This is a genomic window from Chitinimonas lacunae (genome assembly GCF_042650885.1).
Classification (GTDB): Bacteria; Pseudomonadota; Gammaproteobacteria; order Burkholderiales; family Chitinimonadaceae; genus Chitinimonas_A; species Chitinimonas_A lacunae.
Window position 1 is genome coordinate 4449303 of sequence record NZ_JBHSBU010000001.1, and the last position, 113513, is coordinate 4562815.

Annotated in this window: 98 protein-coding genes, 1 tRNA gene and 1 pseudogene (2 of these 100 cut by a window edge); 57 read left to right on the plus strand and 43 right to left on the minus strand. The window is 62.8% G+C overall.

What is annotated here, in order from left to right; all coding sequences use genetic code 11:
- From ACFOW7_RS19055 to ACFOW7_RS19085, 7 genes are all read right to left on the minus strand, one after another.
- Positions 1-250, minus strand: partial view of an acyl carrier protein gene (locus ACFOW7_RS19055; protein WP_378167384.1) — the 5' portion only. The gene continues 62 nt to the left of window position 1, outside the view; the window shows 250 of its 312 coding nt (coding positions 1-250); it begins with the start codon at positions 248-250; the stop codon falls past the left edge of the window.
- A gap of 21 nt (positions 251-271) precedes the next feature.
- On the minus strand, positions 272-1267 hold the full coding sequence (locus tag ACFOW7_RS19060) for an acyl-CoA desaturase (RefSeq protein ID WP_378167386.1): 996 nt from the start codon (positions 1265-1267) through the stop codon (positions 272-274).
- Positions 1268-1300: 33 nt separating this feature from the next.
- Positions 1301-2269 carry an acyl-CoA desaturase gene (locus tag ACFOW7_RS19065; protein WP_378167388.1) on the minus strand — a complete coding sequence of 323 codons (969 nt, stop codon included), beginning with the start codon at positions 2267-2269 and terminating at the stop codon, positions 1301-1303.
- Positions 2266-3981: a fatty acyl-AMP ligase gene (locus ACFOW7_RS19070; protein ID WP_378167390.1), complete on the minus strand. Its 1716-nt coding sequence runs from the start codon at positions 3979-3981 to the stop codon at positions 2266-2268. The genes ACFOW7_RS19065 and ACFOW7_RS19070 overlap by 4 nt, the downstream gene beginning before the upstream one ends.
- 1011 nt (positions 3982-4992) lie before the next feature.
- Positions 4993-7677 (minus strand): RCC1 domain-containing protein, encoded by a 2685-nt coding sequence (locus ACFOW7_RS19075; protein ID WP_378167392.1) that lies wholly within the window; start codon positions 7675-7677, stop codon positions 4993-4995.
- Positions 7678-7731: 54 nt separating this feature from the next.
- The gene (locus tag ACFOW7_RS19080) at positions 7732-8301 is read right to left on the minus strand and encodes a DUF1415 domain-containing protein (protein ID WP_378167394.1); all 570 of its coding nucleotides are present in this window, start codon (positions 8299-8301) and stop codon (positions 7732-7734) included.
- Between the two features lie 2 nt (positions 8302-8303).
- Entirely contained in the window at positions 8304-8963 is a 660-nt protein-coding gene (locus ACFOW7_RS19085) for a YceH family protein (RefSeq protein ID WP_378167396.1), read from the minus strand.
- 202 nt (positions 8964-9165) lie between these two features.
- Here ACFOW7_RS19085 and ACFOW7_RS19090 point away from each other — a divergent pair, with 202 nt between their 5' ends.
- Entirely contained in the window at positions 9166-9741 is a 576-nt protein-coding gene (locus tag ACFOW7_RS19090; protein ID WP_378167398.1) for a histidine phosphatase family protein, read from the plus strand.
- Between the two features lie 422 nt (positions 9742-10163).
- Here ACFOW7_RS19090 and ACFOW7_RS19095 read toward each other — a convergent pair.
- Positions 10164-10243 (minus strand) — tRNA-Phe (locus ACFOW7_RS19095).
- Between the two features lie 41 nt (positions 10244-10284).
- Positions 10285-12480, minus strand: coding sequence for a RelA/SpoT family protein (locus ACFOW7_RS19100; protein ID WP_378167400.1), 2196 nt, complete (start codon positions 12478-12480; stop codon positions 10285-10287).
- Positions 12481-12719: 239 nt separating this feature from the next.
- Here ACFOW7_RS19100 and ACFOW7_RS19105 point away from each other — a divergent pair, with 239 nt between their 5' ends.
- The 3 genes from ACFOW7_RS19105 to ACFOW7_RS19115 all read left to right on the plus strand — a co-directional run bounded on the left by ACFOW7_RS19105 (position 12720) and on the right by ACFOW7_RS19115 (position 19059).
- The gene (locus ACFOW7_RS19105) at positions 12720-14951 is read left to right on the plus strand and encodes a DUF1800 family protein (RefSeq protein ID WP_378167402.1); all 2232 of its coding nucleotides are present in this window, start codon (positions 12720-12722) and stop codon (positions 14949-14951) included.
- A 2-nt stretch (positions 14952-14953) separates the two neighbouring features.
- The gene (locus ACFOW7_RS19110; protein WP_378167404.1) at positions 14954-16432 is read left to right on the plus strand and encodes a DUF1501 domain-containing protein; all 1479 of its coding nucleotides are present in this window, start codon (positions 14954-14956) and stop codon (positions 16430-16432) included.
- A gap of 1118 nt (positions 16433-17550) precedes the next feature.
- Positions 17551-19059 (plus strand): hypothetical protein, encoded by a 1509-nt coding sequence (locus ACFOW7_RS19115; protein ID WP_378167406.1) that lies wholly within the window; start codon positions 17551-17553, stop codon positions 19057-19059.
- Between the two features lie 162 nt (positions 19060-19221).
- Here ACFOW7_RS19115 and ACFOW7_RS19120 read toward each other — a convergent pair whose 3' ends face one another.
- Positions 19222-20856, minus strand: coding sequence for a methyl-accepting chemotaxis protein (locus ACFOW7_RS19120; protein ID WP_378167408.1), 1635 nt, complete (start codon positions 20854-20856; stop codon positions 19222-19224).
- Between the two features lie 238 nt (positions 20857-21094).
- On the opposite strand from ACFOW7_RS19120, the gene ACFOW7_RS19125 reads away from it, so the two are divergent.
- The 5 genes from ACFOW7_RS19125 (at position 21095) to ACFOW7_RS19145 (ending at position 26955) form a co-directional block, all read left to right on the plus strand.
- Positions 21095-22162: a type II asparaginase gene (locus ACFOW7_RS19125; protein WP_378167410.1), complete on the plus strand. Its 1068-nt coding sequence runs from the start codon at positions 21095-21097 to the stop codon at positions 22160-22162.
- Positions 22163-22688: 526 nt separating this feature from the next.
- Positions 22689-24830: a TonB-dependent receptor gene (locus ACFOW7_RS19130; RefSeq protein ID WP_378167412.1), complete on the plus strand. Its 2142-nt coding sequence runs from the start codon at positions 22689-22691 to the stop codon at positions 24828-24830.
- 183 nt (positions 24831-25013) lie between these two features.
- Positions 25014-25367: a VOC family protein gene (locus ACFOW7_RS19135; RefSeq protein ID WP_378167414.1), complete on the plus strand. Its 354-nt coding sequence runs from the start codon at positions 25014-25016 to the stop codon at positions 25365-25367.
- 8 nt (positions 25368-25375) lie between these two features.
- On the plus strand, positions 25376-26056 hold the full coding sequence (locus ACFOW7_RS19140) for a Fe2+-dependent dioxygenase (RefSeq protein ID WP_378167416.1): 681 nt from the start codon (positions 25376-25378) through the stop codon (positions 26054-26056).
- A gap of 521 nt (positions 26057-26577) precedes the next feature.
- Positions 26578-26955 (plus strand): hypothetical protein, encoded by a 378-nt coding sequence (locus tag ACFOW7_RS19145; protein ID WP_378167418.1) that lies wholly within the window; start codon positions 26578-26580, stop codon positions 26953-26955.
- Here ACFOW7_RS19145 and ACFOW7_RS19150 read toward each other — a convergent pair.
- Complete coding sequence (locus ACFOW7_RS19150; RefSeq protein ID WP_378167420.1) at positions 26916-28166, minus strand: sterol desaturase family protein; 1251 nt, start codon at positions 28164-28166, stop codon at positions 26916-26918. The genes ACFOW7_RS19145 and ACFOW7_RS19150 overlap by 40 nt on opposite strands.
- 163 nt (positions 28167-28329) lie before the next feature.
- On the opposite strand from ACFOW7_RS19150, the gene ACFOW7_RS19155 reads away from it, so the two are divergent.
- The 3 genes from ACFOW7_RS19155 to ACFOW7_RS19165 all read left to right on the plus strand — a co-directional run bounded on the left by ACFOW7_RS19155 (position 28330) and on the right by ACFOW7_RS19165 (position 30635).
- Positions 28330-28755: a hypothetical protein gene (locus ACFOW7_RS19155; RefSeq protein WP_378167422.1), complete on the plus strand. Its 426-nt coding sequence runs from the start codon at positions 28330-28332 to the stop codon at positions 28753-28755.
- Between the two features lie 155 nt (positions 28756-28910).
- Positions 28911-29975, plus strand: coding sequence for a substrate-binding domain-containing protein (locus ACFOW7_RS19160; RefSeq protein WP_378167424.1), 1065 nt, complete (start codon positions 28911-28913; stop codon positions 29973-29975).
- Positions 29976-30026: 51 nt separating this feature from the next.
- Complete coding sequence (locus ACFOW7_RS19165) at positions 30027-30635, plus strand: hypothetical protein (RefSeq protein WP_378167426.1); 609 nt, start codon at positions 30027-30029, stop codon at positions 30633-30635.
- A 73-nt stretch (positions 30636-30708) separates the two neighbouring features.
- Here the strand turns inward: ACFOW7_RS19165 and ACFOW7_RS19170 are convergent, their stop codons facing one another.
- On the minus strand, positions 30709-31845 hold the full coding sequence (locus ACFOW7_RS19170) for a PilT/PilU family type 4a pilus ATPase (RefSeq protein ID WP_378167428.1): 1137 nt from the start codon (positions 31843-31845) through the stop codon (positions 30709-30711).
- Positions 31846-31971: 126 nt separating this feature from the next.
- Positions 31972-33012 carry a type IV pilus twitching motility protein PilT gene (locus tag ACFOW7_RS19175; RefSeq protein WP_378167431.1) on the minus strand — a complete coding sequence of 347 codons (1041 nt, stop codon included), beginning with the start codon at positions 33010-33012 and terminating at the stop codon, positions 31972-31974.
- Positions 33013-33071: 59 nt separating this feature from the next.
- Here ACFOW7_RS19175 and ACFOW7_RS19180 point away from each other — a divergent pair, with 59 nt between their 5' ends.
- The 5 genes from ACFOW7_RS19180 to ACFOW7_RS19200 all read left to right on the plus strand — a co-directional run bounded on the left by ACFOW7_RS19180 (position 33072) and on the right by ACFOW7_RS19200 (position 36291).
- Positions 33072-33767 (plus strand): YggS family pyridoxal phosphate-dependent enzyme, encoded by a 696-nt coding sequence (locus ACFOW7_RS19180; protein ID WP_378167433.1) that lies wholly within the window; start codon positions 33072-33074, stop codon positions 33765-33767.
- A gap of 7 nt (positions 33768-33774) precedes the next feature.
- Positions 33775-34356: a hypothetical protein gene (locus ACFOW7_RS19185; RefSeq protein WP_378167435.1), complete on the plus strand. Its 582-nt coding sequence runs from the start codon at positions 33775-33777 to the stop codon at positions 34354-34356.
- Between the two features lie 4 nt (positions 34357-34360).
- Positions 34361-35170 (plus strand): pyrroline-5-carboxylate reductase, encoded by an 810-nt coding sequence (gene proC / locus ACFOW7_RS19190; RefSeq protein ID WP_378167437.1) that lies wholly within the window; start codon positions 34361-34363, stop codon positions 35168-35170.
- 246 nt (positions 35171-35416) lie between these two features.
- Positions 35417-36013, plus strand: a complete 597-nt coding sequence (locus ACFOW7_RS19195; protein WP_378167439.1) for a YggT family protein — start codon at positions 35417-35419, stop codon at positions 36011-36013.
- Positions 36010-36291: a DUF167 family protein gene (locus ACFOW7_RS19200; protein WP_378167441.1), complete on the plus strand. Its 282-nt coding sequence runs from the start codon at positions 36010-36012 to the stop codon at positions 36289-36291. The genes ACFOW7_RS19195 and ACFOW7_RS19200 overlap by 4 nt, the downstream gene beginning before the upstream one ends.
- Here ACFOW7_RS19200 and ACFOW7_RS19205 read toward each other — a convergent pair.
- Entirely contained in the window at positions 36283-36723 is a 441-nt protein-coding gene (locus ACFOW7_RS19205; RefSeq protein WP_378167443.1) for an FxsA family protein, read from the minus strand. The genes ACFOW7_RS19200 and ACFOW7_RS19205 overlap by 9 nt on opposite strands.
- Between ACFOW7_RS19205 and cutA the strand changes: the two genes are divergently transcribed.
- From cutA to ACFOW7_RS19220, 3 genes are read left to right on the plus strand one after another with little or no spacing between them, the layout of a single operon-like run.
- Entirely contained in the window at positions 36722-37060 is a 339-nt protein-coding gene (cutA, locus tag ACFOW7_RS19210) for a divalent-cation tolerance protein CutA (RefSeq protein WP_378167445.1), read from the plus strand. The two genes, ACFOW7_RS19205 and cutA, sit on opposite strands and share 2 nt — an antisense overlap.
- A 1-nt stretch (position 37061) precedes the next feature.
- Positions 37062-38804 carry a protein-disulfide reductase DsbD gene (gene dsbD / locus ACFOW7_RS19215; protein ID WP_378167447.1) on the plus strand — a complete coding sequence of 581 codons (1743 nt, stop codon included), beginning with the start codon at positions 37062-37064 and terminating at the stop codon, positions 38802-38804.
- Between the two features lie 32 nt (positions 38805-38836).
- A complete protein-coding gene (locus tag ACFOW7_RS19220; RefSeq protein WP_378167449.1) occupies positions 38837-39358 on the plus strand; it encodes a TlpA family protein disulfide reductase in 522 nt (173 codons plus the stop codon).
- Positions 39359-39567: 209 nt separating this feature from the next.
- On the opposite strand, the gene ACFOW7_RS19225 is transcribed toward ACFOW7_RS19220, so the two are convergent.
- Positions 39568-40734 carry a zinc-dependent alcohol dehydrogenase gene (locus ACFOW7_RS19225; RefSeq protein ID WP_378167453.1) on the minus strand — a complete coding sequence of 389 codons (1167 nt, stop codon included), beginning with the start codon at positions 40732-40734 and terminating at the stop codon, positions 39568-39570.
- Positions 40735-41409: 675 nt separating this feature from the next.
- Between ACFOW7_RS19225 and purL the strand changes: the two genes are divergently transcribed.
- The 4 genes from purL (at position 41410) to ACFOW7_RS19245 (ending at position 46977) form a co-directional block, all read left to right on the plus strand.
- Complete coding sequence (gene purL / locus ACFOW7_RS19230) at positions 41410-45366, plus strand: phosphoribosylformylglycinamidine synthase (RefSeq protein WP_378167455.1); 3957 nt, start codon at positions 41410-41412, stop codon at positions 45364-45366.
- 95 nt (positions 45367-45461) lie between these two features.
- Positions 45462-45977: a retropepsin-like aspartic protease family protein gene (locus ACFOW7_RS19235; RefSeq protein WP_378167457.1), complete on the plus strand. Its 516-nt coding sequence runs from the start codon at positions 45462-45464 to the stop codon at positions 45975-45977.
- A gap of 286 nt (positions 45978-46263) precedes the next feature.
- Complete coding sequence (locus ACFOW7_RS19240) at positions 46264-46749, plus strand: GAF domain-containing protein (protein ID WP_378167459.1); 486 nt, start codon at positions 46264-46266, stop codon at positions 46747-46749.
- Positions 46750-46806: 57 nt separating this feature from the next.
- Entirely contained in the window at positions 46807-46977 is a 171-nt protein-coding gene (locus ACFOW7_RS19245; RefSeq protein WP_378167461.1) for a hypothetical protein, read from the plus strand.
- Between the two features lie 252 nt (positions 46978-47229).
- Here ACFOW7_RS19245 and ACFOW7_RS19250 read toward each other — a convergent pair whose 3' ends face one another.
- The 3 genes from ACFOW7_RS19250 to ACFOW7_RS19260 form a co-directional block, all read right to left on the minus strand.
- On the minus strand, positions 47230-47823 hold the full coding sequence (locus ACFOW7_RS19250; protein WP_378167463.1) for a hypothetical protein: 594 nt from the start codon (positions 47821-47823) through the stop codon (positions 47230-47232).
- A gap of 61 nt (positions 47824-47884) precedes the next feature.
- Positions 47885-48433: a hypothetical protein gene (locus ACFOW7_RS19255; protein WP_378167465.1), complete on the minus strand. Its 549-nt coding sequence runs from the start codon at positions 48431-48433 to the stop codon at positions 47885-47887.
- Positions 48434-48494: 61 nt separating this feature from the next.
- On the minus strand, positions 48495-49064 hold the full coding sequence (locus ACFOW7_RS19260) for a hypothetical protein (protein ID WP_378167467.1): 570 nt from the start codon (positions 49062-49064) through the stop codon (positions 48495-48497).
- A 321-nt stretch (positions 49065-49385) separates the two neighbouring features.
- On the opposite strand from ACFOW7_RS19260, the gene ACFOW7_RS19265 reads away from it, so the two are divergent.
- From ACFOW7_RS19265 to ACFOW7_RS19290, 6 genes are all read left to right on the plus strand, one after another.
- Positions 49386-51383, plus strand: a complete 1998-nt coding sequence (locus ACFOW7_RS19265) for a CAP domain-containing protein (RefSeq protein WP_378167469.1) — start codon at positions 49386-49388, stop codon at positions 51381-51383.
- The gene (dacB, locus tag ACFOW7_RS19270) at positions 51373-52827 is read left to right on the plus strand and encodes a D-alanyl-D-alanine carboxypeptidase/D-alanyl-D-alanine endopeptidase (protein WP_378167471.1); all 1455 of its coding nucleotides are present in this window, start codon (positions 51373-51375) and stop codon (positions 52825-52827) included. The genes ACFOW7_RS19265 and dacB overlap by 11 nt, the downstream gene beginning before the upstream one ends.
- Before the next feature lie 49 nt (positions 52828-52876).
- A complete protein-coding gene (ubiD, locus tag ACFOW7_RS19275) occupies positions 52877-54400 on the plus strand; it encodes a 4-hydroxy-3-polyprenylbenzoate decarboxylase (RefSeq protein ID WP_378167475.1) in 1524 nt (507 codons plus the stop codon).
- Positions 54401-54439: 39 nt separating this feature from the next.
- Positions 54440-55453 (plus strand): AAA family ATPase, encoded by a 1014-nt coding sequence (locus tag ACFOW7_RS19280; RefSeq protein ID WP_378167478.1) that lies wholly within the window; start codon positions 54440-54442, stop codon positions 55451-55453.
- The gene (locus ACFOW7_RS19285; protein WP_378167480.1) at positions 55450-56010 is read left to right on the plus strand and encodes a hypothetical protein; all 561 of its coding nucleotides are present in this window, start codon (positions 55450-55452) and stop codon (positions 56008-56010) included. The genes ACFOW7_RS19280 and ACFOW7_RS19285 overlap by 4 nt, the downstream gene beginning before the upstream one ends.
- 675 nt (positions 56011-56685) lie before the next feature.
- Positions 56686-58743 carry an Ig-like domain-containing protein gene (locus ACFOW7_RS19290; protein ID WP_378167482.1) on the plus strand — a complete coding sequence of 686 codons (2058 nt, stop codon included), beginning with the start codon at positions 56686-56688 and terminating at the stop codon, positions 58741-58743.
- A gap of 91 nt (positions 58744-58834) precedes the next feature.
- Here ACFOW7_RS19290 and ACFOW7_RS19295 read toward each other — a convergent pair.
- Positions 58835-59122 (minus strand): annotated as a pseudogene (locus ACFOW7_RS19295) (DUF3579 domain-containing protein); the annotation flags it as partial.
- A 123-nt stretch (positions 59123-59245) separates the two neighbouring features.
- Between ACFOW7_RS19295 and ACFOW7_RS19300 the strand changes: the two are divergent.
- The 8 genes from ACFOW7_RS19300 to ACFOW7_RS19335 all read left to right on the plus strand — a co-directional run bounded on the left by ACFOW7_RS19300 (position 59246) and on the right by ACFOW7_RS19335 (position 67657).
- Positions 59246-61213, plus strand: coding sequence for an aminotransferase class I/II-fold pyridoxal phosphate-dependent enzyme (locus tag ACFOW7_RS19300; protein WP_378167484.1), 1968 nt, complete (start codon positions 59246-59248; stop codon positions 61211-61213).
- Positions 61214-63028, plus strand: a complete 1815-nt coding sequence (locus ACFOW7_RS19305; protein WP_378167487.1) for a diguanylate cyclase — start codon at positions 61214-61216, stop codon at positions 63026-63028.
- 215 nt (positions 63029-63243) lie between these two features.
- Positions 63244-64164 (plus strand): ornithine carbamoyltransferase, encoded by a 921-nt coding sequence (gene argF / locus ACFOW7_RS19310; protein WP_378167489.1) that lies wholly within the window; start codon positions 63244-63246, stop codon positions 64162-64164.
- 77 nt (positions 64165-64241) lie between these two features.
- Positions 64242-64637, plus strand: a complete 396-nt coding sequence (locus ACFOW7_RS19315) for a VOC family protein (RefSeq protein ID WP_378167491.1) — start codon at positions 64242-64244, stop codon at positions 64635-64637.
- Positions 64638-64742: 105 nt separating this feature from the next.
- Positions 64743-65117, plus strand: a complete 375-nt coding sequence (locus ACFOW7_RS19320; RefSeq protein ID WP_378167493.1) for a 5-carboxymethyl-2-hydroxymuconate Delta-isomerase — start codon at positions 64743-64745, stop codon at positions 65115-65117.
- 36 nt (positions 65118-65153) lie between these two features.
- Positions 65154-66371 carry an argininosuccinate synthase gene (locus tag ACFOW7_RS19325; RefSeq protein ID WP_378167495.1) on the plus strand — a complete coding sequence of 406 codons (1218 nt, stop codon included), beginning with the start codon at positions 65154-65156 and terminating at the stop codon, positions 66369-66371.
- Positions 66372-66780: 409 nt separating this feature from the next.
- Positions 66781-67332 carry a DUF2799 domain-containing protein gene (locus ACFOW7_RS19330; protein WP_378167497.1) on the plus strand — a complete coding sequence of 184 codons (552 nt, stop codon included), beginning with the start codon at positions 66781-66783 and terminating at the stop codon, positions 67330-67332.
- A 127-nt stretch (positions 67333-67459) separates the two neighbouring features.
- Positions 67460-67657 (plus strand): hypothetical protein, encoded by a 198-nt coding sequence (locus ACFOW7_RS19335; RefSeq protein ID WP_378167499.1) that lies wholly within the window; start codon positions 67460-67462, stop codon positions 67655-67657.
- Positions 67658-67699: 42 nt separating this feature from the next.
- On the opposite strand, the gene ACFOW7_RS19340 is transcribed toward ACFOW7_RS19335, so the two are convergent.
- Positions 67700-67978 (minus strand): hypothetical protein, encoded by a 279-nt coding sequence (locus ACFOW7_RS19340; protein ID WP_378167501.1) that lies wholly within the window; start codon positions 67976-67978, stop codon positions 67700-67702.
- A 465-nt stretch (positions 67979-68443) separates the two neighbouring features.
- Complete coding sequence (locus ACFOW7_RS19345) at positions 68444-69184, minus strand: VOC family protein (RefSeq protein ID WP_378167503.1); 741 nt, start codon at positions 69182-69184, stop codon at positions 68444-68446.
- Positions 69185-69378: 194 nt separating this feature from the next.
- On the opposite strand from ACFOW7_RS19345, the gene ACFOW7_RS19350 reads away from it, so the two are divergent.
- From ACFOW7_RS19350 to ACFOW7_RS19360, 3 genes are all read left to right on the plus strand, one after another.
- Positions 69379-69921 carry a TRAP transporter small permease subunit gene (locus ACFOW7_RS19350; RefSeq protein WP_378167505.1) on the plus strand — a complete coding sequence of 181 codons (543 nt, stop codon included), beginning with the start codon at positions 69379-69381 and terminating at the stop codon, positions 69919-69921.
- Positions 69918-71645, plus strand: coding sequence for a TRAP transporter large permease (locus ACFOW7_RS19355; protein ID WP_378167507.1), 1728 nt, complete (start codon positions 69918-69920; stop codon positions 71643-71645). Before ACFOW7_RS19350 ends, ACFOW7_RS19355 begins: the two co-directional genes overlap by 4 nt.
- A gap of 72 nt (positions 71646-71717) precedes the next feature.
- A complete protein-coding gene (locus ACFOW7_RS19360; protein WP_378167509.1) occupies positions 71718-72803 on the plus strand; it encodes a TRAP transporter substrate-binding protein in 1086 nt (361 codons plus the stop codon).
- Between the two features lie 218 nt (positions 72804-73021).
- On the opposite strand, the gene ACFOW7_RS19365 is transcribed toward ACFOW7_RS19360, so the two are convergent.
- From ACFOW7_RS19365 to hemN, 4 genes are all read right to left on the minus strand, one after another.
- A complete protein-coding gene (locus ACFOW7_RS19365) occupies positions 73022-73288 on the minus strand; it encodes a hypothetical protein (RefSeq protein ID WP_378167511.1) in 267 nt (88 codons plus the stop codon).
- 248 nt (positions 73289-73536) lie between these two features.
- Complete coding sequence (locus ACFOW7_RS19370) at positions 73537-74007, minus strand: DUF7931 domain-containing protein (protein WP_378167513.1); 471 nt, start codon at positions 74005-74007, stop codon at positions 73537-73539.
- Entirely contained in the window at positions 74004-74693 is a 690-nt protein-coding gene (locus ACFOW7_RS19375; RefSeq protein WP_378167515.1) for a sulfite exporter TauE/SafE family protein, read from the minus strand. Before ACFOW7_RS19375 ends, ACFOW7_RS19370 begins: the two co-directional genes overlap by 4 nt.
- A gap of 184 nt (positions 74694-74877) precedes the next feature.
- Positions 74878-76281: an oxygen-independent coproporphyrinogen III oxidase gene (hemN, locus tag ACFOW7_RS19380; protein ID WP_378167517.1), complete on the minus strand. Its 1404-nt coding sequence runs from the start codon at positions 76279-76281 to the stop codon at positions 74878-74880.
- A gap of 86 nt (positions 76282-76367) precedes the next feature.
- Between hemN and fnr the strand changes: the two genes are divergently transcribed.
- The 5 genes from fnr to ACFOW7_RS19405 all read left to right on the plus strand — a co-directional run bounded on the left by fnr (position 76368) and on the right by ACFOW7_RS19405 (position 80457).
- On the plus strand, positions 76368-77138 hold the full coding sequence (fnr, locus tag ACFOW7_RS19385) for a fumarate/nitrate reduction transcriptional regulator Fnr (RefSeq protein ID WP_378167519.1): 771 nt from the start codon (positions 76368-76370) through the stop codon (positions 77136-77138).
- 65 nt (positions 77139-77203) lie between these two features.
- Positions 77204-77827, plus strand: a complete 624-nt coding sequence (gene lolA, locus ACFOW7_RS19390; protein WP_378167521.1) for an outer membrane lipoprotein chaperone LolA — start codon at positions 77204-77206, stop codon at positions 77825-77827.
- 26 nt (positions 77828-77853) lie between these two features.
- A complete protein-coding gene (locus ACFOW7_RS19395) occupies positions 77854-79161 on the plus strand; it encodes a replication-associated recombination protein A (RefSeq protein ID WP_378167523.1) in 1308 nt (435 codons plus the stop codon).
- Positions 79162-79622: 461 nt separating this feature from the next.
- Positions 79623-79874, plus strand: coding sequence for a FeoC-like transcriptional regulator (locus ACFOW7_RS19400; protein WP_378167525.1), 252 nt, complete (start codon positions 79623-79625; stop codon positions 79872-79874).
- Positions 79875-79929: 55 nt separating this feature from the next.
- A complete protein-coding gene (locus ACFOW7_RS19405) occupies positions 79930-80457 on the plus strand; it encodes a GNAT family N-acetyltransferase (protein WP_378167527.1) in 528 nt (175 codons plus the stop codon).
- A gap of 214 nt (positions 80458-80671) precedes the next feature.
- Here the strand turns inward: ACFOW7_RS19405 and ACFOW7_RS19410 are convergent, their stop codons facing one another.
- On the minus strand, positions 80672-82168 hold the full coding sequence (locus ACFOW7_RS19410) for an endonuclease/exonuclease/phosphatase family protein (RefSeq protein ID WP_378167529.1): 1497 nt from the start codon (positions 82166-82168) through the stop codon (positions 80672-80674).
- A 384-nt stretch (positions 82169-82552) separates the two neighbouring features.
- On the opposite strand from ACFOW7_RS19410, the gene ACFOW7_RS19415 reads away from it, so the two are divergent.
- Positions 82553-83278 (plus strand): substrate-binding periplasmic protein, encoded by a 726-nt coding sequence (locus tag ACFOW7_RS19415; protein WP_378167531.1) that lies wholly within the window; start codon positions 82553-82555, stop codon positions 83276-83278.
- A gap of 108 nt (positions 83279-83386) precedes the next feature.
- On the opposite strand, the gene ACFOW7_RS19420 is transcribed toward ACFOW7_RS19415, so the two are convergent.
- Complete coding sequence (locus ACFOW7_RS19420) at positions 83387-83641, minus strand: hypothetical protein (protein ID WP_378167533.1); 255 nt, start codon at positions 83639-83641, stop codon at positions 83387-83389.
- A 160-nt stretch (positions 83642-83801) separates the two neighbouring features.
- On the opposite strand from ACFOW7_RS19420, the gene ACFOW7_RS19425 reads away from it, so the two are divergent.
- Positions 83802-85193 carry an FAD-binding oxidoreductase gene (locus ACFOW7_RS19425; protein ID WP_378167535.1) on the plus strand — a complete coding sequence of 464 codons (1392 nt, stop codon included), beginning with the start codon at positions 83802-83804 and terminating at the stop codon, positions 85191-85193.
- A 173-nt stretch (positions 85194-85366) separates the two neighbouring features.
- A complete protein-coding gene (locus ACFOW7_RS19430; RefSeq protein WP_378167537.1) occupies positions 85367-85945 on the plus strand; it encodes an HD domain-containing protein in 579 nt (192 codons plus the stop codon).
- Between the two features lie 138 nt (positions 85946-86083).
- On the opposite strand, the gene ACFOW7_RS19435 is transcribed toward ACFOW7_RS19430, so the two are convergent.
- Positions 86084-86890, minus strand: coding sequence for a transporter substrate-binding domain-containing protein (locus tag ACFOW7_RS19435; protein ID WP_378167539.1), 807 nt, complete (start codon positions 86888-86890; stop codon positions 86084-86086).
- A 98-nt stretch (positions 86891-86988) separates the two neighbouring features.
- Positions 86989-87786: a transporter substrate-binding domain-containing protein gene (locus ACFOW7_RS19440; RefSeq protein ID WP_378167542.1), complete on the minus strand. Its 798-nt coding sequence runs from the start codon at positions 87784-87786 to the stop codon at positions 86989-86991.
- Between the two features lie 341 nt (positions 87787-88127).
- Between ACFOW7_RS19440 and ACFOW7_RS19445 the strand changes: the two genes are divergently transcribed.
- Entirely contained in the window at positions 88128-88457 is a 330-nt protein-coding gene (locus tag ACFOW7_RS19445; protein ID WP_378167544.1) for a DUF2185 domain-containing protein, read from the plus strand.
- A 323-nt stretch (positions 88458-88780) separates the two neighbouring features.
- Here ACFOW7_RS19445 and ACFOW7_RS19450 read toward each other — a convergent pair whose 3' ends face one another.
- From ACFOW7_RS19450 to ACFOW7_RS19460, 3 genes are read right to left on the minus strand one after another with little or no spacing between them, the layout of a single operon-like run.
- The gene (locus ACFOW7_RS19450) at positions 88781-90343 is read right to left on the minus strand and encodes an FGGY-family carbohydrate kinase (RefSeq protein WP_378167546.1); all 1563 of its coding nucleotides are present in this window, start codon (positions 90341-90343) and stop codon (positions 88781-88783) included.
- 8 nt (positions 90344-90351) lie between these two features.
- Positions 90352-91953 (minus strand): glycerol-3-phosphate dehydrogenase/oxidase, encoded by a 1602-nt coding sequence (locus ACFOW7_RS19455; RefSeq protein ID WP_378167548.1) that lies wholly within the window; start codon positions 91951-91953, stop codon positions 90352-90354.
- Positions 91950-93560: an FAD-binding oxidoreductase gene (locus tag ACFOW7_RS19460; RefSeq protein WP_378167550.1), complete on the minus strand. Its 1611-nt coding sequence runs from the start codon at positions 93558-93560 to the stop codon at positions 91950-91952. Before ACFOW7_RS19460 ends, ACFOW7_RS19455 begins: the two co-directional genes overlap by 4 nt.
- Before the next feature lie 105 nt (positions 93561-93665).
- Between ACFOW7_RS19460 and ACFOW7_RS19465 the strand changes: the two genes are divergently transcribed.
- The 4 genes from ACFOW7_RS19465 (at position 93666) to ACFOW7_RS19480 (ending at position 97492) form a co-directional block, all read left to right on the plus strand.
- Positions 93666-94703, plus strand: coding sequence for an AraC family transcriptional regulator (locus ACFOW7_RS19465; protein ID WP_378167552.1), 1038 nt, complete (start codon positions 93666-93668; stop codon positions 94701-94703).
- 200 nt (positions 94704-94903) lie between these two features.
- Positions 94904-96187, plus strand: a complete 1284-nt coding sequence (locus ACFOW7_RS19470) for a hypothetical protein (RefSeq protein ID WP_378167554.1) — start codon at positions 94904-94906, stop codon at positions 96185-96187.
- Between the two features lie 10 nt (positions 96188-96197).
- Positions 96198-96620, plus strand: coding sequence for a hypothetical protein (locus ACFOW7_RS19475; protein WP_378167556.1), 423 nt, complete (start codon positions 96198-96200; stop codon positions 96618-96620).
- Positions 96621-97015: 395 nt separating this feature from the next.
- Positions 97016-97492, plus strand: coding sequence for an SRPBCC family protein (locus ACFOW7_RS19480; RefSeq protein WP_378167558.1), 477 nt, complete (start codon positions 97016-97018; stop codon positions 97490-97492).
- A 477-nt stretch (positions 97493-97969) separates the two neighbouring features.
- Here ACFOW7_RS19480 and ACFOW7_RS19485 read toward each other — a convergent pair whose 3' ends face one another.
- The 11 genes from ACFOW7_RS19485 to ACFOW7_RS19535 form a co-directional block, all read right to left on the minus strand.
- On the minus strand, positions 97970-99979 hold the full coding sequence (locus tag ACFOW7_RS19485) for an acetyl/propionyl/methylcrotonyl-CoA carboxylase subunit alpha (RefSeq protein WP_378167560.1): 2010 nt from the start codon (positions 99977-99979) through the stop codon (positions 97970-97972).
- A gap of 51 nt (positions 99980-100030) precedes the next feature.
- Positions 100031-100822 carry an enoyl-CoA hydratase/isomerase family protein gene (locus tag ACFOW7_RS19490; RefSeq protein WP_378167562.1) on the minus strand — a complete coding sequence of 264 codons (792 nt, stop codon included), beginning with the start codon at positions 100820-100822 and terminating at the stop codon, positions 100031-100033.
- 338 nt (positions 100823-101160) lie between these two features.
- Positions 101161-102768, minus strand: coding sequence for a carboxyl transferase domain-containing protein (locus ACFOW7_RS19495; protein WP_378167564.1), 1608 nt, complete (start codon positions 102766-102768; stop codon positions 101161-101163).
- Positions 102769-102775: 7 nt separating this feature from the next.
- Positions 102776-103351, minus strand: a complete 576-nt coding sequence (locus ACFOW7_RS19500) for a GNAT family N-acetyltransferase (protein WP_378167567.1) — start codon at positions 103349-103351, stop codon at positions 102776-102778.
- Positions 103352-103390: 39 nt separating this feature from the next.
- Positions 103391-104530 (minus strand): acyl-CoA dehydrogenase family protein, encoded by a 1140-nt coding sequence (locus ACFOW7_RS19505; RefSeq protein WP_378167569.1) that lies wholly within the window; start codon positions 104528-104530, stop codon positions 103391-103393.
- Positions 104531-104717: 187 nt separating this feature from the next.
- Positions 104718-105179: a MaoC family dehydratase gene (locus ACFOW7_RS19510; protein ID WP_378167571.1), complete on the minus strand. Its 462-nt coding sequence runs from the start codon at positions 105177-105179 to the stop codon at positions 104718-104720.
- Between the two features lie 33 nt (positions 105180-105212).
- A complete protein-coding gene (locus tag ACFOW7_RS19515) occupies positions 105213-105965 on the minus strand; it encodes a substrate-binding periplasmic protein (protein WP_378167573.1) in 753 nt (250 codons plus the stop codon).
- Between the two features lie 70 nt (positions 105966-106035).
- Entirely contained in the window at positions 106036-106707 is a 672-nt protein-coding gene (locus ACFOW7_RS19520) for an SDR family NAD(P)-dependent oxidoreductase (RefSeq protein WP_378167575.1), read from the minus strand.
- On the minus strand, positions 106707-107891 hold the full coding sequence (locus ACFOW7_RS19525) for an acetyl-CoA C-acetyltransferase (RefSeq protein WP_378167579.1): 1185 nt from the start codon (positions 107889-107891) through the stop codon (positions 106707-106709). The genes ACFOW7_RS19520 and ACFOW7_RS19525 overlap by 1 nt, the downstream gene beginning before the upstream one ends.
- Positions 107892-108021: 130 nt before the next feature.
- Positions 108022-109185 (minus strand): isovaleryl-CoA dehydrogenase, encoded by a 1164-nt coding sequence (locus ACFOW7_RS19530; RefSeq protein WP_378167582.1) that lies wholly within the window; start codon positions 109183-109185, stop codon positions 108022-108024.
- Between the two features lie 192 nt (positions 109186-109377).
- Positions 109378-109764 carry a MerR family transcriptional regulator gene (locus ACFOW7_RS19535; protein ID WP_378167584.1) on the minus strand — a complete coding sequence of 129 codons (387 nt, stop codon included), beginning with the start codon at positions 109762-109764 and terminating at the stop codon, positions 109378-109380.
- Positions 109765-109854: 90 nt separating this feature from the next.
- Here ACFOW7_RS19535 and ACFOW7_RS19540 point away from each other — a divergent pair, with 90 nt between their 5' ends.
- From ACFOW7_RS19540 to ACFOW7_RS19550, 3 genes are all read left to right on the plus strand, one after another.
- On the plus strand, positions 109855-110895 hold the full coding sequence (locus ACFOW7_RS19540; protein WP_378167586.1) for an MBL fold metallo-hydrolase: 1041 nt from the start codon (positions 109855-109857) through the stop codon (positions 110893-110895).
- Positions 110892-111773 carry a DMT family transporter gene (locus ACFOW7_RS19545; RefSeq protein WP_378167588.1) on the plus strand — a complete coding sequence of 294 codons (882 nt, stop codon included), beginning with the start codon at positions 110892-110894 and terminating at the stop codon, positions 111771-111773. The genes ACFOW7_RS19540 and ACFOW7_RS19545 overlap by 4 nt, the downstream gene beginning before the upstream one ends.
- Positions 111774-111842: 69 nt before the next feature.
- Positions 111843-113513: the 5' portion of a sensor histidine kinase gene (locus ACFOW7_RS19550; RefSeq protein ID WP_378167590.1), read on the plus strand. It continues 21 nt past the right edge of the window; 1671 of the gene's 1692 nt are visible here — the first part of the coding sequence; the start codon lies at positions 111843-111845; the stop codon falls past the right edge of the window.

Consider the following 113513-nt stretch of genomic DNA (forward strand, 5'->3'; position numbering starts at 1 on the left):
CGAGGCTGCGGGCCAGTTGGTTGATGGTCGGGTTGTCATAGGCCGCTGCGGCGTCGATCTCGACCCCGAGCCAGTCGCCCAGGTCGCCGGTCATCCCGACCGCTGCCGACGAGTCAAGGCCGTAGCGCTCGAAGGTCTTGTCAGGATCGATGTCTTGCAGCGGAATGCCGAGCAGGCGTGACAGATAGCTGCGCAGCCAGGCGACCACATCGGTTTCGGAAACGGGACGGAGGGTGTCGTGCTGGTTCATGGGAAGGCTCCAGAGGGGGAATTACTCGGTAGGCAGAATTGCTCGGCGGGCAGCCTGCTCGGCGGGCGTGGGGCGGTTGACCTCCCAGACCAGGCCGAGCTTTTCCAGGCTGAGAATCACCAGGCCGCTCAGATCGAGCTGCCACCAGCGGAAACTCAGCACGGCCGCGCGCGGAAAACCATGGTGGTTGTTGTGCCAGGACTCGCCCAGCGTCGGGATGGCCAGCCAGAAGTTATTGGTGCTGAGGTCGCGCGACCGGAAGTCGCGGCTGCCGAACACATGGGCAAACGAGGTGATCCACCAGATCACGTTGTGCAGGGCGAACATCCGGATCAGGCCGCCCCACAGCAGACCTTCGAGCGCGGCGTAGGCGCTGCCGCCGATCAGGCCGCCTGCGGCGGTGGGAAGCAGGAGTCCCAGCGCGACCCACAGGTAATAGCGGCGGTTGACCCACATCAGCGGCGCATCGGTCAGCAGATCGCGCGCATAGAAGTTGGCGTTGGGGACTTCGTGTTTGACCGTCCAGCCGATATAGGCGTGGAACAGTCCTCGCAGCTGCGCCCAGCGCCCCTGGCCGTTCAGATTGGGCGAATGCGGGTCGCCTGCGCGGTCGGAGAATTCATGGTGCATCCGATGCAGCGCCACCCAGAACACCACCGGCCCCTGGCCGGCCATGCAGCCCAGCGCCGCCAGGGTCATCCTCAGCGCCGTGCCCGCCTTGTAGCTGCGATGGGTAAACAGCCGGTGGTAGCCGATGGTGAGCCCCATGCCCACCAGCAGAAAACTGACCAGGAAAATCGCCAGCGCCAGTCCCGACACGGGCTGCACCAGCACAGCCAGCAACACGGCACTGATCAGGCCAAGAAAGCCCGCACCGCTCATCACCACGGTATGGATATGTTGCACGGTACGCAGCCGGGCATTGCGCACGGTGCGGCCGGTCTTGACGGGCGCGGGCTCGACGGCGGTATCGGGGCCATATGCCAGCGGGGGAAGATTGAGTTCGGTTCCGTTCACGATCGGTGTCCTCAAGGGAAGGCGGGAAAGGCGTCAAAGCTCATCGGCCTTGACCACGCCGCGTCCGGGGCGGCGGATGTCGCGGGCCAGTCCAAGCCGGCCGAGCAGGGCGATCAACAGCCAGCCCAAGTCGATTTCCCACCAGCGGCGGCCAAAGCGCGCCGCGGCCGGGTCGGCATGGTGGTTGTTGTGCCAGCCCTCGCCCAGGGTCAGCAGACCGAGCCACAGGCTGTTGCGACTGCTGTCGCGGGTGTCGTAGTTGCGGTAGCCCCATAGATGGGTGACCGAGTTGATGGCATTGGTCAGGTGGTAGGTGATGAACAGCCTGACCCCGCCGCCCCACAGCAGGCCGAAGCCGGCGCCGGCGAGGCTGCCTTCGATGGCGTAGCCCAGCAGCGTGGGCACGATCAGACCCAGCGCCACCCATTTGAAGTAGTGGCGGTTGACCCAGGTCAGCGTCCGGTTCTGCAATAGATCGGGACACAGATGAATCGAGTTGCTGAGCCGATGGCCGAATGTCCATCCGGCATGGGCATGCCAGAAGCCAGCCAGTCCTTGCAGCGGCCGACCGGCGTCGTTGCCGGGCGAATGTGGGTCGCCGTCGCGATCGACATAGCGGTGGTGGCGACGGTGGTTGCTGACCCAGTAGATCGGCGGACCCTGGGCCGCCATCGAGCCGATGATGGCAAATAAGCCGGTCAGGACCGGCCCGGCCTTGAAGGCCCGGTGCGATAACTGACGATGAAAGCTCACCGTGATGGCCAGGATGGTCAGCAGATAGAGCCCCAGCGCCAGCAACGGCTGCCAGGGCCGCAGATGACCGCCGACGGCAAGACCGGCGGCCACGGCCACGGCCACGGTCGGCAGCAGCAGGATCAGCCAGGCATGCCAGCGCTGGGCCGGTGAGGCGCTGACACCGCGCAGCAGATAAGGCGGGTCCGCTTCGGTCTGGACGGTTTCGTGGCTCGGCGGCAGCACGACGGTGGCGGTTTCGCTGCTCATTGCACGGCCTCCGTTTGACGACTGGATGAATCGAGCACGGCAAAGCCACCGTCGAGCACCATGCGACGGCACACGGTGCGCCGCACCTTGCCGCTGGAGGTGCGCGGCAGGCTGCCCGGCCGGATCAGCACCACTTGGGCGAGCGCCAGGCCGAACTCGCCGGCGATGGCGGCACGGATGTCTTCGCTGACCCGGATCGGATCGGCCCGACGCCAGCCTTCGCGGCTCAATTCATGGATCAGGGCGATGCGGCCTTCGGCCTGCAAGGGGTCGAGATCGACGGCGGCGCCGCCGTTGGGGCTGAGCCAGGGGTTGCTGCGCTGGGCGCAGTCCTCGAGGTCCTGTGGGTAGAGGTTGCGGCCGCGCACGATCAGCAGATCCTTGAGCCGACCGGTGACATAGAGCTGGCCCTGATGCACAAAGCCCAGGTCACCCGTGCGCAGAAAGCGGCGGCCGGGCCGGTGGGGCAGGCTGGCGGCAAAGGTGGCGGCGCTCAGTTCGGGCTTGCCGTGGTAGCCCTCGGCCACCGCCGTGCCACTGACCCAGATTTCGCCGATCCGGCCGTCTTCGAGCGGTTTGCCCTGCTCGGGGTCGACGATGGCGATTTCGGTGCCAAAGCGGCTGAAGCCGCAGCCGACCAGCCGCAGATCACCTTCGTTGCCGCTGGCTTTGCTGTGACCGCGCGCCAGCGCTTCGGGGGAAACCGGCTTGTAGTGCGGCGGCTGGCCCTGTTCGATTCCACTGATGAATAAGGTGCCTTCGGCCATCCCGTAGCAGGGGTAGAAGGCGGCGCGGCGAAAGCCGGCCGGGCCAAAGCGTTCGCTGAAGCGGTCGAGCGTGTCGGCCCGTACCGGCTCGGCACCGCTGAAGGCCACTTGCCAGCACGACAGGTCCAGCTCGGCCGCCTGCTCCGCGCTGATCTTGTCCACGCACAGCCGGTAGGCGAAGTCCGGACCGCCGCTGACGCTGCCGTGATGGTCGGAGATGGCGCGCAGCCAGCGCAGCGGCTTCTGGATAAAGCTCGCAGGCGGCATCAGCAGGCATTCGGCACCCAGATAGAGCGGTTGCAGGATATTCCCGATCAACCCCATATCGTGGTAGTGCGGCAGCCAGCCGATGATGCGCGAGCGAGCATCGAGCCGCATCCCGGCGGCGATCATCGCTTCATTGGCGAGAATATTGCGGTGGCTCACCACCACACCCTTGGGCGAGCCGGTCGAGCCCGAGGTGTATTGAATAAAGGCGATATCGTCGGAATGGGCCTGCGGCGCCAGCCAGTCGCCTTCGATCGTCTCCAGCTCGTACCAGGGCACGGTGCCCAGGGCCGAGTGGTTGTCGGGGCGACATAGCACTTCCTTTTCGCTGCTGAGCACGCAGCAGATGCCGGCGTCGCGGGCGATCTCTTCGAGCGTGGCCGAGACGCGCTGTCGCGACACGGCAACCGGGACCGGAATGGCGGCCGCGTACAGACAGCCCAGAAAGGCTTCGACAAATAGCAGCGGGTTCGACAGCAGCAACATCACCCGCTGCCGCACATAGCCCCGTTCGCGCAACCAGCCGGCAATGCAGCCGGCGCGCTGGTCGAGTTCGGCAAAGGTGCGCCGGGCGGTTTCACTTTCGCCGTTTTCCAACAGCCGATAAATAATGGAATGCGGTTTCAATTCGGCATGGCGCGACAAGCCATGCGCGATCGACAAATAATCGACGGACATTATTTATTCCTTGATATCAAATAGACATGACCATCTGGCGACGCAATCACGTCGGCGGTCGAATGGATAGCAGGAATGACGAAACAGATTCAGCCGTAAAGAGGGGCCGGGCAGACTACGGGATGAGGGAATGGTTGGGCATTGCTTCCTCCAGCAGTGAATACAAGTTGTTCGCCTCTAGATGGGCGACTGTTTATGTGTTTTATGGATGGAGATAATGCGCGCTCAATTCCGGACTTTGCAAGAGGGTGAATCGGGCTGTTTGTTGCTGCTTGTTGAGTCCGGCAGGCCGTATCTTGAGGGAGAGGAATTTTGCATCAAAAGGTGACTTTTGATGTGTTAGGAAAATTGCGATATGGAGCGAATAACTAAATAAATTGACGGAATTGGAAATTGTGGAGCTGAATTTTTGCCTTTGTTGCGTCGCAGCATTGCATCCGACGAAAGGTTCAATTAATGCATTTGTAGGATGAACAATAAAATTCTCTAATATTTTATTTTTTGTTATTTGTGCGCCATGTTACTGGCAATATGTTTGCAGATTTTTTGTGTTTTTGGGGGTGTTGCGTAACCTGTCTTGAGCCTTGTTGTTGCTTACGCTGCACAGCAATAACTAATTCATCGGTGATTCGGTATTGTCCCTCAATGATGAGCTGGCGATTTCTCCATTTGGAGGAAAGCTCGGCAGTATTATATGGCTGAGCTTGGTTGGTTATTTCTGGTGAAATAATCTGTGCGAATTGAGGTTTATATTTTTTGATGGGGGCGGAAAAATAGTAAACCCCGTCTTTAAAGCGAAGCGCTGGCTGAGCATCCGATTAATCACCGGCCATTTCTATGACCGACCAAGGTTTTATCGGGGGGTGCGGGCAATCGATGACGACGGGTCTAGGACCGTACACGACGCCATCTATACCCATGGTTCCAGGGACAACAATGGGGGAGGGGTTGGGGAAGCGGAGTGGGAGAAGAGGGGACCGGTGCGGGGGCCGGTCCCGTAGTGCTACAGACTCAGCCGCCGCACGGCCAATAGGGAATCTGGCGGCCTGGCGGGATCGAGCCGTCTTCCTGAGTCACGACATAGATGGTCCGCAGGCGGCAGTTCTGCAGCATCTCGGCATCGCTGGTGCCGTAGCCGAGGTAGATATAGGCGCCGAGGAATTTCTCCACGTCGAGGTCGGACAGCACCTGCACCGTCACCTGTTCATCGACGCTGCCGAGCAGCAGATTTTCCAGCATCGGGGTCAGGGCGCCGCCGACGTAGGGAGTCCAGCCTTCGATGCGCTGGCGCTGGTAGATCTGTTCCCGCTGTTCGGGCGGCAGCAGGCGGATATCGTCACCATTGGGCAGGCGCGCGCCCACATACAGGTTGTAGGCAGTCGCGGCAAAGCGCGGCCGCAGCGACGGGGCCAGCAGGCGCAGCGTCACGCTGAGCGAGCGCTTGCCCTGGGTCTTGTCGCTGCGCACATTGACCAGGAACGGCGGCACCCGGTCAGGCGCCAGCGCATGGTTGGCGACCTGGCGGTCGATATCGAGGAAATTGCGCAGCGAGCGATCGGCCACCAGGGTCGGGCGGCGGCGGCGCAATTGGGTGCCGTCGCCGAGCTGGCCGTGCTGGTTATTGCCAAAGGTATGGATCAGCCCGTCGTTACGCAGGGCCAGGGTATGGCCCTCACCGCCGCTTAGCTGGGTCACCTGGTCGAGTTCGGCCAGCAGACGCGGCCGGGTGACGAGCTCGTCGTTGGGCTGACCGAGCTGGCCCTGCCGATTGTTGCCCCAGCCCCATACCGTGCCGTCGCGGCCCAGCGCCAGCGTATGCTCGCGCCCGGCGGCGATGGCGACAATCGGGCCGATGCCGACGACCGGTTCGGCATAGACACGCCGGTCAAGGTCGCCCTGACCCAACTGGCCCAACTCGTTGTCGCCCCAGACATAGACCGTGCCGTCGCGCCGCAGCGCCACGCTGTGGCGGGCACCGGCCGCCACCGCCACCACATCGAACAGATGCGGCACCAGGGTCGGCGGATGGTTGTTCTTGAGCGAGCCCAGGCCAAGCTGGCCTTCGAGATTATTTCCCCATGCCCAGACCATCCCGTCACTGCGCAGCGCCAGCCGGTGCTCGCCACCGGCAGCGATGGCCGTGATATTGCCAAGGCCGCTGATGCGGGTCGGCAGCCGCAAGGTTCCGAACGGGTCGCCTAGCCGGCCCCAGTGCCAGACCGAACCGTCTTCGCGCAGTGCCATGCTCATCAGCCCGCCCGCCGCGACGGCTTTGACCTTGTCGAGGCCCGGAATATGGAAGGGCTTGGCCAGATTGTCGTTGGCGTTATTGCCGACCTGGCTATAGCTGTTGCTGCCCCAGGCCCAGACCGTGCCATCGCGGCCCAATCCGACCGAATGCCAACTGCCTGCGGCAATGGCCAGCAGCGGATCGATCTCGACCGGCTGCGGCAGCGGCACTTCGACCTGACTGCCCACCCCAAGCTGGCCTTCGCGGTTGTCGCCCCAGCTCAGCACCTGACCGTCGCGTTTGGCCAGCAGCATATGCTCCGGCCCCGGTGCCAGCATGGCGGCGCTGGTACCGCGCAGGATCGGCACGGGTTGATGGGCATTGCCTTCGCGGGTATCGCTGCCCAGTCGGTCGTTCAGATTGCGGCCCCAGGTCCAGATCGTGTCGTCGCTGGCAGCGATGCTGATCTCTTCGCCAGCGGCGATATGACGTATGCCGGTGAGACCGGGAACACGGGTCGGCAGCGAGACGCGCGACGGCGCTTCAAAGCCCAGCTGGCCATCGGTATTGGCGCCCCAGGCCCAGATCGTGCCGTCGCGCCGCAGCGCCAGCGCATGCGAGTCACCGGCGCTGAAGGCCAGGATCTGGTCGATACCCTTGACCTGGACCGGTTCGAGTCGCAAATCCTCGTCACCGGTGCCGAGCTGGCCATGGAAATTGCTGCCCCAGGCCCATAGCGTGCCGTCACGCTGCAAGGCGAGGCTGAAGCGCATCCCGGTGCTGATGGCGACGATATCGCGCAGCGGCAGTTGATAGGGCGTGGCGCGGCTATCACTCGTGCCGTCGCCCAACTGGCCCCAGGCGTTATGGCCCCAGCTCCAGACCCGGCCTTCGCGGTCGAGCGCCAGCGCGTGGAAGCTCTGTGCCGCGATGGCGCGCAGCGGAGGCAGCCCCGTCAACTGGGTCGGCTCGGCGGTGCCGTGTGGCACCGTGAGCAACTGTCCTTCGCGGTTGTTGCCCCAGCCCCACAGCCGACCCTGGCTATCGAGCGCCAGGCTGTGGTGGGCGCCGGCGGCGATCTGCACGATATCGCTGAGCCCTGTCACTTCGGTCGGCGCGAGCTTGTCGCTGCCGGCACGCGTGCCGAGCTGGCCGTGATAGTCCGCCCCCCAAGACAGCACCTTGCCGCTGCGGTTCAGCGCCAGCGAATGCAGGATGCCGGGCGATACCTGCTGAATATCCTGCAATCCCGTCACCACCCCCGGCACGCTGCGGCGTAGCGTGCGGTTCTGGCCGAGCTGTCCCGAGCTGTCGTCCCCCCACGCCCACAGCTTGCCCTCGCTATCGAGTGCCATGCTGTGGCGCAGACCGCTTGTCACCATGGGCGTGGCGGCCAGTCCGCTGGCAGCGAGCCAGAGACAGAGCAGCACGCGGAAGAAGGAAAACAGCGCAGGAGGTTTCATCATATAAAATGTATTTTTGGTTCTGCTAAAACTCTGGGCTTGCAAAGGTCTTGCAGATTATTTGCTATCCGTCTGCCACTGCCTTTGCAGCGCGGCCCAGCCCTCGGGGCCGAGCTGGCGCACGGTGTCAATATTGCGTTGGTAAATGTCCGCCGCATCGGGAAACGCCGCGACGGCGCGGGCAATGCTGGCCTCGCGCAGCAGATGCAGGGTCGGATAGGGCGAGCGGTTGGTGACGTGATCGACCGAATCGGCCGGCGCGTCGGCGAACTGGTAGGCCGGGTGGAAGCTGGCGATCTGCAACACGCCTTCGAGGCCGTTGTCGGCCACGGCCCCGTCGGCCAGTTCAAGGAAATCGTTGAATTCGACAAAGTCGGTCAGCAGCTCGGGATGGATCAGCAGCGTGGTATCGAGCTCGGCCGGATCGGTCGTCGCCAGCGTTTGCAGCTCGTCGTCGAGCTGCTCAAGCAGGGCGTCCAGATGGCGAGCGCGGCTGACCACAAAGCGTACCTGCTGTTTGACATAGACCGCTTTGGCAAACGGGCACAGATTGAGGCCGATCACCGCCTGTTCCAGCCAGAGGCGGGTGGCGGTGATCACGGCGGTGTCGTCGGGATGCTCGGCCATCGTCAACCTCCCAGATCCTGCCGCAGCCGCTCGATCAATTGGCGCATCTGGGCCATCTCGTCTTCGAGCCGCTCGACCCGGGCTTTGAGGGTGGCCACTTCGGAAACGGTCAGATCGGCGCTGCCGGCGCCGCCACCACTGGGCAGCGGTGCGCTCAGCTCGGGCAGGCCCGACAGCAGATGGCACCAGCGCACTTCCCGGGCGCCCGGTTGGCGCGGCAGTTCCTGGACCAGGGCGCCGTCGGCGCGATCGCGCAGTTCTTCGAGAAAACCTTCGACGGCCGAGGCATCGGCAAACTTATGCAATCGCTCGCTATTGAGCCGCAACTCGGCTACCGTCTGCGGGCCGCGCAGCATCAGCACGGTCAGCAGCGCCACCGATTGGGACGGAATCTGCAAAACCCGTTCGATATTGTGGGCGTAGCGGACCACACGGCCACCGCTCGATTCCATCACCAGACTCAGCCGGCGCAGCGAGTCGAGTGCGGCCAGCAGGTCGGCTTCGCTGGCGTCGATCACCGGGTCCCGGCTGGTCTTCTGATTACACCCGGCCTGAAGGGTGTTGAGGCTGAGCGGATAGGTATCGGGAACCGTGCGCTGCTTTTCGGCCAGCACGCCGAGCACACGGGTTTCCAGCAACGATAGAACGGGAAGTTGGGGCATCAGAGGGGAATGGGGAGGCAGCTGAAGTCGCTACTTTAGCGCGCGGCGGCGGGGGCGTCATGCCTGCTGTGGAGCGTCGGCCAAGCCAAGCACGAGCTGGCAAGACTTTGGCGGGAACGGGAAAAATACGGCTTGCCCCGAACGGACGCGCCAATGGCCGGTCGAGGCGATCTATCTTCCAGTCAAGGAGTGAAGCCACCTTATGGCCCGTGTTTTCTTTATCACTCATCCCGAAGTGCTGATCGATCCGACGGCGCCGATTACCCGCTGGTCGCTATCCGAATCGGGCCGACAGCAGATGGCGCTGTTTCTGCGCCGCGAACCGGTCAGCGGACTGAGCGACCTCTACAGCAGCACCGAAACCAAATCGATCGAGGCCGCCGCCATGCTGGCGGCGCATTGTGGCTTGCACCGGGTGGAGCTGGCCGCGCTGGGAGAAAACGACCGCAGTGCCACGGGTTACTTGCCGCGCCCCGTATTCGAGCGCGCCGCCGACGAGTTCTTCGCCAAGCCCGAGCAAAGCCATCGCGGCTGGGAGCGGGCCTGCGACGCCCAACAGCGCATCATCGCGGCAGTCGACCTGGCCGTGCGGCAGGCCCGCGGCGGGCAGATCGCCATCGTCTCGCACGGTGCAGTCGGTGCGCTCTATAAATGCCATCTCAAACAGATCGCCATCACCCGCGCCGAGGATCAGCCTTCACAGGGCAATTTCTATTGCTTCGAGTCAGAGACGCGGACGCTGCTGCATGACTGGATGCCGCTTGCCGAAGAGGGCTGAAGGGGAGGATTTCATGTCCCGATTGGTCCCCTGATGGGCTGCTATGCTGCGCCGTATCTTGCAAACGAGCCATCACAGCATTGTCCCAATCGGTCCTGGCCACTAGCGGCCCTGTGCTAATTGCTCGGGCAGGATACTCACGAGAGCAGGTGAAAATGCTTCAAGCTTTCGTCTCTGGGAATGAAAAGGTCATCGATCAATAACTGAAGCAGTTCGATACTGTCTTCCAGAACAAGGTGTTCGGGGTTATTTCCCTATTGCGACCAGATCAGCCTGTCTACGAGTCGTTTGCGTTTTTCGATCAGGGCCTGATCAATGCTGAGCGTAGAAATGATGGGGCAGCACACGAAGCAATGTATGCCGTCCCGACGGCTTCAGGCTGGCGTGTTTCCGATTGATTGGGAGCGGGAGATAAGAAGAGGCCGAGGCGGCGGGAATCGAACCCGCACCCGTAGACCGGGATGGGTTTCCCCCATGCGTCTACCCTTCTGCCACGCCTACGGCCCCGGCGCATCATGGACCAGCTTGCTGGCGGCGTCCACCTTAGCGCCGCACCACCTCGACCACGCCCGACACATTGCGTACCTGATCGATGATCCGCCGCAGCGAATCGGCGTCGCGGATTTCCAGCGTAAAGCGCATCCGGGCGCGTTGGTCGCGGCTTTGGGTGTTGACGGCGGTGACATTGATGCGGTCGCGCGCCAGGACGTCGGAAATATCGCGCAACAGGCTTGGCCGGTCGTGTGCCTCGACCTCGATATCGGCCGAGAACACATGGCCTAGCTGCTTGCCCCATTGAGCTGCGATCAGCCGCTCGGGGGCGTTGGCCGACAGGCGCTTGAGGCTGGGGCAGTCGCTGCGGTGGATGCTGATGCCGCGCCCTTTGGTAACGAAACCGATCACAGGGTCCGGCGGCACGGGCTTACAGCATTTGGCCAACAGGGTCATCAGCTTGTCGACCCCTTCGATCAGAATGCCTTCGCCATGGGTATCGGCGCGCGAGCGGCGGATCAGGTCGTCTGGCTCGATCGGGGTCTCAGGCGGCGGCGGGGCCAGCGCCTGGGCCAGATCGCGCGTGGTCAGGTCGTTCTGGCCCAGCGCCGCATAAAGCTCTTCGATACGCTTGAAGCCGAGCTTCTCGGCCAGCTCGTCCAGTTGCGGATGGGCGCCGCTGCGTGCCACTTCCTTATCGAACAGGGTGCGGCCGGCTTCGATGGCGATATCGAGATTCTGCTGACGCAGCCAATGGCGCACCTTGGTGATGGCGCGATGGCTTTTGAGATAGCCCTGATGGAGCCAGTCGATGCTCGGGCCGCCTTCCTTGGCGGCGAGGATCTCGACCCGCTGGCCGTTTTCCAGTGCCGTATAGAGCGGCACGATATGGCCGTCAACCTTGGCGCCCCGGCAGCGGTGGCCCAGGTCGGTATGGACGTGGTAGGCGAAATCGACCGGCGTCGAGCCCTTGGGCAGTGAAATCACCCGGCCTTGCGGGGTGAGCACATAAATGGTGTCGTCGAACAGCTCGGCCTTGAAGGCGGCGGCGACTTCGGGCTGGTGGGCGTGCGAGACTTCTTCGCGCCAGTCGAGCAACTGGCGCAGCCAGGCGATCTTTTCCTGATAGCGCGCGTCGCCGTCGCCACCTTCCTTGTAGCGCCAGTGGGCGGCCACGCCGTATTCGGCATGCTCGTGCATCTCCACGGTGCGGATCTGCACTTCGAGCGCCTTGTCGTGCGGCCCGACCACCACGGTATGCAGCGAGCGGTAGAAATTCCCCTTGGGGTGGGAAATATAGTCGTCGAATTCACCCGGAATCGGCTGCCACAGATTGTGTACCACGCCCAGCGCCGTGTAGCAGTCCTTGACGTCGTCAACCAGCACCCGGATCGCCCGGATATCGTACAGCTCGCTGAAATCGAGCCGCTTTTTCTGCATCTTCTTCCAGATGCTGTAGATATGCTTGGGCCGGCCCATCAGATCGGCCTTGATGCCGACGCGCAGCAGTTCCTGCCGCAGCCGCTCGATGGCCTCGCCGATAAAGGCTTCGCGGTCGGCCCGCCGCTCGTCGAGCAGCTTGGCCACCCGTTTGTAGGTGGCGGGCTCGAGAAAGCGGAAGGCCAGATCCTCCAGTTCCCATTTGATCTGCCACACCCCGAGCCGGTTGGCCAGCGGCGCGAAGATATCGAGCGTCTCGCGGGCGATCGGCCGGCGCACGGCGTCGTCGCAGTTGGCCAGGTAATGCATGGTCTGGGTGCGCCAGGCCAGTTTGATCAGCACGGCGCGGATATCTTCCACCATCGCCAGCAGCATCTTGCGCAACACCTCGATCTGGGCGGCGGCGTCTTCCTTGTCGTGGGCGTCGAGCCGAGCCAGCGCCTGGATCTTGCGTACCCGACCCACGCCTTCGACCAGCTGCGCGATGGCCGGGCCGAAACGGGCCTGGAGCTGTTCGTGGCCGTCGGGCAGCAGATCGATGGCGCAGTAGAGCAGGGTGGCCGCCACGGCGTCGGCATTGAGCCGCAGATCGGCGACGATCGAGGCGGCAGCGACGGCATGCGGGAAGATCGGCTCGTCGGTGCGATCAAGGACACGACCGGCGTAGAGGGTGCGGGCCCAGTCCATGGCAGCGGCAATCCGTTGCAGATCGGCCGCTGGGTAGCGGTCGGCGAGACGAGCCAGCCAGCCCTGGGGATCGGCGGCTTCGGCGATGGAAACGGCAAGCGGGCGGGTAGGAGCGACCATTCGTGAATTATGCCATGGCAGATCGTGACAACCGAGGCAAGATGCGGCGTCTGGCCGTTTTCACAAGCTGAGCCTGGTTGTGGATAAGTACTGGCCAAAAAAGCCTGATGGTTTATAAGTAATTATTAAATATCGGCTTTTGGAATTCTGATGGCATATCCTGTTGCCCTGTGCCAGAATGGCGCACCCGTTCCAGCGAGGGCGGGCGAGGTTCCGTTCACCCCAATGCGAGAATCGTCATGTCGCTTAGAGTCAGTCTGATCGCCCTGGCATTAGCCGGCGCCTGGCCCGCCGCTCCGGCGCTGGCCGAGACCATGGAAGCCGCCGTCGCCGATACCTTGCTGGCCGGCCGGGTCAGCGGCGGCCCGGAGCGCCGGGTCGTTGCCCTGGACCTGCGACCTTTGCCCGCCGATATTGGCCGCCCTGGCAAGGTGTTCGTGGTGGCCGGCATCCCCGGCGTGGTATGGGTGTCGCTGATCGGCCCCAACCGCTGGCAGCTGTGGGATGGCCGGCTCGAATCGCTGGGCGTGTTTGCCAGCCGCACCGCCCTGGCTCCCGAACTGCTGCTTCCCATCGACGGACTCGATTTGAGTCCCCTGGCGGGCCTACAGGTCTACGCCGGCTACCAGGCCAATGGCGGTGAACTGCACGCCACCCTGATCCATACCGAAACGGGCGCGCCCCAGCCCAGCGTCTCCATGGCCCCGGTCAGCGAGGCCCAGTGGGATGAAACGGCCGTGCGCAAGGTGCTGCATACCTTTGCCTACGGCGGCTTTGCCAGCGACCAGCAGATCCAAGCCTGGGCCAATATGTCGCCACAGGCGGCGATTGCCGAGATCCTGACCTTCCAGCCAACCAATCCGAAGCTGTCGCCGATTGCCGACAGCACCGCCGCCCAGCGCGCCAATTCGCTGGCAGCGCTCGGCGAATACTGGAGCGGCGAGCAAAGCCCGCTGCCCACCGCCCTGCGCGCCAGCTACCGGCTTGCCGACTGGCGCGGCAATATGCGCACCGCCGTTCAGGCACTGATGACCCGCGGCATCAATCCGGTGCCGCACCGGATCGCCCTGTGGGAGAGCAATTACCATCTGGCGATCAACGAGGATGTCGGTGTCAGCCGGCTCCAGGCGGTACGCCACTACGACACGATCCTGCAATCGATGATGGCCGGCGACAGCTATCAGACGACGCTGGCCAAGGCGGCCCAGACGGCGGCGATTGCCAATCAGTACAAGCACTTCCGCAATGTGTGGGAGATCAAGAAGGGTGTCGGCACCTTCTCGGGCAATGAAGACTTCGCCCGCGAATTCAACCAGTTGTTCTTCGGCATCCTCGGCACCCGCGAACCGGCCGATGCCCAGCCGCGTCCGGGCGCAGCCCCGGGCGAGGACAGCTACCACGAGGTGGTGACGGTCAAGGGCACCGCCAAGGTGCTGACCGATATGCTGTGCGGCACCCAGTGGACCTGCGACCAGACCGAGGTGGTATTCGGTACCGCCAAGCACCATGTCAACCCGCTCGAAGTGCTGCACGCCACCATCAGCGGCGGCACGGCCAAGGAAAAGCTGTTTGCGCTGGCCGAAGTGGCAGTGCGTCACCCCGAGAGCGAAGACAATCTGCCGGCCATCGTGATCCAGGGGATGGGCGACGACAGCCTGTCTCTGGCCGAACTGGGCGCCCTGCAATCGGCCTGGAAAGCGATGGGCCCGAACAAGAACCTGCTCGCTTTCCTGCGCCAGTACGCAATTTCGCAGCAATTCCACAATGCCGAGCGGGTACGGTTCCGTACGCCGCTCGAGCGTCTGATCCTGCAGGCCAACCTGACCACGCTCGATCAGCGCGAAGCCTATATCCGGCTCTACGATGCATCGGGCCTGGCCGACAGCGAAGGCTATGCGGTGTTCCACCCGATGCATAACGTGTTCGGCCATATGACGGGTAGCGAAGCCTCCCTGTCGGCCGATCTGTTCCGCAGCCAGTTCCTGCGTTCGACCGATGGCTGGTGGCGCTTTGCCCGGGTGTCGGCCGAGAAGCCGTGGACCGACAACAATCTGAAGAACTATGCCAGCGACTGGCGCAAGAACTGGGGTGCATTGCTGCCCAAGGGCGCCAATGCGGCCCAGGCCGGTGCCTGGTTGTGGCAGCGCTATATCGCCGACGGTGGTCATCAGTTCGGCAACTACGAGCGGCTGACCGTCTATAGCCTGCTGGCGCGCGGGGTCGATCCGGCCGTGGCCTGTACCGGCGATGGCAAGGGCGGAACCGGGACCGAGACCACCCGGGTATTCAGCGAAGCCGATTTCGCCGCCACCGGCATCGCCGGCCGCTGCCTGGCCAAGCTTGCTGCCGAGCCGCTGCAACTGTGGGCAGCCGACGTCAAGGTGGTCGATACCGCCAACCAGAATGTCGGGCAGGCCATCAACTTTATCGCCGCTACCCCCTACTTCCAGCTTGAAAAGGGAAGGGACTGAGCATGAACCGTCGCGAATTTCTGGCTAACGTCCTCAAGACCGGTGTCCTGGCGCTGCCCGGACTGCCGACCTGGGCCAGCGCCGATGCGCTGGCCGGTGTGGCCACGCTGCGCCGCACCCTGGTCAATGTGACCCTGCCCGGTGGCCCCGACATGCGCCATCTGCTGCCGCCCCGCATCGCCACCGGCGAGCCGGCCGACAGCTACGCCAGCGCCTACTGGCTGGCGCGTGCCCGCAGTCATGGCATCACGACGCCCGGTCTCGAAGGGTCGCTGGCGCGCTGGAACGAAGCCTACGACCAATTGCTCGACCCCTATACCAAGCAGCCGCTCAATGTCGGTATGCTGAAAAGCTGTGGCTGGTTGAAGGCCATGTGGGATGCGGGTCATGTGGCATTTATCAATAATGTGGTCGGTGCCGACAGCCGCGATCATTCGCATGCCCTGCTGGTGCTCGACCAGGGCGACCGCAGCTCCTCGGCCAACGATTTCAGTAAGCCCGGTTGGGGCGGCCGTCTGGCGGCGCTACTGGGCGGCGACGCCCGGGTGGCGGCACTGACCACCAGTCCGCGCCGCTTCTGCCTGTCGCCGGCGGCGGGCAATCCCAGCCATGGTGCCAGCGATCTGACCCTGTCGGTCCGCGATTCGCGCAATCTGGGCCTGCCTGACAATGTGCTCAAGCCCGATGCCAAGCCATGGGAAATCACCAGCCCGCCCAATGTGATGGCACGGGCGCTCAAAGCCTATTACGCGGCACGCAACTGGTCGGCCGACAGTCCGTATGCCCGCTTTGCGCTCCATGAGGAATCGCTGCGCAGTGCCGGTGAAAAGCTCAAGGCCCGGCTCGGTACGGCTGAAACGGGCGCCAATGCCCTGTTGCCGGTGCCCGATGCGATCCGCGCCCTCTATACCGCCCAGGCCGGCCAGCCCGCTCCGCCCGGACCACGCCAGTATTGGGGCCGCCAGATGCGCAATCTGCACGATCTGGTGGCGGTCTCGGACATCCTCAATACCCCGGTGGTCTCGCTCGAATACGGTGGCTGGGATACCCACCAGAACGAGAAAAACACCATCGAATCGAACCTGCGCGATCTGTTCGGCACCAATATGGGCTTCGATGCGCTGTATCAGAATCTGGCGCCGGCTGCCCGCAGCAATCTGGTCTTCGTGATCGCTGGCGAATTCGGCCGCCAGCTTGCCGCCAACGGCGACGGCGGCACCGACCACGGCCGTGGCAGCACCTTTATCGTGATCGGCGATTCGGTCCGTGGCGGCATCTACGGCAATATGTTCCCCGAGTCGGAAAAAGCCTTGTTCAGCCGTGGCCGCAACGACGACATCAAGGGCCTGACCGGGATCGAGCATCTGTTCGGTGCCGTGGCCGACTGGGTGGCGCGTGGCGATACCGGCAATCTGGTGGCCAACCGCAATACCAGCCTGCTCGAAGCCGGTGTCGATCTGAAGAAGCTGTTCATCGCCTGAACGGCGAACTGCACAACCACAAGAGAACTAGCCCTAGTTCCCCATTCGCGCACACTGAGCCTGCCGGTTTCCCCCAACTGGCAGGCGTTTTTGTTTCTAAATTGTCCCTGTCTGTTTCTGTATCTAGCAGATAATTTGCTTGATTTTTGTATCCAACACGAAACTCCCCTGCAGGCCAGCTCAGGCATCGCTCCGCCTCTTCCTTTCCTCGTGAACCGCAGTAGGGACACGGACATCCAGCGTCATGCCGCTTGGCGATAAAGGGATTCTGCAAGGCTGGTGGGACTGATCGATCTGGATGTCCAAGCGGATGTTGAGGTGGTTGCGGCGGTGCGGAGAAGGATGATTTCCGCTTGGTTCGTGAGCACGATTGGCGCAGGGATTCGACTGCGCTGGACGCGGTTTTGAGGGCGGCCGGGTCGCACTGCTGCCCATCGTATTTGCTGTACCTGCCGTTTCACGACAGTTTTTTACAACTAACCGACATACGGTGACTCGCGGTCATTGCGCTGGTTTTTTATGGGAATAAAAAAATCGAGCGGCCAAGCCATGGCCGCTTTTTTTATTGTCTAACAGAACCGTCCAGGTCCGGGCAGGGAGAGCCATCCGCAGCAGACAAAGCAGAGAGGTTTTGTTGCTGACGGATAGATGACAGCGTAGCCCCGAAAAAATACGGGAATATTTGGCGGGTTGTACAGCCGGAACCGGTCGTTAATTGGTCTTCCTTCGGTCCGGTTGTCGTGTGATGAAAAGCCTTCTACTGTCTCGCTACGACGGCATATCGATATTTGCGATAGTTGTTTCGTAAATATCCCATTTCTAATAAATAGATATTTCCGCTCACTTCTACGTGCCGTTCCGGGTCGCCGACTGCGACCGATTTTTTTATCCCTGTACTGTGTTCTCGTCCTCATCCAGGTATTTGCCGGCTGACAGACCAGGAGGGGAACGGCTCGCCCGGTATCAGCCTACTAGGGCGGATTCTTCCTGGCGGTCTTTGGGCCGGGCATCGCATTTCTTGATCCAACAAGTTGTTCCAGCTCGCGCCACGGGGTGCGATGCGCCAGGGAAAGCCCCGTGGCGGTGCAGCGGAACGGCATTCAGGAGGTTGAATAACGATGAAAACCAACCGTCTTACGCTTATCGCTTTGTGTGTGGCCACGTTGGGGGTGGCGCATGCCGAGTCGGAGCTCAGTGAGGAAAGCATCCGCGCCTTTATGGAGCGTTTCCACCGCGATCCCGCCACGGTCATGGACCAGTTGCCGGAGAAAAGCGGGGCAGGGGCTGCGCGGTTCTCGGCCAGCGACGTGGAGAACCGGGTGTATGTCGACCAGAAGACCGCCATGCGCGACTGGATGGTCGGCAATAGCCAGCCGCCGGGCAATGCGGCCCAGATCGCGCCGATCCACTACGGCAACGACAACCCGGCCCGGCTGGTCGATAACGGCGCGCAGATCGTCTCCAACGTCCATACCATCGATTCGGCCAATCTCCGCAGTGCGCGGCTGACGGCGCAGCCGTGGTCCGATACCTATTGGCCGCTCTACAACGGCTCGCTGTCCAACCGCTATGCCGATGCGCGCCAGTGGAACTATCCGACCGCGACCTGGAAGGATTACTGGAATTTCGCCCATCAGATTTTCCCGATCACCACCTATGTCGGCGCGCAGATGAATCTGCTGTCGCCGGCGGAGAAGTACGACCTGCTGGTGGGGGATGTGGGCTACAACCTGACGGTGCAGATGTGGAATTCGGGCAAGCGCTACTACGACGCCTACGGCAAGGTCGAGGCCTGGATGGGGCTGTGTCACGGTTGGGCCGCCGCGTCCTATACCCTGCCACGGCCGAAGAAGTCGCTTGAGCTGACCGGGGTCAACGGTCACAAGATGACCTTCTACCCATCCGATATCAAGGCGCTCGGCACCTTGCTGTGGTCCAACGCCTCACCGGGCGTGCGTTTCGTCGGCGGGCGCTGCAATACCAAGAACCCGGCCAAGGATGCCAATGGCCGCATCATCGATCAGTATTGCTTCGACAGTAATCCGGGCAGCTGGCACCAGGCGGTGATCAACCAGATCGGTATCAGCAAGCGCAGCTTCATCTTCGATGCCACCTACGACTACGAGGTATGGAACCAGCCGGTGCTGGGCTACAGCCTGGTCTACTTCAATCCGCAGACCAACCAGACCTTTGCCACCGCCCGTCAGGCGATGATTGCCCGCTCGGCCTATACCAGCGACAAGTTCAAGAACTACCGCGACCAGAACGGCCAATACATCGTTGGCGTGCGGATGCGGATCGACTATATGAACGAGAACTCGCCGTCGCATCGGACCACCGATAGTCCGGCCTACGACAGCATCAGCGCCGTCACCTATACCTACGACCTGGAACTCGACGCCGCCGGCAAGATTCTGGGCGGCGAATGGTATAGCAACCGTCATCCGGACTTCATGTGGACGCCGGCACCGAATGCCCGGGCCATCTCCTATTACAACCCGTACTACAACTGGACCGCCGGAACGCCGCTGCCAGCGGGCTATAAGGCCTACGCGCCGTATACCTCGCGCTATTCGCAACCGATCACCAATATCGTCGAGCAGCTCTTCCGCTGGGCCAGCCAGTAAACGGCCCGGTAATAGGTTTCCTGGCCGGATGACACGGCCGGCCTGGGAAACGGAAAAAGCGACGGGCGCTGCGGCATCCGTCGCTTTTTTCTGTTGATTCACCCGGCAAGCTCGGACCCGCTGACACATCAGTCCGATGGGGTGACGAGTTGCCCTGGCCGATCAGGCGAGCTTGAAGCGCGAGACGGCGTTGTCGAGGTCGAGCGCGAGCTGGCGCAGGTCCTCGGCCGTTTCGGCGGTGGCCTCGACCGCGAGGCTGTTTTCCTGGCTCATTCGGGCGATCCGCTCGACATTGCCGGCCACGTCGTTGGCCACCACGGTCTGTTCCTTGAGGGCGTCGCTGATGTCAGTCACCGCCCGCACCACCCGGTTCGACCCTTCGCGGATATGGCCAATGGCATCGCCGGCCTGACTGGCCAGGGTCATGCCCTGTTCGACCTGTCCCACGCCTTCGTTCATATCGCGTACCGCGCTGCCGGTACCGGCCTGGATTTTGGCGATCATGCTGGCGATTTCCTGGGTGCTGCTGGTGGTGCGCTCGGCGAGCTTGCGCACTTCATCGGCCACCACGGCAAAGCCGCGCCCGGTCTCGCCGGCGCGGGCTGCTTCGATGGCGGCGTTGAGTGCCAGCAGATTGGTCTGGTCGGCGATTTCCTTGATCACATTGACGATGCTGCTGATCTGCGCTGCCTGGGTGCCCAGTTCGGTGACGCTGTGGGAGGCGGTGCGCACGGTGCCGGCGATTTCCTCGATGCTGGCGACCGTCCGTTGGATCACGGCGCCGCCCTCGTTGGAAATTCGGCCTGATTCGGCCGAGGTATGGTGGGCTTCCTTGGCCGAGTCGGCCACGTGGTTGATGCTGACGGTGAGCTGCTGCACCGCGGCAGCCATCGAGGAGGCGGCGCTGCTTTGTTCGCGGGCACCGCTGGCGACCCGCTCCGAGCTGGTGGAAATCTGCGCCGCGCCGTCGAGCAGTTGGCGGGCGCTGCGGCGCACGCCGCCCAGCAGTTCATTGAGCTGGCTTTGCATATGGGCAAATGAGCGCATCAGGGTGCCGATCTCATCTTGGCTGCCCACGTCGATCCGACGCGAAAAGTCGCCGTTGGCGGCGGCATCGACCACCCGGATCGCTTCGCCGATCCGCCGGCTCAGCGCCCTGGAAACTCGCCAGGCGGCAAACATCCCGATCACACCGGCAAGCACGCCGCCGATCAGCAGCATCCACAGGGTCTGCGATTTGGCCGCATCGGCCTCCTGCTCGCGGCTGGCAAGCAGACGGGCTTCCTCGGCGGCAATCGTGCTCAGCAGGGTTCGCATCCGGTCCATCTTGACCTGGCCCTCGGCCTTGGCGGCATCGACGATCACTGCATCGATGGTGACCGCACCGCTGGCCACGCTGCGTCGCTGGGCGATGGCCGGCTCGACGTTCTGTTTCAGCCAGGTGGTCTTGAGCTGTTCCAGTTCGGCCAGCTGGGTCTGTTGCTTGGGGTTGTCGCTGGTCAGTTGCTTGATGAGGGCAAACGACTGGCTGAACTCCTTCTCGCCCGCTTGCAAGGGGGCGAGAAAACCATCGGTACCCGTCAGCAGAAAACCGCGCAGCCCGGTTTCGATATTGACCAGGGCAGTCAGCAGCTTCTCGCTTTCAAGCAGCACGGTATAGGTGTGATTGGTCTGCTGCACGGCCTTGCCGACCCGGTTGAAGTTGGTCGCCGTGACGATCAGCAGTAGCAGCATGATCAACAGAATCACCCCGAAACTTATAAAGAGACGATGGGCGATCTTGAGGTGTTTAAGCATAACTTCCTCCTGTAAACCGAATTTTATTCGGGGTGTGGTTCGAGCATAGTCATTGCCCGATGCAATAAAAGGCGAGGAAGGAGGAAGCATGCCGCAGACGTGGCATCGACACTTTCCCTTAAGGGATAGCGCCAATCGCCGCCCCCGCCGGGCAGGGTTAGATTGCCTGGGCGCATGGCGCAGGCGCTGCCCGGCGGGTGGCGTCCCAACCGATAATAAATTGACGAGAGGATGATCGATGAAGATGACCGCTTCACGCTGGCTGCTGTCGGCAGCATTCGTATTGGCCACCCAGGCGGCCTGGGCTGCCGATAAGCTGCCCAATATCCGTATCCTGGCCACCGGCGGCACGATTGCCGGCAGTGGTGCCACCAGCACCACCACGGTCGGCTATACCGCTGCCACCGTTGGTGTGCAGAAACTGATCGACGCTGTGCCGGAAATGAAAACCGTCGCCAATGTCAGCGGCGAGCAGGTGTTCCAGATCGCCAGCGAAAATATGAGCAACGAGCACTGGCTCAAGCTGGCCAAACGGGTCAACGAGCTGTTGGGCCAGGATGATGTCGATGGCGTGGTGATCACCCACGGCACCGATACCCTCGAAGAAACCAGTTATTTCCTCAATCTGACCGTCAAGAGCAAGAAGCCCGTGGTGCTGGTCGGCTCGATGCGGCCGTCCACCGCGATCTCGGCCGATGGCCCGATCAATCTGTATAACGCAGTGATCCTGGCCGGCAGCCCCGACGCCCGTGGCCGTGGCGTGCTGGTGTCGCTCAATGACCAGATCAGCGCCGCACGCGAGGTGAGCAAGACCAATACCTCGACCATGGATACCTTCCGCAGTCCCGATCTCGGCATGCTGGGCTATATGCAGGGCAATAAGGCGTATTTCTACCGCAGCCCGAGCCGGCGCCATACCGCCGACGCCGAATTCGATGTCAGCAAGCTCGACCGGCTGCCGCAGGTCGATATCGTCTACGGCTACGCCAACGTCAACCGGGTGGCGGTCGATGCCCACCTGAAAGCCGGCGTCGCCGGGCTGGTCCATGCCGGTGTCGGCAACGGCAGCCTGGCCAATACGGTCAAGCCCGCGCTGGTCGATGCACGCAAGCAAGGCGTGATGGTGGTCCGCGCTTCGCGCACCGGCAGCGGCATCGTGACCCGCAATGGCGAGGCCAATGACGATGAACTCGACTTTGTCGCAGCCGACAATCTGAGCCCGCAAAAAGCCCGCATCCTGCTGATGCTGGCCCTGACCAAGACCCGCGACAGCCGCGAAGTGCAGCGCATGTTCCGCGAGTACTAAGCAACGCTACCGATTCCAACGCGTGTTCCCTGATGCCCCGCTGGCTAACGCCACGGGGCTTTTTTTCTGCACCGTTTGCGCTGAAGCAGCGAAAAACGCCTGTCTGATCAGTGGTTTGAGCATTTTTGCCACGCTGCCCGAAGAAAAGTTACAGCGAGTGCTTGCAAATGAGAATGGTTATCGTTAGTATGCACTCATCGAACGACACGGTCCGCAGCGGTTGCGATCGGGAAGCTCTTCGGGGCGGACGGTGTCGGTCGATACGACAAGCGTTGTGGCGGCTCCTCACCGCCTTGCCGTTTGACTCGTTACCCATCCCACTACCGTCTCCCCGGACGGCCCCGGCCCGAGCCAATCGGGCCGGTCTTCTTTTGTAGACCGGGGAGGTGGCGGAGGAGGAAACGCCGCGTCCATCCGCACCAGGCAGCAGACCTGAACCGGGCGGGCGCCGAGACGGCACAGCCAGCGTCCGCATGGTTGTGCCTTGCTTGTCCTACATCGTCATCCTCAAGAGGTTTACATCGCCATGAAGCGTCAGACCCCTCCGATTCGCCACCTTGTCAAGCCGGCCCTGGGCCTCTTGGCCTTCGCCCCGCTTGCCACGCTGGCGGCCGAGACCAAGACTGACTCCCTGCCCGAAGTCCGGGTGACCGAACAGCGCGACGCCGACCGCAGCAATAGCGGTTACTACGGCGGCGGCGTCACCAACGTCGGTCGTACCCCGCAGCAGCAGCGCGATATTCCGCAATCCACCGTGACGGTGACGCAGCAACTGATCAAGGATCAGGGTGACAAGACGGTCAAGGATGCCCTGCGCAATGTGTCGGGCCTGACGTTCAACGCCGGCGAAGGCGGCCGTACCGGTGACAACCTGACGCTGCGCGGCTTTGCTGCCTATTCCGACCTGTATGTCGATGGCCTGCGCGATATTGGTCAATACAACCGCGATCTGTTCTTTGTCGACCAGGTCGAAGTGCTGCGCGGCCCGGCTTCGATGCTGTTCGGTCGCGGCTCGACCGGTGGCGTGATCAACCAGACCGCCAAGGAAGCCTTCCTCGGCTGGAAGACCGAAGCGAGCGCCACGGTCGGCACCGACAGCTACTACCGGGCCACCATGGACTGGAACCACAAGCTGTCCGACCACAACGCCCTGCGCATCAATGCCATGGCCACCGACGCCGGCAGCTTCCGCGAAGGCGCCGAGCAAAAGCGCTGGGGTTTTGCCCCGACCGTGACTTTCGGTCTGCGCACCAATACCCAGATCACGGCTTCCTGGGTCTATATGAAGGAAGACAATGTGCCCGACTATGGCGTGCCGTATTACAACGGCCGCCCGATCGACCGCTGGGACACCTTCTATGGCCTGTCTGACGCTGATTACGAAAAGACCGATACCCATATCGGTACGCTGCGTATCCAACACAAGTTCAGCCCCGACCTCCAGCTCAAGAACACCCTGCGCTACGGCAGCTATGAGCGTGAAGTCTGGCCGACCGCCCCGCGCCTCAATCTTGCCAGCACCGGTGGCGTACTGACCGACCAGACGGTGATCACCCGTGGCCGCCCCGGCCGCCAAGGCGACGATACGGTGTGGAGCAACCAGACCGATCTGCTGTTCAACTTCACCACCGGCGCCGTCAAGCACCAGGTGCTGAGCGCGCTCGAACTCGGCCGCGAAGATTCCTGGACCTCGCGCTGGACCGGCCCGACGATTCCGAACGCCACCGTGGGCAACCCGAACAACCGGCCGGTACTGCCGGCGATGGTGCGTATCCCGGGCAGTGAGACCGACTTCACCGCCGACACCGTGTCGCTGATGCTGCAAGACACCATGACCCTGGCGCCGCAGTGGAAGCTGGTGGCCGGTCTGCGCTGGGACCGCTTCGAGGGTGAATACCGCCGCAAGCTGTGGGACGCACGCGGCAATCTGACCCGCGACGACTACTCGCGCACCGACCGGGTCTGGAGCGGCCGCAGCGGTCTGCTGTACCAGCCCGACCAGAAGCAGAGCTATTACCTGAGCTGGGGCACCTCGTTCAACCCGTCGGGCGAGGCTTACGCGCTTGATCCGCGCGGCGCCAATACCCCGCCGGAAAAGAACCGCAATATTGAAATCGGCGCCAAGCTCGACCTGCTCGACGGCGATCTGGCGCTCCATGGCGCGCTCTATCGCACCGAGAAGACCAACGAGCGCAATACCGACCCGCTGATCCCCGATGTCTACCTGCTGTCGGGTAAGCGTCATACCGACGGTATCGAAATCGAAGTGGCCGGTCGGATCACCGAAGACTGGCTGGTCTACAGCAGCGTGGCGCTGATGCGCGGCCGCATCGACCGTGCGCTCGATCCGGCCCAGCAAGGCAAGCGCTCCATCAACACCCCGCGCTACACTGCCAGCCTGTGGACCGACTATCGCATCGGTCACGGCTGGAAGGTCGGCGGTGGCGTCAACGCCGTCGGCAAGCGCTACACCAGTCTGGCCAATACCACCAATATTCCGGCCTATACCGTGTGGAATGCGATGGCGGCCTATGAGACCCGCAACTGGGACATCCAGCTCAACCTGAACAATATCGGCGACGAGCGCGCGTTTGAGAACCTGTATGGTGGCCACGCCGTGCCGGGGGCAGGCCGCAGCGCCCAGTTGATGGGCACCTATCGCTTCTAAGACAAACTTCTAATTATCCTGTCTCGGATAAGCAAGGAAACTTGCTACAAGTAACGTATTCTTAGTCTTCCGAAGGCAGCTTAGTTAGTAGAGTCATCCACCGGTACCTGTCCGGATACCACCCCGGTCGACTTAGGTCGGCCGGGGTCTGTCCGTTCAAGGCGGCCGTCTCAAGGAGGTTTCATGGCTTTCCGTCTGCTCAACGCCATCCCCAAGCTCGCCAGCCTCGATCTGGTGCGTTCGCTGGAGTTCTTCGGCAAGCTCGGTTTTGAAGTGCAACAGCCGACGGCCGACTACGGCCTGATCTGGCGCGATGAGGTGGAAATCCACTTCTGGCTGTGCAACGACCCGAGCATTCCGCGCGCGACTGCCTGCCGGATCGAAGTCGAGTCGATCGACGAATTGGCCGACCTGCTGGAGCGCCATGGCGCCCTGTCCGAACACGGCCGGCCGGCGCTGCGGCCCTGGGGCTATCGCGAATGCCATCTGTACGACCCGGACGGCAATCTGGTCACCTTTGCCGAGTCGGCCCGCTAGGAGTCCCCATGCTGCTGCATGTTCCTGCTGTCCTTGACGCCACCGAGCTGTCGCGCTGTCGCGACCTGCTGGCCGCGGCCGACTGGGCCGATGGCCGGATCACCGCCGGCACTCAGTCGGCCCGTGAGAAACGTAATCTGCAACTGCCCGAATCGGCGCCGCAATTGAGTGAATTGCGCACGATCGTCGAGTCGGCGCTGGCTCGCCACGGCCTGTTTTTTTCGGCCGCGCTGCCGGCCCGCATCTATCCGCCCTTGTTCAACCGCTATGAAGGCGGGATGGACTTCGGCGACCATATCGACAATGCCATGCGTCAACTGCCCCAAGGCGGCTGGCTGCGCACCGATCTGAGCGCCACGCTGTTTCTGTGCGAGCCCGACGACTACGACGGCGGTGAACTGCGTATCGACGACCGTTTTGCCGAGCATTGGGTCAAGCTGCCTGCGGGCGATCTGGTGCTGTATCCAGCGACCACGGTCCACCGGGTCGAGCCGGTGACGCGTGGGGTGAGGCTGGCCAGCTTTTTCTGGATCCAGAGCCTGGTGCGCGATGTGGGCGAGCGTGCCTTGCTGTTCGATATGGATCTCGCGCTGTCGCGACTGCGCGGCGAATTGGGCGAGCGGCAGGAATTGGTCGAGCTGACCGGCGTCTACCACAATCTGCTGCGGCGCTGGGGTGGGCCGCACTGAAATGAAAATAATATGTAATAGGTCTGCAAGTATGGAAGATGAGTATTTATATAAATAAATAAATCTTCCATTCTCTTCTTTCGATTCCTCCGCGATGGCTGCAAAGGCTGCGCGTCCATCGAGGCGCTGCTTGTTGGCGGGAGGACGAGCCGGCAATCGGGCTTTTTCAGCGCGACCGGTTCCGGTTCGGACCCTGAGTTTGGCAGGGTGCGTTAGACCGAAGGTCGTAACGCACCGTTGCCGCCGTCCTCGCTGACGATCACGCGACAGCAGGTGTTGGAAGCCCGGTGCCTTATACCGCTTTGCGGCTCAGGGGACTCTACGGCTCCGTCGATTCGGACACCGCAGTGCTTGATGAAACCGCCTCGGCCTCTTGCAAGGCATTGAGGGGTTGTTGATTGAAAGTCAAGCATTTGGCGTAACTACTTGTGTTTGTAAGTTACGCTGCGACTTAACCATCCCGTTACTGTTTGGGGATGTCAAATGTTAAGCAGGAATTTGCGAAAAGGTTACGCGAGGCGATGGAGCGGCTGCATTACACGCCCACGCCTGCCGTGCTGGAGCGCGAGTTCAATCAACGTTATTGGGGCAAAGGCGTCACCCTGCATGGGGTGAGACGCTGGCTGCGTGGCGAGGCTTTGCCGACCCAGGACAAGCTGGTCGTGCTGGCCGAATGGCTGGGCATGACGCCGCAGGAGTTACGCTACGGTGATGAAGTGGTTAAGCGGATCGAGAGCCGGCGGCGGCGCTGGGCGCCTGAGCTGGTCTATGGCGAGCGCGAAACCCTGGACGCCTTTCTCGGTCTGCCACCGCCGCAGCGGCGGGTGGTGCGGGAAGTGATCCTGGCCTTTGCCCGCGCCTATGGCGAAGCCCCGGAGCCCGACGAGGCCGAATCCTGAAGCCCAGACGACGCCTGGGCCGCCACCCGCAGCCAGCACCACAGCGTGACGGCCAGCACAGCGAAACCGGCTAGCTGCCAGGCCGGTGCAAGCGCGCTGCTCAACGCCAGCCATAAGCCGATTCCCCCCAGACGTGCCCATTCGAGCGCGGCATAGGGCGGGCGTCGTTCCAGTAGTCCACCGATGATCCACAGCGTCAATCCCAAGGCCGCGCCATAGGCGATATTGGCCATCTGGCCGCGCGCCGCCACTCCGGCCAGAAAATGCAGTCCGGCCAGATAGGCCAAAGCAAACTGCCACAGCAGATAGCGAGCCAACCCGGCCGGCAAGGGCGGATCGTACTTGGCGTGCAGCCGTGGATCGTCGAGGCGCTTGCTGTCTGCCAGATCAGCCGGCAACCAGCCCGGCGCCCGCCACCACAAGCGCCAGCGATCGCCCCAGCGCCGCGTGGCACGGCTGAGCCGGATCAGCTCGCAGTAATAGTGCAGATTGGCCCACAGTGGATTCCAACTGCGCAAAGGACTGCGAATGCCGTAAATCACCGGCTCTTCCGCCAGCTCCGGCTGGAAGGTACCGAATAACCTGTCCCATAGCATGCTGATGCCGCCGAAATTGCGATCGAGGTAGCGATCATTGCTCCCATGATGGACACGATGGTTCGAGGGCGAAGAAAACCAACGGTCGAACCAGCCAAGACTGCCGATATGGCGCGTGTGAATCCAGAACTGGTACAGCAGATTGATGGTGGCGGCGCTCAGATAGACCGTCAGCGGCACTCCGCACAAAGCCAGCGGCAGATAGAAGACCCAGCCCAGCAGCCAGGTACTGCCACTCTGGCGCAGCGCGGTCGAGAGGTTGTATTCCTCGCTTTGATGGTGGACCACATGAGCCGCCCACAGAATATTCACCTGATGACCCAGCCGGTGATGCCAGTAGTACAGAAAGTCATAGCCAATCAGCGCCAGCAGCCAGGTGCCCCAATGGTCGGCTGGCAGCGACCAGGGTAGCGATTGCTGGATCAACCAATAAGCCAACACCATCAACCCACCGGTAAACACCCCCAGACCCGTCGACAGCACGCCCAGGCTGATGCTGCTGATGGCGTCGTTGATCCGGTAGCCGTCGCGACCACGGTAATGGGCTGCCAGCAGTTCAAGGCCGATCAGCACGACAAACAGCGGAGCCGCGTAGGCGATCAGTTGGTGATCCATGGCTGGGAGAGGGGACAGGAGATAAGCGGATGCTAGTCTGGATTGAGTGATCCAGTGATGATTTTCTGCATTTTGCATTATCTCAATATGTTAGAAGCCATAACTTTAAGATGTTTTTCTGCTATAAAAGAAAAACCCAAATAAAACTTGTAAGGGACGAAAAATGCCAAATTTCGATTATCGGTTTCTTTCTGTTGATGTTGTTGAGCAGAAAATTGCACAGTTAGAAGATAGGTTGGGGAAAGTTAAGAAATCTATTAATGATCAGGGGCTGCTTCAATCTTCTATCGCTGTGCAGGAAGTATGTAAGGAGTCTGCAAGGTTTATTGAGGAGCTGGCAGATTTGATAAAAGATAGATTGCATCAAATGGCTTGTGATGGTGCATATGATAATCTCTCGTCTATGGAGGTGGAGGCTGGCTTTCAACGAGAATTTCTTCAGGTGGTTGAGGATGTAAAATTGATAGCAAAAGATTTTACAAGGGAGATGGCGGCCTCGCTTAAAAATGAAGAGACTACGAGATGGCATGAGTTGGAAGGGCTGATTCAAAAATCTTTGCAGGGGTTGACTTGCGGAAATAAAAATTAATTCTTGAGACGGTGGAGGTAATAAGGGGGATGAGTTTTCGGGGTGGCGAATATGTGTATGCAATAATTTTTTGGTTTTCATATAAATTTTTATTTCTGATGGCCTGTTGATGCCGGTACCACTCTCACTATAGTGGAGAGGGACGGGAGGATGCGATGCGTTATCTTTTGCTGGCCATCTTGATGCTGTATTCGGTATTGGGGCTTGGGGCGAGCCAGGGGCCGAGTCGGCCTTTTGTGTTCGACTCGGGGGTGCCGGCGCAGCGTGGCAAGACCGTGGTCTATATCGCCGAGGATTTACGCAACGGCGGCATCGCCGGCGTGATGCGCGGAATGCGCGAAGCGGTGGCGGCCATCGGCTGGCGGCTTTATGTGGTCGATGCCCAAGGCAGCGACAGTGGCCGCCATGCCGCCTTCGACGAAGCCCTGGCGCTGCATCCCGACGGCGTGGTGATCGGTGGTATGGACGCCGTACGCTACGCCGACGCCATCGCCCGTTTCGAGGATCGCCCGGTCATCGGCTGGCACGCCGGCCCCAATCCCGGCCCGATTGCCGGCACACCGGTCCGCTTCAACGTCACCACCGATACCGACCAGGTGGCCCGGATGGCTGCCAATGCGGCCGTGGTCCATTCGCGTGGCCGGGCTGGGGTGGTGATCTTCACCGATTCCAACTTTGCCATCGCCACGCGCAAGACCCAATTGATGGCTGCGGTGATCAAACGTTGCCCAGAATGCGTCCTGCTCGAAATCCGCGATATCGCCATCTCGCAAAGCCATCTGGAAACCCCCACTGCCGTGCGCGAACTGCTGGCGCGTCATGGTGAGCGCTGGACCCATAGCCTTGCCATCAACGACATCTACTTCGATCATGCCGAACAGGTCTTCGCCAGCGCCAAATTGCCGCTCTATGGCCGGATTTCCTGCATCTCGGCCGGCGACGGCAGCGCCTCGGCCTATCAGCGCATCCGTCTGCATCGTTACCAGACGGCGACGGTCTCCGAACCGCTCAACTTCCAAGGCTGGCAGATCGTCGATGAACTGAACCGACTATTTGCCAACCGTCCCCCGAGCGGTTACGTCACCCCTGCCAAACTGATCACTTTCAGCAATATCAACCGCGACGGCGGCCGCCAATCGCATTACGACCCGGAAAATGGCTATCGACAGGCATATCGGGAGATGTGGAGGCGCCAGGAGAGAGTGGAGATGAGTAAATAAGGCAGGTTTTTCAGGCCTGTATTGGAAAGAGAGTAGTGAGTGGGAATTCGATTGAATCTGTATCTGAATAAGCTGAACGATCTGCAATCGCTCTTTTTGCTCTATGCGGAAGACTTTTATGGCTGGTATGCAGCCAATCGACAGGAATACCCTGGAGAATTTGACGCCCAGGTATTGCCACTCTTGGAAAGCATCCTGGCGGACAAATCGGGAAAATTGCATAGGAAAACTCCGGAGGAGGCTCGGATTCTGGACCGGGCTGTGACAGATTTCTGGTTTTGCTATTGCGCGAGCCTGGAGCCCTCCGAAGTGAAAGTGGTGGAAGGCGGCTTCTATGCTTGGCGCTGCCACGACGCACGGGAAATCATCGAAAAATATGCCTCTCGCACGATGCTGCAACGATGGGATTGGATGATAGAAGGCAGAACGCTGGCACAGACCACGTTCGACCATCAGTTTGTTTCGCCTGAAGATTATCTGTGCTGGATCGGTTATTGGACGCCCGAGGAAATCGCCAGCTTGAATGCTGAAATGAAGAAAGTGCGGGAAATGATGAGCGAGGCTGAGTACGAGATGCACCAAATACCGATTGACTGTGTTCAGCGGGCGTTGGGAGTGGCCTTGGAAAGTCGGATGGGATTGATACTGGACGTTAGCTGAAAAAGAGCGCGTCCGTTGCACAACCAAAAAGGGCCGGTGACTTGCCGGCCCTTTTTGGATTTTTCGTATCGGCTTAGACGATATCGAGGTGATCGAGCCCGGCCAGGATGTCCTTGCCCTTGGCTTCCTTCGATTCGAGCTTGATCTTGAGACGCAGGTCGTTGACCGAGTCGGCGTTTCTGAGGGCGTCTTCGTAGCTGATCTTGCCGGCCTCGTACAGGTCGAACAGTGCTTGGTCGAAGGTCTGCATGCCCAGTTCGCGGCTCTTCGACATGATTTCCTTGATCTCGTGCACATCGCCCTTGAAGATCAGGTCGGAAATCAGCGGCGAGTTGAGCAGCACTTCGACCGCAGCCGCCCGACCTTTGCCCGAACGGTGCGGGATCAGCCGCTGCGACACCAGCGACTTCAGGTTCAGCGACAGGTCCATCAGCAGCTGGGCGCGCCGCTCTTCCGGGAAGAAGTTGATGATACGGTCAAGTGCCTGGTTGGCCGAGTTGGCGTGCAGGGTGGCCATACACAAGTGACCGGTTTCCGAGAAGGCGATCGCGTAGTCCATGGTTTCGCGGTCGCGGATCTCACCGATCAGAATCACATCGGGCGCCTGACGCAGCGTGTTCTTCAGGGCGGCATGCCAGGAGTCGGTATCGACCCCGACCTCGCGCTGGGTCACGATGCAGTTGCGGTGCTCGTGCACATATTCGACCGGGTCTTCGATGGTGATGATATGGCCGTAGCTGTTTTCGTTACGGAAACCGATCATCGCCGCCAGCGAGGTTGACTTACCCGAACCGGTACCGCCGACGAAAATCACCAGACCGCGTTTGGTGAGTGCCACGTCCTTGAGTACCGGCGGCAGGCCCAGATCGTCGAACTTGGGAATCTCGGTGGTGATGGTCCGCAATACCAGGCCGATCCGGCCCTGCTGCACAAAGGCATTGGCACGGAAGCGGCCGATGCCGCCCGGGCTGATGGCGAAGTTGCATTCCTTGGTGGCTTCGAACTCTTCGGCCTGACGGTCGTTCATCACCGCCCGGGCCAGTTCCTTGGTGTGCTGGCTGTTGAGGATCTGGCTCGACACCGGGGTCATCTTGCCGTCGATCTTCATCGCAGGTGGAAAATCGGCGGTCAAAAACAAGTCCGACGCGTTCTTGGCCCGCATCAGCCGCAGCAGGTCGTGCATGAATTTGGTTGCCTGTTCCTTTTCCATCTCGCTTCCTTTCGTCAGACTCCGCCGGGCACGGCGGGCGTCGGTGCAATGGGACGGCGCGCCAACCCCATCGAGGGTGGGCGCGCCGGTGGGCTGCGGCGGGAGGCAATGCCCGCCGAAGCGTGCTTACTTGAAGTTGTCCGGATTCATCGCCTTGCCGCGCGCCTCGCCGGCCGAAATCACATTGCGGCGCACCAGCTCGGTCAGACACTGGTCAAGCGTCTGCATCCCGTATTGCTGGCCGGTCTGGATCGCCGAATACATCTGCGCCACCTTGGCCTCGCGGATCAGGTTACGGATGGCCGGAATACCGATCATGATTTCATGTGCCGCGACCCGGCCGTTGCCGTCCTTGGTCTTGCACAGCGTCTGCGAAATCACCGCGCGCAGCGATTCCGACAGCATGGCCCGCACCATTTCCTTTTCCGCAGCCGGGAACACGTCGACGATACGGTCGATGGTCTTGGCGGCCGAGCTGGTGTGCAGCGTACCGAACACCAAGTGGCCGGTTTCGGCAGCGGTCAGCGCCAGACGGATGGTTTCGAGGTCTCGCATTTCGCCCACCAGGATCACATCGGGGTCTTCCCGCAGTGCCGCTTTGAGCGAGTTGGCGAACGACAGGGTATGCGGACCCACTTCGCGCTGGTTGATCAGACACTTCTTCGATTCATGCACGAATTCGATCGGGTCTTCCACGGTCAGAATATGACCGTACTCGTTTTCGTTGATGAAGTTGATCATGGCCGCCAGCGTGGTCGACTTGCCCGAACCGGTCGGACCCGTCACCAGCACGATGCCGCGCGGGTTTTGCGAAATATCTTTGAAAATCTTGGGGCAGTTCAGCTCTTCGAGCGTCAGCACCTTGGACGGAATGGTACGGAATACCGCACCGGCCCCCCGGTTCTGGACGAAGGCGTTGACCCGGAAGCGCGCCAGATTGGGAATCTCGAACGAGAAGTCGCATTCGAGCGTTTCCTCGTAGGTCTTGCGCTGGTGGTCGTTCATAATGTCGTACACCATATCGTGTACGTCCTTATGCTCCATCGGCGGCAGGTTGATACGCCGCACGTCGCCATGTACCCGGATCATTGGCGGCAAACCCGACGATAAGTGCAGATCGGATGCCTTGTTCTTGACCGAGAAGGCGAGGAGTTCGGAAATTTCCATCTTGTATAATCCTCCGCAGAGGCCGCGATTGGCGCGGCGATATTCCGAAAGCATTATGGATGGCAGAGCTCTATAAATCCAGACTGGCCGTGCTAGAACGCATCGATTCCGCCCTGTCGGCCGCCGGTCGGCCAGCCGGTGAATGCCGTTTATTGGCGGTGAGTAAGACCTTCCCGGCCGAAGCGGTACGACTTTGTCATGCGGCCGGCCAGCGCGCCTTCGGTGAGAACTATGTGCAGGAACTCGACGCCAAATCGGCCGAGCTGAGCGACCTGACCGACCTGGAATGGCACTTTATCGGTCCGCTGCAAAGCAATAAGACCCGTACCGTGGCCGAGCGGGCCCACTGGGTCCATTCGCTCGACCGGCTGAAGATCGCCGAGCGCCTGTCGGCCCAGCGCCCCGCGGCCCTGGAGCCCTTGCAGGTCTGCATCCAGGTCAATGTCTCGGGCGAAGCGAGCAAATCCGGCTGTGCGCCGGCCGAGCTGCCCGAGCTTGCCGCCGCCGTGGCGGCCTTGCCCCGATTACGGCTGCGCGGCCTGATGTGCATTCCCGAAGCCGACAGCGAGCCTGCGCAACTGCGGGCGCGCTTTGCCCAATTGCGCCGCTGCCGCGACCAGCTCAATCGCGACGGCCTGGCACTCGATACTTTGTCGATGGGCATGTCGTCCGACCTCGAACTGGCGATCCTCGAAGGTGCCACCATCGTTCGGGTCGGCACTGCCTTGTTTGGCCAGCGTGCCTATCCTGCCTGAGACCGGCATGTTCAATTTCCCTTCCGCCCTGACCGGGGCCTCCCTGAGTGATCTGGCGCGCTGGTTGCGCATCGAGGAAGGCGAGCGCTGCGATACGCTGTCGCTGGCTTCCGCCTGGGAGCGCATGCCCGAATCCTCCCCCAATCGTCTGGCCGTGCTGGGCGGCGCCGTCCTGGCCGTGCTGGTCGTGCTCGGATTCCTGCTCCAGGCGCTGTTCACGCGCCACTGGCTGGGACTGGTCCTAGCGCTGGCGGTGATCGCCGTCTGCGTCGGCGCGGCCTGGCGGGTGCGTTACTGGTTCTGGACCCCGGTGATCGCCGTCGGCGACGACGCCATCGCCCTGAGCTATCGCGGCTGGGGGGTGCCGGCCACGATTTCCGTCTCGTCTGCCGGGGTCTCGGCGCTGGTCTACCGGATGCGCGGCGGCCAGTTGTCGCGCCTGAGCCTACAGCACAGCGGCGGCGCGCTGGCCCTGCCGATCAGCGGCCACGCCGAACTCGACAAGCTCTATTTCAATCTGCTCAAACATCTGCTGCAAAAGCGCAAGCCGCTGCTCGATCTGACGGCGGCCGACAAACCGGAGGGGTGATCTGATGAAGGTGGTATTCATCGGCGGCGGCAATATGGCCGGCGCCATGCTGGGCGGACTGCTGGCACAAGGCTGGACCGCTGCCGAGCTGGGCGCGGTCGACCCCGACCCTGCCCGGCGGGCCCAACTGACGGCCGATTACGGCATCGCCACCTTCGATCCGGTCGAGCCGCTGCCGGCGGCGCCCACCGTGGTGCTGGCAGTCAAGCCGCAGCAGCTGGCCCAGGTGGCGCGTGCCCGTGCCGGCGAGCTGGCGGGGCGGCTGGTGATCAGTATCGCTGCCGGGGTGAGGATGGCCGACCTCGACCGCTGGCTCGACGGCGGCGCCCGCTTGATCCGGGTGATGCCCAATACCCCGGCGCTGGTGCGGGCCGGCATCAGCGGCGCCTGGCTCGGGCCGCGCGCCGATAGGTCGGACCGCGCCAGCGCCGACGCCTTGCTCGCGGCCATCGGCGACGTGGTCTGGGTCGAGCAGGAAGCGGATATCGATGCCGTCACCGCCATCTCCGGCTCCGGCCCCGCCTATGTGTTCTACCTGCTCGACGCCCTGACCGAAGCTGCCACTGCCCAGGGCTTTGCGGCGGAGACCGCGCGTCGGCTGGCTTACGCCACCTTCGACGGGGCGGTGCGGCTGGCCCAGGCCAGTCCCGAGTCGGCGGCGGTGCTGCGCCAGCGCGTGACCTCCAAAGGCGGCACTACCGAGGCTGCCCTGGCCCGGCTCGAAGCGCGCGAGGTGCGGGCGGCGATCGTGGAGGCGGCCGCTGCGGCGGCCAGCCGTGCCGCAGAGTTGGCCGATCAGCTGGGACAGTCCTAGCGGAAAAATAAGTGCTATTGCACTGCAAGTTGTAGCGCCATTTAGATTAAAAATATCTGATTTATTGCCATAGACTTACCGGACGGGCCTGGCTCGTCCGTCCATGCGTCGGTCGAGTCCAGCCCCGGCTTTCGCATGGACAGCCGTGCCAGCCGGGAACCGTCACGGCGCCGGCCGGTCGGTAGCGGGCCGGCGCGCGGCGCCCGGCGATCGAGAACAAGACCCAAGACGAGGACCCTCCGACCCATGTTCGCCGAAGCCTTGAGCTTTCTGATCCAGAGCATTGCCGCCTTTTTCATCCTCAATCTGCTGCTGCGCTTCTTCTTGCAGGTGGTGCGGGCGCCGTTTTCCCATCCCCTGGCCCAGTTCGTGGTCAAGCTGACCAATTTCATGGTGCTGCCGACCCGGCGCGTGCTGCCCAGCATCAAGGGCTATGACACGGCCAGCCTGCTGCTCGCCTGGCTGTTGGCCGTGCTGATGCATCTGCTGGTGCTGATGCTGTGGTCGTTCAATCCGGTCCATCTGGCCAATCCGGGTTTTCTGCTGGGATTGGCGGCGCTTGGCGTGCTTGAGCTGCTGCGCTGGGGCCTGACCATGCTGTTTGCGGTGCTGCTGGTGCAGGCGGTGCTGTCGTGGGTGAGTCCGTTCAATCCGCTGATGCCGCTGCTGGACGCCCTGACCCGGCGGGTCGTGGCGCCCTTGCAGCGGGTGTTGCCAAGGCTTGGCGGGATCGATCTGAGTTTTCTGGTGCTGATGCTGCTGGTCGATATGACCCAGCGCTTCTTCCTGAGTCCGCTGATCAATGAAGTGAAGCTCAACACCATGCTGGTGATGGGCGCATGAGCTGGTGGCAGCAGGAAGGCGAAGTGTTGACGCTGATGCTGTATATCCAGCCCGGCGCCAGAAAGACCGAGCCGGCCGGGCTGTTCGACGGCATGCTCAAGCTGCGGCTGGCGGCGCCGCCCGTGGAAGGCAAGGCCAATGCCGCGCTGCTGGCGTGGCTGGCCGGGCAGTTCCAGGTCGGGCGCAACCGGGTCAGTCTGCTGTCGGGCGAGACGTCGCGCCGCAAGCGGGTGCGGATCGAGGGCAGCGCCGTCGATCCGGCCAGCCTGTTATCCTGAGTGCCGTTGCGAATCCTCGAGCCGGGGCGGTTCGACCTGGGCCGGCTCGACCCGGACGAATTCGCCTTCGATCACCTGATCGTTCGGACGTGGCGGCAGGTTGTCCGAGGGCGACGGCCAGGGCAGCAGCAGCACCAGCGCCATCAGATCGCTCAGCGCGCCCGGAAAGATCAGCAAGAGCGCGGCCACCAGGCTGCGCGCCACCCAGAACATGCGGCGAAACGGTGCGCTGCCGTCGCGCAGGCTGCCCACGACGGCCCAGGCCGTGGCGGCGCGCCAGTTCTTCAGAATGGTGAAGCCGAGTACCGCCGCAGCAATCAGCCACAGAGCCGTCCACCAGCCGATCTGGCGGGCGAGCCAGAAGGCCGACAGCAGATCGGCCAGCGGCAGACAGAGCAGCGCAAAAATTATCCAGGGTAAGAATCTAGCCATGAGTCAATCCACAGAAGTGATCGTTGTTGTCTGCAACGCGCCCGACGAGGCGACGGCGCGGGCGCTCGCCAGCGCACTGGTCGAGCGGCGGCTGGCGGCGTGCGTCAATATCCTGCCTGCCGTGCAATCGGTATACCGCTGGCACGGTGAGATCGAGCAAGCAGGCGAATGGCCGCTGCTGATCAAGACCACCGTGTCGCGCTATGCCGAGGTCGAGACGCTATTGCGTGAGCGGCATCCTTATGAGCTGCCCGAGATTATCGCGCTGCCGCTGACGGCCGGCTTGCCTGGGTATCTCGATTGGGTCCGCACCCAGTCGGGCTTGGAGGGGCATTGAGATGCGCAAGTTTCTGTCCGTCTGGCTGCTCGCGCTCTGGGCCGTGCTGGCGCTGGCTGCCGATGAGTCCGAGCTGCTGGCGCCCGAAGTGGCCTTCCAGCACACGCTGACCCAGCGTGACGCCCGCACCGCCGTGGTGGTGTTCAAGGTGGCCGAAGGGTATTACCTCTATCGCGACCGTTTCAAGTTCTCGCTCGAACCCGCCGGTGAACTCAATGCCGAGCTGCCGCCCGGCAAGCTGAAAAAGGACGATTACTTCGGCGAGGTCGAAACCTACCGCAACAGCGTCGAGATCGTGCTGACGGCCTCGACGCCATTCCCGGCAGGGGCCAAGCTCAAGATGACCTCGCAGGGCTGTGCCGACGCCGGACTGTGCTATCCGCCGCAAACCGTCTCGCTGGCGCTTGCCAGTGCCGAGGCTGCGCGGCCGCCTGCCACCGCGCCTCCGGCATCGGGTCTTGATGCCGACAATCCCTTCCAGGGCAAGAGCCTGCCTGCCGTGCTGCTGGTGTTCTTCGTCGCCGGCCTGGGCCTCGCTTTCACCGCCTGCATGTATCCGCTGATTCCCATCGTCTCCAGCATCATCGTCGGCCAGGGTGCCCAGGTGGACAAGCGGCGGGGTTTCGTCCTGACCTTTGTCTATGTGCAGGGGATGGCCGTGGCCTATGCGCTGGCTGGGATCGCCGCTGCGCTGTCGGGTACGCTGCTATCGGCTGCGCTGCAACAGCCCTGGGTGCTCGGGGCGTTTGCGCTGTTCTTCGTGCTGATGGCGCTGTCGATGTTCGGTCTCTACGACCTGCAACTGCCGACTGCCTTGCAGTCGCGGCTCAACGACGCCTCCAACCGTCTTCCCGGTGGCCGCTGGCTGTCGGTGCTGGTGATGGGGGTGCTGTCGGCGCTGATCGTCGGTCCATGCGTGGCGCCGCCGCTTGCTGCGGCGCTTGGGTATATCGGGGCCAGCGGTGATGTGCTGCTGGGCGGCGCTGCGCTGTATGTGATGGCGCTGGGGATCGGTCTGCCGCTGATCGTGGTCGGGGTTGCGGGCGGTCATGTGCTGCCCAAGGCCGGGCCGTGGATGACCCGGGTCCGCAGTGTGTTCGGCGTGCTGATGCTGGCGCTGGCGCTGTGGATCGCCCGGCCGGTGCTCGACGACTGGATGGTGATGCTGGCCGTGGCGCTGCTGGCCATCGGTGCCGGTATCCAGCTGTCGGCGCTCGACCCATTGCCGACCCATGCCACGGGCTGGAAACGACTGTGGAAGTCGTTCGGCTTGGTGCTGGTGCTGGTCGGTGCGGCGCAGATGGTGGGACTGCTCGCCGGCAGCCGCGACCCGCTCCAGCCGCTCCGGGTGCTGGGCGGTGGCGGCGCGGTGGCGGCCGAGACCGGTCTGCCGTTCCAGAAGGTGCGCAGCGTGGCCGAACTCGATGCCGCCGTGGTGGCCGCAGCCGGTCGGCCGGTGATGCTCGACTTCTATGCCGACTGGTGTGTTTCCTGTCAGGAAATGGAACGCTTCACCTTTGCCGACCCGCGGGTGCGGCAAAGGCTCGCCGGTGCCGTGCTGCTGAAAGCCGATGTGACGGCCAACAACGTCGACGACAAGGCGCTGCTGGCCCGCTTCAAGCTGTACGGCCCGCCCGGCATTATCTTCTTTGATCGCAACGGCAAGCAGTTGGCCGAGCGGCTGGTCGGTTTCGAGAAGGCCGACCCCTTCCTGCAACGTCTCGATCGCGCCCTGGCGGGTTGATCCGCCCTGATCAATCAAGGAGCTTCTGTTCGATGAAACTCAATCTGCTCTACGCTGCGGTGGCTGCCCTGGCGCTATTGGGCGGCGCCGGTGTTGCCTGGTGGCAGCAGGCCGAGGCGGCGCCGCAGCCGGCGGTCAAGGCCAATGATTTCTGGAGCGCCCGTTTTACCGGTCTCGATGGCAAGCCGCAGTCGCTGGCGCAGTTCCGTGGCAAGCCATTGGTGGTCAATTTCTGGGCCAGCTGGTGCGCGCCCTGCCGGCAGGAGATGCCCGATTTCGTGGCGGTCCAGCGGGCGCGCGGCAATAAGGTGCAGGTGCTTGGCATCGCCATCGACAATAAGGCGGCGGTCGAGAAATTTCTCAAGGAAGTGCCGGTCAACTACCCGGTTCTGCTGGGCGAGCAGGACGCCATGGATCTGATGCGCGCCAACGGCAACCAATTCGGCGGGCTGCCGTTCACCCTGGTGTTCGACGCCCAGGGCAAGCAGGTGGCGACCCATGCCGGGCTGCTCCATCGCGATAAGCTTGAGCAGTATCTGAACGCGATCAAGTAAGCAAGGCACTCGCTTGGCGTCCGACTGGGCCGCACCAAGGGGGACACGCTGGATAGGCCCGCTCGACGGTTTGTCCACGCTCCTGATGCAGCCCAGGCTGCCCATCAAATAGACTGGCGGGAAAAATTCATTTTTGGATTTTTTCCGCCGTATTTCTTGCGGTTGCTTTGCTGATTATTTTCTATTGGTCGGCCTGTGTGGCTGCCGTCTCAGCCCGGGGTCATGATGACCTTGCGGCAGTCTTCCTCCTTCTCATCAAAGATCCGATAGCCATGCGCCGCCTGATCGAGCGGCAGCCGGTGGGTGATGATGACTTCGGGATTCAGACGACCTTCGAGAATATGTTCGAGCAGCAGGGGCATGAAGCGCTGCGTGTGGGTCTGGCCCATGCGGAAGCTCAGCCCTTTTTCAAAGGCGTCGCCAAACAGAAAACCATGCAGAAAACCGCTGTAGAGGCCGGGCACGCTGACCACCCCGCCACGCCGGGTGGCGGCGATCGCCTGGCGTAGCACCTTGCCGCTCGATCCTTCGAGCTTAAGGTCGGTCAGCACCGTCTCGACCATGCTGCCCTTGGCCTCGAAACCGACCGCGTCGATGCTGCAATCGACGCCACGGTAGTCGGTGGCTTCGATAATCCGCTCGGCCGGGTCGTCATCATTGTCGAAATTGATCGGCTCGACATCGTAGGTGGCCTGGGCAAAACCAAGCCGATAGGAATGATGGTCGATCATGAAAATCCGTTCGGCGCCGAGCAGCCGGGCGCAGGCAGCCGACATCATGCCGACCGGGCCGGCGCCGAAGATCGCCACGGTCGAGCCGGGCCCGACTTCGCCGTTGAGCACGGCCTGGTAGCCGGTCGGCAGGATGTCGGACAGAAACAGCACCCGCTCATCGGCCACCCCGTGCGGCAGCTTGAGCGGACCGACATTGGCGCGCGGCACCCGCACCAGCTCGGCCTGGCCGCCTGGATAGCCGCCGTAGAGATGGGTGTAGCCGAACATCCCGGCACCTGAGCGCACATTCTTGCGGTTCATGATCGCGCCGCGGCCCGGATTGGTGGTTTCGCAGGCCGAGTAGAGCGATTTGCGGCAGAAGAAGCATTCGCCGCAGGAAATGGTAAACGGCACCACCACCCGATCTCCGCGCACCAGCCGGGTCACTTCCGGGCCGACCTCTTCGACGATGCCCATAAATTCATGGCCCAGGATGTCGCCTTCCTTCATCTCGGGCATCTTGCCCCGGTAAAGATGCAGGTCGGAGCCGCAGATCGCGGTGGCCGTGACCCGCAAGATAATGTCGTCAGGTTGTTGCAGCACCGGATCGGGCATGGTTTCAACCCGTACATCGTGGGCGCCGTGATAAGTCAGGGCTTTCATAAGCTGGGCCTCCTCGGCTGGGTGGCGACGGCCTGGCCGTCGTTGGCGGGCGGGTTAGCGTGCTTGCAGCAGATGCAATGCCTGGATGGGCAATGGGGCGTGGAGAGGGCGCTGATGGTCTCTTCCAGACGCTGGCTAATCGCGGTTCACCTGGCAGCCGTCCAATCATTGTTCAGTCCCGAGCCGTCGATCGGTCGGCAACCACGAAGAGCGATCGGCGACGCAAGCGGCAAAGGCATTTTCGCGACGGCCGGGCCGGGGGCCTGGCTGTGTTGGGGCGCGCGGTGGGGGCAGGTTGTTGAGGTGGGGTTGCAAGTGGGGTTGGACGGTGCAATCGAGCGTTCGTCTGGTGGGACGGAGGGGGCGGTGGACGCAGGTTCAGGAACGGCTGGACGCAAGGCGGGCTGCGTGGTGGGGCGGGATCGAAGGAAAGCGGGGGCTGACGTCTTTGGACGGTTGCTGTCGATGAGGGCAGTCCGGACGGCTGTGTAATTCTTGCTGGTGGGCGTGTAGTGGCTGCAAGGGCCAGTCGGGGGGCGGAGCGCGAAAGCCAGTGTTGACTTTGTTTGCCGAGCCGGCGCACTGCTTGCATGGCGGGCGCTGCGGCCCCCGCTGGCGGTAAAATCCGCTAAAATCCAGCCTCTAACCCGCTCTCCCTCGTCACGGCGACCTTCAATGACCACCCTGCTCAAGCTGCGCGGCGGCGTCGCGCTTTCACGCTTTCGTCTAGATAAGTTGCTCGCCGGCCTGCATAGTGCCGGTATTGATCATCTCGATCCCTATGCCGAATTCTGGCATTTCATCGAACTGTCGGCACCGCTCGACGAGGCCGAAGCGGCCAAACTCGACCGCCTGCTCAACTACGGCAGCCCCGCCGATCCTGCCCGGGCCTGCGGTACCATGCTGGTGGTCACGCCCCGGGTCGGCACGATTTCCCCCTGGTCTTCCAAAGCCACCGATATCGTCCGCCTGTGCGGCCTTGACAAGGTGGTACGGATCGAACGCGGCATGGCGCTCTACGCCGGCCGCGACCTGCCAGACCATGAGCGGGCCCAGCTCGCCAGCGCCGCCCATGACCGCATGACCGAACAGGTCTGGCCGGACTTCTCCGCGATGGACACCCTGTTCCGCCAGGTCATGCCGCAGCCGCTTGCCGGCGTCGATCTGCTGGGTGGCGGCCGTGCCGCGCTCGAAGCCGCCAACCGCGAGATGGGCCTGGCGCTGTCTGAAGACGAGATCGACTATCTCGACGAGAATTTCCGCAAGCTCGGCCGCAATCCGCACGACATCGAACTGATGATGTTCGCCCAGGCCAATTCCGAGCATTGCCGCCATAAGATCTTCAATGCCGATTTCGTGATCGACGGCGAGGCACGCGCCAAATCGCTGTTCGGCATGATCCGCGACACCCACGCCGCCCATCCTGAAGGCACGGTGGTGGCCTATGCCGACAATGCCTCGGTGATCGAAGGCGCTGAAATCGAGCGTTTCCACCCGGCCGGCGCCGACCACCACTACAGCTACCGCCAGCGGCCGACCCATATCCTGATGAAGGTCGAGACCCACAACCATCCCACCGCCATTTCCCCGTTCCCGGGCGCGGCGACCGGGGCGGGCGGTGAAATCCGCGACGAAGGCGCCACCGGGCGTGGTTCGCGGCCCAAGGCAGGGTTGGCGGGCTTTTCGGTATCGAACCTCAATATTCCGGGCTTCGAGCAGCCGTGGGAGCGCTATAGCGACGAGCGGTCCGAATACGGCCGGCCGCAGCGCATCGTGTCGGCGCTGCAAATCATGCTCGACGGCCCGATTGGCGCGGCGGCCTTCAATAACGAATTCGGCCGGCCCAATCTGAGCGGCTATTTCCGCACCTTCGAAGAAAGCCTCCATGGCGAAGTGCGCGGCTATCACAAGCCCATCATGATCGCCGGCGGCCTTGGCAATATCGATGCCGACCATGTCGGCAAGCACGAACTGCCCGAAGGCGCACTGATCGTGGTGCTGGGCGGCCCGGGCATGCTGATCGGCCTGGGCGGCGGTGCCGCTTCGTCGATGGATACCGGCGCCAATGCCGCCGACCTCGATTTCGACTCGGTGCAGCGCGGCAACCCCGAAATCCAGCGCCGCGCCCAGGAAGTGATCGACCGCTGCTGGCAACTGGGCGAGGCCAACCCGATTCTGAGCATCCACGACGTCGGCGCCGGTGGCCTGTCCAATGCGTTGCCTGAGCTGGTGCACGGCTCGGCGCGCGGCGCCCGTTTCAATCTGCGCGATATCCATATCGAAGAGAAGGGCATGTCGCCCATGCAGATCTGGTGCAATGAATCGCAGGAACGCTACGTTCTGGCGATCGCTGCCGCCGATCTCGACACCTTCCGCGCCCTGTGCGAGCGCGAGCGCTGCCCGTTTGCCGTGGTCGGCACGGCCACGCTCGAGCAGCGGCTCGAAGTGGCCGATGCCCATTTCGGCAACAAGCCGGTCGATATGCCGATGGACGTGCTGCTCGGCAAGCCGCCGCGGATGCGCCGCGACGTCAACCGGCTGCTGCGCGACAACCCGATCTTCGACTCCTCGCCGCTCGACCTCAAGGATGCCGCCTACCGCGTGCTGCGTCTGCCGGCGGTGGCCGACAAGAGTTTCCTGATCCATATCGGCGACCGCACCGTGGGCGGCCTGACTGCGCGCGACCAGATGGTCGGTCCGTGGCAGGTGCCGGTGGCCGATGTGGCCGTCACCACCATGGGCTTCAATACCTACCGTGGCGAAGCGATGGCGATGGGCGAGCGCTCGCCGCTGGCGCTGATCTCGGCGCCCGCGTCGGGCCGGATGGCCATCGGTGAGGCGCTGACCAATCTGGCCGCGGCACCGATTGCCCAATTGAGCGACGTCAAGCTGTCGGCCAACTGGATGGCCGCAGCGGGTCATCCGGGTGAAGACGCCAATCTGTACGACACGGTCGAAGCCGTGCGCGACCTGAGCATCGGTCTTGGCATCAGCATCCCGGTCGGTAAAGACAGCCTGTCGATGAAGACGGTATGGCAGGACGAGGGCGAGCAGCGCGCCGTGGTGGCGCCGCTGAGCCTGGTGGTGTCGGCCTTTGCCCCGGTGACCGATGTGCGGCGTACCCTGACGCCGCAACTGCGTACCGATTGTGGCGATACCGACCTGATCCTGGTCGATCTGGGCAATGGCAAATGCCGGCTGTCCGGTTCTGCCCTGGCGCAGGTCTACAAGCAGGTCGGCAGCCAAGGCCCCGATCTGGTCGACGCCGGCACGCTGCGCGCCTTCTTCGAGACTACCCAGAAACTCAACAGCGAAGGTCGCCTGCTGGCCTATCACGACCGCTCCGACGGCGGTCTGCTGGTGACGCTCGCTGAGATGATGTTCGCCGGCCATACCGGGGTGACGCTCGATATCGACGAGCTGTGCATCGAGCGCCGCCGCAATCAGCGCGAATACGGCGAAATCACCCCCGAACAGGTCGAGCGGGCCGAGAACGGCCGCATGATGGGCGTGCTGTTCAACGAAGAGCTGGGCGCGGTGCTGCAAGTCCGCCGCAGCGATACGCCGACCGTGATGGCGGCCTTCTTCGCCGCCGGCATCCGCAGTCAGCTCCATGTGATCGGTACGCTCAACGACGACGACCGCTTCAAGATCAAGAAGCGCAACCGTCTGGTATTCAACGAGCAGCGCGTGGAGATGCACCGCGCCTGGTCCGAAACCAGCCATCGCCTGCAGAGGCTGCGCGACAACCCGGCCAGCGCCGATTCGGAATACGCCCAGCTGTCCGACCGCCATGCGCGCGGCCTGTATGTCGATCTGCGCTTCGACCCGGCCGACGATGTGGCCGCGCCCTATATCAAGACCGGGGTACGGCCGCGCATCGCGATTCTGCGCGAGCAGGGCGTCAACGGTCAGATCGAGATGGCCGCAGCGTTCGACCGGGCCGGTTTTGCGGCGGTCGATGTGCATATGTCCGATATCCTGAGCGGCCGGATCGATCTGGCCGACTTCAAGGGTTTCGCCGCCTGCGGTGGTTTCAGCTACGGCGACGTGCTGGGCGCCGGCCAGGGCTGGGCCAAGTCGATCCTGTTCAATGCCCGCGCCCGCGATCAGTTCGCCGACTTCTTTGCCCGCGCAGACAGCTTTGCGCTTGGAGTGTGCAACGGCTGCCAGATGATGTCGGGCCTGGCCGAGATGATCCCCGGTGCCGAGCACTGGCCGACCTTCCAGCGCAATGCGTCCGAACAGTTCGAGGCGCGGCTCAGCATGGTCGAAGTGCCGCGCAGCCCCTCGCTGTTCCTGGCCGATATGGCCGGCTCGAAGCTGCCGGTGGTGGTGTCGCACGGCGAAGGCCGGGCGGCGTTCGCCCAGCCGGCGCAGCGCCGGGCGGCCTTGATCGCGCTCCGTTACGTCGATGGCCGTGGTCAGGCCACCGAAGTCTACCCGCTCAACCCGAACGGTTCGCCCGACGGTCTGGCCGGGGTGACCACGCCCGATGGCCGCTTCACGATCATGATGCCGCACCCGGAACGGGTCTTCCGTACCGTGCAGAACTCCTGGCACCCGCAGAACTGGGGCGAGGATGGCGCCTGGCTGCGGATGTTCCGCAACGCGCGCAAGTGGCTGGGCTAAAGCAACCTTGCTGGTTCCCCGGTCGCCGGGGAACCAGCAGTGATTGCGACGGGTCACGACAAGCTCGATGGCCGTGACCGGCAAGGAGAGGGTTTATGGGAACGCCCTGGTGGCAGCGCTGGGGGCCAGTCTGGCTGGTGTGGCTATTGATTCTGACTGGTGCGTATTTCGGGATGGGCGCCTTGCTGGAGCAGTATCAGGCACCACAAAGCGCCCATCTGAGCCAGGAAGGCCGACTGGTGCTCAAGCGCTCGCAAGGCGGGCATTACTGGCTCAAGGGCGAGATCAACGGCCATTCGGTCTGGATGTTGATCGATACCGGCGCCAGCAGCGTCAGCCTGTCGTCCCAGTTGGCCGACCGGCTTGGCCTGGCGCGCGGCGAAGAAGTGCGGATGAATACCGCCAACGGTGTCGCCCGCGCCTGGGAAACCCGACTTCACACGGTGGCGCTCGGTGACTTGCAACTGACCAATGTCCGCGCCGTGATTGCCGAGAATTTCGGCAACGAGAATATGGTGCTGATCGGCATGAATGTGCTGGGAAGGCTGCGGGTCGAGATCGACGACAATACGATGACCCTGTCGCCGCGCGGGAGCGGAGAGGCAGGATAAAGAAACAATCCTGCAAAACGTCTGCAAGGTATAGCGCGGGAAACATCTAAAAATAAATACAGAGCGCCTCGAAGAGATTCGGGGCGCTTCGTTTTGTCCGTGGCGCCGGACCCATCGATCGACCGATTGCCGCCTTCTCTCCATCCCTGGCTGCCCGCATAAGCCCCCGTCCGAGGCGGCGGCGCCGGACGCAAACATCGGTGTGGGCCAGGGCACCGGCCACGCTGACCGCTCTGGCGTTCGCGGTTATGATGCTGTCTTCAATTTTCTCTCTGCCTGCGCTGCCATGTTCAGTACCGACCCCAGCAGTCTGACGCCCGATTACGACCAGCTCGAACGTCAGCTTGCGCTCCTGCTCGAAGGCGAACGCGATTTCGTCTGCAATGCGGCCCAGTTCTCGGCCTTTGTCTTCCAGACCCTGGCCGACCTGAACTGGGCCGGTTTCTATCTGGCGCGCGGCGAGCAACTGCTGCTCGGGCCGTTCCAGGGCAAGGTGGCGTGTGTGCGGATTCCCTTTGGTCGCGGCGTCTGTGGCACCGCAGCGGCACGGCGTGAAACGGTGATCGTGGCCGATGTGCATGCCTTCCCCGGCCATATCGCCTGTGACGGCGCCTCCAATGCCGAAATCGTGCTGCCGGTGCTCCGCGACGGCCGCCTGCTTGGCGTGTTCGACATCGACAGCCCGATCCACCACCGCTTCAGCGAGGCCGACCGGCTGGGGCTGGAGCGGCTGCTGGCCTGCTTTGTGGCAGCGACGGACGACCCGGCCTGAGGGTCTGGCGAACTTGGACCGGCCAGCGTGGCCCGCTGGCGAAATCTGGAGTGTTCGATGCGTGTGTTGTTGGTAGGGTTTTTTCTGCTGCTGTCGTTTGTGCTGGCCTATTGGATCGTCGGGCGCAGCGGCGAATACAGCGGGGCGCGTAAGCATCTGCTGGCGATCGTGCTCGCGGTGGTGATCAATGCAGGTTTTGCCTTCCTGCTGCGCCTATTGCTGCGCTAGTGCATTTCCAGCCAATTCGGCCTCAGTGTGTCTTGGCCTCAAGGCTCCGATGAAGGCGAGGAGGCCACCTCAACAGTGACGCCGATTTCAATGGAAATGCGCTAGCACATCGCCGGTCCGGACCCGGCATAGCAGCTTCAGGCCGATCAGCCAGCGTTGCTGGGGAGGCCGATGGAAACGGCCAGGCGGCAGCCGCGGCAAACGACAACGGGAGCGACCTTGATCGCTCCCGTTGTCGTCAGACCGTCTCGATCAAGGCTTGGCTTTTTTGCCAGGCAGCGCAGTGGGCAGGTCGATCTTCACCACCTTGCTGCGGAAGTCGGCCATATCGATGGTATGCATCTGGCTGAATTGCTGCGGGCTCAGGCCAAACAGGTCGTTGGCGGCCACCGTGTCCTTCTTCCACGAAGCGGCGAACTCGGTACACATCTTGTCGCTCAGTTGCTTGTCGTTGGCCATCTTGGCCAGGAATTCCTTGAACGGGTCGAACATCCCCCGGCTCTGGCTGGCGATCAGGGCATTGATATTGTCGGGGGTATGGCTGCGGATGTCCTTGATCCGGCTCTGGATGCCCGGGTACTGCTTTTCCAGCACATCGATCATGGCCTGCTTCTCCGCGCTGGCCTGGCTCGAGACGGCCGTGGAAGCGTGTTGGCGGCAGGTCTTGTCCATCAGCTCGGCCATATCGCGCACCTGCTCGAACTGCCAGGCATGCAGCGCAACATCGAACGCGACCTTCGATTCGGCCGGGAACGGCGCCTTGGCAGGTTCCTTGGCGGTGTCCGCCGCATAGGTGGCGGGCAGGGCAAGACTGAGGGCGAGCAGGGTACGGGCGGTCAGGGGCATGGTTAGTTATCCGTAAAGCAGATCAACAAGTTTTCAGGATGGGGCGGGAGGCCCAGGCATTTCAGTCCAGCGGCCCGGCCGGGTCGAGCTGGGCGGCCTGGCTGCGAAAGCGTTCGAGATCGGTATTCTGCAACAGACTCAGCATAGCGGGCTCGAGGCTGAACAGATCGTCGCCGGACTGCCGCGCCTTGCGAAACGATGAGGCCAGTTCGCGGCATAAGGTGTTATTGAGATGGCGATCCTTGCCCGCTTCCTTGAACAGGGCCTTGACCGGCTTGGTCACGTCGCCGCTATGGCGCCGTAGCGCGGCATTGATCGGCGCCGGGGTCAGACGGCGGATTTGCCGGATCTGGGCCTGCACGCCCGGGTGCTTTTCTTCGAGCAGCGCCAGGGTTGCCTCGATTTCGCCGTCGAGCTGACGTGCCACGTCGCCGGCGGCGCGCCGGTGACAGTGCTGGGCCGACAGCTCGACCATGATCCTGGCCTGCTCGAACTGCCAGGCATAGACGGCGGCGTCGCTGATTTCCTGGCTCGGTCGAACCGGGTCGGCTGCCTGGACCGCAGAGACGGTCAGGCTCAAGACAAGGGCAAGGCGGATCGGTAGGGGCATGGTGTGAATGGCGCTGACGAGGCCAGATCGGATTGGTTCGGCCGGATCGGCTCGGCTCGGCTCAGGGCGAAGAGCGTATCCGGCGGGAGGGGGCGGGCGGGACGCTGGCGGCCTGTAGTTGCTCCGGATCGAAGCGGTACAGCTTGTTCAGCAGTTCACGGTCGATCCGCAGCAACATCCGGCCTTCGAGCCGCTCGCTTTTCCAGGTATCGGCCAGCTCCTGGCATTGCTGTTTGCTGAAGTCGCGCTCCTGTTCCAGCCGTTGCAGAAACTCGCGCTGGCTGTCGGCCATCGCCTGGCTGCGCTGGCTGAGCCGCTCGTTGACCGCAGGCGGCGTCCTGGCGCGCAGCCGGGCGATGCGGGCATCGATATCGGGGTAGTGCTGAGCCAGTGCCGTCAGCGTATGCTGCCGCTCGGCCTCGATCTGACGGGCAATCTCGGGCGGGGCCAGCCGGCGGCAGAGTTGTTCGAGTTGCTGGGCCTGACGCTGGTTATGTTCAAATTCCCAGGCGCGGCTGGCCATCTCGAAGGCGGTTTCCTGCCGCTCACGTTCGACCCACGCCGGCTTGGCCGCCTCGACGCCGGGCAGGACAAGGCTCAGAACCAGCAATAGACGGAGCGGCGAGGACATGGCAAAAGATGGGCAGGCAAGGATGGTCGGCAGTCTATACATTTGTAATGCTTGAGTGAAGCGTAAACGCTGGGGAATAATGCTTATGGCATTGATTGCTGTTGAGACGAGGTTTTTGGCAGGTTTTGCATAAAACGTTCCAAATAAACTGGATATGCCTTCATTGCTTGCAATGATTTTGCGCAGATCTTTATCCAATTAATGTAACGGCTGTATCGCCCATCACCGCTGTCCCCGGCAGACCCGATCCGTCCCCGCCGTGGTCGAATTCAACGCGCCCGCGCTGCTCAGTCGGGCGTTTGCGTCCTGGAAAGGCCCTTGATGTCCCGATCCCAAACCCTGTTGCGTCTGTCGGCGCTGGCTCTGGCGCTGTCTGCTGCCTGGGCGGCCCCCCAATTTCCTACCAGCCTCGACGGCCTGGAGCACACTCAAAACCGCTTCGCCGCCGACGCAGGCTATAGCCTCGACACCACCACGCGCGAGCCGGTGCGGCTGTTCTTCAATACGGTCTATGCCGCTTCCGACGGGGTGGCGAGCGGCTGGCGCGGCGATCTGGCCAGTTGCCATGCCGGCGATACCTCGGCCGAGTTCAAGGCGGCGATGCAGCGGCGCATCAACTGGTTCCGCGCCATGGCCGGCCTGCCGGCTGCGGTCGAACTCGACAACACCTTCAACCAGAAGGCCCAGCAGGCCGCCTTGATGATGGCGGCCAACCGCAGCCTCAGCCATAACCCGCCGACCAGTTGGAAATGCTATAGCGCAGCCGGCGCCGAAGGGGCAGGCAAATCGAATATCTATCTGGGCAGTTTCGGCCCGGGTGCCATCTCGGGCTATATCCTCGACCCCGGTGGCGGCAATAGCGCCGTCGGCCATCGGCGCTGGGTGCTGTATCCGCAGACCCGCTTTATGGGCGTGGGCGATGTCGATGGGGCGGTGTCCGGCATGTCGTCCAACGCGCTCTGGGTGCAGGACGGCAACGCCTGGTCGGTCCGCCCGGCCGTGCGCGACGATTTCGTCGCCTGGCCGCCCAAGGGCTATGTGCCGTATCAGACCGTCTATCCGCGCTGGTCGCTGTCCTATCCCAAGGCCGATTTCTCGGCCGCCCGGGTCAGCATGACCGAAAACGGCCAGCCGATGGCCACCCAGCTCGAACCGCTGGCCAATGGCTATGGCGAGAACACCCTGGTCTGGCTGCCCGGCAATTATCGCGATGGCTCACGTTGGCAGAAACCGGCTGCCGATACGGTCTATCGGGTCACCGTCGACAATGTGCTGGTCAATGGGGCGGCCAAACGCTTTGAATACAGCGTGATCGTGTTCGACCCGGCCGTCGTGGGCGCCGACAGCGTGGCGGCCACGGTGGACGGTCCGGCCAATGCCCCGCTCAACCAGGGCACCCGCTATCGCTTCGGCAACGTGCCCGGCGCCACGAGCTACCAGTGGCGCGTGCTGAGCGTCGAGCCGTATTCGCTCGAAGACGGCGCCGAGCAGGGCAGCAGCCGCTTTGACGTGTCGATCTCGGCCGGCTACGAAGCCGTGGTCAGCAGCCCGGTCGCCTCGGGTGCCGCGGCCTTTCATCTGGCGCATACCCAGGCCAGCAATCAGACGCTGACGCTCAAGCAGTCGCTGGTCCCCAGCGCCAGTACCACGCTGCGTTTCGATAGCCGGCTTGGTCTGTCCACGGCCGGCGAAGTGGCACTGGTCGAAGTGTCGGGCGACGACGGCAAGAGCTGGAGCGAGGTCTATCGGCAGGCGGGCGGCAGCAACGAAAAATCGTTCCAGAGCCGCAGCGTGGCGCTCGCGGCTTATGCCGGCCAGACGATCAAACTGCGCTTTCGCTATGCCCATGAGAGCGGCAGCTACTATCCGCAGGCCAACAGCGGCATCGGCTGGTATCTCGACAATATCTCGCTCAGCGGCGCCGACCGGGTGGCCGACAGCGGCACGCCGACCGAAGCGGGCAGCGATGGCTTCGAGTTCCGTCCCACTGCGTCCGGAGTGCGGCTGTTGCAGGCCCGGCCCGGCATGTACGGTCATTTCTCCACCTGGGGACCGCTCAAGCGGGTGACGGTGGACGGCACGGTATTGGCCGAGGAAGAGCGCCTGTTCAACTGGGCCGAATTCAAGTTCCGCGACCTGTTCCATCCGGCCGCCGTCAGCCTGTCGCTGCTCGGCTATACGGCGCGTGCCTATGCAAATGGCGTCTATCTGGGCGTCAAGGACGGCCAGGTCTACGTCTACGGCCCGCAGTTCAATGGCCTGCTGGGCGTGGGCCGGGTGGCCGACTATATGAGCCAGGTCACGGCCGATGGCTATTGATGGGCTGGCCCGCTGGCTGCTGCTGTGCTGCCTGGGCAGCATGGCCGCGGCCGCGCTGCCGCCGCCCGTCGAAGCGGCGCGGCAGGCGGCCGGCCTGCCCGAGTCGGCGCTGGGCCTGGTTGTCTGGCCGCTGGCCGGCGGGCCGCCACGGCTCGAACATCGGGCCGATGCGGCGATGAATCCGGCCTCGGCCATGAAGCTGATCACCGGACTGGCCGCTCTGGAGCGGCTGGGTCCGGCCTACAGCTGGCGTACAACGCTCTATGGCGACGGACCGATCGTTGCCGGCACCCTCGAAGGCAATCTCTATCTGCAAGGCGGCGGTGATCCGCGCTTTACCTTTGAACAGCTCTGGTTGCTGCTGCGCCAGTTGCGCGCACGCGGCGTGCAGCGGATCGCTGGCGACCTGGTGCTCGATCGCAGCCGCTATCGCCTGTCTGCCGACCCTGCCGCGAACTTCGATGAGCAGCCCGAGCGGGCCTACCATGTCGATGGCGATGCGCTGCTGGTCAACTTCAAGGCGCAGAAATTCGAATTCGAATCGGACGACGGGCAGGTGACGGTACGGGTCGAACCGCCACTCGACGGCTTACAGGTGTCGTCGCGCCAGCAACTGGTCGATCTGCCGTGCGAGCGCTGGCCGACCTTGTGGCAGCGGCCCGAAATCCGCCGAGACAGCGCCGGGATCGCGCTGGAATTCATCGGCGAGTTTCCCCGTCATTGCCGGGCCGAGCGCTATCTGGCGCTGTTCGACCATGCCGACTTTGCCGGCCGGCTGACGCTGGCCCTGTGGCGCGAGCTGGGCGGCAGCGTGGCCGGCACGGTGCGGCAGGGGCCGGTGCCCGAGGCAGCCCGGCAGCTTGGCGAGTGGGAGTCGGCCGAGCTGGGCAGCCAGTTGCGCGATCTGCTCAAATTCTCCAATAACACCATGGCGCGGGCCTTCTATCTGAGCCTCGGCGCCGATTTGCAGGCCATCGACCCTGACGCCGCCGGATTTGACACCGCTGCGGCGGCCGAGCGGGCGGTGCAGGCGGCGCTCGCTTCGCTGGGCCTGGATTTTCCGGAGCTGGTGGTCGAGAACGGTTCGGGCCTGTCCCGGCTGGGGCGGGTCAGCCCGCGTCATCTGGCCGAGTTGCTGCGGGTGGCGCGCGCCCATCGCTATGGTGATGACTTCTATGCCGCGTTGCCCGTGCTGGGCGTCGACGGCACCTTGCGCCGTCGGCTTGACGGCACTCCGCTGGCCGGCCAGGGCCGGCTCAAAACGGGCACGCTCGACGAGGTGCGGGCGCTGGCCGGCCTGATGCACGACGCGACGGGCCGGCCATGGATCGTGGTGGCGCTGGTCAACGATCCGCGCGCCGAGGCGTCGATGCCACTGCTCGATGCGCTGTTGCGTTGGGTCTGGACCTTGTCAGACCAGGACCCGCCGTCCCATCCGGGCTAGAATGCCGGCCGATCCGGGCGGCTGGCCGCCCACCGAGAAAGGCTCTGCGATGAAATACCGCGATCTGCGCGACTTTATGGCGCAGTTGGAAACCCTGGGCGAGCTGCGCCGCCTCGATGCACCGGTGTCGCCCCGGCTGGAAATGACCGAGCTGTGCGACCGGGTGCTGCGGGCAGGTGGCCCGGCCATCCTGTTTGGCAATGTGCCGGGCTACCAGATGCCGGTGCTGGGCAATCTATTTGGCACGCCGCGCCGGGTGGCGCTCGGCATGGGTGCCGACGAAGTCGGGGCGCTGCGCGAGATCGGCCGATTGCTCGCCTATCTCAAGGAGCCCGAGCCGCCCAAGGGCCTGCGCGATGCCTGGGAGAAATGGCCGCTGCTCAAGCAGGTGCTCAATATGGCCCCCAAGACCGTGCGCAGCGCCCCGTGTCAGGAAAAGGTGGTGGAAGGCACCGCGGTCGATCTGGGCCGGATTCCCATCCAGCATTGCTGGCCCGGCGACGTGGCGCCCTTGATTACCTGGGGCTTGGTGGTGACGCGCGGTCCGCACAAGCCGCGGCAGAATCTGGGCATCTACCGCCAGCAACTGATCGGTCGCAACCAGCTGATCATGCGTTGGCTGGCCCATCGCGGCGGCGCGCTCGATTTTCGTGAACACGCGCTGGCGCAGCCGGGCCAGCCGTTCCCGATCTCGGTGGTGCTGGGCTGTGACCCCGCCACCATCCTGGGCGCCGTGACCCCGGTGCCCGACAGTCTGTCCGAGTACCAGTTCGCCGGCCTGCTGCGCGGTGCCAAGACCGAGCTGGTCCAGTGCCTGGGCAATACGCTGCAAGTGCCGGCCACGGCGGAAATCGTGCTCGAGGGTCATATCCCGACCGCTCCGCCGGGCTTCAGCGGTCATAGCGAAGCCGGCGTGCCGCTCAAGGAAAGTGGCGGCTATCTGCATGCGCTCGAAGGTCCGTATGGCGACCATACGGGCTACTACAACGAGCAGGACTGGTTTCCGGTGTTCCAGGTCGACCGCATCACTTCGCGGCCCGATCCGATCTATCACTCGACCTATACCGGCAAGCCGCCCGATGAGCCGGCCGTGCTGGGCGTGGCGCTCAACGAAGTCTTCGTGCCCATCCTGCAAAAGCAGTTTCCCGAGATCGTCGATTTCTACCTGCCACCCGAGGGCTGTTCCTATCGGATGGCCATCGTCAGCATGAAAAAAGCCTACGCCGGCCACGCCAAGCGGGTGATGTTCGGTGTCTGGTCCTTTCTGCGTCAGTTCATGTACACCAAATTCATCGTGGTGGTGGACGACGATGTCGATGCCCGCGACTGGAACGAAGTGATCTGGGCCATCACCACCCGGATGGACCCCAGTCGCGACACGGTCCTGGTGGACAGCACGCCCATCGACTACCTCGATTTCGCTTCACCGGTATCGGGCCTGGGCTCGAAGATGGGGCTCGACGCCACCAATAAATGGCCCGGCGAAACCCAGCGCGAATGGGGCGTGCCGATCAGCCATGATGCGGCGGCTAAGGCGCGGGTCGATGCGTTGTGGAAGGAGTTGGGGTGGTAGCCATGATGGGGCGATTCGTTCTTTAAGAAAGGTCTTGTGATGATAGACAGCATTGAACTTAAGAATTTTGGCCCACTGCGGGATTGCCGCTGGGCGGGACTCGGGCGTATCAATCTGGTGATCGGCAGCAACGGCAGCGGTAAGACCTTTCTGCTCAAGGCAATCTATGCCGCCTTGAGAACGATAGAGGAATACCGGCGTGGCGATGATCAACGCACAGCGGCTGAGATTCTGGCTGATAAGCTGTACTGGACCTTCCAATCGGAAAAGATTGGCGACCTGGTCAGTAAGGGTGCCGACTCTTCCTTGACCTTTAAATTGGAATTCAATCGCCAACGCTTTAGCTACGGTTTTGGTCGCGATACCAGCAAACAGATCTCGTCGTTGGAAAATGAAGTGCCGCCCCGTACTAGCAATTCCATCTTCTTGCCGGCAAAGGAAGTGCTGTCGCTACACCAGATCATCCTGAAGTCCCGTGAGCAGGATAAAGTTTTCGGTTTTGACGATACTTATCTAGATCTGGCCCGCGCCCTGAGGCTGCCAACCCGGCAGGGCAGGAATTACCCTGAATTCGCTCAGTCGCGTCGCCGCCTGGAGGAAATTGTCGGCGGGGTGGTGGAATACGACGAACAGGTAGGGCGCTGGCAGTTCAATAAAGGTCGTCACAAATTTCCGATCGGCGTTACCGCTGAAGGTGTCAAGAAGATTGCCATCCTCGATACCTTACTGGGCAATCGCTATCTCGATGCCAACTCTATCGTTTTGATCGATGAGCCAGAATCGGCGCTACATCCAAGTGCTATTTCCGAACTGTTGAATATCGTCGCCATGTTGGCAGAGCGGGGAATTCAGTTTGTTCTGGCCAGCCATTCCTACTTCGTGGTCAAGAAACTGTTCCTGATTGCCCAGGAAAAAGGCTGGTCGATCCCGGTGATCAATGCCGATGAGATGAACTGGGTCAGTCATGACTTGAAGGATGGGATGCCGGACAACCCTATCATTGACGAGTCGATCCGGCTTTATAAGGAAGAAGTGGAGTTGGCGCTGAAATGACGCCGGAAGAGAGCACGGGCGAGTTGGTGGAAATCGAAGAATCGGGCATGTGCTTCGGCCCTTATCCCGAAGAACTCTGTTTCCGTATCGAGACCAGTCGAGTTTTCCGGCACATTGGCAGTGGTGTCAAGATGGCGGAATTCTTGTTGCTGCGGCAAGCGAAGAGCGAGACGCCGAGCCTGTGGATCATTGAGGCCAAGTCCAGCAGTCCACGCCCGGCAAGCAAGCAGAGTTTTGATGAATACATCGGTGAAATCCGTGACAAGCTAGCTAACGCGCTGACCCTCGCGGTTTCCATTCGCCTGGGTCGCCATCAGGCTGAGGATGAACTGCCGGTCGGGTTTCATAATATTGACTGGCAGAATATCAAGATTCGTCTGATTCTGGTCATTCGAGGCCACCAAGATGCCTGGCTGCCGCCTTTGAAAGATGCGCTGGAAAAAGCACTCAATCCCTGTATTCGGTTATGGGGGTTGAAGCCTCCGGCAGTGCTGGTCCTTAATGACCAGAACGCCGAACGCCAGGGACTTCTCAAACCTCGCGGCGCGGTTGCCTAAACCTGAATAAGTAGACGCACGAGCCCTTGCGGCTCGGTTGAGCCAATCTACTGGTAGCAGCGTTAGAAAGATTGTCCAAAGCGCTAAATGACGGAATGCATTGCCTTTCCATCGATCAGCCTGTAATAGCTTCTCAACAGACTCGCTTCGAGCAATTTTTGCAGTGCTGATGCCCGGTCTTACCATGGTTTGCCCTGCTTAAGCCGTGCTCAAGACCGGTTTGCTGACGCCAAGTTTCCTATTGGCTCAGGAACGAGGCTTGCTGAGGTTTGGCTCGGATAAAAACCGAACAGAACCGCCATGCTCAGCCCGTTCACCCCAGCGTCAGCCGTGATGCCGCGCGGTCACTTCCCTTTCCCGTTTGCTCAATGCGTCTTGCCCCGCTTCGACTCCGCCGAACCGGATGGCGGAGAGTAGTCTCTTGGGGGGGGAAGCGTGAGCTGTGGAGATTGTCGCGGTTAGGTATGCATTTATTGCATGGATTCTGTCCAGAGCGCCAAGCCATTTCTTGCGCTGGTTTTGCGGATATATGCTTCAGACGCATAGCTGGATCTGAGCCGTTTTGCCTGGACCGAGGCTGTCGTCCTGAAGTCCAAAGCGGCTGCTATGATTCGCCCGCGCTTGATAGCCGCATCAAGCCATCAATTTGAATAACAACCGGCCCGTGAAAGCATCATGACCTACCGTTCTTCCCTGCCCATTTCGGCCCTGTGTGCCGCGTTGCTGGCCAACGCGGTGTCGGCCGATACTCCCGCTGCGCCGACTGCCCCGGCCGGCACCACCGAACCCCAGGCTTCCGGCGTATTGCAGTATGTCGGCAGCGGCACCCGCATCGGCATTGGCGTCGAGCGCCATGGCAAGTTGCGCGGCGAGCTGTATCAGATTCTCGGCGAGAGCGAGCGCGACGCCTGGATTGCCGAAGGCTGGTTCGGCAACTCGGCCGGCGGCCTGTCGCTGCACTACCATCTGCTGCCTCAGAACGCCAGTGGCGCTGCCGACCGCGACGCCATGGTGCGCAAATTCTTCCTGGCCGTGGACCAGAACCGCGACGAAGATCGCAAGGTGACACTGGGCTTCGGTCTGGAGCGCCCCGACTGGTTTGGCGCCGCCTATCTGAGCCGTGGCTTTACCGGCCGGCGCGAAACCGGCCGCTGGCAAAGCGAGCGGGTCGATACCGTCGATGGCAGCGAAGCCGGCCGTGCCTACCGCGACACCATCACTACCACCACGGTCACCCGCTATTTCGAGCGCGCCTACGATTACGGCATCGGCCTCAGAGCCGGTCGCCATCTCGAAGACAGTGGGCTGCGCCTGACCGGTGGTCTCGATTATGAATGGGGCCGTCAGAACAGCCATCAGACCACCGCCTCGTTCGAAGCCGAGAAATTCTTCAGTGGCACGCCGCATAGCCTGGCGCTGCGGCTCGAAGCGTTCCGCAAATCGGGTCGTTTCGAGACCAAGCGCGATGACCATCGCGCCGCGCTGGTCTATCGCTATGAATTCGGCAAGTCCTACCGGCCCGAGAAGCTGACCCGTCAAGTGCGGGTGGAGATGCCGGCGGGCGAAGCCACCAGTGAAGTCACCGGTGTTGCCGAGAGCCAGCGCGTCGAGAAGAAGATCGTCAAGACCACGGCCAGCATGTCGGCCGATGCCTTCTTCGAGTACGACCGGGCAAGCCTGACCGACGCCGCCCGCGCCGAACTCGACCAGATTGCCGCAACGCTCAAGCAGGGCGCCTACGAAGGCAATATCCGCCTGGTTGGCCATACCTGCGACCTGGGTACCGAGTCCTACAACCTCAAGCTGTCGCAGCGCCGCGCCGAGGCCGTGCGTGACTATCTGGTGGCCCAGGCGGCCGTGCCGGTCGAGCGCATCGTGGTCGAAGGCAAGGGCGAGAGCGAACCCAAATATCCGGCCACCAAGGCAGAGCGGCACAAGAACCGCCGAGTCGAGCTGGAGTTCGTCACCTTCACCGAACGGGTCGAAGAGACGCTGGTGCCCGAAACCAAGACCGTGGGCCGGCAGCAGCCCGTGGTGAGCTGGCGTACCGAAGTGATCGAACAGGAACCGGTGTGGATGCGGCGCGCCCTGCACCATACCGTGCGGCATAAGCAGGCGGTTGATGTCTATCGCTCGGCCGAGGAAAGCAGCAGCAGCGTCAGCCGGCGCGAATTCCTCAATCGCGGCCCCCTGGCCCGACCCGATGCCTATGGCGTGGACAGCGGCGCCAGCCTCGATATGGCGGTACTGGCCAACGACAGCGACCCCGATGGCGATGCACTGACCCTGGTGTCGGTGAGCGGCGGCCGGGGCACGCTCAGCATTGTGGGCGACCGGGTGCGCTATCAGGCACCGACCGGCTATCAGGGTCCGGACAGCTTCAGCTATGTGGTCCGCGACATCCATGGCCTCACGGCCACGGCCACCGTCACCGTGACGGTCAGCCAGAACCAGGCCAACCGTGCGCCGATTGCCCGCACCGATATGTTCTATGTGGGCGGTCTGAGCGAAACGGCGCTCGATGTGCTGGGCAATGATGAAGACCCCGATGGCGACAGCCTGACCATTACGGCCGTGACCCAGCCTGCCAACGCTACCGGCACGGTCAGCATCGTCGGCAACCGTGTGCTGTACCGGCCCAAGGGAGTGTTTTTGGCCGATCGCTTCACCTACACGATCTCCGACGGTCGTGGTGGCACGGCGACCGCGACGGTGAATCTGGTCGATCCGTAACAACGCTTGCCAACGCCAAAAGCCCGACCGCTTGGTCGGGCTTTTGTTTTAGCGGCGGCGGGCGTCAGCCCAGCAGCTTATTGGGGTAGTACTCGTCGAGCAGTTGCCGGCAATCGACGACCCGCAGGTCGTTATCGCGGGCAAAGCTCATCAGGAAGCTGAAGACACGGGGGTCGATCTTTTCTAGTTGTTTGTCGACGGCCACACAGCGGATGTTTTCCATCACCATGGGCCGGACATAGGGGGCGTAGGACAGCTTTTGGTCGTGGCCAAAAGTAGACAGGATGCCGGAGAGGCGCTCTGCCCAGTCGGACGGGCGGAATTCGCGTCCGTTCTTGGTCAGGCCCTGGATTATGATCTCGTACGGGTTACAAATCATCGCGCTTGGGTGGGGCTTGGATTATCCTTGTCGCGTTCTCGGCGGCGATCCCGCCGCAGGGTGAGGGAGACCATGCAAAAACCGACAAGTCGCATTTTACTGATAAACGACGAGAAACTGGTATTGAAAGAGTTGTGTAAGGGCTTGAGCACGGCGGCCAAACAACTTGAAAACCCTTTCGGTATCTCGTTTCTAGGCGTTGCCACCGCTGAAGAAGCGATCACTGCCATTCGCGAATATGGCGATATCCAGGCAGTGATCGTCGACGATAAGACCTACAACCTGACCCAGACTCCCGGCAAAGGCCGCCGCAATGGCCGCCCTGCCTTACAGATGTCGGCGCTGGAGCTGATCCATACCATTCATGATCTGCGCCCCGAGCTCGATGTCTACGTGCTGATCGCCCAGGACAGCGAAAGCACCATCGTCGATGTGCTTTCGAACGAAGCCGTCGACGGCTACTTCTATCGTGAGGAGCGCGACTACCCGGGCTGGTATCGCATCCTGAACGCCCAACTCCAGGAACGCGCCCGTACGCCGTTCTACGACCAGCTCAAGCAATATGTGTTCATGGCCAAGGACGCCTGGCACACCCCGGGCCACAGCTCGGGCGACAGCTTGCGTGGCAGCCCGTGGGCCGAGGATTTCTATCACTTCATGGGCGAGCATATCTTCCGGGGTGACCTGTCGGTGTCGGTGCCCATGCTCGATTCGCTGCTCCATCCGACCGGCATCATCGAAGAGGCGCAGCAGGTGGCGGCCAAAGCCTTCGGCGCCCGCCGCACCTTCTTTGCCACCAATGGCACCTCGACGGCCAACAAGGTGATCCTGCAAACCTTGATCGCGCCGGGCGACAAGCTGCTGCTCGATCGCAACTGCCATAAATCGGTCCATCACGGCGTGGTGATCTCGGGCGCGGTGCCGATCTATCTCGATTCGAGCACCAATACCGAATACGGCCTGTTCGGCCCGGTGCCCAAGGCCACCATCTTCAAGGCGATCGAAGCGCATTCCGATGCGCGCGCCATCATTCTGACTTCCTGCACCTACGACGGTCTGCGCTACGACCTGCGGCCGATTATCGAAGCGGCTCATCAACACGGCATCAAAGTCATTATTGATGAAGCCTGGTATGGCCACGCCCGTTTCCATCCGGCTTTCCGACCGACGGCGCTCGAGGCTGGCGCCGACTATGCGACCCAGTCGACCCACAAGGTGATGTCGGCCTTCTCGCAGGCGTCGATGATTCATGTCAACGACCCCGACTTCAACGAGCATGTGTTCCGCGAGAACTACAACATGCATACCTCGACCAGCCCGCAATACAGCATGATCGCGAGCCTGGACGTGGCACGGCGCCAGATGAGCATGGAAGGCTACAAGCTGCTCGACCGCACCTTGCAGCTTGCCCAGGAAACCAAGGAGCTGATCAACTCGACCGGCGTCTTCCGGGTGCTCGAACTGAACGATCTGCTGCCCGAAGCCGTCAAGAGCGACGGCGTGCAGCTCGACCCGACCAAGCTCACCGTCGATATCTCGGCCTCGGGCTATACGGTGGACGAGCTGCAAAAGCTGCTGTTCGAGCGCTTCAATATCCAGATCGAGAAATCGACCTTCAATACCATCACCCTGCTGCTGACCATCGGCACCACCCGCAGCAAGGTATCGCGCCTCTACGACGCCCTGATGCGGATTTCGCGCGAGGGCCGGGCGCCGCGCCGCATCTACCGCACGCCCGAAGTGCCGCATTTCACCAAGCTCGCCTTTCTGCCGCGCGACGCCTTCTACTGCGGCGGCGAACTGACTCCGCTGCTCGACGAAGCCGATGCGGTCAACCAGAAGCTGGCCGGTCGTATCTCGGCTGACCAGATCGTGCCTTATCCGCCCGGGATTCCGGTACTGGTGCCGGGGCAGGTGATTACCCCGGAGATCATCAGCTATCTGGTCAATCTGCTGCGCAGTCAGAAGCAGGTCGAACTGCACGGGGTGGTCTACGACGGCTGGTTGCCTTGTATCCGGATGTTGACCGAAGCCGAGGCGGGGCAATTGCTGCCGCTTGACGAGCGCTGCCGTCAGTTGGCGAACGTCTAGATGAGTGCAGTGGCCGAATACGACCGCGAGCAGATCGCGGCGCTGATCGAGGAGGCATGGCGGCAGCAATATATCGATCCCGATCTGGCCCGGACCCTGGCAGTCCAGGCCCGCGATCAGGCATTGCTGCGTTACGACCGTGCGGCACTGGCTGAAGCCAGCCTGTGCCTGGCTTACTGCGAACTGCGCTATGGCGAGTCCGAGCCGGCCCGGCAGATGCTGGTCGAGTTGCGGCCACTGCTGCTGGAGCTGGACAACCGCCGTGCCTTGCTCCAGCTCGATTACGGCCTGGCCGTGATCGAAGCGTCCCGGCAGGATGCGGAAAGCGCCTATGTGCGCTTTCTCGAGCTGGCGGCCGAGGCTGAGCAGACCGGGACTGCCACCGACCGCTTTCTGATCGCCAATGCGCTGGGCACGGCGGCAGCCGAGGCCGGTCAGCAGGAAACCGGGCTGCGCCATTTCTATCAGGCGCTGTCGCTGGCGCGTGAGCACCGCTTCGGGCCTCAGCTTGCGCTGGTGCTGTCCAATCTCGGCTCCTGCCAGCATGACGCTGGCAACTATCAGGATGCCATCCGTTTCCTGAGCGAGAGCTTTGATCGGATGCAGACCGAGCGGCTCGATGCGCTGGCGCCGCTGGTGGCGGGCAATCTGGCGATGTGCCAGCTGGCGATGGGCGCGACCGAGGCGGCATTCGAGACGGTGGCTGCTTACCTTGAGCGTCCCGCCGAGCGCCGTCATGCCGCCCGTGGCGATCAGGCATTTTTCCAGGCCATCGCCGCCCATACCTTTGCCGTGCGCGGCGACTGGGAACGGGCGCGCCAACACGCCTCACTGGCGCTGGTCGATGCCAAGGCGTGTGGTGACCGGCGGCTACAGGCCCATGCCTGGTGGGTCAGCGGTCTGGTCGAGCGCGGCCTGGGCAATGCCGAGGCGGCGCTGGCGGCCTTGCGCCAGGCCGAGCTTCATGTGGGCGGCTTGAACGACCTCTACTATCCGATCCAGATCTATCTCGAACTGGCCCAGACCCTGTCGACGCTCGAGCGCTGGCAGGAAGCCTTTGTCTATCTCGACTTGCACCGCGAACTGCAACAGCAGTCACAGGGCAGTGCCACCCGGGTGCGTCTGCAAAGTACCCGGATCGAACACGAATTGCTCGAAGCCGAACGCGAACGCGATTTCGCCCTGCTCAAGCAGGCCGAGGCCGAACGTGCACGGCGCGATCTGGAGGCGCTCAATCTGGAACTGCAACGACGGATGGCCGAGATCGAAGCGCTGCAAAGCCAACTGCGCGAGCAGGCGATCCGCGATCCGCTGACCGACCTGTTCAACCGGCGCTATTTGCAGAACGAGCTCCACAGCGAGCTGCGGCTGGCCGAACGACGTCACTACCGGCTATGCGTGGTGCTGATCGATGTCGACCATTTCAAGGCAGTCAACGATACCTACGGCCATCCGATGGGCGATCAGGTGCTGATCGAGCTGGCCACCTTGCTGCGTGCCAATATCCGGGGCAGTGACTTTGCCTGCCGCTATGGCGGCGAGGAATTCTGCCTGGTGCTGGCCGATATCGACGTGGCAGCGGCCATCGCCCGGGTCAGCGATCTGCTCGAGCGCTTCCGCGCCGTGCGGGTCGAGCTGGCAGGACAGACAGTCGAGCGGCTGAGCTTCTCGGCCGGGGTGGCCGAGTATCCACGCGATGGCAACGACCCCGACAGCCTTTTGCGGGCCGCGGACCAGGCGCTGTATCGGGCCAAGGACAATGGGCGCAACCGGATTGAGATCGTCGAGGCCAAGCTGGCGGTAGTCGAATGGTAGATTTTTGAAATTTTGTTTATAACAGTTACTAAATCTCGCAGTGAGTGGGCCGAAAATTTTATTTCTGGCCCATTTTCTTTTGACGGGCCCTAGGCGGTGAATGTCGCTGGGGTGAAAAATCATGTCGCATTGGCGAAAATCCTGCTTGACCGCCTGGGCTACCTTCGGTCAATCTCGATCCTTCCTGCATCGATTACCGCCTGCTGAGGCCCGCCATGAGCGTCAAACATTTCCTTCAGTTTGCTGATTTCAGTCGCGATGAACTGCAATACCTGCTCGATCGCTCCGCCGTGCTGAAGGAACGTCACCGCCGAGGCATCAGCTACCGGCCGCTGGTCGGCAAGACGCTGGCGATGATTTTCGAAAAGACCTCGACCCGCACCCGGGTGTCGTTCGAAGCCGGCATGAACCAGTTGGGCGGCCATGCGATGTTCATCAATTCCAAGGACACCCAGCTTGGCCGGGGTGAACCGATCGAAGACGTGGGCCGGGTGATGAGCCGAATGGTCGATGTGATCATGCTGCGCACTTACGAGCAGCAGATCATCGATACCTTTGCCGCCTACTCATCGGTACCGGTGATCAATGGCCTGACCAATGAATACCATCCGTGCCAGATCCTCGCCGATCTGTTCACCTATGTGGAGAAGTTCGGCAGCATCGCCGGCCGGCGGGTGGCCTGGATCGGCGACAGCAACAATATCTCGCGTACCTGGTTGCAGGCGGCGCGGATGTTCGATTTTCAATTCCGGCTGGCCTGCCCGCCCGGCTATGAGATGAAGATTCTCGACGGCCAGCATTACGGCCCCGAACATTTCTTCCAGACCAATGACCCGCTTGAAGCGATCGTCGGCGCCGATGTGGTGTCCACCGATGTCTGCGTATCGATGGGCTTCGAGCGTGAAAGCCTGCAACGGCGCGTTGACTTCCTGAACTATAAGGTCAGCAGCGACCTGATGCGCCGCGCGGCGCCCGGCGCGGTGTTCATGCACTGTCTGCCGGCGCATCGGGGTGAGGAGGTCGACCCCGATGTGCTCGACGGTCCGCAGTCGGTGGTGTGGGACGAGGCCGAGAATCGCATGCATGTGCAAAAGGCGCTGGTGGAGTATTTACTGCTGGGACGGGTAGACGACTAAACAATTGATTATATACTGAAATCTGACCACCCTTTGGCGCGGCGCCGTCGCGTCGACTCAGATTCAGGAGGAGTACGATGTTAGACCACCTGGGCATCTATGCCAGCGATTTCGAACGATCCAAACTGTTCTACCGCGCGGTACTGGGCGCGATTGGCTATAAACCCCTGCATGAAATGACGGCTCGCGATACCGGCCTCGTGCCGCTGATCGGTTTCGGGGTCGAACATGCCGATTTCTGGCTGGGCGGTTCGAGCGCCGCGCGGCCGGTCACTTGTGGCAGCTTGCATATTGCCTTCCGCGTCAAGAATCGGGCCGGGGTCGAGGCGTTCTATCAGGCGGCGCTCAAGGTCGGCGGCCGCGACAACGGTAAGCCCGGCCTGCGCCCGGAATACCATCCGCACTACTACGGCGCTTTCGTGCTCGATCCCGATGGGCATAATATCGAGGCCGTCTGCCACGAGCCCGAATAGCTTGGCCTGGCGCCCCCGGCTGCGCGGTATTCCCGCCGCCGGGGGCGTGTTGTGCCGGAATCCAGCTGCGGGCGTGTCCGTTCAACGCCTCTTCCCTAGCCATCCATGCCCCATATCGTTCTCGAATACAGCGACAACCTGCCCGATCCCGTCGATTTCCAGGCCCTGTTTGCCCAATTGCACGCGGCCCTGGTCAATCTGGGCGATGTCCATCTCAACGAGATCAAAAGCCGTGCGATCAAATGCCATGACTGGCGTGTCGGCGACGGCCATCCGCGTCATGGCTTTGCCCATCTGAAACTCTATCTGCTCGACCGGCGCAAGACCGAGTTCAAGCGCCGCGCGCTGGCGGCGATGAAGCCCATTCTGGCGGCGCACTACCCGCGTTCGCTGATCGGCCTGGAGTTCCAGCTTTGTCTGGAAATCATCGATATCCGCAGCGACGCCTACGACAAGCTGGTGTCATCGGTGTCGCACTAGCCCTGTTTCCTTCCCCACTGCGTCAAGGTTCATACCATGTCCGATAGCAAGAAAGTCGTGCTCGCCTATTCCGGCGGCCTGGATACCTCGGTCATCCTCAAGTGGCTGCAAGACAACTACCGCTGCGAGGTGGTCACTTTCACCGCCGATATCGGCCAGGGAGAGGAGCTGGAACCGGCCCGCCAGAAGGCGCTGCAACTGGGCATCAAGCCCGAGAACATCTTTATCGATGATCTGCGCGAGGAATTCGTGCGTGACTTCGTGTTCCCGATGTTCCGCGCCAATACCATTTACGAAGGCGAATACCTGCTCGGCACCTCGATCGCCCGGCCGCTGATCGCCAAGCGGCAGATCGAGATCGCCAACCAGGTCGGCGCCGATACCGTCAGCCACGGGGCGACCGGCAAGGGCAACGATCAGGTGCGGTTCGAGCTGGGCTATTACGCGCTGCGTCCGGGTATCAAGGTGATTGCGCCGTGGCGCGAGTGGGACCTGCTGAGTCGTGAAAAGCTGCTGGCCTATGCCGAGTCGGCCGGCATTCCGATCGAGATGAAGCACAAGCAGGGAGGGGCGCCGTATTCGATGGATGCCAATCTGCTGCATATCTCCTACGAAGGCCGCCATCTCGAAGACCCCAAGGCCGAGGCTGAGGAGTCGATGTGGCGCTGGACGGTGAGTCCCGAAGCCGCGCCCGATGCGCCGCAGTACCTCGATCTCGAATTCGAGCGCGGCGACCCGGTAGCCCTCGACGGCGTGCGTCTGGCACCGCATGAGATGCTGGCCAGGCTCAACGAGATCGGCGGCCGCCATGGTATCGGCCGGCTCGATCTGGTGGAGAACCGCTATGTCGGCATGAAGTCGCGCGGCTGCTACGAAACCCCGGGCGGCACGATTCTGCTCAAGGCCCACCGTGGCATCGAATCGATCACGCTCGACCGTGGTTCGGCCCACCTCAAGGATGAGCTGATGCCGCGCTATGCCGAGCTGATCTACAACGGCTACTGGTGGAGCCCCGAGCGTCGGGCCATCCAAGCACTGATTGACCAGACCCAGCAGTTCGTCAACGGTTGGGTGCGACTCAAGTTGTACAAGGGCAGCGTTCAGGTGGTCAGCCGCGATTCGAAGGATTCGCTGTTCGACCAGACCATCGCCACCTTCGACGACGACGGCGGCGCCTACAACCAGAAGGATGCCGAAGGCTTTATCAAGCTCAACGCGCTGCGGCTGCGGATTGCTTCGGCCAAGCGCGGCTGATGCGGGCAGCCGCTTGGTGCATTCCCGTTCAAATCGGAGTCGGCACGAAAACTCGTTGAGGACGAGGCTTTCGCACCTTCGGGTCCCGACACGCTGACGCCGAATTGTCCGGAAATGCGCTCGGCCGTGCGGCCTGGCAGCTCTGTCCGGCTGCGAGGGTGTGGGAGTCTGTGGCAGTAGATAAAAGGCCGGCCCTTTCAAGGGCCGGTTTTTATGGGTGGTGTAGTAAGGAAAATGTAAAAATATTTTATCTTGGCTTCTATTGCCTGCCTTGGCTTGCAGACGTTTTTCCTAAAAATTGATTTTTGCAAGAATTTGCTGTTTCCTCTGCTGGGCAAGCTGTTCCGTTCAGCCTCGATTTAGCCCGTGGACGCTACAGTTGCGCCTTGAATCTTGCGGGAGCGCAGCTATGAAAGCACTGATCGTTTCAGCCTTGCTGCCGGCTTTGTTGGGCGGCTGCGCCGCCTTGTCGGAATCGGAATGCCGGGTCGGCGACTGGTACGGCATCGGTGAACGCGACGGCCGCAATGGCCGGCCCGACCGGATCGGCAGTTATGCTGAAGCATGTAATAAATACGCGGTCCTGCCCGATATCGGCGACTACCAGAGCGGCCGCGAACGCGGATTGCGCAGCTATTGCCTGCCCGAGAACGGCTACCGCGAAGGCCGCTCGGGCAGCAGCTACCAGGGCGTCTGCCCGGCCGAGACGGCTTCGGCGTTTCTGCGCGAATACGAGCGCGGCCGGGTGGTGTATGAGCTGGCCCAGCAGGTCGACCGGCTCGATCATGAAGTGCGCCGGCTCGGCCGCGATATCGATCGGCTCGAAGATGCCTACCGCCAAAGCAAGGACGATAAGGAAAAGCACCGTCTGTCACGCGAGCGACGTGAGCTGGAACGGCGGCGCCATGCCGTATTGCTCGATCTGTCGCTGCTGCGCAGCCGCCTGGTGTTGCATCACTGACAAACTGGGCACGGCAACTGCTGCGTAGAGGCTAGACGTCCACCGACCGTTTGTCCGAGGAACCACAGCACAGCTGCTGAAGGTCGATATTGGAACCAGGCGGACGCGATGGGAATGGAGGCCAGCCATGACATGCGAACGTGAAAGACAGATAAGGCGCGAACTGGGTTTCGATCTGGTGGCGGCTGCTTACCGAGCCCAGGAAATGGGGCAACTCACCAGCGAGTTGGATCCATTCAGCAAGCAGGCCACTCCTCCCGCCCCCATCCTCGCTACCCCCACCCCACAGAGCGGTCGACGACGTCGGCGCAACGAAGGCCAATGAAATCGTGCGACCGGGCAAACTGCCCGGTCGGGATTGGCCTGATCAGACCAGCGGCGGCAACGGCCCGTGCTGGTGATAAGGAATCGGGCGCAAATCCTTGCTGATCGGTTTGAGTACCCAGTGATGCGGATGATGTTCATCCTTGGCTTGCTGGATCAACTTGGACAGATAGACCAGCGACCCCACCAGCAAGGCCAAGGCCAGCGATCCGGCCAGCAGCAACGGAATCCACGGCTGCGACACAAACAGCACCACGGCAAATACCAGCGTCAGCAACAACATGCCGTTATACCAACCGACCTGGCGTTTCAGCGATTGCATGATGGTCTCCTAGTCAGCAAAGCGGGAGACAATTGGACAATGGTGCCGTCATGCCGGTTTGACTCAGTTGACGAACGGTTGGAACTTCGTCGGCTGCCTTCTTCCCCCTCTTCGTATTCCAATAACTATCCTATCTAATTGCTCGGGCGGATACTGCTAGTGTCATATCAGGCTTGAAAGATTTATTTATAAATAAAAACCGCTTAAATATTTGCAATGAATATTGCATATATTTTTATATTTCTGACGTGATTGCGGTATTTCTATTAAAGATAGAATGCAGGAGATTTATTGATGGGTTTTTGTTGGAGGCAGGCTGGTCAGACGGGTGCAGAGTGGACAGTTGATAGCGCTTCTCTGAACCAGTGGACGAGCCGAAAAATGGGGCTTTCTCTGGGCGTTCGGGTGGCACTGGAGAACGGTTTTTTGACGCCAAATTGAAGGAGAATGGGCTGTGGCGACTGCTCAATGATTTCCTTGCAGCAGCCCCAGCGGTGCGCCCTCGGGGTCGGTCAGGACGGCAAAGCGGCCGACGCCTGGTACATCGGTCGGCGGTACATCGACCCGGGCATCGAGACGACTTGCCAGGGTTGTACTGGCGTGGCAGTCCGCGACGCGGACATAAGGCAGGCAGTGCGGCTGGGCTTGGCCTGGGTTGAGTCGGGTCAATCCGACCCGGCCTTGTCCTCCGCGTTTCAGCACGTAATAGCGACCGTTATCGGTCGCCATGCTGTCGTGGTCGTAGCCAAAAGCCTGGCGGTAGAAAGCCAGTGCCCGATCGGGGTCGGGTAGCAGCAGTTCATTCCAATACCAGTCACCGCAGGACACATTGGCCGCATCGGGCCGGTCGCCCTGGCACGAGCACCATAGCGATAAGGTCAGTCCCTGGGGGTCGGCGACCAGCGCGGCACGACCAAGCGGAGGGAAGTCAGTCGGTGGCATCGACACCGTGCCGCCGGCGCTGTTGACGGCGGCGCAGCAGTCATCGACATCATCGACCGCCAGATAGCCGAGCCAGTAGGCCGGATGACCGGCCGAGGCGCTGCGCAGCGCGCCGATGGCGTCTTGGCCGTTGAGGATCATCCGGTAGCCTTCCGCCAGCACCTCGGTGCGCCAGCCAAACAGTGCTTCATAGAAGCGTTCGCTCGTTTCAGGGGCTGGACCGATGTGATCGAACCAGACGAATTTCCCAGGCAGATAGCTCATACGGATACTTTCGCGACCGGCGGCGGTGGTTCTATCGGCATAGCGGAGCCTCCTGATCGACGCAAGCACGCCGATTGTGGAAAACCCGTAGCTGAGCCGCTTATCGACTGGCACTGGCTTGTGTTATGGTCGTCTTCCAGGATCGCTCCACAAGCGGTGTCTGCAATAAAAAGTAACACACGAGGGGATAAGCAATGTCGTTTCTACTCCGCCTGGCGGGCTGGATCGACGCGCTCAACGAACGCGTCGGGCAGTTCGCTAAATGGCTGGTATTGGTCTGCGTATTGATCAGTTCCGGTAATGCCTTGAGCCGCAAGCTGTTCGGGCTTAGTTCCAACGCCTGGTTGGAAATCCAGTGGTACCTCTTCTCTGCCGTCTTCCTGCTCGGCGCCGCTTATACCCTGAAACACAACGAACATATCCGCATCGACCTGCTGCTGAGCCGGTTGAGTCCACGTCGGCAAGCGATGGTCGATATCGCGGGGGGCCTGTTGTTCCTGCTGCCGATGGCCATCGCCGTGAGCTACTACGTCTGGCCGGTGGCGGTGCAGATGTATGTGAGCCAGGAAGCGTCGAGCGATCCGGGTGGGCTGATCCGCTGGCCGGTATGGTGGCTGATACCGATCGGTTTCGCTCTGCTGATTCTGCAAGCCCTGTCGGAAATCGTGAAGCGGATTGCCTTTCTGCAAGGCCGCATTGCTGATCCCGCTCAACCTGCCGCCGGAGGTCAGCCATGAACCACGGCGTGCTCGCGCCCTTGATGTTCGGCGCACTGATCATCTTTCTGCTGCTGGGTTATCCGGTGGCGTTCTCCCTCTCCGCAGTCGGCCTGCTGTTTGCGCTGATCGGCATCCAGGCCGGTCTGATGCCGGTCGAACTGCTGCAGGCGCTGCCGCAGCAGGTGTTCGACATCATGCGCAACGAGACGCTGATGGCGATCCCGTTCTTTACCTTTATGGGGCTGGTGCTGGAACGCTCCGGCATGGCCGAGGACATGCTGGAAACCGTCGGCCAGCTGTTTGGCCGGGTGCGCGGTGGCCTGGCCTATGCCGTGATCTTTGTCGGGGCGCTCCTGGCTGCGACCACCGGGGTGGTGGCGGCGTCGGTGATCTCGATGGGGCTGATCTCCCTGCCGATCATGCTGCGCTACGGTTACGACAAGCGTCTGGCTTCCGGGGTGATCGCCGCCTCGGGCACCCTGGCCCAGATTATTCCGCCCTCGCTGGTGCTGATCGTGCTGGCTGACCAGATGAGCGTGTCGGTCGGCGATATGTACAAGGGCGCCATGGTGCCGGGCCTGCTGCTGGTGGCCTGTTATGCGCTGTTCGTGTTCCTGGTCACGATCTTCAAGCCCGCTGCCGCCCCGGCCTTGCCGCCTGAGGCGCGCAATCTGCGCGAGCCTGACGGCTCGAACGGGTTGCCTTCGCTGTTGGTAGTGTTAGCGCTGTCGGTGGCTGTGGGCTGGTTTGCCATCGGGCAGATTGCCGATGCCGACACGGCTACCGATTCCAAGGTGGTGATCGGCATGGGGTCGGCCACGGTGGCCGCCTGGGTGATCGCCTTTGTTCACCGGCTGTTGCGGCTCAAGCTGATGTCGAGCGTGGCCGAGCGGGTGACATTTGTGCTGGTGCCGCCACTGGCGCTGATCTTCGTGGTGCTGGGCACGATCTATATCGGCGTGGCCACCCCGACCGAAGGTGGCGCGATGGGAGCGGTTGGCGCTGTGATTATGGCCATGCTCAAGCGTCGGCTGAATCTGGGTCTGATGCGCCAGGCCATGGACAGTACCTTGAAGCTGACCACCTTTGTGGTGTTTATCCTGATCGGCGCCCGGGTGTTCCGGATTGCGTTCATCGGTCTTGAAGGTGATGTCTGGGTTGAGCATCTGTTCGATGGCCTGCCGGGCGGGGTGGTTGGCTTCCTGGTGGTGGTCAATATCCTGATCTTCGTATTGGCCTTCTTCCTCGATTTCTTCGAGATTTCCTTCATTATCGTGCCGCTGCTGATGCCGGTGGCGATCAAGCTTGGCATCAACCCGATCTGGTTTGGCGTGATGCTTGGCGTCAATATGCAGACTTCCTTCCTGCATCCGCCGTTCGGCTTTGCCCTGTTCTACCTGAAGAGCGTGGCGCCCAAGGAGATTCGCAGCATCGATATCTATTGGGGAGCCGTGCCGTTTGTATTGATCCAGATCGTGATGGTCGGTGCGGTCATCGCCTTCCCCGAACTTGTCACCCACTTCCTCGATAAGGCGCCACCTGCCTTGGAGAACCCGAGCGAGATGCTGGAGAGGCTGCAGTCCGATCCCACAGGCCCTGAGGGCGATAGCGACAGTGCCGACCTGTTGCGCCAGATGGGGGTGGACCCGGCAACCGCTCCCGACCCGGTAAGTCCTGCAACACCTGAGGCGCCACCGGCGGAGGACCCGGCGGCCCTGCTTGAACAGGCAAGCAAGCCCTGACACGAGCCATAACCGCGTGCCGGCGGCTGGTGCCGCCGGCGCCACAACCCCCGAAAAGAAGGAGAGTAGAGCGTGGAAAGACGGAATTTTCTGAAGGGAGCCGGCGGTGCCGGTATCGTTGCCGCCAGCGTAGCGGCCCCGGCCATTGCGGCTGAACCCACGGTGCAATGGCGCCTGACCTCCAGCTTCCCCAAGAGTCTCGATACCATCTATGGCGCAGGGGAAACCCTGGCCAAGCGGGTGTCCGACATTACCGAGGGCAAGTTCCAGATCAAGGTCTATGCTGCCGGGGAAATCGTACCGGGTCTGCAGGCGCTCGACGCCGTGCAGCAGGGGACGGTGCAGCTCTGTCACACGGCGGGCTACTACTATGTCGGCAAGAACAAGGCATTTGCCTTCGATGCCGCGCTGCCTTTCGGTCTGACCTCGCGCCAGCAGGCAGCCTGGATGTATTTCGGCGGCGGCATGCAGCTGATGCGTGATTTCTACCGTGAATTCAATGTGATCAACTTCCCCGGCGGCAATACCGGGGCACAGATGGGCGGTTGGTTCCGCAAGGAGGTGAAGTCGCTCGCCGATGTCAAGGGCCTCAAGATGCGCATTCCCGGCATCGGTGGCGAAGTGTGGGCACGACTCGGTGCCGTGCCGCAGACGCTGGCTGGTGGCGATATCTATCCGGCGCTGGAAAAGGGCACGATCGATGCGGCGGAGTGGGTGGGTCCCTACGACGACGAGAAGCTCGGCTTTTATAAGGTGGCCAAGCACTATTACTACCCGGGCTTCTGGGAACCGGGTCCGCAACTGTCCTTCCTGGTCAATGCCGCCGAGTGGGCCAAGCTGCCCAAGCATTTCCAGGCGGCTTTCGAGGCGGCGGCGGCCGAAGCCAATATCACCATGCAGGCCGAGTACGATGCCAAGAATCCGCTGGCCCTGGCCAAGCTGCTGCAAAATCAGGTGAAGTTGCTGCGCTATCCGACCGATCTGCTCAAGGCTGGCCAGACGGCAGCGTTTGCGATTTATGAGGAAGAGGCGGCCAAGAATCCGGCCTTCAAGAAGATCTACACCGAGTGGAAGAAATTCCGCTCGCTTGAGCACGCCTGGTTCAATCTGGCGGAAACCCAGCTTGAGAGCTTCATGTACAGCAATAAGGTCAAATAGTCAGGCAAGCACTGGCAATGAAAAATAACAAGCCAAGAGGGTGCTATAGGGGAGGATAGATGGAGTTAAAAACTAAATAAACAGAAATCCAGGCGGATCATCCGCCCTGATGCAGAACCCGCGCCTTGATCGGACGCGGGTTTTTCGTTTCCGCCGCGCGCAGGCAAGAAAAAACCGACCCGTAGGTCGGTTCTTTCTGCACGGCGCTAAGAAGCGAATTACTGCTTCGGAGCTTCAGCCGGGGCCGGAGCCGGGGCAGCCGGAGCGGCAGCGTCAGCCGGAGCGGCCGGGGCAGCAGCCGGAGCGGCGGCGTCAGCCGGAGCAGCCGGGGCAGCGGCGGGGGCAGCAGCGTCAGCCGGAGCAGCCGGGGCAGCCGGAGCTTCGGTCGGAGCCGGGGCCGGGGTGGCTTCCGGAGCGGGTTCGTTCTTGGAGCAAGCGGTCAGGGCAACGGCCAGCAGGGCAGCAACGAGCAGAGATTGTTTCATTTTTTACCTTTGACAGTGATAGTTCAGAACACAAGTACGCAAAGCAATCGACCGTTGATCGAGGGCTTTAAATTAAACCTTTGACGCATCAAAGACGACCGACTAGAAGATTCTAACAGCTTTTTGGCGGCTGGGAATAGGGCGTGCAGGGGCTCGCATCGGGGTTTGATGCTAATTTGTTGTTTTTGATGGGTTTTTTGCTGTATTTGTCCAGAAAAACCCAGGGTTGGCGCGATGAAAGGAAATTGTCAGATAAACAGCCGTCGCCCCTCACTGGGCGGTACGGCAATTTCCCACATCGACTCGAAGCGCTGACGGCAGCCAGCAATGGTGCGGCCCTCGCTGGTCGCTTCGCCCCGCATGGCGTCGGCGTGGTAGCGCCGCACCAGCAGGCCATCGGCCAGCAACCAGTTTTCCCGTTCGGTCTTGTGGCTGTCGTCGATCAGCCGGACTTCAAACGCATGGCCATACACCGCCAGGAGCGAAGCGAGCCGGGGACAGTGGCGATGAAAATAGTTGTCGTCATGCAACAGCAGGCGGACTCTGGCGAGCCGCGAACCGGCCAGCATCCGTTTCAGGGCATCGGCACTGGCGCGCTCGGCGGCGCCGGCGGCTGACAGATCGATATCGAACCAGTCGACGCGGCGGGCAGCCTGCTGTAGCGCGAACTGGATCTCGACGCGGTATTGCTCCAGGGTGTCGAAGGGACGGGTGGTCATCGTGCTTGGTTGCTGAGCCAGCGTAACAGTTCCCAAGCGGCCCAAACGAATAGCAGACCTCCCATGATCTGGCGCACCCGGCCATGCTGGCGCCAACGGCCCAGGCGCTCGGCCGCCAGTCCCATGGCCAGCAGATTGGGCAGGGTGCCCAGCCCGAAAGCCAGCATAGTGGCGGCACCGCGTTCCGCTGAACCCGCTGCGAGCGCGCCCAGTGCGGCGGTGTAGACCAGTCCGCAGGGCAGCCAGCCCCATAGTGCACCGGCAGCGAGTGCGCCACCTGGACCGCGAATCGGCAACAGCCGCTGTAGACGCGGTTGCAGATGACGCCATAAGCCGCCGCCCAGCCGCTCGATCCGGGTCAGCCATGCCGCCCAGCCACCGAGATACAGTCCCAGCGCCATCATCAGCAGCAAGGAGACCAGATACAGCCCATGCTGGACCCAGACTGCATAGGGCAGCCAGGCAATGACACCGGCCACGCCGCCCATCAAGGCACCGATCAGGCAGTAGCTGCCGATGCGGCCAAGCTGGGTGGTCAGCAACAAGGGCCAGCGCGGCCGGTCCGCCGGCAGTTGCAAGGCGATGGCAGCGCTCAAACCGCCGCACATGCCAAGGCAATGCACGCCGCCCATCAAACCGGCCAACCACCAGCCAGCCAGATTGGCTAGAAATGAGGAATCGAACATCGAGAGAGCTTAGCAAAGCCCCCCTGGGGCGTCATCCTACTGGGCTGGTCGGAGGAGACGGCGCGATGGTATCGGCTGAGGCCAGGCGGGAGGGAAGTGCTCAGGCCACCTCTGTCTGACAGAAGGGCGAGAAGCCTCTACATCGCTTTCATCTGTCGCAGTGGGGCGGTTGAGAACCAGGCCGCTAGATAATGCGCGAGAACCGCGCCATATCGCGTGCCTCGCTCAGATAGCGGTCAAAGGTCAAGGCGACTGCCCGTGCCAGCAGGCGGCCGCGCGGCGTGATAACGATGCCGTCGGTTTCCAGCTCGATCAGGCCATCGGTGGCGAGTTGTTCGAGCCGTGGCCATTCACGCGCGAAGTAGTGGCGGAAGTCGATCAGATAGGCGGTCTCGATCGGTTCAAATGCCAGTTCAGACTGGCATAGCAGCGCCTGGATCACCGCCCGCCGCACCAGATCGTCAGCATTGAGCGTCAGGCCACGGGCGATCGGCAGGTGGCCCCGGCGCAGGGTATCGTAATATTCGTTGAGTTCGCGCTGGTTCTGGCTGTAATGCGGGCCGATCTTGCTGATGGCCGAGACGCCCAGGCCGATCAGATCGCTGTCGGCATGGGTGGAATAGCCCTGGAAATTGCGCTGCAAGCGACCTTGGCGCAGCGCTACCGCCAGTTCATCGTCAGGCAGGGCGAAATGATCCATGCCAAGGTAGAGATAGCCGGCTTCGAGCAGGGTGCTGACCGCTTCCTGCAATAGTTCGAACCGCAGCGCCGGCGGCGGCAGCTCGGTCGGGTTGATCAGGCGTTGCGGCTTGAAGCGTTCGGGCAGATGGGCATAGTCGTACAGTGCAATCCGGTCGGGACGCCAGCGCCGCACCGTGGCCAGGGTGGTGGCAAAGCCCTTGGCACACTGGCGTGGCAGGCCGTAGATCAGGTCGATATTGATCGACAGAAAGCCAAAGCGCCGACCTGCCATGATCGCCGCTTCGGTCTGTTCGGCCGACTGCACCCGGTTGATGGCTTGCTGTACCGATTGGTCGAGGTCCTGCACGCCCAGGCTGATCCGGTTGAAGCCCAGCACGGCCAACTGGGCCAGGGTATCGGGCGCGAGTCCGCGCGGATCGATCTCGATCGAGCATTCACTATCGGGCTGACGGTTGAAATGGCGCTCCAGCATCTGCATCAGCCGCTTGAGCTGGTGCGGCGCAAAGAAATTGGGCGTGCCGCCACCCAGATGAAGCTGGTCTATCGTGCTGTGCTGGTCGAGCAGGTGGGCCTGCTGGGAGATTTCCAGCGCCAGATGGTCGAGATAGAGGTCGGCGCGCGAGTGGTCGGTGGTGACGACCTTGTTGCAGGCACAGAAGTAGCAGTCGCTCGAACAGAAGGGCAGATGGACATACAGACTGAGCGGTCTCACCCAACCGAGACGACGGCTGGCCAGAGCCTGGGCATAGCTGTCTGCATCGAAGGATTCATTGAGGCGATCAATGCTCGGGTAGGAACTGTAACGCGGCCCAGCCCCGCCATAGCGCCGAACCAGCTCGGCATCGAAGGCTACATCTTGCGGCAGAGGGAAAGCGGAGATGGCCATGGCGCGATACCGGGGTTAGGTTGTTCGTAGTGTAAATAGCGGGCAAAATTCCCACTTTGACCTCGATCAAGCGCAAGGGGCTACCGATGCCGTCGCAGCCAAGACCGGTACAGGAAATCAAAGAAGTCTTCGCCTTACCGCAGCTCAAGGCCGTGTGCTCCAATTGCAGTCTGCGTGAACTGTGTCTCCCGCTTGGCCTGACGGCCGAGGAAATGGACGCCCTCGACCGCACCATCCACCAACGTATTCCCGTCAAACGCGGCGCGACCCTATTTCGTGCCGGCGACTCGTTCCGCTCGATCTATGCGGTACGCACCGGTTTCTTCAAGACCTGTGTCAGCGCCGAAGACGGCCGTGAGCAGGTCACAGGCTTTCATATGTCAGGCGAGCTGATCGGGCTCGATGCGATCGGTGTCGAGCGTCACGGCTGCGATGCCGTGGCGCTGGAAGACTGCGAAGTCTGCGAGCTGCCGTTTGCCCGGCTCGAAAGCCTGGCTCGCGATATTCCCGCCCTGACCCGCCATTTCTATAAATTGATGAGCCGAGAAATCGTGCGCGACCAAGGCGTGATGCTGCTGCTTGGCAATATGCGGGCCGAGGAGCGCTTGGCGGTATTCCTGCTCAATCTGTCGCAGCGGCTTGCCGCGCGCGGCTTTTCCTCCACCGGTTTCCATCTGCGCATGACCCGCGAGGAGATCGGCAGCTATCTTGGCCTCAAGCTCGAAACGGTCAGCCGGGCTTTTTCCAAGTTCCAGGCAGACGGCTTGCTCAAGGTACAGAACAAGTATGTCGAACTGCTCGACCCGGTCGGACTCAAAAACCTGCTGGGCGGTTGCGCCAGCTTGCAAGGTCAATAATCTGCCAATTCCAAAAAGACAGATGCAAGACTTAGTCTTGCAATGTTTTTCTTGTGGAAAAAAACATGCAAAAAGTTGCTTTACGCGCCGCCCTATTGTTGCTGGCTGGTGCCGCAGCCCAGGCGGGCGGTCTGGCTCAGCTCAAGGTCTTTGTCGATACCACCCAGGCCTTCCAGGCCGAATTCAGCCAGACGGTGAGCCAACCGGGCGGCAAGAAGCCGCAGACGGCCAGCGGCGTGGTGGCGATCCAGCGGCCGGGCAAATTCAACTGGCGCTATCAGCAGCCCTACGACCAGCGGGTGGTGGGCGATGGCAAGAAGGTCTGGATCTACGACCCCGACCTCAACCAGGTCACGGTCAAGCGGCTCGATCAGGCACTCGGTTCGAGTCCGGCAGCGCTGCTGGCCGGCAGCAACGACCTCGAGCGTGCCTATCGCCTGAGCGAGCAGGCGGGCCGTGATGGGTTGGAATGGGTCGAAGCGAGTCCGCGTTCGCGCGACAACACCTTTGAAAAAGTGCGGATGGGCTTTCGCGATAACCAACTGGTGCAGATGGAGCTGAACGACAATTTCGGCCAGACCACCCGTATCCGCTTCGACAAGGTGGTGCGCAATCCCCGGCTCGATCCCACCCAGTTCAATTTCGCCCCGCCGCCCGACGCCGATGTGGTGTCGGCCGACCAGCAGTAGAGGAGCGGCGTTCGCGCCGGGCCGCCATGACTGCCGATCTGTTTTCGCATTCCCCCCGTGCACCGCTGGCCGAAGCGTTGCGGCCGACCCGGCTCGATGAGGTGATCGGCCAGCGCCATCTGCTCGGACCGGGCAAGCCTTTGCGGCTGGCGTTCGACGCGGGCCGGCCGCATTCGATGATCCTGTGGGGGCCACCTGGCGTGGGCAAGACCACGCTGGCCCGGCTGACTGCCAGCGCCTTTGGTTGCGAATTCATTGCCCTGTCGGCGGTGCTGTCGGGCGTCAAGGATATCCGGGCGGCGATGGAGCAGGCGGAGCTGCATCTGGCACAAGGTCGCCCGACCATTCTGTTTGTCGATGAAATCCACCGCTTCAACAAATCGCAGCAGGATGCGCTGTTGCCGTTTGTCGAATCGGGGCTGGTGACGTTCATCGGTGCGACCACCGAGAACCCGTCGTTCGAGGTCAATTCGGCACTGTTGTCGCGGGCCCAGGTCTATGTGCTGCGCGCGCTCGACGAGGCGGAACTGCGCGAGCTGTTTGCCCGGGCGCACAGACTGACACTGGCCCAGCTCGACTTCACGCCCGAGGCGGTGGATATGCTGGTCGCCTATGCCGATGGCGACGCCCGCCGTTTGCTGAATCTGCTTGAGCAGGTCGATACGGCGGCCGGCTCCTCGGGCCTGCGCCAGATCGATGCCGCCTTTCTGCGCGGCGCCCTGGCGCTCAATGCCCGACGCTTCGACAAGGGCGGTGATCAGTTCTACGACCAGATTTCGGCCTTGCATAAATCGGTACGCGGTTCACATCCGGACGCCGCGCTGTATTGGCTGTGCCGGATGCTCGACGGCGGCGCCGATGCCGCCTATCTCTCGCGTCGGATCGTGCGGATGGCCTGGGAGGATGTGGGGCTGGCCGACCCCAAGGCGCTCCAGATCGCCAACGATGCCGCCGCCACCTACGAGCGGCTGGGTTCGCCCGAAGGCGAATTGGCCCTGGCGCAGGCGGTGATCTATCTGGCCGTGGCGCCCAAGAGCAATGCGGGCTATCTGGCCTTCAAGGAGGCGATGGCCTTCGTGCGGCAGGACAAGTCGCGCGAGGTGCCCGTCCATCTGCGCAATGCGCCGACCAGGCTGATGAAGGAGCTTGGTTATGGCCGCGAATACCGTTATGCCCATGACGAACCCGAGGGCTATGTGGCTGGTGAAAATTACCTGCCGCAAGGCATGGCCGAGCCGACGTGGTATCGTCCGGTCGCGCGTGGCCTGGAGATCCGAATTGCCGAGAAGCTCGCCCATCTGCGTGAGCTTGATCAGGCTGCGGGTAAGCCCTAGTAGTATTTTCCCCAATCATTGGAAATAATCGCGCCGGTCTTCGCCGGGATCGGACGCTAAGTCTTGATTTGTTTTGAAAAAACAGTGTTTCCCCAGACGTGCCGGTTCGACCGGCTGCGGCGACCGTCGTCAGGCGGGATTTCCCCGCGTTCCTTCTCCGTTCCCCATCCGCGATGCCTGGGCAGCCGGGTCATCGGGAGAGGACGCATCCGTTGAATAAGCGGTAATCGGCAGGAAAAGGTGGTCTGGCGCACTGATGCGCCAGCCCGACCACAGGCTGTGGCGGCCATTGGCCCGGTTTCGGGCAACAGGCGGGTGGCATCGACCGGGACAGGTTCGAGCACTCGCTGTCTTTGCTATTGGTTTTTGATATGTCATTGCAACAATATTTTTTGCTGAACTTCGCTGGCGTAGCGAGTTCAACTACTGAATCGCGATAATTTCTACAGGAGTCGTGGAAGATGATACTGAACAAAGTCCGTAATACCCTGGAGCGCGAGCGTCGCTTGCCGCTGTCTGAAGTCGCCCGCTTGATTGGCACCACCATGGACGGCGCCTTGTTGCTGCTGCAACCGTGGATCGCCCGTGGTCGCGCCCGGCTGACCACCGCCAAATCGGCGCGTAGCCGTGGTTGCGGCACCTTGTGCGGCGATGTGCGCTGGGTTGAGTGGGAAGACGGCCAATGGCGCCCGGAGCAGCGCCCACCCGGTTGACCGAGGTGAGCGCCGAGGGCAGAGTGCCGGCATTACGCCATTCTTCCATCCTCTCTTGTCTGCCCTCGATCCCGACCGCTTCCTGCTTCGCACCGATCGTCTGCTGCTGCGTCGGATCGTATCCGACGATCTGCCGGCGCTATACCGGCTCTATTCCGATCCTGAGGTCATGGCGTTCGCCAGCGACCCGGTCTTCACCTCCCCTGGCCTGATGGCCTGTTTTCTTGCCAGCGTCGAGCGCGGTTACGCGAGCGGCGACTACTACGAATTTGCCGTGGTGTTGCCCGAGGTCGGGCCGATCGGCACCTGTTCCCTGCATAGTTTCTCAGCCGACCGGCGCGAGGCCGAGCTGGGGTATCTGCTGCGGCGCGATCTGTGGCGACGCGGCCTGATGTCGGAAGCGGTGGCGCGGCTGCTGCGCTGGGGCGCTCAGGCGCTTGCTCTGCAAGCGGTCGGGGCCGAAGTCGATGCAGGCAACGAAGCCTCGTGCCGTTTGCTGCAGCGATTGGGATTTGTCGAACAGCCCGACCGGACAGGCTGCTACCGCTTGGTGCTGGCCGAACCTGCCCGCTCTGATCGGTGAAGTCTGCATTTGCGGGAATGGTGATGTTCCGTGGTGTTCGGACAGCTGGCGCATTTCCCGCCAATTCGGAGTCAGCGTGTCCGGCCCTCAAAGCGCAGGCGCCTGGCACTTCATCAGGCTTGGCGGCGATTCCGATCTAAATGGAAATGCGCTAGCGGACACATCGACACGATGTGTCCGTTTTTCATGGGTCGGACGCCCCGGCTAGGTCGGCTCAGCGCTGTCTGAACTCGATATCGTCAATCGCCAGATCCGAGCCATCGCCGCTCAATTGCGCCAGGCGTAGGGTAATTTCACCTTGTCTTGCCGCACTTAACCCTGTTTCCACCATGACCGTGCCATCGGTAGGCACCGTGGCGGTTCCCGAGGCCAGGGTCGTGCCCGACGCATCGAGCACCCACCAGCCCACGCTATGGCCGCCAGCCCAATATTGGTAGTCGAGCAGGCGAAAGCGCTCCAGTACCACACTGGTGCCGGCGTCGGGTGTCAGCACGAAATCGTGGTAGCTGCCGGAACCGCCGCTTTGCAACTGGGCCACTCCGCCTGCCCAGTTGCTATCAACGATGGCGCTGCCCCGGCTGCTGTCGTAGCTGTCCCAATAGGCACCGCCATAGGCCTGAAAGCGCACCGTCACGGCTGGGGTTGCAGCCGCCCGGTCGCCATAGCCTTGATTGAGCGCGCTGTCGTTGCCCGGATTGTGCGGTAGGCCGGCAAAGTCGAGCCGGGTGCTTACCGGGTCGCGCAGCCGTAGCCGCACCCAGACGCCCCGGTGGTCGGAGGGAAACTGTCCGGCCTGGCCGTAACCGATTCCCTGTCCATAGGCGATACGTGCCAGTGCATCGCCAGACGGTCCGACCAGCCCGGCATCGAGCGCGCTGAGCCGGGTGCCACGGTGATAGATCAGGTCGATCCGGTCCTGTGGCTCAGTCACACCGGCAGGGTAGTGGGTATCGCGGTAGCTGGGCCCATACAGCGGCGACCAGGTTGGACCGGGCTGGGCAACTTCGTCCGGGAAGACGGTCCGGTAGCTGTCGAGAAAGCCTGCCTCGACAAATGTCCTTGAAGTCGGCCAGGGAACGACCGCACGTTGCAGACCCGCCTGAGCGGCGCGCGCGCTCCAGTCGAGATGGGATGGCTCGTTGAAGTCGCCCAGCAAAACGGTCGAGCTATCGCCGAGCGCCCCGCTGCGACGCATATCTTCCAGGTAGTTCTGTGCTTCGCGGACCCGGGCCTGCTGGTCGGCGACCACGGCATTGACGCCGGCGCTGGTGCGCGGGTCACGCAGCGGACCGCCAAAATATGCAATGCCCGCCAATTGATAAGGCCCATAAGGCGCATGGGCCAGATGGGCATTGAAGACCCAGAGCGGCTGTCCCGCCACATCGAGCCGCACGCCAAGACGTTGCGGCGAGACTGCGCTGATCGGGTAGCGGCTCAGAAAGCCCAGATCGCTGCTGTGATGGAAATACCAGCCCGGCCCGAGCGCTTGCCGGATCGCCTCGCCATCGGCTGCACGATTGAGTTCCTGCAAGCCGACCACGCTGGCCTGCGAGCGCCGGATCACCTCGACGATATTGGCCCGCGCCGCAGCGCCGCCGGTGTCCGAATGCCAGATATTGAAACTCAGCACATCGATAGTCTGCTCTGCCGCCAGCACGGCAGCAGACACCGCCATGGTGGCGGCCAGCACGACGGAACGGGTGAAGTGCATGACAATCCTCCTCAGGATGAGATAAGGGCCGGTTTGGACCGGTTCGACAGGTCTTATCCTAGGTGGGGAATATTGCAGCAGCAGGAGAATGCGTCTTGGGACTCAGGTCTGCGCAGCGTTGTGGTGGTTGATGGGCCGATCTTGGGAGGGGAGAAAAAATAAAAAAACAGGAAAATAGATCTCTAGATGAGCGGCTGATAATTTCCGAGAGTGAAAATTTTTTAAAGTGTTTCTTGATGCTTCCAGCCTCAACGGTCCGGTATCGATGAAAGCCCGATTCCAAGCAGCAACGCTCAGCAGCAACTGACAAATGGCTGCCTTCTTGCCGGGACGACAACCGCCCGTCGGCTATATGTAAAAAATGTCACGACGAGGGCTGAGCAGATGAAGTCGTTGAGATGGCGGGTTCTGCTGCCTGCTTTGCTGGCGGTATCGAGCTGGGCAGAGGTGCGGATTCTAGCGGCCGATATCACGCCGTTCGCCTATAGCGAAGACGGCGTGGCCAAGGGGGCGGCCTGTGATCTGGTGCGGGAGATGGCCAAGCGGGTCGGTCACTCGGGCAAGATCGAGGTGGTGCCCTTGGCGCGGGCGCTTGAGACCGCCAAGCATGTGCCCAATGTGCTGATTGTGCCGATCGCGCGCACACCCAGCCGGGAAGCGAGCTATACCTGGATCACCCATCTCTGGGATGAACGATTCCTGCTGCTGGCCAGGGACGATGCCAAGGCCGATATTTCCAACGTCGCAGCCGCCCGCAATCTGTCGGTGGGAGTCATGCGCTCCTCGGCCGGGGTGAAACTGGCAGAAGAAGCGGGTTTTACCAAAGTCGAAGAGGCGGTCAATGAGGAAGTCAACGCCCGCAAATTGCTCGTCGGCCGCATGGAGGTATGGCTGTCATCGGTCAATGCCGTGACATCAGCTCTGCACAAGACTGGGATCAGCCAGGATAGGGTACGACGCGGCGCCGTGTTGCAGACCTTCAAGATCCATCTGGCCGGTTCGCTGGGGCTTGAGCCGGCCGAAGTCGCCAAATGGGCGGCAGCGCTTGAAGCGATCAAGAAGGATGGAACATACGACCGGATCATGACCCACTACCAATACGAACCCTGAAGCCAGCGCATGGCTGGGCAAACCGGCGTCAGCGGGTCCGGACACTGCGCTGCAGGTTCAGGCTGATCAACCTGAGTGGCCAGCGACGCTGGTCTAAACAGAAAAGCACTAATCGGCCCGGCGGCTGATCGACTCGCGCGGCACGCAGAAGGAAGGGCCGCTGTAGCGGAGACTGTCGGCCGTCTCGCGGGACTCAGCAAAACCAAGCCAGAAGTAGCCACAGAGGTCGATATCGACCACCACGGTGGTGTGGCCGATAAAACCGCGCAGTTCGAGCTGCTCGCTTTTGGGCAGGTCGTGGAGCAGCCAGTCGGGCAAGCCCAGCAGCGTTACCCGGTCGCCGATTTGAATATCGTTGTTCATATGCGAAAGAGGCGGCGCCGGTAGGCGCCTGGGAGGGCACTTGGACTGAGAAGCGGGGCCGCATTCTATCCCAACTTGGCGGCGCTGCCGGCCTCTGCCGTGAATTGCCAGTCTCGATCAATCGCACTATCGTCGCGCTTTTCCCTGTTCGACCACTGCCGTGACCGACTTCCTTGCCGATCTCCGCGCCGTTCTGCCGGCCGTTGCTGTTCGTACCGATCCCGACTCGCTGGCGCCGCGTCTGCTCGATCAGCGCCAGCGCTATCAAGGCGCTGCCCAGGCGCTGGTGCTGCCGGCAAGCGCCGAGGAAGCGGCTGCGGTGCTGGCGGTGTGCCGGCACCATCGGGTGGCGGTGGTGCCGCAGGCCGGCAATACCGGGCTGGTCGGGGGCGCGACGCCGCCTTACGAGGGGCGCTCGATCGTCCTTGCTTGCGACCGGCTCGACCGGATACGCCATATCGATCCGGTCGGCTACACCATGACCGCCGAAGCCGGTTGCATCCTCGATCACCTCCATGACGCCGCGAGCCAGCACGACCGCCTGTTTCCGCTCTGGCTCGGCTCGTCGGGCTCGGCCCGGCTGGGCGGGCTGCTGAGCACCAACGCCGGTGGCCTTCAGGTGCTGCGCTATGGCAATGCACGCGAGCTGTGTCTGGGCATCGAAGCGGTGCTGCCCGATGGCCGCCTCTACCATGGCCTTCATCCACTGCGAAAACGCAATGTCGGCTACGACCTCAAGCAATGGCTGATCGGCGCGGAAGGCACGCTGGGCTTTATCACCGCCGCCACGCTGCGGCTGTGGCCCCGGCCACAGGGCAGGGCGACGGCGCTGGTGGCGCTCGATGACCTGTCCGCCGTCCTCAAGCTGTTCCAGGCCGCCAAGGCACAGTTGGGCGAAGTGCTGAGCGCCTTCGAGCTGATCGGTGCCGCGGCACTCTGCCAGACGGCCATGCAACGGCCAGATTGCGTGCGACCGTTCGATCCGCCACCGCCTTGGGCCGCCTTGCTCGAAGTCAGTGGCGGCGAGACGGATGCGGTGCTGGAGGAGCGCTTGGGCGAGTTACTGACGGCCGGTGGGTGGACTGAGGCGGTGCTGGCGAGCAGCCTGGCTCAGGCCGAGGCACTGTGGACCTTGCGTGAAGCGATTCCGGACGCCCAGCGTCGCGCCGGCCCCTCGATCAAGCACGATATTTCGCTGCCGCTCGACCGGCTGGCCGAGTTCGTGGCACTGGCTTGCGCCCGACTCGCCACCGCGCTGCCCGAGGCCCAGCCCGTGGTGTTTGGCCATATCGGCGATGGCAATCTGCATTTCAATCTATCCCTGCCCCGTGAGGCGGTGGACCGCTTCGACGCACTCGAAGCACACGCCAATGAGCTGGTATTCGAGCTGACCCGCGCCTGCGGCGGCGATATTTCAGCCGAACATGGCATCGGCCGCTTGCGGCGCGAACAGGCCGATCGCTGGCTCGATCCGGTCGAGCGAGGCTTGATGCGGCAGATCAAAGCCTGTTTTGATCCCGATGGACTGATGAATCCGGGGGTGTTGCTGTAATCGGGGGATGGCGAAATATTAAATAAAAAGGAAAAATCATTGCTGGATATATGGCGGATAAAAATATTTTCAGAAAATATTATGCAAATATAACGCTGTTCCTCTCAGCAGTTTCTCCCGAACTGCGACAGTCGTCTTGTTAGAATCGCGTTCTTTGGCAATGGGGTCGGGTCATGGAGCGGATCGTCGAATTTATTCTGGAGCTGGACAAACTCAAGGGCGTCACGCGCAAGAACCGCCCGCTCGGGCTCGACCGTTACGAGAACTCGGCCGAGCATAGCTGGCAGCTCGCCATGCTGGCGACTTCGCTGCTTGCCTATGCCGCTGAACCCATCGATATTGACCGCGTGGTAGCCATGCTGCTGGTGCACGACATCGGCGAGATCGATACCGGCGACACCAGCGTGTATATCGAAGAGGGGCTGGCCGACCGCAAAGCGGCCGAGCTGGCCGCCGTCAACCGCATTTTCGGCAAGCTGCCGCCGGCCCAGGCTGAGCGTCTGCTGGGGCTGTGGCTGGAGTTTGAACAGGGGGAGACGGCCGAGGCGCGTTTTGCCCATGCCGCTGACCGGGCAATGCCGGTATTGCTCAATCTGGCCAATCAGGGGCAGAGCTGGCGCGAATGCGGCATCAGCCACGCCCGGGTGGTGGAACGGGTCGGCCCACCGATTCAGGCCGGCTGTCCGGCACTGTGGGACTATCTGGTCCCTCGTCTCGAACATGCCCGGCAACAGGGCTGGTTCGGCGCTTAAGGCATTGCCGGAGGTCCGGACAGGCTGACGTCGAGTTGTCCGGAAAGGCGCGACCGGCCCATGAAAAAGGAGCAGCGATGGCTGCTCCTTTTTGCTTGCTGTGCCTTGTCAGCCAGGTTGGCGGACCGGCTGACTCGATCAATAGTTCTGGATCTTGAAGATCCGCACCAGCGGTGTGGTGCTGTTGGGGCCGAACCAGCGGTTGAAGATGCGGGTGGCTTCACCATTGGCTTCGGCTTCGGTCAGGGCGTCGTTGACGATCTTGAGCATGCGCTTTTCGCCCTTCTTGACGGCGATGCCATAGGCTTCGGTTGACAGCGAGAAGGTCGAGAACTCGTACTGGCCACGGTTGGGCAGCTTGTTGAGCAGACCGGCCAGCGCCGGCTCGTCGCCGGTGACACCTTCGATCTTGCCTTCCTGCATGAACTGCACTGCCTGATGGGTATCGTTCATCGAGATCAGCACGGTTTTGGGGAACAGTTGGCGGAACTGGGTTTCCGAGGTGGTGCCACGCGCCACGCCAATCGTGGCGCCTTGCAGCGCGTTGACATCGGGGAAGCGGCCCTTCTTGGCCAGCACCTTCTGGCCGGTGACGAAATAGCCCAGCGAGAAATCGACCTGACGCTCGCGCTCGGCAGTCTTGGTCATGGTGGCGACGATCAGATCGACCTTGCCTGATTTGAGCATGCCGATACGGTCGGCCGGGTCAAGGTTCTGTACCGTCAGCTTTACCCCGATCTTCTTGGCCACCAGTGCGGCGAAGTCGACGTCATAGCCCGAGATGGTCTTGTCCGGGTTCTGGAAACCGAACGGCGGGGCATCGGCATTGGTGCCGACGACCAGCACGTCACGGGCCTTGATATCGTCGAGTTGGTCGGCCTGGACGGTTACCTGGGTCAGGCTCAGTGCCAGAAGCGCGAGAGAAAGGGGACGGATGGATGGCATAGTATTTCCTCGAAAAACGGCGCCGACTTAAGCAGACGGCGCCGGGACAGCGGATCAATCAATAACTACCTCAAACAGCAGAACCTGCGCGGCAAGACTCAACTGCGGATACGGAAAATCCGCGTCAGCGGCGTACTGGAGTTGGGGCCGAACCAGCGGTTGAAGATCCGCTCGGCTTCGCCACTCTGTTCCATTTCCAGCAAGGTCTCGTCGATCAGTTTTTGCAGACGCTTTTCGCCCTTGCGAATGCCGATGCCATAGGCTTCGGTCGAGATCGAGATTTCCGGAATCTCGAACTGGCCCCGGTTGGGCAACTTGGCCAGCAGGCCGGCCAATACCGGCTCGTCGGTGGTGACGGCGTCGATCTGGCCATCGACCAGTGCCTTGATGGCTTCGGGGTTGTCGGGGAACAGCACCACGGTGGAATTGGGCAGTTCCTTGCGCAACTGGGCTTCCGAGGTGGTGCTTTGGGCGACGCCGATACGGGCGCGGGTCAGCGATTCGATCGAGTTGTACTTGCCGCGCCTCACCAGAAATTTCTGCCCGGTCACGAAATAGCCCAGGCTGAAGTCGATTTCCTTGGCCCGCTCGGACGTTTTGGTCAGCGTGGCGACGGCAATATCGGCCTGGCCTTGCTTGACATAGGGAATACGCTGCGAGGGCTGCACATCGCGCACTACCAGCTTGACCCCGATCTTCTTGGCGATGGCCGAGGCGAAATCGATGTCGTAGCCCGAGACGGTCTTGTCGGCGTTGAAGCTGCCAAACGGTGGCGCATCGGCGATCACGGCGGCAACCAGTTGGCCACGTGCCTTGATGTCATCGAGCTGGTCGGCCTGGGCAAACACGGCTGCCAGCAACAGGCTGGCGCTTAACAAGACAGATGGGCGCGACATGGTTTTTCCTCCGGATAGAGCGGGAGCGGCGATGACTCGGCACGGCTCGGTTTTGTAGAACAGGAAAGTATATCGACATACCATGATGTCATAAAGCGCAACGCGACGTTTTTTGCAAAGCACGGTCGCATTGGGCGCGACAGGTCGGCAAAAACATTTTTGCCATAGTCGGGTATTTTTGAGAGCTATGCGTTTTATGCATTGTTCTTCAATTTAAGTGCAATATGGGTAGACGCATATAGTTGAATACCCATGCATTTCAGTCATACCTGTAGGGTTGGTGCTTACCGTGGGACGATGGGCTTGCTATGCTTGGGCTCCATTCTTCTGAGGCGCCCGTTATGGCAAAGCATTACCGACTGTCTAGCAACGAGCTGCGCGAGCTGGCCACGGGGCACGGTTTCTGTGTCGTCAGCGACCTGATTACCATCGAAGGCGAACCGGTGCGCTATATGTACCGCGATCAGCCCGAAGATGAGCAGGACAGCGGCTGGCGCTTTTTCGCCGGCACCGAGAGCGATACCTATATCGATAACCCGAAAAACTTCAGCCTGCTCGATGTCAATGTCGTGGCCAACTACGACGAATCGATCATCCCCTTGCTCAAGTCGCCTGTCGGCGCCGCCTTCGACAAGGAAGACGGCGTGTTCTACGACGCCAGCGACGAATAGGTCAGCCTGGGACTTTCGTCCAGTTCAAATCTAGTTGTAGCCGGTTTCCCGCCGGCCACCGTGAGGTGGCCGGCATTGTTTTGGGTTTCGCTTCAAGGTGCCGGGTTGGCTTTGCGGATGTTCTGGCTAAATAGAAAAAATCCTGCAAACTGTCTGCAAGATATATAGCCATAAAATAAAGGAAACTAAATAATAAGGCGGGATTTTTGCTGCTGCACCGATCTGTCCGTCCAGTTTCCCGACCCCATCCGATCAAGCGGAGACGGCCAAAAGCCGTCGTCCACCCTACAGCTTGTGGGGGGGACGCGGCAATCGGGGGCGGGTCAGTCGAGTTTGGGATAGCCGGTGATGCGCTGAATATCGCGGTAGAGCGGTTGCAGGCGGCGGTACATGCGGCAGTAGACCCGGCGGTACAGCTCGTCGTAGGCGCGGGCATTGATCGGTTCAGGCTCGAACACCCGGCCGACTCGGGTCATATCGCGGATTGCTGCGCCGAAGTCTGGATGGAGCTTAAGGCCAACTGCCGCCGTGATGGCTGCGCCCAGCCCACTCGTCTCATAAATGTGCGGCCGTTCGGTCGGCAGATTGAAGATATTGGCGGTGATCTGCATGGCCGCGTCGCTCTGCGAGCCGCCGCCCGAGACACGGAGCCGGCTGATGGTCGGGCCGCCGCGCTTTTCGATCCGCTCCTTGGCTTCGCGCAGCGCATAGGCCAGTCCTTCGAGAATGGCGCGGTAGAGGTGGGCGCGGGTATGGACGTCGCCAAAGCCGATCACTGCGCCCTTGGCTTCGGGACCGGGCACCTTGATGCCGGGGTTCCAGAACGGTTGCAGCATCAGTCCCATCGAGCCGGGCGGCACGGCGTTGACCAGATCGTCGAACAGCGACTCGGGCGCCACGCCGCGCTGTTCGGCCAGCAACTGCTCATGCAGACCGAATTGTTCCTTGAACCAGCTCACCATCCAGAAGCCGCGGGTAATCTGGATTTCGGTGTTGTAGTGGCCCGGCACGGCGGCCGGGTAGGGCGGAATAAACGGTGTGGCTTCGAGATAGCGTCGGGTGGTGGTGTTGAAGGTGGCGGCGGTGCCGTAGCTCAGGCAGCCGATCTCCGGCGTGAGGCAGCCCGCACCGATCACTTCGCAAGCCTTGTCGGCGGCGCCGGCGATCACGGGCAAGCCTTCGGGAATGCCGGTATCGCGTGCCGCCGCGGCGGTGACCTGACCGATCGGCGTGCCCGGCTCGACCAGCTCGGGCAGCATCGACGGCTCGATCGGCAGCGCCAGCCATTTCCAGTCACCCGACTTGGCCCAGGCGCGCCGTTTGTAGTCAAAGGGCATATAGCCGACCTGGCTGCCGATCGAATCGACCATCCGCCCGGTAAAGCGGTAGTTGAGATAGCCCGACAGCAGCAGGTATTTATCGGTACGTGCCCAGATATCGGGCTGGTGCTGGGCGATCCAGTTGGCCTCGGCCTCGCGCTGGAAGAAGCGCAGGGTGTGCGACATGCCGATGGCGGCAAAGGCGGTGCGCCAATACCAGGGCAGCGGGCTGACCTGATCGACCCGGCGCTGGTCGAGCCAGATGATGGCCGGGCGCAGTGGCTGGCCCTGACGGTCCAGATTGATCATGGTGGCGCGCTGGGTGGTGATCACCACGCCGGCGATGGCCGAGCGCGGCACCTGGGTATTGGCCCAGAGCCGCTGGCAGGCCTGGCAGAGCGCGCGCCAGAAATCCTCGGGGTCGTTCTCGACCCAGCCGGGCTCGGGCGAGCGGTAGGTGTCGATGGCGACCTGGGCCTTGTCCACCAGATGGCCGCGCAGATCGTAGAGCAGGGCGCGCACGCTCTGGGTGCCGTTGTCGATGGCGAGGAGATAGTCTTGGGCCATGGCGGGTCTCAGGCTTTGGGCGCGAGATAGCGTTGCCAGCCGGGCACCGTCTCGCGCGGCGGCAGGCTGTAGTGGGCGTCGATCAGACTGCGGTAGCGGGCCACTTCATTGAGCCAGCGGCCTTCATCCCAGCCCAGCGCCGGCTGGACCAGGGTACGGATCCGCTCGATCTGGCCCAGGCCGCCCTGGGGCAGCACGATGCCGAGCCGGGTGCGGCGCAGCAGCAGATCGTCGAGATGGACCACCGACTCATGCAGCGCCGCCCAGCGCAATTCGAGCCATAGCGAGGCGCTGCCGGCGATCCAGTCGAGTTCGCCGTGGCCGGCCTGACGGGCGGCGATCGCGGCGAGCGGACCGTAACGGTTGAGCAGCCTCGCCGTCGCTGCCGGGTTGAGGCCACGCGGCTCGATGGCCGGGCTGAACATCGGGCCGTCGCTGTTGCCAAGCGGCCGGTTCAGCCGGCCCGCGGCGAGCCGCAGCGCATCGAGCGCCATCAGCCGGAAGGTGGTCAGCTTGCCGCCGGTCACGGTGATCAGGCCGTCTTCGTCCATCACCACATGATCGCGCCCGGCGCTCGACGGGTCGCCTGTGCCGTCGTCCACCACCGGCCGCACGCCGGCATAGCTCGCCACGATATCGTCGTAACCGACGGCAAGCCCGGGCAACTGGTCGTTGACTGCCGCCAGCAGATAAGCCACTTCGTCAGCGCTAATGGCGGCTTCGCAGTCGAGTTCGCCGCCATGGTCGAGATCGGTGGTGCCGACCAGCGTCACCCCTTCCCACGGATAGATAAACACCGGCCGGCCATCATGCGGATGCATGGCACTGATCGACTGCGCCACCGGCACGCGCCAGGCAGGAAAAGTCAGATGGCTGCCGCGCAGCGGCCGCAGCGTCGGCGCGCGGCCAAGCTGGCCACGCAGCCGGTCGGCCCAGGCCCCGGTGGCGTTGACCACGGTGCGGGCCCGCAGGGTGTGGCGCAGACCGGTCTCGCTGTCTTCGACCTCGATCCCGCTGACCCGACCGCCGTCGAGCCGCAACTGGCGTGCCGCCATATAGTTGAGTGCGATACCGCCGTCGGCCTGGGCTTCTTGCAGCACCCGCAGCACCAGCCGGGCATCGTCGGTCTTGGCGTCGAGATAGAGCATGGCGCCGCGCAGATCGCGCTGGGCGAGTCCGGGCGCGAAGGTGCTGGCGGCGTGGGCGTCAACATAGCGGTGGCTGCGTTGGCCGGCCATCCGGTCGTAGATTTCCAGACCGAGCTGGAACAGCCAGCGCCCCGGCTTGCGGCCGGCGAAGTCGCCGAACAGGAAACTCTGGGTTTCGATCAGCTCCGGTGCCTCGGCCATCAGACGCTGGCGTTCGCGCACCGAATGAAGCGTCAGGCCGAAGCGACCTTCCTTGAGGTAGCGCAGACCGCCGTGCACCAGCTTCGACGAGCGGCTCGACGTGCCCCAGGCGAAATCGCGCTGCTCGATCAGCAGGGCCTTCCAGCCGCGCCGGGCCGCTTCGCGCAGCACGCCGGCGCCGCTGATGCCGCCGCCCACCACCACCAGATCCCACTCCTGCTCAAGCGCCGCCAGCTTGTCGGCCCGGGTCAGCGGTCTCATCGCGGCGGGTCCTGTAGCAGCTTGCCCGGATTCATGATGCCCTGGGGGTCGAAATGGCGGCACAGCTCGGCCAGCGTAGCCATGCCAAGCGGGCCTTTCTCGGCCGGCAGATAGGGCGCATGGTCGCTGCCCACGCCGTGCTGGTGGCTGATCGTGCCGCCATGGCTGACGATGGCTTCCGACACCCGTGCCTTGTAACGGCGCCAGCGTTCCAGATTGGGGGCAAAGCCGCCTGGGGCGATCCGGTAGACAAAGGTCGAATAGATGCTGCTGCCCTGGCTGTAGAGATGGGACAGATGGGTAAACGCATGCACCCGCTCGCCGTCCTCGGCAAAGGCATCGCGGGCGGCCTGCTCCATTGCCTGCATCAGCGGCTTGACCCGGGGCCAGTCGACGGCGGTTTCGATGGTGTCGGCGGCGTAGCCGTGTTCCCACAGGGTATTGCGCAGATAGGGGCCTTTGAAGCGGTTGTCGCGCCATTTGTCGCCCATCCGGCGGCCGATATAGACGCCACCGTGCTGACGCGACAGCCGGCGCGCGCTGGCCAGTGCCTGTGCGGCGCTGCGGCGGTCGGCGCTCACGCCCAGCATCAGCATGCATTTGTCGCCGACCGGACAGCCACGCCAGCCCAGATAGCGTTCGAGCCAGCGGATCAGATCGGCGTGGCCTGCCAGCGTCAGATTGGTCAGGGTCTCGATGGCGTTGGACAGCCGCAGCATCGACAGCGGCAGCTTGGCCCGGACCAGCTCGCGTACCGCCGCTTCGGCCCGCTCCCAGTCGGGGAAGAACAGCGCATGGAAGGATTCGTGTTCAGGCAGGCGGCTGACCCGCATCACCGCCTCGGTCAGCACGCCGAAGCGGCCTTCGGAGCCAAGCACCAGTTCGCGCAGATCGGGGCCGGCGCTCGAGGCCGGGAAGGTCGGCAGCTCCAGCGTGCCGATCGGGGTCTCGAAGCGGCCGCCGGCAAAGAGCTGCTCGATCCGGCCATAGCGCAGCGACTGCTGACCCGAGGAGCGGGTCACCACCCAGCCGCCCACGGTGGAGTATTCGAACGATTGCGGAAAATGGCCCAGGGTATAGCCATGGGCACGCAGTTGGGCCTCGAGCACCGGACCGGGGGCGCCGGCACCCAGGGTGGCGAGCTGGCTGCCCTGGTCGAGATGGAGCAGCCGGGTCATGCGCGACAGATTGAGCGACAGCACCGGCCGGCTGCCTGCGGGACAGTCGAGATGGCCAGCCACGCTGGTGCCGCCGCCATAGGGAATCACCTGCCAGCCCTGCTCGCCGGCCCGGTCGAGCCAGTGACGGACCTCGGCGCTGGTTTCGGGGTAGACCACCCCATCGGGCACCGGCACGGCGACGCCGAAGCGCTTTTTGATCCAGTCGGGGTAGCTCTCGCCCAGCGCCACGCTGTAGCGGGCCCGGGGCGAGATATCGACGCCGTGCTGGCCGGCCAGCGGCGAGGGCGGGACCTGGGCCAGTACCGACTCCAGGCTGGCATCCTCGACCTTGTGGCCGGCGCCGACCCGTTCGGTCAGCATGGCGATGGCGTTATCGTTGAGCGTCATGCCGAGGGCATCGTCGCCCCAACCGTTCCAGCGTCGCATGAAAGATTCTCCGTGGTCCTTGGCCGTTTTATACTCGCGCGACGGCGGCTGCCGCCGAATCCAGACCCGCATTCTAGCCAAGCCCGTTCCGCCGCCCATTGCGCCATGCCGACAACCGTTTGTGCCAGCACGCCAGCGCACCCGCCCCGGGTGGTCGCCCCGTATGCCCATACCCTGCTCGACGCCGCCCGCGCAGCCGGCGTCGCCACCGAGGTACTGCTCAGAGCGGCCGGCCTTGAGCGGCTGGCCGAGGCCGATGTCAGTGTTCCCCATTATCTGGCCATGCTGGCCGCGGCCGTCGAAGCCAGCGGCGACCCGCTGTTCGGCTGGCGGCTCGGCGGCGCGGTCAAGCCGACCACCTATGGCGTCAACGGCATTCTGATCCTGGCCTGTCCGACGCTCGGTGACGCGCTGGAGCAGGTGTTGCGCTTCGAATGCCTGGTGCATGACCTGGGCCGCTCGACACTCGAGCGCGACGGCGAGCGGGCCATCTATCGCTGGCGCAACGACTGGGCCGGTCATCCGCAGGCCGGGGTGCTGGCGGAGAGCGTGTTTGCCGGGATTCGCACCTGCGCCCAATGGCTGGTGGGCCAGCCCTTGGCCGTGAGTGCCCTGTACTTTGCCGCCGCCGACCCCGGACCACGGGCAGGGCTGGCCGAGCTGGCGCAAGCCCCGGTCCACTACGGTGCCCGCGAGAACCGGGCCGAGTTTCCGGCGGCCTTGCTCGATCTGCCGATCCCGCAGGCCAATAACACCTTGCTGCCGCTATTGCAGCGCCATGCCGAAGCCTTGCTGGCGCAGCGTCATCCGCAGGTGCCGCCGATCGTGGGGCAGGTGCGGCAGGCGATTCTGGCCCGCCTGGGCCAGGAGAGCGTGCGGCTGGCCGATATCGCCACCGACCTCGCGCTGTCGCCGCGCACCTTGCAACGCCGGCTGGGCGAGGCCGGGGTGGCGTTTCAGCAGCTTCATGATGCGATCCGCCATGAGCTGGCGCGCCACTATCTGGAAACCACCGATATGCCGATCGGCGAAATCGGCTATGTGCTGGGTTTCCAGGACCCGGCGGCTTTCCACCATGCCTTTCGTGCCTGGCAGGGCGATGGCCCGGGCCGTTACCGCGAGCTGCGCCGGGTGCCGGCCTGACTCGGCCAATCCATGCTGTTAGAGGATTTTCCTTAGAAAATCCAGTACTTCCATTGTCTTGTCTCCTTTTTGCCGAGGGTACGTCCTTCACTCTTTGCTTTCCCTGAGCACGGACCTACAACGCAAAAAGATGCCGGTACGCCCGGCCAGCGGCGGCCTATGGCGTGCCGTCCCATGAGTTCGAGACAAGGGGAAGATCGATGATGAGACCAGCCTATCTTTCACTGGCGGTCGCCGTAGCCTTGACCACGGCGCATGCCGCGGAGGACCGCTCGTTTGCCATACGCGGTTTTGGCACGATCGGGGCCGTGCATTCCGACAACGATGAAATTGACTTTGTCACCAGCGCCATGCAGGCCAATGGCGCCGGCCATACCCGCAGCTGGAGCGGCACCATCGATACCAAGCTCGGCGTCCAGGCCGACTGGAATTTTGCCCCTGACTGGACTGCCACCGTGCAACTGCTGTCCAAGGCGCGTTACGACAACAGCTTCAAGCCCACGCTTGAGTGGGCCAACGTGGCCTACCAGATCAACCCGGAATGGTCGGTCCGGCTTGGCCGCACGGCATTTCCGGCCTATGCGATCTCGGCCAGCCGCAATGTTGGCTATTCCTATGTCTGGGTGCGGCCGCCGGTCGATGTGTATGTGCAGGTGCCGATGACCTGGAGCGATGGGGCCGACCTGTTCTATCGCACCAGCTTCGGTGACTACAACCTGCTGCTGCACGCCAATCTGGGCTGGATGAAGGTACGTGGCGGCGGCGGCAGCGTGGAAGTCAAGGCCGGACCGTCTACCGGGCTGATCGCTACGCTGGAGGATGAGCGCTTCAGCTATCGGGCGGCCTATATCCGCAACAAGCTGACCATGGTGAATCCCAATGTCGATCCGCTGGTGGCTGGCTATACCCGCTATGGCGATGCCTTGCGCGATCTGGGTTTTGCCGGGCCGGCCAGCCGGGCCTATGCGGCGCGCGACTCGCTGATCTTCGATGACCGTCCCGTCACCTTCCGTGCCGTGTCGGTCAGCTACGACGACGGCACTTGGCTTGCGCAGGGCGAGTACACCCAGCGCCGCACTTCGCGCTACGGCGAGTCCTCGCTGGTGCCCGATATGGATTCCTGGTACTTGAGCCTCGGCCGACGCTTCGGCAACTGGACCCCTTATACCTATTACTCGCGCCAGCGCACCACCAACAGCCTGGTGCCGCCGCAGCTCGACACGGCCGTGCCCGGTCCGCTCAGTGCGGTGGCCGGCGAACTCAATGGCGTATTGCAGGAGGTGATTCTGGGCAGCAGCGCAGGCAGTCACACGATGGCAGCCGGCCTGCGCTGGAATGCGTTCAAGAACACCGCGCTCAAACTGCAATGGGAGCGGGTTTCCCTCGACGACGCTGTGAACAACAGCAGCTTCTTCAGCTTTGGCGGCCGGCCACAGCAGCGTAAGGCTGATGTGGTGTCCATATCGGTCGACTTTGTGTTCTGAGGAGCCAGTCATGAGCCCAAGCAAACGATTTCTCGCGGTGATGGTCGGGGCACTGCTATGGAGCACCATGGCAAGTGCCGAAGTGGTGGTGGTGGTGTCGGCCCAGAACAAGGCCGCTGCCATGAGTGCTGCGCAGGTGTCGCAGATATTTCTTGGCAAGGTCAAACGCTTTCCCGAAGGCGGTGCGGTCGTACCGGTCGACCAGCCCGAAGGCTCGCCGATGCGTGATGCCTTCTACAACCGCTTCGTCGGCAAGAATGCCGATCAGATGAAAGCCTACTGGTCGAAGAGCATCTTCACCGGTGCCGGCCAGCCGCCCAAGGAAGTGCCCAACGATGCCGAGGTCAAACGCCGGCTCGCTACCGACCCGACCGCCATCGGCTATGTCGATAAAAGCAGCGTGGACCAGAGTGTGCGCATCGTTCTGGAATAAGGCCGCCGGGGCTCGACCCTTACACTGTGTTGTCCGTCCACTGTGGCCGGTCTGGCCGTGTCCAGTGCTCGAAGCTCCGCCAATCCAGCGATCGCAGTCGTCCGATCATTCGTACACCGGCGGTTGAGCGGGGGTAAAAGGCGCAGACATCGGCCTGACGGCCGGCTGACAATCTGGTCTGACGCCTGGCTATAGGAGAAGGATAAGGCGGCACCATGGGGGCTGCCTTTATTTATTTTCATGTTATATATCGATGTTATGTGGCGGTTGATTTTCCTGTTATTTTCCTATTGCTGGCCCGGGCACCCTTGTCGTGTCGATGATCTGGCCAACTTTCCGGTTCGTTCCATCCCACAACACCGCTGTGCACTTGCGCATGTCGAGGAGGAGATCGCATGACCCAACAAGCCAACAAGCCCAATGATCTGGTGCTGACCCGTGAAGTCGATGTTGACCGTGAACGTCTATGGCGTGCCTGGACCGACCCGGACCTGCTCAAGCAATGGTGGGCGCCCCGCCCGTTCACCACGGTCGAATGCTCGCTCGACCCGCGCCCGGGCGGGTTGTTCAGTGCGGTGATGCGCGATCCGGACGGCAAGGACTATCCGATGCAGGGCTGCGTGCTCGAAGCGGAAAAACCGTCCCGGCTGGTGATGACCGATGCGCTGCTGGAAGACTATCGCCCGAGCGGGCAGCCGTTCTTCACTGCGGTGGTAACGCTCGAAGACCTGGGCGGCGGCCGCACCCGCTACACTGCCCGCGCCATCCACAAAAATGAGGAAGACCGGCGCCGGCATGAAGAGATGGGGTTCCACTCGGGCTGGGGGCAGTGTCTCGACCAACTGGTCGAGGTGGCCAGCAAACAGCGCTAGCACCCGTCCGTCCAGTCAAAGGCGAGTCAAGCGCGGAGACGCTAGGGCTGGCGGGTCAGCTTCACATCGGTGTCCGGATCAACGGCGCCGCAAAGTGGCCTGACGCCCCATTTTTTCCGTCATGTGCTGTCGCTGGGTCCGCCGCCAAGACGGAGGCCATGGTGCGTTACCACCCTCGGTCCAACGCACCTTGCATGACATTGCGCTTTCATGGTGCCTTTCGCTGCGCGGAGCTTTCTGATCCCGGCTGTTCCGGAAACCCGCCGGCCCACCCTACGGCTTTGCGGGTATGGACGCCATTTTCAGAGACCCTCGAATGGTCGGCTGGAGGTGAAGGTTGAGGCAGCATCGACCTAGCACAGGGGCGGTACGATCAATCGTGCCGCCCCTGTGCTGTTTGCTGGAGACTTCCGGAGAAGTAATTAATTTTTATCTATATCGCGCAATATATCTTGCGGATATTTTGCACAATATTTTCTATTTGCCTTCTGTCTTGATCAGCGCGAGCAATGCGGCACCTTCCTTGACCTGTTCGCCGGCCAGGAAGAACACGCTCTCGACCGTGCCATCGAACGGGGCGGCGATGGTGTGTTCCATCTTCATCGCTTCCAGGATCATCAAGGGCGCGCCTTTTTCGACCGTATCGCCCGCTTTGACATGGACCGCCACCACCGTGCCCGGCATCGGTGCGGTCAGGCCGCCGCTGTCGTCTTCGGCCGCAAGACCTGCCAGCAGCGGATTGAACGGCTCCAGCTCATAGGCGGCACCGGCAAACAGCAGGGTCAGCGTCTTCTCTTCGCGCAGCGCCGAGGCACTGACGCGGTGGCCGTCGAGATCGGCCCGCAGGCGGCCGTCGCCGTCGAGCCGGGCGGTGGCGCGCAGCTTGTGCTCGCCCAGTTCGAGTACGAAATGATCGGGCCGGTAGTGCGCCACCACCGCGTATTCGCGCTCGCCATGGCGGAAATGCAGCGCATGGCGGTTGTCCTGATTGAGCCGCCAGCCGGTAACGGCATGCCAGGGCGAATCGGGGTCGTCCGAGCGCAACCGGGCTGCTTCGCGCTCTGCCGCCACGCTGCACAGTTCCGCCAGGGCCGCCAAGGCCAGCACTTCGCGGGACGGCTCGGGCGGCGGCGGAATCAGCTCGGCCTGATGGCGGCCAATGAAGCCGGTGTCGAGTTCGGCGGCGCGGAACGCCGGATGGCGCGCCAGACGGCCCAGGAAGTCGAGGTTGGTGTCGAGACCGACGATCTCATAGTCGGCCAGCGCCTGGGCCAGCCGGTCGAGCGCCCGTTCGCGCGATTCGTCCCAGACGATCAGCTTGGCGATCATCGGATCGTAATAGGGAGAAATCTCGTCGCCCGCTTCCACGCCCGTATCGATCCGTACATGGGCCGACTGGGCCGGCTCGCGCAGATGGCGCAGATGGCCGATCTGCGGCAGGAAGTCGCGCGCCGGCGCTTCGGCATAGACGCGCGCTTCAAAGGCATGGCCGTGGATGCGCAACTGCTCCTGGGTCAGCGGCAGACGCTCGCCGCTGGCGACACGCAACTGCCATTCGACCAGGTCCTGGCCGGTGATCATCTCGGTGACGGGGTGCTCGACCTGGAGCCGGGTGTTCATCTCCATGAAGTAGAACTCGCCGCTCAAGGTATCGACGATGAATTCGACCGTTCCCGCGCCCACATAACCGATGGCACGGGCGGCATTGACGGCCGCTTCGCCCATCTGACGGCGCCGTTCTTCGTTCATGCCGGGCGCTGGGGCTTCTTCGAGCACTTTCTGGTGCCGGCGCTGCACCGAGCAATCGCGCTCGAACAGATAGACCACGTTGCCGTGGCTGTCGGCGAACACCTGGATTTCGATATGGCGCGGCCGGGTCAGGTATTTCTCGATCAGCACCCGGTCATCGCCGAACGAGGCCTGGGCTTCGCGCTGGGCCGAGGCGAGCTGGGCGGCGAAGTCCTCGCGCCGCTCGACGATCTTCATGCCCTTGCCGCCCCCACCGGCCGAGGCCTTGATCAGGACCGGATAGCCGATCCGCTCGGCTTCGCGCGCCAGGAGCGCGGCATCCTGATCGTCGCCGTGATAGCCCGGCACCAGCGGCACGGCTGCCTGTTCCATCAAGCGCTTGGCGGCCGATTTCGAGCCCATGGCGGCAATTGCCGCCGCGGGCGGACCGATAAATACCACCCCGGCGGCGGCACAGGCGGCGGCGAAATCTTCGTTTTCGCTCAGAAAGCCGTAACCGGGATGGATGGCCTCGGCGCCGCTCTGGCGCGCCAGCTCGATCAGCCGGTCGCCCCGCAGGTAGGAGGCCTTGGGCGCAGGCGGGCCGAGCCGGAAGGCTTCCCCGGCCAGCTTGACATGGCGCGCATCGGCGTCGGCATCGGAATAGACGGCAACGCTATCGATACCGAGCCGGTCGGCGCTGCGGATAACTCGGCAGGCAATTTCGCCACGGTTGGCGATCAGGATTTTCTTGAACATATCGTCCCTTGCGGTCGTGGCGACCGTCGTCGTGAGTGGCAAGTCTGCGGTTCAGCGCGGCTTGATCCAGTTGGGCGGACGCTTTTCGAGGAAGGCTTTGAGCCCTTCCTGGCCTTCGGCCCCGACCCGGATCGCCGCGATGCGGCGGGCGGTGTCGTCGATCAGTTCCGCATCGATCGGGCGGTCGGCGATGTCGTGGATCAGCCGCTTGGCGGCGGCCAGCGCCTGGGGGCCGTTGGCGAGCAGATGCTCGGCCAGGGCATGCGACAGCGACGGCAGCTCGTCAGCGGGTGCCAGCTCGTGCACCAGACCGAACCTCTGCGCTTCGCTGGCCGAGAAACGCTCGGCGGTAAGGAAGTAGCGCCGGGCGGCGGCCACGCCGATCTTGCGCACCACATAAGGCGAGATCACCGCCGGAATCAGGCCGAGTTTGACTTCGGACAGACAGAACTGGGCGTCATTGCTGGCCACCACCAGATCGCAACAAGCGATCAGCCCGACCCCGCCGCCGAAGGTGGCGCCCTGGGCGGCGCCGATCACCGGCTTGGACAGCCGGTCGAGCGTCTCCATCAGCTGTGCCAGCTTGCGGGCGTCGGCCAGGTTGTCGGCCTCGGCGTAGCCGGCCATCCGCTGCATCCAGCCCAGGTCGGCCCCGGCCGAGAAATTCTTGCCCTGGGCTGCCAGCACCACCACCCGCACCGCCGGATCGGCGTCGAGTTTTTGCAGCGCTTCGGTCAAGGCGACGATCAGCACATCATCAAAAGCGTTATGACGCTCGGGGCGATTGAGCAGCAGGGTGGCAACGCCGTTGGTGGCAGTTTCGACCAGAAGGCATGGGCTCATGTTCGGCTCCGTGGAAGGTTGGGGTGGAGAGTGTCCTGGCACGCTGGGGCGGGCAGATTGGCTGTGAGGGCGGACCAGTCAGCAGCGAGAGGGCGTGCAGCGAGCGCGAAACGATGCCATCGTCTCGTAGGGTGCGTTAGCCGCACAGCGGCGTAAGGCACCCTTGCCTCGGTTCTCGCTGAAGCTTGCCTATTCACTTGCTGTCCTCAATGCCCTGTCCCTCACCGATCCAATCAGACGGGTAGACACCAAGCGCCACACAGCGATGAATGCATTACGCCGCTATGCGGCTAACGCACCCCAGGAAGTGGTGGTATCGCTGGCCTTGTTGATATCCCTTACATCCGGAACACCCCGAATCGGGTCGGTTCGATCGGAGCGTTGAGACTGGCCGATAGGGCAAGGCCCAGGACGGTGCGGGTGTCCTTGGGGTCGATGATGCCGTCGTCCCACAGCCGGCTGGTGGCGTAGTAGGGATGGGACTGGGCGTCGAACTGGTCGCGCAAGGGCTTTTTGATCGCCTCGCGCTCGGCTTCTTCGAGGGTCTTGCCCTGCTTGGCCAGCGCTTCCTCGCGCACCTGGGCCAGCACGCCGGCTGCCTGCTCGCCGCCCATCACGGCGATCCGGGCATTGGGCCACATCCACAGGAAGCGCGGTTGATAGGCGCGGCCGCACATGCCGTAGTTGCCGGCGCCGAAGCTGCCGCCCACGATCACGGTGAACTTGGGCACCTTCGAGGTGGCCACGGCCGTCACCATCTTGGCGCCGTGCTTGGCGATTCCCTCGGCTTCGTATTTGCGCCCGACCATAAAGCCGGTGATGTTTTGCAGGAATACCAGCGGAATGCCGCGCTGACTGCACAGTTCGATGAAATGGGCACCTTTCTGGGCCGACTCGGAGAACAGCACTCCGTTATTGGCGACGATCCCCACCGGATAGCCGTAGATATGCGCAAAGCCCGTCACCAGCGTGGTGCCGTAGTGCTCCTTGAATTCATCAAAGCGCGAGCCATCGACCACCCGGGCGATCACCTGGCGGATATCGAACGGTTTTTTGAGATCGTTGCCGACGATGCCGTACAGCTCGTCGGCGTCGTAGCGCGGCGATTCGACCGGCCGGGTAGCGAGGCCGATCGGTTTCTTCCAGTTGAGATTGGCCACGATGCGCCGCACCTGCTCAAGCGCGTGGGCGTCGTTATGGGCGTAGTAGTCGGCGACACCGGAAATCTTGGCGTGCACATCGGCCCCACCGAGCTCCTCGGCGCTGACCACTTCGCCGGTGGCCGCGCGCACCAGCGGCGGGCCGGCGAGGAAGATCGTGCCTTGCTGGCGCACGATGACCGCATAGTCCGACATGGCCGGCACATAGGCACCGCCCGCCGTGCAGGAACCGAGCACGGCGGCGATCTGCGGCACGCCTGCGGCCGACAGATTGGCCTGGTTGTAGAAGATGCGGCCGAAATGGTCGCGGTCGGGGAAGACTTCGTCCTGGTTGGGCAGGTTGGCGCCGCCCGAATCGACCAGGGCAATGCAGGGCAGGCGGTTTTCCAGCGCGATTTCCTGGGCGCGCAGATGTTTTTTGACCGTGGCCGGGTAGTAGGTGCCGCCTTTGACCGTGGCGTCGTTGGCGATGATCATGCATTCCACCCCCGCTACCCGGCCGATGCCGGCGATCAGTCCGGCTGCCGGCACCTGGTCTTCATATTGGCCGAGGGCGGCGAGCTGGCCGATTTCGAGAAACGGCGAGCCGATGTCGAGCAGTTGGGCGACCCGGTCGCGCGGCAGCAGCTTGCCCCGGCCGACATGGCGCTGACGGGCGACTTCGCCGCCGCCTTGCTCGACCCGGGCCACCCGCTCGCGCAGATCGGCCACCAGGGCGGTCATGGCATCGTGGTTGAGCCGGTACTGCGCGGTCTTGGGATTGACGAGGTTGGGCAGGATATTCATCGAAAGGTCAGGAAGTGGAGGTTTCTTCGAGCTGCGGACGGCTTTCCAGCGGACACAGCACCTGGGTGACGCCGGCGATGATGGCCACATCGAAGGCCAGCAGCGTCTCGCCCTGGCCCGGGCGGATTTCGCCGCGCTCCTTGGTATCGACGAAGCCGAGGCTTTCATAGAAGCGCAGCGCGCCGATATTGCTGTCGGCCACCCAGGCCAGCACCCGGCTGGCGCCGCGCTCGGCCAGCCAGCGCGCCGCCGTATCGACCAGCCGGCCGCCGGCGCCGCCTCGGCGGAGTGCCGGCGCCACCCACATGGCACAGATATAGGCGCGGTCGCGCCGGCCTTGGTCGAAAAACGCCCCGATCATGCCGACCGGGCGACTGTTCTGCCATAACAGGAAGGTGGTGGTATCGGCCGAGGCGGCATGGAGCGTCGCCATGGCCGCCCACTCCTGCTCGGGACGGGCCGCCTCGTCTTCCAGACGGGCCTGGAAGGCTTCCGGCGCGTCGGCAAGCGCCGCCAGCCGGACTTCGCGCAGGGCTGCGCCGTCCTGGGCGCGGATGGGGCGGATTTGGTCGCGTACAGTCATGATCGGGTCCTTCTGTGCAGGGAGGCCGGCGCCGCGAGTTCAGACCTCGGCGCCGATGGCCCGGCCGATCACCAGCCGCTGAATATCGCTGGTGCCTTCGTAGATCTGGCACACGCGCACATCGCGGTAGATGCGTTCAACCGGGAAATCGTTGAGGTAGCCGTAGCCGCCGTGGATTTGGATCGCATCGGAGCAGACCCGTTCCGCCATTTCCGAGGCAAATAGCTTGGCCATCGAGGCTTCCTTGAGGCAGGGCAGACCTTCATCCTTGAGCAGGGCTGCATGCCAGACCAGTTGCCGCGCCGCCTCGAGCTGGGTGGCCATATCGGCCAGGCGGAAATTGACCGCCTGATGCTCGAAGATCGGCTTGCCGAAACTGACCCGCTCCTTGCTGTAGCGCAGCGCGGTCTCATAGGCCGAGCGCGCCATGCCAAGCGCCTGGGCGGCGATGCCGATCCGGCCCGCTTCGAGGCAGGCCAGGGCGATCTTGTAGCCTTCGCCTTCGGCGCCGAGCCGGTTGGCCTGCGGCACGCGGCAGTTTTCCAGCACGATGGCGCAGGTATCCGAGGCATGCTGGCCGAGTTTGGTCTCGACCCGTGTCACCTGATAGCCCGGCGTATCGGTCGGTACGATAAAGGCCGACAGCCCCTTCTTGCCCGCTGCCGGGTCGGTGACGGCGATCACGATGGCCAGGCGGCCGTTCTGGCCGTTGGTAATGAATTGCTTGCTGCCGTTGAGCACATAATGCTCGCCGTCGCGCAGCGCCCGGCTGCGGATCGCCGAGGCGTCCGAGCCCACCTGCGGTTCGGTCAGGCAGAACGAGGCCAGCCATTCGCCGCTGGCCAGCTTGCGCAGATAGCGTTCCTTCTGTTCCTGCGTGCCATGGGCCAGGATGGGACCGCAACCGACCGAGTTATGCACCGAGACGATGGTGGAGAAGGCGCCGTCGCCAGCCGCCAGCTCTTCGATCACCAGGGCCGAGGCCAGATAGTCGAGGCCCGCGCCGTTCCACTCGGTGGGCACGGTGATGCCCAGCAGGCCCAGTTCAGCGGCCGAGGCGAGTTCGTCGAACGGGAAGGCGTGGGTCTCGTCGCGCAGTCCGGCGCTGGGCCACAGTTGCTCCTGGGCGAAAGCGCGCACGCTGTCGCGGATCATGCGATGTTCTTCGCTGAGTAGCATGTTGTCTCTCTCGTCGTTGTCGCGGCCGTGGGCGCTTCTCTGGCTTCCCTGGGCGGGCTGCGGTCCTCGGGCGCGTGGCGCCTGTCATCCATCCTGCCGTTTTGGGCAGATTACCTTCTTATTCTTAAATTTGTTGCTACCCGTCTTGCTGCGGGTTTGCTGAATATTTTACTTTTGGGATAGATCCTCAGGAGGCATCGGGATGGCGCACGGCCACCCAGATGGCGTTTTCCAGGCTCATCACCAGATCGCCATCCTGGTTGAAGGTGCGCCAGGCCAGCTGCACCACGCCGAAGCCGGGCTTGGAACGCGAACGCTTGCGCGACATCACGTCGAATTCGGCCTTGAGCACATCGCCCGGCTTGACCGGCCGGTGCCACATCACCTTGTCGAGTTGCAGCCCGACCAGGCCGTTGGCAATCGCGGCCAGGTCGGACGAGGTCAGCATGCGCATGGTGTAACTGGCGGTCTGCCAGCCGCTGGCGACCAGGGTGCCGAATACGCTGGCGGCACCGGCGGCTTCATCGAGGTGGAAATCCTGTGGATCGTAGCGGCGGGCGAAGTCGAGCATCTCTTCGCGATCTACGGTAAGCGGACCGGCGCGGAATACCCGGCCGGGATTCAAGTCTTCGAAATACAGCTTGTCCATCGACATCTTTCTGGAAAGGGCGCCCGCTGGCGCTTACAGCAACGGTTCACGATAGGTCTTCATCAGGCGCTCGAAAGCACCCTGTTCTCCCAGCGCCTTGACTGCGCGCCGCACCGGTTCCGGATCGAGCCGGGAAGCCTTGGGCACGGCGCATTGGGTCGGGGTACGGCTCAATACGAAATCGGACACCATCAGCACCGAACGCGCCTTGGGGTTCTGGCGCAGATAGTGGGCGATTTGCAGATCGGTACTGACTGCCACATCGATGCGCTGACGCTCGAGCAGCCGGAAATTCTGTACATGATCGGTCTGACGCGAGGCACGCATATCGCCGCGCTCGACCTGTGGATCGATGCCGGGATAGTGAAAGCCCAGGATCAGTCCGAGGGTCTTGCCCTTGAGGTCGTCGAGCGACTCGATCTGGAATGCCCAGTTGCGATGCATCAGAAACAATTCGGTCTGCACCAGATTCTCACCGGTCCAGTGCATCCGGTCGGCCAGCCGGGTCCAGTTCGGGCTGGTGAAGCAGACCAGGTCGGCGTCGCCGCGCTCCAGGGCCGGGTCGATCCGCTTACGCGACAGCACCTTGTATTCGACCGGCTGCCCCAGCTTGGCGGCGATCAGCTCGACCAGGTCCTTGATGATGCCGCCGCTCGGCTTGCGGTCGGGGCCCAGTTCGAGCAGCGGGGCCGAATCGCATTCGCATACCGCCACCCGGATCGGCTCCGCCGCTGCTGCCGTCATCCATAGTGCCGCCGTCAGGCCAAGTGCCAGTGATCGTGCCATGTTCCTTCTCCCATGCCCGCAGTCGTTCCGACCTTGTCTGTCATGGTAGGCGTTTGGCAAGCATCGTGCGCTACCAGGGCAGCTCGGCGCCGTCGTAGGCGAAGAAGCGGCCCGAGCGCGCCAACCCCGGCTCGGCGATGACCTGGCGCAGCCCCGCAGCGCTGGTGGCGACATCGATATCGGCGTCGCTGCCGCCCATATCGGTGCGCACCCAGCCAGGATGAAGCGCCAGGGCGCGCAAGCCCTCGTTCTTCCAGGCATTGGCCAGGCCCTTGACCACCACATTGAGCGCGGCCTTGCTGCTGCGATAGAACAGGGCGTTGCCGCTTTCCAGCAATTTCTTGCTGCCCATTCGGCTGGACAGGAAGGCCACACAGCCGCCCGGTTTCAGCGCAGGCTTGAGCAAGGCGGCAAGCCGCATCGGCGCCAGCACATTGATCCGCATCCCTTCCAGAAACGCGGCCTCGTCAGGATGGGCTGGGTCCTCGTCGCCTTGCGGATAGATGCCGGCGTTGAGGATCACCAGATCGAGCGAAGCCGGCTTGAGCGAAGCGGCCAGCGCCTCGGAGGCGGCGGCGTCGCCGACATCGAGCCGGATGGCCTCGGCGCCGGCCGCTTCGAGGGCATCGCCGTCGGCAGGCTGGCGATAGCTCGCCAGCACCTGCCAGCCCTCGGCCAGATATTGCCGTACCAGTTCGCGGCCGATGCCACGGCTGGCGCCGATGATCAGGACCGCAGGCATCAGAGCAGCTCCACCGCCAGTGCCGTCGCTTCGCCGCCGCCGATACACAGGCTGGCCACGCCGCGCTGCTTGCCGTAGCGGCGCAGTGCATAGAGCAAGGTGGTGACGATGCGTGCACCCGAGGCGCCGATAGGATGGCCCAGGGCACAGGCGCCGCCGTGCACATTGACCTTGGCAGCCGGCAGGTCGAGTTCGGTCATGGCCGCCAGCGTGACCACGGCAAAGGCTTCGTTGATTTCAAACAGATCGACCGAGCTGGCGCTCCAGCCGGTCTTTTCGAACAGTTTCTTGATGGCGCCGATCGGTGCCGTGGTAAACCAGCCCGGTTCCTGGGCATGGCTCGAATGGCCGACGATGCGGGCAAGCGGCGTGAGGCCACGGGCGCGGGCATCGCTTTCGCGCATCAGCACCAGGGCGGCAGCACCGTCGGAGATCGAGGACGAGTTGGCCGCCGTGACCGTGCCGTCCTTGCGGAAGGCCGGTTTGAGGCTGGCGATCTTGTCGAGCTTGGCCTTCATCGGCTGCTCGTCTTGTTCGATCAGCGTGTCGCCTTTCTTGCCGGGCACGGTGACCGGGGCGATTTCATCGCGGAACAGCCCTTCCTTGATCGCGTTCTGGGCCCGGCTCAGCGATTCGATGGCGAACTGGTCCTGCCGCTCGCGGCTGAAGCCGTATTGGTCGGCGCAGTCCTCGGCAAAGGTGCCCATCAGGCGGCCGCGCTCGTAGGCATCTTCCAGGCCGTCGAGGAACATATGGTCCTTGAGTTCGCCATGGCCCAGGCGATAGCCGCTGCGCGCCTTGGGCAGCAGATAGGGGGCGTTGCTCATCGATTCCATGCCGCCGGCCACCATCACGCTATTGCTGCCGGCGCGCAGCAGATCGTGCGCCAGCATGATGGCCTTCATGCCCGAACCGCACATCTTGTTGATGGTGGTGCAATGGGCGCCCAGCGGCAGACCGGCGCCCAGCGAAGCCTGGCGGGCCGGTGCCTGGCCCTGGCCGGCGGGCAGCACATTGCCGAGGATGACTTCTTCCACCAGCTCCGGCGCGATACCGGCCCGCTCGACGGCGGCGCGTACCGCCACGGCGCCGAGCTGGCCGGCGCTCAGGCTGGCGAAATCACCGAGCAGCCCGCCCATCGGGGTGCGGGCAGCCGAAACGATAACAATGGACTCGTTGCTCATGACGCGGTCTCCAGGTCGGAGCGGGCCGCCGGGGACATCCCGGCATGGCTCGCGTTGAAATGTTTATTTTTATTTGTATGCCAGAAAAGAAGTGGCAGACATTTTGCAGAATAGTTTCTATCGAGCGATTTCAACGGGTCTCGTTGAATAGCTCGCGCCCGATCAGCATCCGGCGGATTTCGCTGGTGCCGGCGCCGATCTCATACAGCTTGGCGTCGCGCCACAGCCGGCCGGCCGGGTATTCATTGATATAGCCGTTGCCGCCCAGGGTCTGGATCGCTTCACCGGCCATCCAGGTGGCCTTTTCGGCGGCGTACAGAATGGCGCCGGCGGCGTCTTTGCGGGTGGTCTCGCCGCGATCGAGCGCCCGACCCACGGTATAGACGTAGGCCCGGCAGGCCGACCAGGTGGCATACATATCGGCGAGCTTGCCTTGCATCAGTTCGAATTCGCCGATGGCCTGGCCGAACTGGCGCCGCTCGTGCACATAGGGCACCACCAGATCGATGCAGGAAGCCATGATGCCAAGCGGGCCGCCCGCCAGCACGGCGCGCTCGTAGTCGAGCCCGCTCATCAATACATTGACGCCGCGACCTTCGCTGCCGAGCACATTCTCGGCCGGAATCTCGACATCGTCGAAAAACAGGGGGTAGGTATTGGAGCCGCGCATGCCGAGCTTGTCGAGCTTGCTGCCGCAGCTGAAGCCCTTCATGCCCTTTTCCACCAGGAAGGCGGTGATGCCCTTGGCGCCGGCTTCGCTGTCGGTCTTGGCATAGACCACCAGCACATCGGCGTCGCCGCCGTTGGTGATCCACATCTTCGAACCGTTGAGGAGATAGCGGTCGCCGCGTTTGTCGGCGCGCAGTTTCATGCTGACCACGTCGGAGCCGGCGTTGGGTTCGGACATCGCCAGCGCGCCGACCCATTCGCCCGAAATCAGCTTGGGCAGGAAACGGGCCTTCTGGGCCGGATTGCCGTTTTTGCGGATCTGGTTGACACACAGATTGGAATGCGCGCCGTAGGACAGGCCGACCGAGGCAGAACCGCGCGAGATTTCCTCCATGGCCACGATATGGGCCAGATAGCCCATATTGCTGCCGCCGTATTCCTCTTCGACCGTGAGGCCCAGCAGCCCCATCTCGCCGAGTTTGCGCCACAGATCGGCGGGAAACAGATTGTCGGCGTCGATCTGGGCGGCACGCGGGGCGATCTGGTCGACGACGAAATGACGGACGGCGTCGCGCAGCTGGTCGATCTCTTCGCCCAGGCCGAAATTGAGGGCAGGGATATGCATGAGGGTTGTCTCCTACTCGGGTTGCGCCGGCGCCGCGAGCGGAGGTCGCGGCGGCCCGGCTTCGGACCGGCCCGTACCAATGTTCTGTGTGTAGTGAGGTGATCGGGATTTGCCAGCGCCCGGATCGGGCGCATGGCTGGCACTTTACAGTTCCGTTGACGTAAACGTCAATTGGCCGGTCAGCAAACGGCGCTAGTCGCGCAGGATGGCCTCGCACTCGTGTTCGAGCTGGTCCATCTCGGCCAGGATGGCATCGATATCGGCACGTTGCTGCTCCAGCGCCTCGCGCTTGGGACGCAGATATTCGAGCAGGCGTACCAGTTGCGGTCGCTCGTCTTTGGCGGCGTCGTAGAGATCGAACAGGGTGCGGGTTTCCTGCAGGCTGAAACCCAGTCGCTTGCCGCGCTGGATCAGCTTGAGCCGGGTATGGTCGGCGCGGCCGTAGACCCGGTTGCGACCGATCCGGCCGGGCGACAGCAGGCCCTGGTCTTCGTAGAAACGGATGGCGCGGGTGGTCAGATTGAACTCGCGCGCCAGTTCGGTGATGGTATAGGTCGGATCGGAGGCGGGTTCGGCCATAAGCGTCTGTACAAATATAAACTTTCGGGAATATAGCAGAGGGGCAGGGTGGTGTCATAATGGCCGATTTCTTCCTGGCTGCGCCATCAAATGCCGCATCGCCTGTCCTATCCCTTCGCCGACCGTCTGCCACGCGATGGCGAATTATTGGCGGTGGCGCCAGGTATCCACTGGTTGCGCCTACCGCTGCCGCTGGCACTTGACCATATCAATCTATGGCTGCTCGACGACGGCCCGGACTGGAGTCTGGTCGACACGGGCTACGGTGACGAGCCAAGCCGGGCACGCTGGCAGACGCTCTGCGAGGGCAGCCTGGCCAGGCGCCGTTTGCGCCGGCTGGTGCTGACCCATAGCCACCCCGATCATATCGGCCAGGCCGACTGGTTATGCCGGCGCTTCGAGGTGTCCTGCCACTGTAGCCTTGGCGAATACCTCTCGGCGCTGGCGGTCTGGCATGAGCTGCCGGGTTTCGATGCCGTCGCCTATGACCGGCATGTCGCCCGCCATGGACTCGATCAGACCAGCCGCAACCACTATCTCCAGCGCGGCAATCTGTACCGTCAGAATGTGCCGGCGCTGCCTGCGCACTTCAGCCGTATCGTCGATGGCGACTGCCTGTCGATCGACGGCCATAGCTGGCAGGCACTGGCCGGTTTCGGCCATTCGCCCGAGCATATGGCGTTCTATTGCGCCGAGCGGCGTGTGCTGATTGCCGGTGATATGCTGCTGCCCAAGATCAGCACCAATGTCGGCGTGTGGGCCAGCGATAGCGATGGCGACCCACTGGCCCGTTTTCTCGATTCGCTCGAGCGGATGGCCGCGCTGCCCGAGGACACGCTGGTGCTGCCCTCGCATGGCCGGCCGTTCCGTGGCATCGCCGCCCGAGTCGAGGCCTTGCAGCGTCACCACGACGAGCGGCTGGCGCTGCTGTGGGATGCCTGCTGCGAGCCGCGCCATGCTTTTGAGCTGATTCCCCTGCTGTTCGGCCGCGAGTTCGACCCCTACCAGACCTACTTTGCCCTGGCCGAATGTATCGCCCATCTCAACCATCTGTGGCACTGCGGCGCCCTGCAACGCGAAGCCGGCAGCGATGGTGTGCTGCGCTATGGCCAGAACGGGAGCGGTCGGTGAAATCGTCTGCCCGTCTTTATGGCCTGTTGGTGCTGACCATGGCGATCTGGGCCGGCACCTTCGTGGTCGGCCGGGTGCTGGCGCAGCAGTTGCCCACCTTGTCGCTGGCCTTCTGGCGGTTCGCCATTGCTGCGCTGTGCCTGTTCATCCTGCTGGCACGCACGCCCGGCGGACTGACCCTGCCGCCGCCACGCGCCTGGCCCTGGCTGCTCGGGCTCGCGCTGAGCGGGGTCTATGCCTACAACCTGCTGTTCTTTGCCGGACTGGCCGAGATCCCCGCCAGCCGCGCCGCCTTGCTGGTAGCGCTGAATCCTGCGTTAACGGCACTGGCCTCTGCGCTGCTGTTGCGTCATCCGATCGGCGCCGTGCGCTGGGCCGGGCTGGCGCTGTCGCTGATTGGGGTGCTGACCGTGGTGTCGCATGGCGACTGGGGCCAGATAGCGGCCGGTGGAGTAGGGCGCGGCGAGATATTGATATTCGGCTGCTGCCTGTCCTGGGTGAGCTATACCCTGCTCAGCCGTGGGGCGATGGCTTATTTGAGCGGGCTTGCGGCGATCGCCTGGGCGGCGCTGACGGGAGCCGTATTGCTGGGCCTGACTGCCGCCTGGCGCACTGAGCTGGTCTGGCCGGTGGGACTGGCGCAGTGGGGCGGTCTGGGCTATTTCGGTGCACTGGCGACGGCGGCGGGCTTTGTGTGGTACGGCGAGGGCATCCGGGTGCTCGGGCCGGCGCGGACCATTGTATTTTCCAATCTGGTGCCGGTGTTTGCCGTGCTGATGGGTGTGCTGTGGCTGGGGGAAAGCCTGTACTGGTCAGGCGCGCTGGGCGGTTTGCTGGTGGTGGCCGGGGTGGCGCTGACCAATCTGCCACGACGATGATGGGACGTTCGTGCTGTTTGTGCGTGCTAGACTGGTTTATCGATGTTTCTTCTCACCAGCCGAGCGCCGATGTCATCCGTTCCCGTTCCTGCCGACCGGCCCCCGATGGAGTCAGCCGAAGATCTTGACGACCCACGCGAGCTGGTTCACGCCTTATGGCAAGCCGCCTATTCGGCCGGCATTGGGGTGTTCGTCTACGAACCGAGCACCAGCCGCATCCTGTGGAACGACGCCATGTTCGAGGTCTACGGTGTCGACCGCGCCAGCTTTGATCACAATGTCAGCACCTGGTTAGGCTATGTCCATCCTGAAGACATGGCCCGGGTCGAGGCCGATGTGCGCGCCGCCCTGCGCGGCGAGCGGCCTTACGACACGGTATTCCGCATCCGCCAGCCCGACGGCGATTGGCGCTATGTCAAAGGCACGGCCTGGGTGGAGCGCGACGCCAACGGCCGGCCGATCCGCATGGCCGGCGTCAATCTCGATGTCACCGACCGCTACCGCTTCCACAGCCTGGTCGAGGCAATCCAGAGCGGCACCTCGACCGAAGTGGGCACCAGCTTCTTCCAGTCGCTGGTCGCCACGCTGACCAAGACCCTGCGCGTGCGTTACGCCTTCGTCACCGAGGTCTACCCCAGCGAAGCCCCGACCCACGCCCGGGTAGTGGCTGCCAGCCACGACGGCGAACTATGCCATGTCGACGACTATGCCCTGGCCGGCACCCCGTGCGGCGAGGTGCTGTTCGATCAAGTCTGCCTGTTTGCGCGCGACGTCCAGAAACTGTTTCCCGAAGACCAGGCCCTGGTCGAACTCAAGGCCGAAAGCTATCTCGGCGTGCGGCTGCGGCGCAGCGACGGCACGGTGATCGGCATGGTGGTGGTGATCGACGATAAGCCCATGCACGACTCCGAACTGACCAGCAAGCTGATGCTGATCTTCGCCGGCCGCGCCGGGGCGGAATTGCAGCGGCTGCAACATGAGGACGAGGTCAGCCGGCTCAACCAGGAACTCGAAGCTCGCGTCACCGTGCGCACCGGCGAAGTCAAACGGGCGATGCGCGAGCTCGAAGCCTTCACCTACTCGGTCTCGCATGACTTGAGCGCGCCGCTGCGGGCGATCCAGGGCTTTGGCACGATTCTGAGCGACGACTATGCCGCAGGCCTCGACGAGGCCGGGCGGCACTATCTGGAACGGCTGCTCGGTGCTGCCGACCGGATGGGCCGGCTGCTCGACGATCTGGTCAGCCTGTCCAAGATTTCGCTGCGTGCGCTCAATGTCGGCAAGGTCGATCTGTCCAAACTGGCGCAGGACATCCTGGCCGACTTACAGATGCAGTCGCCGCGCCCCAATATGGTGGTTTCGCTGGCGCCGCAGCTGGTGCTCCATGCCGACGCCGGCCTGATGCGCCTGCTGCTCGACTGCCTGCTGCGTAATGCCTGGCATTTCACCGCCAAGGTCGAATTGCCCCGGATCGAGCTGAGCGAGCGCTTCAACAACGGCCGGCGCGAGATTTTCGTGCGCGACAACGGGGTGGGCTTCGATGTCGAAGGAGCACGCAATCTGTTCGCCCCGTTTCAGACCTTCCACGGCGAGGGCTCGTTGACCGGCAGCGGCACCGGGCTGGCAATTGCCCAGCGGGTGGTGCACCGCCATCACGGCGGCATCGACGCCGAAAGCCAGCCTGGCGCCGGCGCCACCTTCTATTTCTGGTTGCCGGGTCCGGCGGAAATGATGAGCCTG

Bases quoted from the DNA above. Each gene is read 5' to 3' on its own strand.
- ACFOW7_RS19205 (WP_378167443.1), bottom strand. From the start codon at position 36,723: ATGGCTAGATTCTTACCCTGGATAATTTTTGCGCTGCTCTGTCTGCCG.
- ACFOW7_RS19500 (WP_378167567.1), bottom strand. From the start codon at position 103,351: ATGACTGTACGCGACCAAATCCGCCCCATCCGCGCCCAGGACGGCGCA.
- ACFOW7_RS19440 (WP_378167542.1), bottom strand. From the start codon at position 87,786: ATGTCGCGCCCATCTGTCTTGTTAAGCGCCAGCCTGTTGCTGGCAGCC.
- ACFOW7_RS19345 (WP_378167503.1), bottom strand. From the start codon at position 69,184: ATGAGCTATCTGCCTGGGAAATTCGTCTGGTTCGATCACATCGGTCCA.
- ACFOW7_RS19115 (WP_378167406.1), top strand. From the start codon at position 17,551: ATGAAAACCAACCGTCTTACGCTTATCGCTTTGTGTGTGGCCACGTTG.
- ACFOW7_RS19290 (WP_378167482.1), top strand. From the start codon at position 56,686: ATGACCTACCGTTCTTCCCTGCCCATTTCGGCCCTGTGTGCCGCGTTG.
- ACFOW7_RS19065 (WP_378167388.1), bottom strand. From the start codon at position 2,269: ATGAGCAGCGAAACCGCCACCGTCGTGCTGCCGCCGAGCCACGAAACC.
- ACFOW7_RS19365 (WP_378167511.1), bottom strand. From the start codon at position 73,288: ATGAAACAATCTCTGCTCGTTGCTGCCCTGCTGGCCGTTGCCCTGACC.
- ACFOW7_RS19520 (WP_378167575.1), bottom strand. From the start codon at position 106,707: ATGCCTGCGGTCCTGATCATCGGCGCCAGCCGTGGCATCGGCCGCGAA.
- ACFOW7_RS19480 (WP_378167558.1), top strand. From the start codon at position 97,016: ATGACCCAACAAGCCAACAAGCCCAATGATCTGGTGCTGACCCGTGAA.
- ACFOW7_RS19280 (WP_378167478.1), top strand. From the start codon at position 54,440: ATGATAGACAGCATTGAACTTAAGAATTTTGGCCCACTGCGGGATTGC.
- ACFOW7_RS19200 (WP_378167441.1), top strand. From the start codon at position 36,010: ATGAGCTGGTGGCAGCAGGAAGGCGAAGTGTTGACGCTGATGCTGTAT.
- ACFOW7_RS19330 (WP_378167497.1), top strand. From the start codon at position 66,781: ATGAAAGCACTGATCGTTTCAGCCTTGCTGCCGGCTTTGTTGGGCGGC.
- ACFOW7_RS19355 (WP_378167507.1), top strand. From the start codon at position 69,918: ATGAACCACGGCGTGCTCGCGCCCTTGATGTTCGGCGCACTGATCATC.
- ACFOW7_RS19140 (WP_378167416.1), top strand. From the start codon at position 25,376: ATGCTGCTGCATGTTCCTGCTGTCCTTGACGCCACCGAGCTGTCGCGC.
- ACFOW7_RS19460 (WP_378167550.1), bottom strand. From the start codon at position 93,560: ATGCGACGCTGGAACGGTTGGGGCGACGATGCCCTCGGCATGACGCTC.
- ACFOW7_RS19350 (WP_378167505.1), top strand. From the start codon at position 69,379: ATGTCGTTTCTACTCCGCCTGGCGGGCTGGATCGACGCGCTCAACGAA.
- ACFOW7_RS19515 (WP_378167573.1), bottom strand. From the start codon at position 105,965: ATGGCACGATCACTGGCACTTGGCCTGACGGCGGCACTATGGATGACG.
- ACFOW7_RS19415 (WP_378167531.1), top strand. From the start codon at position 82,553: ATGAAGTCGTTGAGATGGCGGGTTCTGCTGCCTGCTTTGCTGGCGGTA.
- ACFOW7_RS19220 (WP_378167449.1), top strand. From the start codon at position 38,837: ATGAAACTCAATCTGCTCTACGCTGCGGTGGCTGCCCTGGCGCTATTG.
- ACFOW7_RS19395 (WP_378167523.1), top strand. From the start codon at position 77,854: ATGACTGCCGATCTGTTTTCGCATTCCCCCCGTGCACCGCTGGCCGAA.
- fnr (WP_378167519.1), top strand. From the start codon at position 76,368: ATGCCGTCGCAGCCAAGACCGGTACAGGAAATCAAAGAAGTCTTCGCC.
- ACFOW7_RS19325 (WP_378167495.1), top strand. From the start codon at position 65,154: ATGTCCGATAGCAAGAAAGTCGTGCTCGCCTATTCCGGCGGCCTGGAT.
- ACFOW7_RS19505 (WP_378167569.1), bottom strand. From the start codon at position 104,530: ATGCTACTCAGCGAAGAACATCGCATGATCCGCGACAGCGTGCGCGCT.
- ACFOW7_RS19155 (WP_378167422.1), top strand. From the start codon at position 28,330: ATGCCAAATTTCGATTATCGGTTTCTTTCTGTTGATGTTGTTGAGCAG.
- ACFOW7_RS19495 (WP_378167564.1), bottom strand. From the start codon at position 102,768: ATGAATATCCTGCCCAACCTCGTCAATCCCAAGACCGCGCAGTACCGG.
- proC (WP_378167437.1), top strand. From the start codon at position 34,361: ATGAAGGTGGTATTCATCGGCGGCGGCAATATGGCCGGCGCCATGCTG.
- dacB (WP_378167471.1), top strand. From the start codon at position 51,373: ATGGCTATTGATGGGCTGGCCCGCTGGCTGCTGCTGTGCTGCCTGGGC.
- ACFOW7_RS19185 (WP_378167435.1), top strand. From the start codon at position 33,775: ATGTTCAATTTCCCTTCCGCCCTGACCGGGGCCTCCCTGAGTGATCTG.
- ACFOW7_RS19075 (WP_378167392.1), bottom strand. From the start codon at position 7,677: ATGATGAAACCTCCTGCGCTGTTTTCCTTCTTCCGCGTGCTGCTCTGT.
- ACFOW7_RS19085 (WP_378167396.1), bottom strand. From the start codon at position 8,963: ATGCCCCAACTTCCCGTTCTATCGTTGCTGGAAACCCGTGTGCTCGGC.
- ACFOW7_RS19465 (WP_378167552.1), top strand. From the start codon at position 93,666: ATGCCGACAACCGTTTGTGCCAGCACGCCAGCGCACCCGCCCCGGGTG.
- hemN (WP_378167517.1), bottom strand. From the start codon at position 76,281: ATGGCCATCTCCGCTTTCCCTCTGCCGCAAGATGTAGCCTTCGATGCC.
- ACFOW7_RS19420 (WP_378167533.1), bottom strand. From the start codon at position 83,641: ATGAACAACGATATTCAAATCGGCGACCGGGTAACGCTGCTGGGCTTG.
- ACFOW7_RS19375 (WP_378167515.1), bottom strand. From the start codon at position 74,693: ATGTTCGATTCCTCATTTCTAGCCAATCTGGCTGGCTGGTGGTTGGCC.
- ACFOW7_RS19145 (WP_378167418.1), top strand. From the start codon at position 26,578: ATGGAGCGGCTGCATTACACGCCCACGCCTGCCGTGCTGGAGCGCGAG.
- dsbD (WP_378167447.1), top strand. From the start codon at position 37,062: ATGCGCAAGTTTCTGTCCGTCTGGCTGCTCGCGCTCTGGGCCGTGCTG.
- ACFOW7_RS19320 (WP_378167493.1), top strand. From the start codon at position 64,743: ATGCCCCATATCGTTCTCGAATACAGCGACAACCTGCCCGATCCCGTC.
- ACFOW7_RS19490 (WP_378167562.1), bottom strand. From the start codon at position 100,822: ATGAGCCCATGCCTTCTGGTCGAAACTGCCACCAACGGCGTTGCCACC.
- ACFOW7_RS19090 (WP_378167398.1), top strand. From the start codon at position 9,166: ATGGCCCGTGTTTTCTTTATCACTCATCCCGAAGTGCTGATCGATCCG.
- ACFOW7_RS19285 (WP_378167480.1), top strand. From the start codon at position 55,450: ATGACGCCGGAAGAGAGCACGGGCGAGTTGGTGGAAATCGAAGAATCG.
- ACFOW7_RS19530 (WP_378167582.1), bottom strand. From the start codon at position 109,185: ATGCATATCCCTGCCCTCAATTTCGGCCTGGGCGAAGAGATCGACCAG.
- ACFOW7_RS19150 (WP_378167420.1), bottom strand. From the start codon at position 28,166: ATGGATCACCAACTGATCGCCTACGCGGCTCCGCTGTTTGTCGTGCTG.
- ACFOW7_RS19070 (WP_378167390.1), bottom strand. From the start codon at position 3,981: ATGTCCGTCGATTATTTGTCGATCGCGCATGGCTTGTCGCGCCATGCC.
- ACFOW7_RS19225 (WP_378167453.1), bottom strand. From the start codon at position 40,734: ATGAAAGCCCTGACTTATCACGGCGCCCACGATGTACGGGTTGAAACC.
- ACFOW7_RS19195 (WP_378167439.1), top strand. From the start codon at position 35,417: ATGTTCGCCGAAGCCTTGAGCTTTCTGATCCAGAGCATTGCCGCCTTT.
- ACFOW7_RS19335 (WP_378167499.1), top strand. From the start codon at position 67,460: ATGACATGCGAACGTGAAAGACAGATAAGGCGCGAACTGGGTTTCGAT.
- ACFOW7_RS19470 (WP_378167554.1), top strand. From the start codon at position 94,904: ATGATGAGACCAGCCTATCTTTCACTGGCGGTCGCCGTAGCCTTGACC.
- ACFOW7_RS19255 (WP_378167465.1), bottom strand. From the start codon at position 48,433: ATGCCCCTACCGATCCGCCTTGCCCTTGTCTTGAGCCTGACCGTCTCT.
- ACFOW7_RS19525 (WP_378167579.1), bottom strand. From the start codon at position 107,891: ATGAGCAACGAGTCCATTGTTATCGTTTCGGCTGCCCGCACCCCGATG.
- ACFOW7_RS19170 (WP_378167428.1), bottom strand. From the start codon at position 31,845: ATGGAAAAGGAACAGGCAACCAAATTCATGCACGACCTGCTGCGGCTG.
- ACFOW7_RS19240 (WP_378167459.1), top strand. From the start codon at position 46,264: ATGTTCAGTACCGACCCCAGCAGTCTGACGCCCGATTACGACCAGCTC.
- ACFOW7_RS19455 (WP_378167548.1), bottom strand. From the start codon at position 91,953: ATGAGACCGCTGACCCGGGCCGACAAGCTGGCGGCGCTTGAGCAGGAG.
- ACFOW7_RS19540 (WP_378167586.1), top strand. From the start codon at position 109,855: ATGCCGCATCGCCTGTCCTATCCCTTCGCCGACCGTCTGCCACGCGAT.
- ACFOW7_RS19160 (WP_378167424.1), top strand. From the start codon at position 28,911: ATGCGTTATCTTTTGCTGGCCATCTTGATGCTGTATTCGGTATTGGGG.
- ACFOW7_RS19080 (WP_378167394.1), bottom strand. From the start codon at position 8,301: ATGGCCGAGCATCCCGACGACACCGCCGTGATCACCGCCACCCGCCTC.
- ACFOW7_RS19445 (WP_378167544.1), top strand. From the start codon at position 88,128: ATGGCAAAGCATTACCGACTGTCTAGCAACGAGCTGCGCGAGCTGGCC.
- ACFOW7_RS19450 (WP_378167546.1), bottom strand. From the start codon at position 90,343: ATGGCCCAAGACTATCTCCTCGCCATCGACAACGGCACCCAGAGCGTG.
- ACFOW7_RS19535 (WP_378167584.1), bottom strand. From the start codon at position 109,764: ATGGCCGAACCCGCCTCCGATCCGACCTATACCATCACCGAACTGGCG.
- ACFOW7_RS19105 (WP_378167402.1), top strand. From the start codon at position 12,720: ATGTCGCTTAGAGTCAGTCTGATCGCCCTGGCATTAGCCGGCGCCTGG.
- ACFOW7_RS19410 (WP_378167529.1), bottom strand. From the start codon at position 82,168: ATGCACTTCACCCGTTCCGTCGTGCTGGCCGCCACCATGGCGGTGTCT.
- ACFOW7_RS19130 (WP_378167412.1), top strand. From the start codon at position 22,689: ATGAAGCGTCAGACCCCTCCGATTCGCCACCTTGTCAAGCCGGCCCTG.
- ACFOW7_RS19180 (WP_378167433.1), top strand. From the start codon at position 33,072: ATGGCAGAGCTCTATAAATCCAGACTGGCCGTGCTAGAACGCATCGAT.
- ACFOW7_RS19400 (WP_378167525.1), top strand. From the start codon at position 79,623: ATGATACTGAACAAAGTCCGTAATACCCTGGAGCGCGAGCGTCGCTTG.
- argF (WP_378167489.1), top strand. From the start codon at position 63,244: ATGAGCGTCAAACATTTCCTTCAGTTTGCTGATTTCAGTCGCGATGAA.
- ACFOW7_RS19340 (WP_378167501.1), bottom strand. From the start codon at position 67,978: ATGCAATCGCTGAAACGCCAGGTCGGTTGGTATAACGGCATGTTGTTG.
- ACFOW7_RS19260 (WP_378167467.1), bottom strand. From the start codon at position 49,064: ATGTCCTCGCCGCTCCGTCTATTGCTGGTTCTGAGCCTTGTCCTGCCC.
- lolA (WP_378167521.1), top strand. From the start codon at position 77,204: ATGCAAAAAGTTGCTTTACGCGCCGCCCTATTGTTGCTGGCTGGTGCC.
- cutA (WP_378167445.1), top strand. From the start codon at position 36,722: ATGAGTCAATCCACAGAAGTGATCGTTGTTGTCTGCAACGCGCCCGAC.
- ACFOW7_RS19175 (WP_378167431.1), bottom strand. From the start codon at position 33,012: ATGGAAATTTCCGAACTCCTCGCCTTCTCGGTCAAGAACAAGGCATCC.
- ACFOW7_RS19120 (WP_378167408.1), bottom strand. From the start codon at position 20,856: ATGCTTAAACACCTCAAGATCGCCCATCGTCTCTTTATAAGTTTCGGG.
- ACFOW7_RS19245 (WP_378167461.1), top strand. From the start codon at position 46,807: ATGCGTGTGTTGTTGGTAGGGTTTTTTCTGCTGCTGTCGTTTGTGCTG.
- ACFOW7_RS19100 (WP_378167400.1), bottom strand. From the start codon at position 12,480: ATGGTCGCTCCTACCCGCCCGCTTGCCGTTTCCATCGCCGAAGCCGCC.
- ACFOW7_RS19125 (WP_378167410.1), top strand. From the start codon at position 21,095: ATGAAGATGACCGCTTCACGCTGGCTGCTGTCGGCAGCATTCGTATTG.
- ubiD (WP_378167475.1), top strand. From the start codon at position 52,877: ATGAAATACCGCGATCTGCGCGACTTTATGGCGCAGTTGGAAACCCTG.
- ACFOW7_RS19370 (WP_378167513.1), bottom strand. From the start codon at position 74,007: ATGACCACCCGTCCCTTCGACACCCTGGAGCAATACCGCGTCGAGATC.
- ACFOW7_RS19265 (WP_378167469.1), top strand. From the start codon at position 49,386: ATGTCCCGATCCCAAACCCTGTTGCGTCTGTCGGCGCTGGCTCTGGCG.
- purL (WP_378167455.1), top strand. From the start codon at position 41,410: ATGACCACCCTGCTCAAGCTGCGCGGCGGCGTCGCGCTTTCACGCTTT.
- ACFOW7_RS19110 (WP_378167404.1), top strand. From the start codon at position 14,954: ATGAACCGTCGCGAATTTCTGGCTAACGTCCTCAAGACCGGTGTCCTG.
- ACFOW7_RS19315 (WP_378167491.1), top strand. From the start codon at position 64,242: ATGTTAGACCACCTGGGCATCTATGCCAGCGATTTCGAACGATCCAAA.
- ACFOW7_RS19475 (WP_378167556.1), top strand. From the start codon at position 96,198: ATGAGCCCAAGCAAACGATTTCTCGCGGTGATGGTCGGGGCACTGCTA.
- ACFOW7_RS19485 (WP_378167560.1), bottom strand. From the start codon at position 99,979: ATGTTCAAGAAAATCCTGATCGCCAACCGTGGCGAAATTGCCTGCCGA.
- ACFOW7_RS19305 (WP_378167487.1), top strand. From the start codon at position 61,214: ATGAGTGCAGTGGCCGAATACGACCGCGAGCAGATCGCGGCGCTGATC.
- ACFOW7_RS19235 (WP_378167457.1), top strand. From the start codon at position 45,462: ATGGGAACGCCCTGGTGGCAGCGCTGGGGGCCAGTCTGGCTGGTGTGG.
- ACFOW7_RS19250 (WP_378167463.1), bottom strand. From the start codon at position 47,823: ATGCCCCTGACCGCCCGTACCCTGCTCGCCCTCAGTCTTGCCCTGCCC.
- ACFOW7_RS19510 (WP_378167571.1), bottom strand. From the start codon at position 105,179: ATGGACAAGCTGTATTTCGAAGACTTGAATCCCGGCCGGGTATTCCGC.
- ACFOW7_RS19435 (WP_378167539.1), bottom strand. From the start codon at position 86,890: ATGCCATCCATCCGTCCCCTTTCTCTCGCGCTTCTGGCACTGAGCCTG.
- ACFOW7_RS19135 (WP_378167414.1), top strand. From the start codon at position 25,014: ATGGCTTTCCGTCTGCTCAACGCCATCCCCAAGCTCGCCAGCCTCGAT.
- ACFOW7_RS19430 (WP_378167537.1), top strand. From the start codon at position 85,367: ATGGAGCGGATCGTCGAATTTATTCTGGAGCTGGACAAACTCAAGGGC.